At 60.7% G+C, this 109,991-nt stretch carries 128 protein-coding genes (1 of these 128 running past the window's edge); 61 read left to right on the top strand and 67 right to left on the bottom strand.

Going from position 1 to position 109,991, the window contains the following annotated elements; translation table 11 throughout:
• The 3 genes from ACR0KM_RS16190 to ACR0KM_RS16200 all read right to left on the bottom strand — a co-directional run.
• Nucleotides 1–364 (bottom strand): GTP-binding protein (locus ACR0KM_RS16190; protein WP_480865483.1); only part of this gene is annotated, 364 nt, incomplete at its 3' end.
• Between the two features lie 114 nt (nt 365–478).
• Entirely contained in the window at nt 479–1,069 is a 591-nt protein-coding gene (locus ACR0KM_RS16195) for a hypothetical protein (RefSeq protein ID WP_480824595.1), read from the bottom strand.
• Between the two features lie 99 nt (nt 1,070–1,168).
• Nucleotides 1,169–3,517 carry a DNA topoisomerase IV subunit A gene (locus ACR0KM_RS16200; RefSeq protein ID WP_480860310.1) on the bottom strand — a complete coding sequence of 783 codons (2,349 nt, stop codon included), beginning with the start codon at nt 3,515–3,517 and terminating at the stop codon, nt 1,169–1,171.
• 201 nt (nt 3,518–3,718) lie between these two features.
• On the opposite strand from ACR0KM_RS16200, the gene ACR0KM_RS16205 reads away from it, so the two are divergent.
• The 6 genes from ACR0KM_RS16205 to ACR0KM_RS16230 all read left to right on the top strand — a co-directional run bounded on the left by ACR0KM_RS16205 (nt 3,719) and on the right by ACR0KM_RS16230 (nt 7,950).
• Complete coding sequence (locus ACR0KM_RS16205) at nt 3,719–4,327, top strand: SH3 domain-containing protein (protein WP_480860311.1); 609 nt, start codon at nt 3,719–3,721, stop codon at nt 4,325–4,327.
• 69 nt (nt 4,328–4,396) lie between these two features.
• Complete coding sequence (locus tag ACR0KM_RS16210; protein WP_480860312.1) at nt 4,397–5,224, top strand: SDR family NAD(P)-dependent oxidoreductase; 828 nt, start codon at nt 4,397–4,399, stop codon at nt 5,222–5,224.
• Nucleotides 5,225–5,301: 77 nt separating this feature from the next.
• A complete protein-coding gene (locus ACR0KM_RS16215) occupies nt 5,302–5,502 on the top strand; it encodes a twin transmembrane helix small protein (RefSeq protein ID WP_480824603.1) in 201 nt (66 codons plus the stop codon).
• Between the two features lie 3 nt (nt 5,503–5,505).
• A complete protein-coding gene (locus ACR0KM_RS16220; RefSeq protein ID WP_480824605.1) occupies nt 5,506–6,078 on the top strand; it encodes a cob(I)yrinic acid a,c-diamide adenosyltransferase in 573 nt (190 codons plus the stop codon).
• Nucleotides 6,079–6,262: 184 nt separating this feature from the next.
• The gene (locus ACR0KM_RS16225; protein WP_480860314.1) at nt 6,263–7,021 is read left to right on the top strand and encodes an electron transfer flavoprotein subunit beta/FixA family protein; all 759 of its coding nucleotides are present in this window, start codon (nt 6,263–6,265) and stop codon (nt 7,019–7,021) included.
• Complete coding sequence (locus ACR0KM_RS16230; RefSeq protein ID WP_480824611.1) at nt 7,021–7,950, top strand: electron transfer flavoprotein subunit alpha/FixB family protein; 930 nt, start codon at nt 7,021–7,023, stop codon at nt 7,948–7,950. Before ACR0KM_RS16225 ends, ACR0KM_RS16230 begins: the two co-directional genes overlap by 1 nt.
• 62 nt (nt 7,951–8,012) lie before the next feature.
• On the opposite strand, the gene ACR0KM_RS16235 is transcribed toward ACR0KM_RS16230, so the two are convergent.
• Nucleotides 8,013–8,804: a DUF6473 family protein gene (locus ACR0KM_RS16235; protein ID WP_480824613.1), complete on the bottom strand. Its 792-nt coding sequence runs from the start codon at nt 8,802–8,804 to the stop codon at nt 8,013–8,015.
• A gap of 162 nt (nt 8,805–8,966) precedes the next feature.
• Here ACR0KM_RS16235 and ACR0KM_RS16240 point away from each other — a divergent pair, with 162 nt between their 5' ends.
• A complete protein-coding gene (locus ACR0KM_RS16240) occupies nt 8,967–9,842 on the top strand; it encodes a 3-hydroxybutyryl-CoA dehydrogenase (RefSeq protein WP_480860316.1) in 876 nt (291 codons plus the stop codon).
• 80 nt (nt 9,843–9,922) lie between these two features.
• Here the strand turns inward: ACR0KM_RS16240 and ACR0KM_RS16245 are convergent, their stop codons facing one another.
• Genes ACR0KM_RS16245 through ACR0KM_RS16275 form a run of 7 tightly spaced genes read right to left on the bottom strand, consistent with a single transcriptional unit; the run spans nt 9,923 to nt 15,321 of the window.
• Entirely contained in the window at nt 9,923–10,813 is an 891-nt protein-coding gene (locus tag ACR0KM_RS16245; protein WP_480824908.1) for a lysophospholipid acyltransferase family protein, read from the bottom strand.
• A 34-nt stretch (nt 10,814–10,847) separates the two neighbouring features.
• The gene (locus ACR0KM_RS16250; protein ID WP_010437721.1) at nt 10,848–11,117 is read right to left on the bottom strand and encodes an HPr family phosphocarrier protein; all 270 of its coding nucleotides are present in this window, start codon (nt 11,115–11,117) and stop codon (nt 10,848–10,850) included.
• Nucleotides 11,118–11,133: 16 nt separating this feature from the next.
• A complete protein-coding gene (locus tag ACR0KM_RS16255) occupies nt 11,134–11,526 on the bottom strand; it encodes a PTS sugar transporter subunit IIA (protein WP_480824617.1) in 393 nt (130 codons plus the stop codon).
• Nucleotides 11,523–12,404, bottom strand: coding sequence for an RNase adapter RapZ (gene rapZ, locus ACR0KM_RS16260; RefSeq protein WP_480824619.1), 882 nt, complete (start codon nt 12,402–12,404; stop codon nt 11,523–11,525). The genes ACR0KM_RS16255 and rapZ overlap by 4 nt, the downstream gene beginning before the upstream one ends.
• Nucleotides 12,401–12,871, bottom strand: coding sequence for an HPr kinase/phosphorylase (locus ACR0KM_RS16265; RefSeq protein ID WP_480824621.1), 471 nt, complete (start codon nt 12,869–12,871; stop codon nt 12,401–12,403). Before ACR0KM_RS16265 ends, rapZ begins: the two co-directional genes overlap by 4 nt.
• A gap of 3 nt (nt 12,872–12,874) precedes the next feature.
• A complete protein-coding gene (locus ACR0KM_RS16270) occupies nt 12,875–14,584 on the bottom strand; it encodes a sensor histidine kinase (RefSeq protein ID WP_480860319.1) in 1,710 nt (569 codons plus the stop codon).
• Between the two features lie 32 nt (nt 14,585–14,616).
• Nucleotides 14,617–15,321, bottom strand: a complete 705-nt coding sequence (locus tag ACR0KM_RS16275; protein ID WP_480824625.1) for a response regulator transcription factor — start codon at nt 15,319–15,321, stop codon at nt 14,617–14,619.
• Nucleotides 15,322–15,670: 349 nt separating this feature from the next.
• On the opposite strand from ACR0KM_RS16275, the gene ACR0KM_RS16280 reads away from it, so the two are divergent.
• From ACR0KM_RS16280 to ACR0KM_RS16290, 3 genes are all read left to right on the top strand, one after another.
• Nucleotides 15,671–17,269 carry a phosphoenolpyruvate carboxykinase gene (locus ACR0KM_RS16280; RefSeq protein ID WP_480824627.1) on the top strand — a complete coding sequence of 533 codons (1,599 nt, stop codon included), beginning with the start codon at nt 15,671–15,673 and terminating at the stop codon, nt 17,267–17,269.
• 279 nt (nt 17,270–17,548) lie between these two features.
• Entirely contained in the window at nt 17,549–17,839 is a 291-nt protein-coding gene (locus ACR0KM_RS16285) for a hypothetical protein (RefSeq protein WP_480824629.1), read from the top strand.
• A 33-nt stretch (nt 17,840–17,872) separates the two neighbouring features.
• Entirely contained in the window at nt 17,873–18,415 is a 543-nt protein-coding gene (locus ACR0KM_RS16290; protein WP_480824631.1) for a hypothetical protein, read from the top strand.
• Here ACR0KM_RS16290 and ACR0KM_RS16295 read toward each other — a convergent pair.
• Nucleotides 18,412–19,176: a sulfite exporter TauE/SafE family protein gene (locus tag ACR0KM_RS16295; RefSeq protein WP_480824633.1), complete on the bottom strand. Its 765-nt coding sequence runs from the start codon at nt 19,174–19,176 to the stop codon at nt 18,412–18,414. The genes ACR0KM_RS16290 and ACR0KM_RS16295 overlap by 4 nt on opposite strands.
• A 144-nt stretch (nt 19,177–19,320) precedes the next feature.
• On the opposite strand from ACR0KM_RS16295, the gene ACR0KM_RS16300 reads away from it, so the two are divergent.
• The 3 genes from ACR0KM_RS16300 (at nt 19,321) to ACR0KM_RS16310 (ending at nt 22,179) form a co-directional block, all read left to right on the top strand.
• Nucleotides 19,321–21,012: an acyl-CoA dehydrogenase family protein gene (locus ACR0KM_RS16300; RefSeq protein WP_480860321.1), complete on the top strand. Its 1,692-nt coding sequence runs from the start codon at nt 19,321–19,323 to the stop codon at nt 21,010–21,012.
• A 216-nt stretch (nt 21,013–21,228) separates the two neighbouring features.
• Nucleotides 21,229–21,774, top strand: a complete 546-nt coding sequence (locus tag ACR0KM_RS16305) for a hypothetical protein (protein WP_480860323.1) — start codon at nt 21,229–21,231, stop codon at nt 21,772–21,774.
• 12 nt (nt 21,775–21,786) lie between these two features.
• Nucleotides 21,787–22,179, top strand: a complete 393-nt coding sequence (locus ACR0KM_RS16310) for an META domain-containing protein (RefSeq protein ID WP_480860326.1) — start codon at nt 21,787–21,789, stop codon at nt 22,177–22,179.
• On the opposite strand, the gene recO is transcribed toward ACR0KM_RS16310, so the two are convergent.
• Nucleotides 22,163–22,888 carry a DNA repair protein RecO gene (recO, locus tag ACR0KM_RS16315; protein ID WP_480860328.1) on the bottom strand — a complete coding sequence of 242 codons (726 nt, stop codon included), beginning with the start codon at nt 22,886–22,888 and terminating at the stop codon, nt 22,163–22,165. The two genes, ACR0KM_RS16310 and recO, sit on opposite strands and share 17 nt — an antisense overlap.
• 170 nt (nt 22,889–23,058) lie before the next feature.
• On the opposite strand from recO, the gene ACR0KM_RS16320 reads away from it, so the two are divergent.
• A complete protein-coding gene (locus tag ACR0KM_RS16320) occupies nt 23,059–23,448 on the top strand; it encodes a VOC family protein (RefSeq protein WP_480860330.1) in 390 nt (129 codons plus the stop codon).
• Between the two features lie 8 nt (nt 23,449–23,456).
• On the opposite strand, the gene ACR0KM_RS16325 is transcribed toward ACR0KM_RS16320, so the two are convergent.
• From ACR0KM_RS16325 to folK, 12 genes are all read right to left on the bottom strand, one after another.
• Complete coding sequence (locus ACR0KM_RS16325) at nt 23,457–23,780, bottom strand: SemiSWEET transporter (protein ID WP_480824645.1); 324 nt, start codon at nt 23,778–23,780, stop codon at nt 23,457–23,459.
• A 113-nt stretch (nt 23,781–23,893) separates the two neighbouring features.
• Entirely contained in the window at nt 23,894–24,223 is a 330-nt protein-coding gene (locus tag ACR0KM_RS16330; RefSeq protein WP_480860332.1) for a DUF1491 family protein, read from the bottom strand.
• A 55-nt stretch (nt 24,224–24,278) separates the two neighbouring features.
• The gene (gene era, locus ACR0KM_RS16335) at nt 24,279–25,187 is read right to left on the bottom strand and encodes a GTPase Era (protein ID WP_480860334.1); all 909 of its coding nucleotides are present in this window, start codon (nt 25,185–25,187) and stop codon (nt 24,279–24,281) included.
• A 175-nt stretch (nt 25,188–25,362) separates the two neighbouring features.
• Entirely contained in the window at nt 25,363–26,043 is a 681-nt protein-coding gene (rnc, locus tag ACR0KM_RS16340) for a ribonuclease III (protein ID WP_480824651.1), read from the bottom strand.
• Nucleotides 26,040–26,876: a signal peptidase I gene (lepB, locus tag ACR0KM_RS16345; RefSeq protein ID WP_480860336.1), complete on the bottom strand. Its 837-nt coding sequence runs from the start codon at nt 26,874–26,876 to the stop codon at nt 26,040–26,042. Before lepB ends, rnc begins: the two co-directional genes overlap by 4 nt.
• Before the next feature lie 59 nt (nt 26,877–26,935).
• Nucleotides 26,936–27,355, bottom strand: coding sequence for a holo-ACP synthase (gene acpS / locus ACR0KM_RS16350; protein WP_480824655.1), 420 nt, complete (start codon nt 27,353–27,355; stop codon nt 26,936–26,938).
• Nucleotide 27,356: 1 nt separating this feature from the next.
• Nucleotides 27,357–28,334, bottom strand: a complete 978-nt coding sequence (locus tag ACR0KM_RS16355) for an NADPH:quinone reductase (RefSeq protein ID WP_480860338.1) — start codon at nt 28,332–28,334, stop codon at nt 27,357–27,359.
• 243 nt (nt 28,335–28,577) lie between these two features.
• Nucleotides 28,578–29,333 (bottom strand): pyridoxine 5'-phosphate synthase, encoded by a 756-nt coding sequence (locus ACR0KM_RS16360; protein ID WP_480824661.1) that lies wholly within the window; start codon nt 29,331–29,333, stop codon nt 28,578–28,580.
• A complete protein-coding gene (locus ACR0KM_RS16365; protein ID WP_480824663.1) occupies nt 29,326–30,024 on the bottom strand; it encodes a DUF2062 domain-containing protein in 699 nt (232 codons plus the stop codon). The genes ACR0KM_RS16360 and ACR0KM_RS16365 overlap by 8 nt, the downstream gene beginning before the upstream one ends.
• A 16-nt stretch (nt 30,025–30,040) precedes the next feature.
• Nucleotides 30,041–32,173: a RelA/SpoT family protein gene (locus ACR0KM_RS16370; protein WP_480860340.1), complete on the bottom strand. Its 2,133-nt coding sequence runs from the start codon at nt 32,171–32,173 to the stop codon at nt 30,041–30,043.
• A gap of 26 nt (nt 32,174–32,199) precedes the next feature.
• On the bottom strand, nt 32,200–32,553 hold the full coding sequence (gene rpoZ / locus ACR0KM_RS16375; RefSeq protein ID WP_010437681.1) for a DNA-directed RNA polymerase subunit omega: 354 nt from the start codon (nt 32,551–32,553) through the stop codon (nt 32,200–32,202).
• 94 nt (nt 32,554–32,647) lie between these two features.
• Nucleotides 32,648–33,229, bottom strand: coding sequence for a 2-amino-4-hydroxy-6-hydroxymethyldihydropteridine diphosphokinase (folK, locus tag ACR0KM_RS16380; RefSeq protein WP_480860342.1), 582 nt, complete (start codon nt 33,227–33,229; stop codon nt 32,648–32,650).
• Between the two features lie 125 nt (nt 33,230–33,354).
• On the opposite strand from folK, the gene ACR0KM_RS16385 reads away from it, so the two are divergent.
• From ACR0KM_RS16385 to ACR0KM_RS16415, 7 genes are all read left to right on the top strand, one after another.
• Nucleotides 33,355–33,927 carry a LabA-like NYN domain-containing protein gene (locus ACR0KM_RS16385; protein WP_480824669.1) on the top strand — a complete coding sequence of 191 codons (573 nt, stop codon included), beginning with the start codon at nt 33,355–33,357 and terminating at the stop codon, nt 33,925–33,927.
• Nucleotides 33,928–34,129: 202 nt separating this feature from the next.
• The gene (gene ispH, locus ACR0KM_RS16390; RefSeq protein ID WP_480860344.1) at nt 34,130–35,080 is read left to right on the top strand and encodes a 4-hydroxy-3-methylbut-2-enyl diphosphate reductase; all 951 of its coding nucleotides are present in this window, start codon (nt 34,130–34,132) and stop codon (nt 35,078–35,080) included.
• Nucleotides 35,077–35,529: a DUF3429 domain-containing protein gene (locus ACR0KM_RS16395; protein WP_480824673.1), complete on the top strand. Its 453-nt coding sequence runs from the start codon at nt 35,077–35,079 to the stop codon at nt 35,527–35,529. The genes ispH and ACR0KM_RS16395 overlap by 4 nt, the downstream gene beginning before the upstream one ends.
• Complete coding sequence (locus ACR0KM_RS16400) at nt 35,526–36,113, top strand: class I SAM-dependent methyltransferase (protein ID WP_480860346.1); 588 nt, start codon at nt 35,526–35,528, stop codon at nt 36,111–36,113. Before ACR0KM_RS16395 ends, ACR0KM_RS16400 begins: the two co-directional genes overlap by 4 nt.
• Nucleotides 36,106–36,573, top strand: a complete 468-nt coding sequence (gene rnhA / locus ACR0KM_RS16405; RefSeq protein WP_480860347.1) for a ribonuclease HI — start codon at nt 36,106–36,108, stop codon at nt 36,571–36,573. The genes ACR0KM_RS16400 and rnhA overlap by 8 nt, the downstream gene beginning before the upstream one ends.
• Nucleotides 36,570–37,193, top strand: a complete 624-nt coding sequence (locus ACR0KM_RS16410) for a trimeric intracellular cation channel family protein (protein WP_480860349.1) — start codon at nt 36,570–36,572, stop codon at nt 37,191–37,193. The genes rnhA and ACR0KM_RS16410 overlap by 4 nt, the downstream gene beginning before the upstream one ends.
• 16 nt (nt 37,194–37,209) lie before the next feature.
• Nucleotides 37,210–37,809, top strand: a complete 600-nt coding sequence (locus tag ACR0KM_RS16415) for a COG3904 family protein (protein WP_480860352.1) — start codon at nt 37,210–37,212, stop codon at nt 37,807–37,809.
• A 6-nt stretch (nt 37,810–37,815) separates the two neighbouring features.
• Here ACR0KM_RS16415 and ACR0KM_RS16420 read toward each other — a convergent pair whose 3' ends face one another.
• From ACR0KM_RS16420 to def (ACR0KM_RS16440), 5 genes are read right to left on the bottom strand one after another with little or no spacing between them, the layout of a single operon-like run.
• On the bottom strand, nt 37,816–38,052 hold the full coding sequence (locus ACR0KM_RS16420) for a GlsB/YeaQ/YmgE family stress response membrane protein (protein WP_480824683.1): 237 nt from the start codon (nt 38,050–38,052) through the stop codon (nt 37,816–37,818).
• A 1-nt stretch (nt 38,053) separates the two neighbouring features.
• Nucleotides 38,054–38,290 (bottom strand): hypothetical protein, encoded by a 237-nt coding sequence (locus ACR0KM_RS16425; RefSeq protein WP_480534255.1) that lies wholly within the window; start codon nt 38,288–38,290, stop codon nt 38,054–38,056.
• 6 nt (nt 38,291–38,296) lie between these two features.
• Complete coding sequence (fmt, locus tag ACR0KM_RS16430) at nt 38,297–39,211, bottom strand: methionyl-tRNA formyltransferase (protein ID WP_480860354.1); 915 nt, start codon at nt 39,209–39,211, stop codon at nt 38,297–38,299.
• Nucleotides 39,212–39,234: 23 nt separating this feature from the next.
• Entirely contained in the window at nt 39,235–39,729 is a 495-nt protein-coding gene (gene def, locus ACR0KM_RS16435; RefSeq protein ID WP_480860356.1) for a peptide deformylase, read from the bottom strand.
• The gene (gene def, locus ACR0KM_RS16440) at nt 39,726–40,244 is read right to left on the bottom strand and encodes a peptide deformylase (protein ID WP_480860358.1); all 519 of its coding nucleotides are present in this window, start codon (nt 40,242–40,244) and stop codon (nt 39,726–39,728) included. The genes def (ACR0KM_RS16435) and def (ACR0KM_RS16440) overlap by 4 nt, the downstream gene beginning before the upstream one ends.
• A 94-nt stretch (nt 40,245–40,338) precedes the next feature.
• Here def (ACR0KM_RS16440) and ACR0KM_RS16445 point away from each other — a divergent pair, with 94 nt between their 5' ends.
• A complete protein-coding gene (locus ACR0KM_RS16445) occupies nt 40,339–41,511 on the top strand; it encodes a MalY/PatB family protein (protein ID WP_480860360.1) in 1,173 nt (390 codons plus the stop codon).
• Nucleotides 41,512–41,533: 22 nt separating this feature from the next.
• Complete coding sequence (locus ACR0KM_RS16450; protein WP_480860361.1) at nt 41,534–42,232, top strand: fumarylacetoacetate hydrolase family protein; 699 nt, start codon at nt 41,534–41,536, stop codon at nt 42,230–42,232.
• 84 nt (nt 42,233–42,316) lie between these two features.
• Here ACR0KM_RS16450 and ACR0KM_RS16455 read toward each other — a convergent pair whose 3' ends face one another.
• Nucleotides 42,317–42,670, bottom strand: a complete 354-nt coding sequence (locus ACR0KM_RS16455) for a hypothetical protein (RefSeq protein ID WP_480824695.1) — start codon at nt 42,668–42,670, stop codon at nt 42,317–42,319.
• Between the two features lie 213 nt (nt 42,671–42,883).
• On the opposite strand from ACR0KM_RS16455, the gene ACR0KM_RS16460 reads away from it, so the two are divergent.
• Nucleotides 42,884–43,873 (top strand): glutathione S-transferase family protein, encoded by a 990-nt coding sequence (locus tag ACR0KM_RS16460; RefSeq protein ID WP_480860363.1) that lies wholly within the window; start codon nt 42,884–42,886, stop codon nt 43,871–43,873.
• Here the strand turns inward: ACR0KM_RS16460 and ACR0KM_RS16465 are convergent.
• Nucleotides 43,855–44,217, bottom strand: coding sequence for a response regulator transcription factor (locus ACR0KM_RS16465; protein WP_480534714.1), 363 nt, complete (start codon nt 44,215–44,217; stop codon nt 43,855–43,857). The genes ACR0KM_RS16460 and ACR0KM_RS16465 overlap by 19 nt on opposite strands.
• A gap of 182 nt (nt 44,218–44,399) precedes the next feature.
• On the opposite strand from ACR0KM_RS16465, the gene ACR0KM_RS16470 reads away from it, so the two are divergent.
• Genes ACR0KM_RS16470 through ACR0KM_RS16480 form a run of 3 tightly spaced genes read left to right on the top strand, consistent with a single transcriptional unit; the run spans nt 44,400 to nt 47,456 of the window.
• Nucleotides 44,400–45,365, top strand: coding sequence for a threonine-phosphate decarboxylase (locus ACR0KM_RS16470; RefSeq protein WP_480860365.1), 966 nt, complete (start codon nt 44,400–44,402; stop codon nt 45,363–45,365).
• Nucleotides 45,362–46,282 (top strand): adenosylcobinamide-phosphate synthase CbiB, encoded by a 921-nt coding sequence (cbiB, locus tag ACR0KM_RS16475; RefSeq protein WP_480860367.1) that lies wholly within the window; start codon nt 45,362–45,364, stop codon nt 46,280–46,282. Before ACR0KM_RS16470 ends, cbiB begins: the two co-directional genes overlap by 4 nt.
• A gap of 10 nt (nt 46,283–46,292) precedes the next feature.
• Nucleotides 46,293–47,456 (top strand): lytic murein transglycosylase, encoded by a 1,164-nt coding sequence (locus ACR0KM_RS16480; protein WP_480860369.1) that lies wholly within the window; start codon nt 46,293–46,295, stop codon nt 47,454–47,456.
• Between the two features lie 14 nt (nt 47,457–47,470).
• On the opposite strand, the gene ACR0KM_RS16485 is transcribed toward ACR0KM_RS16480, so the two are convergent.
• The 5 genes from ACR0KM_RS16485 to ACR0KM_RS16505 all read right to left on the bottom strand — a co-directional run bounded on the left by ACR0KM_RS16485 (nt 47,471) and on the right by ACR0KM_RS16505 (nt 53,667).
• Nucleotides 47,471–47,908: an acyl-CoA thioesterase gene (locus ACR0KM_RS16485; protein WP_480860371.1), complete on the bottom strand. Its 438-nt coding sequence runs from the start codon at nt 47,906–47,908 to the stop codon at nt 47,471–47,473.
• Between the two features lie 122 nt (nt 47,909–48,030).
• Nucleotides 48,031–48,381 carry a hypothetical protein gene (locus ACR0KM_RS16490; RefSeq protein ID WP_480860374.1) on the bottom strand — a complete coding sequence of 117 codons (351 nt, stop codon included), beginning with the start codon at nt 48,379–48,381 and terminating at the stop codon, nt 48,031–48,033.
• 54 nt (nt 48,382–48,435) lie between these two features.
• A complete protein-coding gene (locus ACR0KM_RS16495; protein WP_480860376.1) occupies nt 48,436–51,891 on the bottom strand; it encodes a chromosome segregation SMC family protein in 3,456 nt (1,151 codons plus the stop codon).
• Nucleotides 51,892–52,032: 141 nt separating this feature from the next.
• The gene (locus ACR0KM_RS16500; RefSeq protein WP_480860379.1) at nt 52,033–52,428 is read right to left on the bottom strand and encodes a hypothetical protein; all 396 of its coding nucleotides are present in this window, start codon (nt 52,426–52,428) and stop codon (nt 52,033–52,035) included.
• A gap of 45 nt (nt 52,429–52,473) precedes the next feature.
• A complete protein-coding gene (locus tag ACR0KM_RS16505; RefSeq protein WP_480860381.1) occupies nt 52,474–53,667 on the bottom strand; it encodes an aminotransferase-like domain-containing protein in 1,194 nt (397 codons plus the stop codon).
• A 145-nt stretch (nt 53,668–53,812) separates the two neighbouring features.
• Between ACR0KM_RS16505 and ACR0KM_RS16510 the strand changes: the two genes are divergently transcribed.
• Together ACR0KM_RS16510 and ACR0KM_RS16515 are read left to right on the top strand one after the other, a co-directional pair.
• Entirely contained in the window at nt 53,813–54,583 is a 771-nt protein-coding gene (locus tag ACR0KM_RS16510; protein WP_480860383.1) for a FadR/GntR family transcriptional regulator, read from the top strand.
• Nucleotides 54,583–55,059, top strand: a complete 477-nt coding sequence (locus ACR0KM_RS16515; protein WP_480860385.1) for a metal-dependent hydrolase — start codon at nt 54,583–54,585, stop codon at nt 55,057–55,059. The genes ACR0KM_RS16510 and ACR0KM_RS16515 overlap by 1 nt, the downstream gene beginning before the upstream one ends.
• Before the next feature lie 59 nt (nt 55,060–55,118).
• Here the strand turns inward: ACR0KM_RS16515 and ACR0KM_RS16520 are convergent, their stop codons facing one another.
• The 6 genes from ACR0KM_RS16520 to ACR0KM_RS16545 form a co-directional block, all read right to left on the bottom strand.
• Entirely contained in the window at nt 55,119–55,679 is a 561-nt protein-coding gene (locus tag ACR0KM_RS16520; RefSeq protein WP_480860387.1) for a F0F1 ATP synthase subunit B, read from the bottom strand.
• A gap of 5 nt (nt 55,680–55,684) precedes the next feature.
• The gene (locus tag ACR0KM_RS16525; protein WP_480860389.1) at nt 55,685–56,236 is read right to left on the bottom strand and encodes a F0F1 ATP synthase subunit B'; all 552 of its coding nucleotides are present in this window, start codon (nt 56,234–56,236) and stop codon (nt 55,685–55,687) included.
• Nucleotides 56,237–56,322: 86 nt separating this feature from the next.
• Nucleotides 56,323–56,547: a F0F1 ATP synthase subunit C gene (locus tag ACR0KM_RS16530; RefSeq protein ID WP_005981269.1), complete on the bottom strand. Its 225-nt coding sequence runs from the start codon at nt 56,545–56,547 to the stop codon at nt 56,323–56,325.
• Between the two features lie 48 nt (nt 56,548–56,595).
• Nucleotides 56,596–57,354 (bottom strand): F0F1 ATP synthase subunit A, encoded by a 759-nt coding sequence (locus tag ACR0KM_RS16535; RefSeq protein ID WP_170587982.1) that lies wholly within the window; start codon nt 57,352–57,354, stop codon nt 56,596–56,598.
• Between the two features lie 2 nt (nt 57,355–57,356).
• Complete coding sequence (locus ACR0KM_RS16540) at nt 57,357–57,689, bottom strand: AtpZ/AtpI family protein (protein WP_170673619.1); 333 nt, start codon at nt 57,687–57,689, stop codon at nt 57,357–57,359.
• A gap of 184 nt (nt 57,690–57,873) precedes the next feature.
• Nucleotides 57,874–58,785 (bottom strand): DMT family transporter, encoded by a 912-nt coding sequence (locus tag ACR0KM_RS16545; protein WP_480860391.1) that lies wholly within the window; start codon nt 58,783–58,785, stop codon nt 57,874–57,876.
• 82 nt (nt 58,786–58,867) lie between these two features.
• Here ACR0KM_RS16545 and ACR0KM_RS16550 point away from each other — a divergent pair, with 82 nt between their 5' ends.
• Nucleotides 58,868–59,200 (top strand): metalloregulator ArsR/SmtB family transcription factor, encoded by a 333-nt coding sequence (locus ACR0KM_RS16550; protein WP_170715622.1) that lies wholly within the window; start codon nt 58,868–58,870, stop codon nt 59,198–59,200.
• Here ACR0KM_RS16550 and ACR0KM_RS16555 read toward each other — a convergent pair.
• From ACR0KM_RS16555 to ACR0KM_RS16570, 4 genes are all read right to left on the bottom strand, one after another.
• Nucleotides 59,197–59,610, bottom strand: coding sequence for a universal stress protein (locus tag ACR0KM_RS16555; RefSeq protein ID WP_480824725.1), 414 nt, complete (start codon nt 59,608–59,610; stop codon nt 59,197–59,199). The genes ACR0KM_RS16550 and ACR0KM_RS16555 overlap by 4 nt on opposite strands.
• Before the next feature lie 75 nt (nt 59,611–59,685).
• The gene (locus ACR0KM_RS16560; RefSeq protein WP_480824727.1) at nt 59,686–59,961 is read right to left on the bottom strand and encodes a hypothetical protein; all 276 of its coding nucleotides are present in this window, start codon (nt 59,959–59,961) and stop codon (nt 59,686–59,688) included.
• Between the two features lie 59 nt (nt 59,962–60,020).
• On the bottom strand, nt 60,021–60,932 hold the full coding sequence (locus ACR0KM_RS16565; protein WP_480860393.1) for a DMT family transporter: 912 nt from the start codon (nt 60,930–60,932) through the stop codon (nt 60,021–60,023).
• Nucleotides 60,929–61,807 carry a LysR family transcriptional regulator gene (locus ACR0KM_RS16570; protein WP_480860397.1) on the bottom strand — a complete coding sequence of 293 codons (879 nt, stop codon included), beginning with the start codon at nt 61,805–61,807 and terminating at the stop codon, nt 60,929–60,931. Before ACR0KM_RS16570 ends, ACR0KM_RS16565 begins: the two co-directional genes overlap by 4 nt.
• A 120-nt stretch (nt 61,808–61,927) precedes the next feature.
• Between ACR0KM_RS16570 and ACR0KM_RS16575 the strand changes: the two genes are divergently transcribed.
• Both ACR0KM_RS16575 and ACR0KM_RS16580 read left to right on the top strand, forming a co-directional pair.
• Nucleotides 61,928–62,509: an FMN-dependent NADH-azoreductase gene (locus ACR0KM_RS16575; protein ID WP_480860399.1), complete on the top strand. Its 582-nt coding sequence runs from the start codon at nt 61,928–61,930 to the stop codon at nt 62,507–62,509.
• A 66-nt stretch (nt 62,510–62,575) separates the two neighbouring features.
• Entirely contained in the window at nt 62,576–63,319 is a 744-nt protein-coding gene (locus tag ACR0KM_RS16580; protein WP_480860400.1) for an aspartate/glutamate racemase family protein, read from the top strand.
• A 66-nt stretch (nt 63,320–63,385) separates the two neighbouring features.
• Here the strand turns inward: ACR0KM_RS16580 and ACR0KM_RS16585 are convergent, their stop codons facing one another.
• Nucleotides 63,386–63,916, bottom strand: coding sequence for a prolyl-tRNA synthetase associated domain-containing protein (locus tag ACR0KM_RS16585; RefSeq protein ID WP_480860402.1), 531 nt, complete (start codon nt 63,914–63,916; stop codon nt 63,386–63,388).
• 274 nt (nt 63,917–64,190) lie between these two features.
• Between ACR0KM_RS16585 and ffh the strand changes: the two genes are divergently transcribed.
• Genes ffh through trmD form a run of 10 tightly spaced genes read left to right on the top strand, consistent with a single transcriptional unit; the run spans nt 64,191 to nt 70,421 of the window.
• Entirely contained in the window at nt 64,191–65,699 is a 1,509-nt protein-coding gene (gene ffh, locus ACR0KM_RS16590) for a signal recognition particle protein (RefSeq protein ID WP_480860404.1), read from the top strand.
• Nucleotides 65,696–66,250, top strand: a complete 555-nt coding sequence (locus ACR0KM_RS16595; protein ID WP_480860406.1) for a GNAT family N-acetyltransferase — start codon at nt 65,696–65,698, stop codon at nt 66,248–66,250. Before ffh ends, ACR0KM_RS16595 begins: the two co-directional genes overlap by 4 nt.
• Nucleotides 66,247–66,786, top strand: a complete 540-nt coding sequence (locus tag ACR0KM_RS16600) for a GNAT family N-acetyltransferase (RefSeq protein WP_480824741.1) — start codon at nt 66,247–66,249, stop codon at nt 66,784–66,786. Before ACR0KM_RS16595 ends, ACR0KM_RS16600 begins: the two co-directional genes overlap by 4 nt.
• Complete coding sequence (locus ACR0KM_RS16605) at nt 66,783–67,079, top strand: chorismate mutase (RefSeq protein ID WP_039541590.1); 297 nt, start codon at nt 66,783–66,785, stop codon at nt 67,077–67,079. Before ACR0KM_RS16600 ends, ACR0KM_RS16605 begins: the two co-directional genes overlap by 4 nt.
• Nucleotides 67,080–67,121: 42 nt before the next feature.
• Nucleotides 67,122–67,511: a 30S ribosomal protein S16 gene (rpsP, locus tag ACR0KM_RS16610; protein ID WP_480824743.1), complete on the top strand. Its 390-nt coding sequence runs from the start codon at nt 67,122–67,124 to the stop codon at nt 67,509–67,511.
• A 12-nt stretch (nt 67,512–67,523) separates the two neighbouring features.
• Nucleotides 67,524–68,159, top strand: a complete 636-nt coding sequence (gene bluB / locus ACR0KM_RS16615; protein ID WP_480860408.1) for a 5,6-dimethylbenzimidazole synthase — start codon at nt 67,524–67,526, stop codon at nt 68,157–68,159.
• A gap of 4 nt (nt 68,160–68,163) precedes the next feature.
• Nucleotides 68,164–68,310, top strand: coding sequence for a hypothetical protein (locus tag ACR0KM_RS16620; RefSeq protein WP_480534179.1), 147 nt, complete (start codon nt 68,164–68,166; stop codon nt 68,308–68,310).
• Nucleotides 68,303–68,806, top strand: a complete 504-nt coding sequence (gene rimM / locus ACR0KM_RS16625; protein WP_480860410.1) for a ribosome maturation factor RimM — start codon at nt 68,303–68,305, stop codon at nt 68,804–68,806. The genes ACR0KM_RS16620 and rimM overlap by 8 nt, the downstream gene beginning before the upstream one ends.
• Nucleotides 68,806–69,621: a hypothetical protein gene (locus ACR0KM_RS16630; protein WP_480860412.1), complete on the top strand. Its 816-nt coding sequence runs from the start codon at nt 68,806–68,808 to the stop codon at nt 69,619–69,621. Before rimM ends, ACR0KM_RS16630 begins: the two co-directional genes overlap by 1 nt.
• Nucleotides 69,618–70,421, top strand: coding sequence for a tRNA (guanosine(37)-N1)-methyltransferase TrmD (trmD, locus tag ACR0KM_RS16635; protein ID WP_480860414.1), 804 nt, complete (start codon nt 69,618–69,620; stop codon nt 70,419–70,421). The genes ACR0KM_RS16630 and trmD overlap by 4 nt, the downstream gene beginning before the upstream one ends.
• Here trmD and ACR0KM_RS16640 read toward each other — a convergent pair.
• Nucleotides 70,418–71,218 carry a glycoside hydrolase family 25 protein gene (locus tag ACR0KM_RS16640; protein WP_480860474.1) on the bottom strand — a complete coding sequence of 267 codons (801 nt, stop codon included), beginning with the start codon at nt 71,216–71,218 and terminating at the stop codon, nt 70,418–70,420. The genes trmD and ACR0KM_RS16640 overlap by 4 nt on opposite strands.
• Nucleotides 71,219–71,594: 376 nt before the next feature.
• Between ACR0KM_RS16640 and rplS the strand changes: the two genes are divergently transcribed.
• Complete coding sequence (rplS, locus tag ACR0KM_RS16645) at nt 71,595–71,978, top strand: 50S ribosomal protein L19 (RefSeq protein ID WP_170447921.1); 384 nt, start codon at nt 71,595–71,597, stop codon at nt 71,976–71,978.
• An 11-nt stretch (nt 71,979–71,989) separates the two neighbouring features.
• Nucleotides 71,990–72,211 (top strand): 50S ribosomal protein L31, encoded by a 222-nt coding sequence (gene rpmE / locus ACR0KM_RS16650; RefSeq protein ID WP_170428949.1) that lies wholly within the window; start codon nt 71,990–71,992, stop codon nt 72,209–72,211.
• A gap of 99 nt (nt 72,212–72,310) precedes the next feature.
• Here rpmE and ACR0KM_RS16655 read toward each other — a convergent pair whose 3' ends face one another.
• Complete coding sequence (locus ACR0KM_RS16655; RefSeq protein ID WP_480860416.1) at nt 72,311–73,198, bottom strand: AEC family transporter; 888 nt, start codon at nt 73,196–73,198, stop codon at nt 72,311–72,313.
• Nucleotides 73,199–73,416: 218 nt separating this feature from the next.
• Here ACR0KM_RS16655 and ACR0KM_RS16660 point away from each other — a divergent pair, with 218 nt between their 5' ends.
• Complete coding sequence (locus tag ACR0KM_RS16660; protein WP_480824758.1) at nt 73,417–74,226, top strand: division plane positioning ATPase MipZ; 810 nt, start codon at nt 73,417–73,419, stop codon at nt 74,224–74,226.
• Here the strand turns inward: ACR0KM_RS16660 and ACR0KM_RS16665 are convergent.
• Nucleotides 74,223–74,903 carry a GNAT family N-acetyltransferase gene (locus ACR0KM_RS16665; RefSeq protein ID WP_480865520.1) on the bottom strand — a complete coding sequence of 227 codons (681 nt, stop codon included), beginning with the start codon at nt 74,901–74,903 and terminating at the stop codon, nt 74,223–74,225. The genes ACR0KM_RS16660 and ACR0KM_RS16665 overlap by 4 nt on opposite strands.
• Nucleotides 74,904–75,027: 124 nt before the next feature.
• Between ACR0KM_RS16665 and ACR0KM_RS16670 the strand changes: the two genes are divergently transcribed.
• Nucleotides 75,028–75,963, top strand: a complete 936-nt coding sequence (locus ACR0KM_RS16670; protein WP_480824762.1) for a hydrogen peroxide-inducible genes activator — start codon at nt 75,028–75,030, stop codon at nt 75,961–75,963.
• A 58-nt stretch (nt 75,964–76,021) separates the two neighbouring features.
• Here the strand turns inward: ACR0KM_RS16670 and ACR0KM_RS16675 are convergent, their stop codons facing one another.
• Together ACR0KM_RS16675 and ACR0KM_RS16680 are read right to left on the bottom strand one after the other, a co-directional pair.
• The gene (locus tag ACR0KM_RS16675; RefSeq protein ID WP_480860419.1) at nt 76,022–77,257 is read right to left on the bottom strand and encodes an adenylate/guanylate cyclase domain-containing protein; all 1,236 of its coding nucleotides are present in this window, start codon (nt 77,255–77,257) and stop codon (nt 76,022–76,024) included.
• Nucleotides 77,258–77,319: 62 nt separating this feature from the next.
• Nucleotides 77,320–77,772: a MarR family winged helix-turn-helix transcriptional regulator gene (locus ACR0KM_RS16680; protein WP_480860421.1), complete on the bottom strand. Its 453-nt coding sequence runs from the start codon at nt 77,770–77,772 to the stop codon at nt 77,320–77,322.
• A 58-nt stretch (nt 77,773–77,830) separates the two neighbouring features.
• On the opposite strand from ACR0KM_RS16680, the gene hmgA reads away from it, so the two are divergent.
• From hmgA to ACR0KM_RS16720, 8 genes are all read left to right on the top strand, one after another.
• Nucleotides 77,831–79,186: a homogentisate 1,2-dioxygenase gene (gene hmgA / locus ACR0KM_RS16685; protein WP_480860422.1), complete on the top strand. Its 1,356-nt coding sequence runs from the start codon at nt 77,831–77,833 to the stop codon at nt 79,184–79,186.
• Between the two features lie 66 nt (nt 79,187–79,252).
• The gene (gene fahA / locus ACR0KM_RS16690) at nt 79,253–80,509 is read left to right on the top strand and encodes a fumarylacetoacetase (RefSeq protein WP_480860424.1); all 1,257 of its coding nucleotides are present in this window, start codon (nt 79,253–79,255) and stop codon (nt 80,507–80,509) included.
• 10 nt (nt 80,510–80,519) lie between these two features.
• Nucleotides 80,520–81,470, top strand: coding sequence for an MBL fold metallo-hydrolase (locus tag ACR0KM_RS16695; protein ID WP_480860426.1), 951 nt, complete (start codon nt 80,520–80,522; stop codon nt 81,468–81,470).
• A gap of 137 nt (nt 81,471–81,607) precedes the next feature.
• On the top strand, nt 81,608–83,218 hold the full coding sequence (locus tag ACR0KM_RS16700; RefSeq protein ID WP_480860428.1) for an FAD-dependent oxidoreductase: 1,611 nt from the start codon (nt 81,608–81,610) through the stop codon (nt 83,216–83,218).
• A gap of 5 nt (nt 83,219–83,223) precedes the next feature.
• Nucleotides 83,224–83,421 (top strand): DUF2783 domain-containing protein, encoded by a 198-nt coding sequence (locus ACR0KM_RS16705; protein WP_480734079.1) that lies wholly within the window; start codon nt 83,224–83,226, stop codon nt 83,419–83,421.
• Nucleotides 83,422–83,426: 5 nt separating this feature from the next.
• Nucleotides 83,427–83,969: a VOC family protein gene (locus ACR0KM_RS16710; protein WP_480860430.1), complete on the top strand. Its 543-nt coding sequence runs from the start codon at nt 83,427–83,429 to the stop codon at nt 83,967–83,969.
• A gap of 7 nt (nt 83,970–83,976) precedes the next feature.
• Nucleotides 83,977–84,615 carry a maleylacetoacetate isomerase gene (gene maiA, locus ACR0KM_RS16715; RefSeq protein ID WP_480860432.1) on the top strand — a complete coding sequence of 213 codons (639 nt, stop codon included), beginning with the start codon at nt 83,977–83,979 and terminating at the stop codon, nt 84,613–84,615.
• Nucleotides 84,616–84,705: 90 nt separating this feature from the next.
• Entirely contained in the window at nt 84,706–85,038 is a 333-nt protein-coding gene (locus ACR0KM_RS16720) for a DOPA 4,5-dioxygenase family protein (RefSeq protein WP_480860435.1), read from the top strand.
• A 102-nt stretch (nt 85,039–85,140) separates the two neighbouring features.
• On the opposite strand, the gene ACR0KM_RS16725 is transcribed toward ACR0KM_RS16720, so the two are convergent.
• On the bottom strand, nt 85,141–86,769 hold the full coding sequence (locus ACR0KM_RS16725; protein WP_480860437.1) for an acyl-CoA synthetase: 1,629 nt from the start codon (nt 86,767–86,769) through the stop codon (nt 85,141–85,143).
• Nucleotides 86,770–86,988: 219 nt separating this feature from the next.
• Here ACR0KM_RS16725 and ACR0KM_RS16730 point away from each other — a divergent pair, with 219 nt between their 5' ends.
• The 4 genes from ACR0KM_RS16730 (at nt 86,989) to ACR0KM_RS16745 (ending at nt 90,917) form a co-directional block, all read left to right on the top strand.
• A complete protein-coding gene (locus tag ACR0KM_RS16730) occupies nt 86,989–88,380 on the top strand; it encodes an aminotransferase family protein (RefSeq protein ID WP_480824785.1) in 1,392 nt (463 codons plus the stop codon).
• A 155-nt stretch (nt 88,381–88,535) separates the two neighbouring features.
• A complete protein-coding gene (locus ACR0KM_RS16735; protein WP_480824787.1) occupies nt 88,536–89,351 on the top strand; it encodes an ABC transporter substrate-binding protein in 816 nt (271 codons plus the stop codon).
• A 1-nt stretch (nt 89,352) separates the two neighbouring features.
• Nucleotides 89,353–90,186 carry an amino acid ABC transporter permease gene (locus ACR0KM_RS16740; RefSeq protein ID WP_480860440.1) on the top strand — a complete coding sequence of 278 codons (834 nt, stop codon included), beginning with the start codon at nt 89,353–89,355 and terminating at the stop codon, nt 90,184–90,186.
• Nucleotides 90,186–90,917: an amino acid ABC transporter ATP-binding protein gene (locus ACR0KM_RS16745; RefSeq protein ID WP_480860442.1), complete on the top strand. Its 732-nt coding sequence runs from the start codon at nt 90,186–90,188 to the stop codon at nt 90,915–90,917. Before ACR0KM_RS16740 ends, ACR0KM_RS16745 begins: the two co-directional genes overlap by 1 nt.
• Before the next feature lie 17 nt (nt 90,918–90,934).
• Here the strand turns inward: ACR0KM_RS16745 and ACR0KM_RS16750 are convergent, their stop codons facing one another.
• The 5 genes from ACR0KM_RS16750 to ACR0KM_RS16770 are packed head-to-tail and all read right to left on the bottom strand — an operon-like array spanning nt 90,935 to nt 96,686.
• Nucleotides 90,935–91,945, bottom strand: a complete 1,011-nt coding sequence (locus ACR0KM_RS16750; RefSeq protein ID WP_480860444.1) for an Ldh family oxidoreductase — start codon at nt 91,943–91,945, stop codon at nt 90,935–90,937.
• 13 nt (nt 91,946–91,958) lie between these two features.
• The gene (locus tag ACR0KM_RS16755; protein WP_480860446.1) at nt 91,959–92,588 is read right to left on the bottom strand and encodes a DUF3726 domain-containing protein; all 630 of its coding nucleotides are present in this window, start codon (nt 92,586–92,588) and stop codon (nt 91,959–91,961) included.
• Complete coding sequence (locus ACR0KM_RS16760) at nt 92,585–94,270, bottom strand: hypothetical protein (RefSeq protein WP_480860448.1); 1,686 nt, start codon at nt 94,268–94,270, stop codon at nt 92,585–92,587. Before ACR0KM_RS16760 ends, ACR0KM_RS16755 begins: the two co-directional genes overlap by 4 nt.
• Nucleotides 94,267–95,244, bottom strand: coding sequence for a membrane dipeptidase (locus ACR0KM_RS16765; protein ID WP_480860476.1), 978 nt, complete (start codon nt 95,242–95,244; stop codon nt 94,267–94,269). The genes ACR0KM_RS16760 and ACR0KM_RS16765 overlap by 4 nt, the downstream gene beginning before the upstream one ends.
• Complete coding sequence (locus ACR0KM_RS16770) at nt 95,244–96,686, bottom strand: aldehyde dehydrogenase family protein (RefSeq protein WP_480860450.1); 1,443 nt, start codon at nt 96,684–96,686, stop codon at nt 95,244–95,246. Before ACR0KM_RS16770 ends, ACR0KM_RS16765 begins: the two co-directional genes overlap by 1 nt.
• Nucleotides 96,687–96,786: 100 nt before the next feature.
• Between ACR0KM_RS16770 and ACR0KM_RS16775 the strand changes: the two genes are divergently transcribed.
• Together ACR0KM_RS16775 and ACR0KM_RS16780 are read left to right on the top strand one after the other, a co-directional pair.
• The gene (locus tag ACR0KM_RS16775; protein ID WP_480860453.1) at nt 96,787–97,659 is read left to right on the top strand and encodes a LysR family transcriptional regulator; all 873 of its coding nucleotides are present in this window, start codon (nt 96,787–96,789) and stop codon (nt 97,657–97,659) included.
• Nucleotides 97,660–97,786: 127 nt separating this feature from the next.
• Nucleotides 97,787–98,203 (top strand): hypothetical protein, encoded by a 417-nt coding sequence (locus tag ACR0KM_RS16780; protein ID WP_480860455.1) that lies wholly within the window; start codon nt 97,787–97,789, stop codon nt 98,201–98,203.
• Here ACR0KM_RS16780 and ACR0KM_RS16785 read toward each other — a convergent pair.
• From ACR0KM_RS16785 to ACR0KM_RS16805, 5 genes are all read right to left on the bottom strand, one after another.
• Nucleotides 98,200–98,445, bottom strand: coding sequence for a MoaD/ThiS family protein (locus ACR0KM_RS16785; RefSeq protein ID WP_480824807.1), 246 nt, complete (start codon nt 98,443–98,445; stop codon nt 98,200–98,202). The genes ACR0KM_RS16780 and ACR0KM_RS16785 overlap by 4 nt on opposite strands.
• On the bottom strand, nt 98,438–100,693 hold the full coding sequence (locus tag ACR0KM_RS16790) for a xanthine dehydrogenase family protein molybdopterin-binding subunit (protein ID WP_480860458.1): 2,256 nt from the start codon (nt 100,691–100,693) through the stop codon (nt 98,438–98,440). The genes ACR0KM_RS16785 and ACR0KM_RS16790 overlap by 8 nt, the downstream gene beginning before the upstream one ends.
• Entirely contained in the window at nt 100,693–101,172 is a 480-nt protein-coding gene (locus ACR0KM_RS16795) for a (2Fe-2S)-binding protein (protein ID WP_480824811.1), read from the bottom strand. The genes ACR0KM_RS16790 and ACR0KM_RS16795 overlap by 1 nt, the downstream gene beginning before the upstream one ends.
• Entirely contained in the window at nt 101,169–102,035 is an 867-nt protein-coding gene (locus tag ACR0KM_RS16800; RefSeq protein ID WP_480860461.1) for an FAD binding domain-containing protein, read from the bottom strand. The genes ACR0KM_RS16795 and ACR0KM_RS16800 overlap by 4 nt, the downstream gene beginning before the upstream one ends.
• Nucleotides 102,036–102,163: 128 nt before the next feature.
• Nucleotides 102,164–105,376, bottom strand: a complete 3,213-nt coding sequence (locus ACR0KM_RS16805) for a reductive dehalogenase (RefSeq protein WP_480860463.1) — start codon at nt 105,374–105,376, stop codon at nt 102,164–102,166.
• Between the two features lie 76 nt (nt 105,377–105,452).
• Here ACR0KM_RS16805 and ACR0KM_RS16810 point away from each other — a divergent pair, with 76 nt between their 5' ends.
• Entirely contained in the window at nt 105,453–106,355 is a 903-nt protein-coding gene (locus ACR0KM_RS16810) for a LysR family transcriptional regulator (RefSeq protein ID WP_480824816.1), read from the top strand.
• A 21-nt stretch (nt 106,356–106,376) separates the two neighbouring features.
• On the opposite strand, the gene ACR0KM_RS16815 is transcribed toward ACR0KM_RS16810, so the two are convergent.
• The 3 genes in view from ACR0KM_RS16815 to ACR0KM_RS16825 are tightly spaced (at most 42 nt apart) and all read right to left on the bottom strand, a layout consistent with a single transcriptional unit that may run on beyond the window.
• Complete coding sequence (locus tag ACR0KM_RS16815) at nt 106,377–107,648, bottom strand: NAD(P)/FAD-dependent oxidoreductase (RefSeq protein ID WP_480860465.1); 1,272 nt, start codon at nt 107,646–107,648, stop codon at nt 106,377–106,379.
• A gap of 42 nt (nt 107,649–107,690) precedes the next feature.
• Entirely contained in the window at nt 107,691–108,725 is a 1,035-nt protein-coding gene (locus ACR0KM_RS16820) for an ACP S-malonyltransferase (protein WP_480860468.1), read from the bottom strand.
• Nucleotides 108,725–109,991 carry the 3' portion of a dehydrogenase E1 component subunit alpha/beta gene (locus ACR0KM_RS16825; protein WP_480860470.1) on the bottom strand. 923 nt of this gene lie beyond the right edge of the window, so only the last 1,267 of its 2,190 coding nucleotides appear in the window; its start codon lies off the right edge, out of view; its stop codon occupies nt 108,725–108,727. Before ACR0KM_RS16825 ends, ACR0KM_RS16820 begins: the two co-directional genes overlap by 1 nt.

A 109,991-nucleotide genomic window follows, 5' to 3' on the forward strand; every position in this document is an offset into this window, starting at 1 on the left:
CAACCTGGCGGCCCAGCAGGATGTGCTCGCGGGTCTGCGGCATCGGGCCGTCTGCGGCGTTCACAACCAGGATCGCGCCGTCCATCTGAGCGGCACCGGTGATCATGTTCTTGACGTAGTCGGCGTGGCCGGGGCAGTCGACGTGCGCGTAGTGGCGGTTGTCGGTCTCGTATTCCACGTGGGCGGTCGAGATGGTGATGCCGCGCGCTTTCTCTTCCGGCGCACCGTCGATCTGGTCATACGCTTTGAAGTCACCGAAATACTTGGTGATTGCTGCGGTCAGCGTGGTCTTACCATGGTCAACGTGGCCAATCGTGCCGATGTTGACGTGCGGTTTTGTACGCTCAAACTTTTCCTTTGCCATTCCTCAGGCGCCCTTTTGCGATTTGGGGGACCCTTGGTCCCGTGGTTACATCTGCGCGCGCGAGATATTTGGTTCAAAGGGGAAAATCAAGCACATCCTGCGGGAAATACGACCTTAGGTCGGATTTTGCGTGACCTCGTTGGTCTCAAGCGGCTGGATCAGGCTGGGACGCTTGTCGAACCAGCCATCATCCTGATGTTCTTCGGCAAGCCATTCCTCGACCCGGTCGGCAACCTTCAGGGCCAAACCGCTCATCTGCTCTTCTTTGGTCCGTGCATTTCCCGATCCGGCCAGCGCACTTTCTCCGGTGGTGTCTTCCAGCACCTGGAACTGCTTGCCCTTGGCCAGGAACTCTTTCTTTTCGACGTCATAGACATTGACCAGAACAATCGCAGTGCTTTTGGGATTGTAAATCACCGGAATACCCGGAGGGGCCAGCATATAGCCTTCCAGACTGATGCCGATGTCATATTCCTGCGTACCTTCATAGCGACCAAGCCGGATATCCACCGCGTTCTGGATCGCTTCGGTCCATTCGTCCGGAGTAGCATCCCGCGAGACCGGCCCCTGTACCGCCTTATCGGCGAAGGCATAATTCACGCGTAGCTTGAATTCACCCAGCGACTCGGGTTCTTCGTATACTTGCGTCTGGCTACATGCGCCCAAAAGGGCCAACCCGGTGATCAATGTCAGAATGCGCAGCATGTCTCTTGTTCTCGATAGGCCTGTTTTCTTTGGATGTAGCGCACCGATATGGGGTGTGCCAAGCGGTATCGGCAGATTTTCACCAAACCGGCCGCTTGATCACGAGAACTTATAGTCGCGCGGGAAGCCATAGGGGGCCTTTTTGCCAACGCCTGCGCGTTTGGCCAGCCATTGGGACATATCCGCCTCATGCCGGGTTTTGTCGCCGCCCATAGACCATTTCAGGCCCTCTTCCCAGTTGAAGGTAGTGATGTCGGACAGGCCGCCATCCAGTTCCAGCGTGCCCTGACGCCCGCGTGCCATATTGTATTTCTGTAAGCGCACGCCTTTGCCTCGGGTCATCTCGGGCAACTCTTCGGTCGGGAAGACGAGGAACTTTCCGTTCTGCGAAACGACAGCCACGTGGTCACCCTCGACGGGTTTACAGATCATCGCCGTCTCGTCGCCCTTAACGTTCAGCACCTGCTTGCCGTTACGAGTCTGGGCCAGCACGTCATCCTCGGGCACCATGAAACCGTTGCCCGCGTCCGAGGCGACAAGCAGCTTGCGCCCCGGCTTGTGGATCAGGATGTCGATGATCTGCGCCTCATTCGGCAAGTCGACCATCAGGCGCAGCGGTTCGCCCATCCCACGCCCGCCGGGTAGATTGGTGGCGCTGACCGTGTAGAAGCGCCCGTTCGAGGCAAAGACCAGCAACCGATCTGTGGTTTCCGCATGGAAGATAAAGCGCGGGCCGTCGCCGTCCTTGAACTTCAGCTCACGCTTCAGGTCGATATGGCCCGTCATGGCGCGAATCCAGCCCATCTTAGAACAGACCACCGTGATCGGTTCCTTGTCGATCATCGCCTCAAGCGGGACTTCCTCGACCTGCCCGGCCTCAGCAAACCGCGTCCGGCGCGCGCCGCCTTCATAATCTTTGCCGAAGGTCTTTTTGGTCTCTCTCAACTGCTCGGCAATCTTGGCCCATTGCAAGGCCGGGTCAGCCAGCAGGTCTTCGAGGTTGGCGCGCTCCTCCATCAACGCGTCGCGCTCGCGTACCAGCTCCATCTCTTCCAGACGGCGCAAACTGCGCAGGCGCATGTTGAGGATAGCATCGACCTGAACCTCGGACAGTTCGCCCTCACCCGGCTTGGGCGAGACGTAGTCGGCCTCGCTGGTCGCGCGGACGTGATCGATGCCCCAATCCTCGCGCATCAGCGCGGCTTTGGGGTCGTCGTCATAGCGGATGATGTCGATCACGCGGTCGAGGTTGAGGAAGGCGACAATAAATCCCTCCAACACCTCAAGCCGGTGGTCGATCTTGCCCAGACGGTGACGCGAGCGGCGGATCAGAACCTCTTGCCGGTGATCGAGAAAGGCGCGCAGCACTTCCTTCATCGAACACACTTTCGGCGTTACACCATCGATCAGCACGTTCATGTTCAGGCTGAACCGCACCTCAAGGTCCGAGTTGCGATAGAGCATGCCCATCAGCACCTCGGGGTCCACATTCTTGGAGCGCGGTTCGAGGATCAGGCGGATGTCGTCAGCGGATTCGTCGCGCACATCCGCTAGGATCGGGATTTTCTTGGTCTGGATCAGTTCCGCGATCTTTTCGATCAGCTTGGATTTCTGAACCTGATAGGGGATCTCGGTGACCACGATCTGCCATTGGCCACGGCCCAGATCCTCAACCTCGAATTTGCAGCGCAGGCGGAAGGACCCCCGCCCGGTGCGATAGGCCTGCGCGATGTTCTCGGGCGGCTCGACGATCACGCCGCCGGTCGGGAAGTCCGGGCCGGGCACATAGTTTAACAGCGTGTCGTCGCGCGCGTCGGGCGTTTTGATCAGATGCAGACAGGCATCGCAAAGCTCTGAGATATTATGCGGCGGAATGTTGGTCGCCATCCCCACAGCGATACCACTGGCCCCATTGGCCAACAGGTTCGGGAATTGCGCAGGCAGCACGACCGGCTCGGTCAGCGTGCCATCATAATTGTCGCGGAAATCGACGGCGTCTTCGTTCAGACCCTCAAGCAGCGCCTCGGCCACGATGGTCATCCGCGCCTCGGTGTATCGCGAGGCCGCCGGGTTGTCGCCGTCGATATTGCCGAAATTCCCCTGCCCGTCGACCAGCGGATAGCGCACGTTGAAGTCCTGCGCCAGACGCGCCATCGCGTCGTAAATCGCGGCATCACCATGCGGGTGATAGTTGCCCATCACGTCACCCGAGATTTTCGCCGACTTACGGAATCCCCCTGTCGCACTCAGTCGCAACTCGCGCATCGCATAGAGGATTCGCCGGTGAACCGGCTTCAACCCATCGCGCGCATCGGGCAAAGCGCGGTGCATGATGGTGGACAGCGCATAGGTTAGATAGCGCTCACCAATCGCGCGGCGCAGCGGTTCGGCTACCTCGCCCCCGTTCTCGGGGGCCTCCATGTTGGGGTCGTCGATCGTGTCGTTCATACATGATGTGGTACAACGCAACCGCGCGCGGGTAAAGCAATCGGCGCATATTTTGCTGGGGACAAGTCGGGCTTTTTGCAACAGGGGGAGGCAAGTACCGGTTTTCCCCCATGTTTTCGACTCGGGCCCGGAATTATGATAAGCTCTCAATTATTAAGTCTGCTGCCTTTTATTGTTGTTACGATTGCCAGGGGGTGCGCCATGACGCGCGTTATTATCATCACTTTTGCCATGCTCGGCTGGAGCTTTTATGTCATGAGCGGGGGGCCGGATTTCGAACCACGCGGCACCCGCGCAGAGCAACCCATACGCGTTGCCGCAAAACCTGATCCGATTCAGAGCTCGCAGGCCCAAGAGCTTGTAACCAATGTCGCCGCGCGCCCGGTGCAGGCGCGCGTTCAGCCGGAACCCCAAACCGAAGAGAATGAAGCGGTGGTTGTCTTGACGCAGGCTGCGGCTGATACGCTGTCGCAGCCGACCGCCTTCGACGATCAAGGCGCAAGTTTTACGCTGGCCTCACTCGAGGAAGGACTTGCCGGGCTCAGCCAGGTGGCGCCCGATGTTCAGGATGACGCCACGCCCGTGCAGCAGGTGATCGAGCCGGAAAAGGACGTCCGCGAGATTGCCGGCACCCGCGTGAACATGCGCGATGGTCCCGGCACGATCTATCCCATCATTGCCAAGGCGGTGATCGGGCAGCGGGTCGAGGTTCTGGGCGAGTCCGGCACGGGCTGGCTACGCCTTCGCCTTTTCCCTGAACAGAGAGTGGGCTGGATCGCCTCATCGCTGGTTCGAAAGCCAACAAACTGACGCAACTGTGTCATTGTCCTGACCAGAACCACGCCATAGCTATGGGCGAGGCACACAGGTGGGGACGATATGCAGAAATCGATTCTGATCACAGGCTGCTCATCCGGCATCGGTCTGGACGCGGCGCATGGAATGCGGGCGCGCGGTTGGAGTGTCTTTGCGTCCTGCCGTCAGCAGCGCGACTGTGATCGATTGCGCGCGCAGGGGTTTGACAGCCCGCTGATCGACTACACCGATGCAGACAGCATCACATCAGGCCTGCAACAGGTGCTTGCAGCAACGGGCGGCACACTGGACGCCCTATTCAACAACGGTGCCCACGGCCTGCCCGGCGCGGTCGAGGATGTTCCCACCGACGGCTTGCGGCTTATCTTTGAAACCAATGTCTTTGGCTGGCACGAACTGACCCGTCAGGTGATTCCGGTGATGCGGGCACAAGGGCACGGGCGGATCGTGCAGAATTCTTCGGTTCTGGGGCTGGTCGCGTTTCCATGGCGCGGTGCCTATGTGGCCACCAAATACGCAATCGAGGGGCTGTCTGATACGCTACGGCTGGAACTGCGAGACACCAATATCAAGGTCATTCTGATCGAACCCGGCCCGATCACCTCGAAAATCCGCGAAAACTCCATCCCTGTTTTCGAACGCTTTGTGGATTGGCAAAACTCGGCCCTGCGTCAGCGGTATGAAAGCGCGCTGCTGAAGCGCTTGTACGAATCCTCTGGCCCCGACAAGTACGAACTCCCCGCCTCGGCTGTGACCGCAAAGCTGGCCCATGCGGTCGAATCCCGCCGGCCCCGCGCCCGGTACTATGTCACGACCCCGACCTATATCGCCGGTTATCTGCGCCGCATTCTTCCGACCCGCGCCATCGACCGCATCCTGTCGGATATCTGAGGCGAAATTACCCGTTCGCTTTTGCTTGGTTTAGGGCTACATCAGGCGCAACGAAACAAAAGACGGACGGTGACGTTATGGACCTGTTGATGGTCGTATTGCTTCTGGCCATGGCGGCGGTCGTCGCTGTGCTGGTAATGGGCATTGCCAATTTCGGAAAACCCGGAAAAGACGCCGCGATGAGAAGCAACAAGATGATGCGCCTGCGCATCCTGTTTCAGTTTATTGCCGTACTGCTGATCGTGCTCTACGTCTATCTGCGCGGACAGGGAGTTTAACAGATGGTCGTTCTCAACAAGATTTACACGCGCACCGGCGATGATGGCAAAACCGCGCTCGGCAACGGTGAACGCGTCGCCAAATACTCGGGTCGCGTAGCAGCCTATGGCACCGTGGACGAGCTGAACTCGTTCGTCGGCGTTGCGCGTACCGAGGCCGAGGGTGAGGTCGAAGCCGCCCTCTCGCGCATCCAGAATGACCTGTTCGATCTGGGCGCAGATTTCTGCCGCCCCGACATGGATAAGGATGCCGAGGCGGAATACACCCCTTTGCGCATCGTGCCTGCCCAGATTGACCGACTTGAGGCCGAGATCGACGCCATGAACGAAACACTGGAACCGCTGCGCAGTTTCATCCTGCCCGGAGGCTCTCGACTGGCGGCGCATTTGCACGTGTGCCGTACCGTCTCGCGCCGGGCCGAGCGGCTGGCTGTGGAACTGACCAACATGGAGCCGGTGAACGACGTTGCGGTGAAATACCTCAATCGTCTCAGCGACTGGTTCTTTGTCGCCGCGCGCTGCGCCAACAACGACGGGCGTGACGATGTCCTGTGGATTCCGGGCGCGAACCGCTGATCTGCACGCCCGGCGGAAATAAAATTTCGTTTCCTGTCGAAAAAATGACAAAACGCGACGTCCCGAAACCATGACGTGACGATTTTGCTCTGTTGCCGGGCATCACGACTCGCTATCTAGGCCAGCGAGAGCATTGGTGGAGTCGCCTCGCGGCTTGCCGTTTTTGTAAGGAGCTTACGCAAAAATGAAGGTACTTGTGCCTGTCAAGCGCGTGATCGACTACAACGTGAAAGTTCGCGTCAAAGCGGACGGCAGCGGTGTTGATCTCGCCAATGTAAAAATGTCGATGAACCCGTTCGACGAGATTGCGGTTGAAGAGGCGATCCGCCTGAAAGAAGCAGGCAAAGCCGACGAAGTCGTTGCTGTTTCCATCGGCGTGAAGCAGTCGCAGGAAACGCTGCGCACTGCGCTGGCCATGGGTGCAGATCGCGCCATTCTGGTTGTTGCAGCCGACGACGTGCACACCGATATCGAGCCTCTGGCCGTTGCCAAAATCCTGGCCAAAGTGGTCGAGGAAGAGCAGCCGGGCATCGTTCTGGCGGGCAAACAGGCGATCGACAACGATATGAACGCCACCGGCCAGATGCTGTCGGCCCTGCTGGGCTGGTCGCAAGGCACCTTCGCGTCCGAGCTGGACATCGAAGGCGACACCGCCAAGATCACCCGTGAGGTTGACGGCGGTCTGCAGACCATCAACGTCAAGATGCCAACCATCGTGACTGTTGACCTGCGCCTGAACGAGCCGCGCTATGCGTCGCTGCCCAACATCATGAAGGCGAAGAAAAAGCCGCTGGATGAGAAAACCGCCGCCGATTATGGCGTCGACGTCACCCCGCGTCTGGAAATCGTCAAAACCGACGAGCCGCCCGCGCGCGCTGCCGGTATCGTCGTAGGCTCGGTCGACGAGCTGGTCGGGAAACTCAAAGAAGCGGGGGCTGTGTAATGGCTGTTCTTCTTCTGGCTGAAGTCAACAATGGCGAGCTGTCGCTGGACGCTACCGCCAAGGCTGTCAACGCTGCAAAAGCTCTGGGCGACGTGACCGTTCTGGCTGCGGGTGGCTCGGCCGCTGCTGCCGGTGAGGCCGCCGCCAAGATCGACGGTGTGTCCAAGGTTCTGGTGGCTGAGGATGCCTCGCTGGGTCATCGTCTGGCGGAATCGACAGCGGCCCTGATCGTGTCGCTGGCTGACGGGTACGAGCATATCGTTGCCCCCGCCACCACCGACGCCAAGAACGTCATGCCGCGCGTGGCCGCGCTGCTGGACGTCATGGTGATCTCGGATGCGTCCGGCGTGGTTGACGGTTCGACCTTCGAGCGTCCGATCTATGCGGGCAACGCGATCCAGACCGTGAAATCGAATGACGCCAAGAAGGTTGTCACCCTGCGGACCGCCAGCTTCGATGCAGCGGGCGAAGGCGGCTCGGCCCCGGTCGAAACCATCTCAGTTCCGGGGTCCGAAGGCCTGTCGGAATGGGTCGAGGACAAGGTGGCCGAAAGCGATCGTCCCGAGCTGACCTCGGCTGGCGTTGTTGTTTCGGGCGGCCGTGGTGTCGGTTCGGAAGAAGACTTCAAGCTGATCGAAACCCTCGCCGACAAGCTGGGCGCCGCCGTTGGCGCGTCTCGTGCCGCCGTTGACTCGGGCTATGCCCCGAACGACTGGCAGGTGGGTCAGACCGGTAAGGTTGTTGCGCCGGACCTGTATGTCGCTGTCGGCATCTCGGGCGCGATCCAGCACCTCGCGGGTATGAAAGACTCGAAGGTCATCGTGGCAATCAACAAAGACGAAGAAGCGCCGATCTTCCAGGTCGCTGATTTCGGTCTGGTCGCTGACCTGTTCCAGGCCGTGCCGGAATTGACCGAGAAACTCGGCTGATCCCAGGTCGAGATTTTTCGCCGAAAAATCTTGCAAGGCCCGCCATTGGCGGGCCTTTTCCATTACAGGTCAAGATCCTGAATTGTGCCGGACAAAACTTCCGCAATCCGGCGGTGTGTGGCGGGACCAATCATATGCTCGGCCATGGGCTGTTGCAGCGTCCCAAACAGCACATCCTCCAGATCATCAGACATGCCCGAAACGTGCGCCTGCAGGGGGACAATCTTAGCGCAAAAGGGTTTCAGCGCGCTGAGCATGAATGGCTCAATGGTCAATCGGGCGTCCAGATCAAGCGCCAGAACCACCACGGGGCATGTTATCCGCGATAGAACTGTCTGAAGATGCTCGATCCAGCTTTGCTGCAACGCGCGCCGGATTTCATCAAAACGACCATCCGAATGCGCCTGCAGACGCGCCAGAAGATGGCCGACGAAGTGGATATCAGTGAAGTCCTCGTCGTCATAGAGCGCTGTCAGCTCGGGCGTCGGGGCCACGAAACGGTCATTGCGGCGGGGGTGGACGCGATAGAAGCGGTTGGACTGCCCACCCAGATCCGGCAATTGCAAAACGCAGAGCGCAGCCCTGTTGACAAGGTCGATCAGGCCTTCGTCCTGCACCAACGCCTCTGCCCCACAAAAGAGGTCGCCAAAGTTGATGCATCGACGGCCAATCCGCCCCTGCAGGATCGCGGGAAAAGGACGTTCGACGAATCGGCCAAAGGTCTCAGCGCCCCCGACGCAGGCAATGTAAGGCCGGGTCAACGCCCGCTCTGGCCCCCGGAAACGCAGTTTCGACGCACCATAGCTGCACGTCAATTCAGCGGCATCACCCCCGCTGCTCGATTGATAGCTCATCACACTCACCCAAATTTTCACCCGCTGCCATCTTGGTGCCGCAGGTCTTGAGAAAACCCTAATGCGCGCATTTGAAGCGAATTTGACCGGTCCGATCCCCTTGCCGCCCACCCGCAACTGCCGATAATGTCGCCCATAACCTGCGAGCAAAGGCACCAGAACATGGATGTAAAATCAGTCGGAGTGATCGGCGCCGGACAGATGGGCAACGGGATCGCTCATGTCATGGCCTTGGCGGACTATGATGTCCTGCTCAATGACGTCAGCCAGGAGGCACTGGATGGCGCGATGGCAACGATTGAGGCCAATCTTGCCCGGCAGGCTTCGCGCGGGAAGATTTCCGATGCGGCATTGCAGGCCGCGCTGGGGCGGATCACGACGACACTGAACCTGCCGGACATTGGTCAGACAGATCTGGTGATCGAGGCCGCGACCGAGCGGGAAACTGTCAAGCAGGCGATTTTCGAAGACCTTCTACCGCATCTGCAGCCACACACGATTCTGACCTCGAACACCTCGTCGATTTCGATCACCCGTCTGGCCAGCCGCACCGACCGGCCCGAGCGGTTCATGGGGTTCCACTTCATGAACCCGGTGCCGGTGATGCAACTGGTAGAACTGATCCGTGGCATCGCCACCGACGAAGCGACGTTCAACGCCTGCAAGGCGGTTGTGGATCGCTTGGGCAAGACGGCGGCCAGTGCGGAAGATTTCCCGGCCTTTATCGTCAACCGCATTCTGATGCCGATGATCAATGAGGCGGTTTATACGCTTTATGAAGGCGTCGGGAATGTGCAATCGATCGACCAGTCGATGAAGCTGGGGGCTAATCATCCCATGGGGCCGCTGGAACTGGCGGACTTCATCGGCCTGGATACGTGTCTGGCGATCATGAACGTGCTGCATGACGGTTTGGCAGATACCAAGTACCGCCCCTGCCCCCTGTTGACGAAATATGTCGAGGCCGGATGGCTGGGGCGTAAGACCGAGCGCGGGTTTTACGATTATCGGGGCGAGGTTCCGGTGCCGACACGTTAGGAAATTGAGAGGGCCAGCCCTCTCTTGAGCCTTTGGCTCAATTCACTCCCGGGATATTTATGGCCAGATGAAGATCTGGATCAGGTTTTGCCCAGGGCCATGGTGTGGTCGCGGAGCCAAGCCATGAACCCGCGGGGGTCGCGTTCCAGCAGCGCCATATCCTCGTCCGATATCGGGTCTCCGATTACCGGAGATTGTGGTTTGTTGCAGGAGCGGACGATTTCGTGCAGCAGCAGACCCTGACGCAGTATTGGCGAAATCTGGTTGGCGATCTGGTACCAGCGCGAATTGCGGCCCGGGAAGAAGATCGGCACGACTTTGGCACCCGAGCGACGGATCATCTTGGCGGTGAAGACGTTCCATTCCCGCTCGATTGCCGGGCCGAACCAACTGTCCGAGGACATCACCACGCCCGAAGGGAACAGGGCCACGACGCCGCCATCGGCGAGATGTTTCATCGCTTTGCTGCGCATTTCCAGCATTTTGGCTTGCGCTTCTGGGTCATGCGGGAAGGGCACGGGGATCATGAACGAGGTCGCGGCCTCATCCAGGCCGGTCAGGACCGAGCGGGTCAGAATGCGATAGTCGCTGCGGACCCGGCCGATAAGCTCGGCGAAGATCATGCCATCGACCATGCCATGTGGATGGTTGGCAACCACGACCACCGGGCCGTCTTTTGGAATACGCGCGATCTGCTCGGCCGGGGTTGTCAGGTCGATGCCCATGGTCTTGAGCGCACCGCCCCAGAATTTCTGGCCGCGATAATGTTCGTTCTGCTTCTCGAACTTGTTGACCATGCGCAGGATGGTCAGCTTGCCGGTGCACCATTCGATGGCGCGGATCGCGGTCGAGGTCCAGGCATCGTCGAACGAGTTGGCGTAGGTCAGTGTCCTGCGATCATAGATCTCGCCGTGATCGGTGTCGTGATCCACCACCGGACCGGTCTTGGTATCGTGCGTGGTTTCCGCCAATTGCCTGGTCTTTCTGTCCTTGGTGTCGCGGTCGTCAGAACCCTTCACCGAACTTGTCGTTCACCAAAGTCTCCAACGCTTCTGCCAACGCCTCAGCATCCGGGCCGGACGTCTCGACGTCAATAGTGGTTCCGCGCGACGCTGCCAACATCAAAAGACCCATGATGCTATCACCCGAGGCAGAAAGTCCGTCGCGCGATACTTCGGCCCGGGCGTCGAAGCCTTCGACCACCTCGACCAGCTTGGCCGAGGCGCGGGCGTGCAGGCCCTTTTCATTTATGATTTTCAAACTCTTGGTAGTCATATGAATCTATCCGGTATCAATCCAGCGTCACATTTTGCGCATTGATGTATTTTCGTCCAGCTTCCAGCGCCAAACGGACGGCCTCGGCCAGTGGCAGGTGGCGACTTTTGGCCAGTTTGATCAGCATAGGCAGGTTGGCCCCATAAAGGATTCGCCGATCCTGCGGCGCGCAGGCCCGCAGACTGAGATTCGACGGGCTCCCGCCAAACAGGTCGGTCACGACGACCACGCCATCACCCTGATCAACCTCGTCTGCGGCGCTGCAGATTTCATTCTGCTTTGCTTCACGGTCGTGATCGGCCTCGATCGGGATGGCGATCAGCCCGGGCTGTGTTCCAACCACATGCTGCGTGGCGGCCAGATATTCCTGTGCCAACCCGCCATGTGCAACAATTACGATCCCGATCAACCCGGCCTCACATTCAACGAACGACGTTCCATTTCGCGGTGCCTAATTGACACCTGCTGGCCCGCCTCCGCAAGGGCCTTCGCAACCGCTTCGGACACAGCGACCGACCGATGCTGGCCTCCGGTGCAGCCGAAGGCGACGGACAGATGTGCCTTGCCTTCGGCCTGAAAGGCCGGAAGCAGTTCAACCAGCAGGTCCACGACCCGATCAAAGAAGGCGCGATAGTTCATATCTGACTGTACATAGGCCGCAACGTCAGCGTTTCGACCGTCTGCAGCGCGCAATTCGGGCCGCCAGTAGGGGTTGGCCAGAAACCGGCAGTCAAACACCATGTCCAAACCTCGCGGCAGGCCGCGTTTATACGAGAACGACTCGATAGACACGGCCAAATGCCGCCCACCTTCGGGGGCGAACCAGCGCTCGACCTCTTCGCGCAACTGGTGAACGTTCAGCGCGGTGGTGTCGATCAGCGTGTCAGCGATTTCCCGGATCGGTGCCAACAGCTCTTTTTCCTGCGTGACGCCTGTTTCCGGGCTTGCGTCGGCGGCAACCGGATGGCGGCGGCGGGTTTCAGAGAACCGGCGCAGCAAGACTTCATCACTGCAGTCCAGATATAGGACTGTCAGATCAACCTGCTCCATCCGTCCCAGTTTCGCCGCCAATTCGATGAACCCGATGGTCGAGAAATCGCGGTTGCGCGCATCGATTCCCAATGCCATCGGGCTGCCCGGTGCAGAGCTGTCCATAAGCCGCGACAGCAGACCCATTGGCAGGTTGTCGATGGCCTCGAACCCAAGATCTTCGAGAACGTGGATCGCGGTGGACCGGCCCGCGCCCGAAGGCCCGGTTACCAATACGGTGCGACGTTGCGCAGTCATGTGTTCGGCCATTCGGGGCTCACGCGTCCCAGTTTCAGAAGTTGCAGCAGTGCTGCGGGTAAGTTGGGCACGTTGGCGGCGCGAAGCAAGGGAACAGTTTGCCCCAGCATTCTCACATTCACGGGTTCCGGCAGGCGAGAGGGTTCGGCATGATCCAGATCCACCACATAGGACAGTCTCACGGCCCCGGCCGCCTCGGCTTGCAAGAGGCCGATACCCCGTGCTTCGATCAGACCCTGCAGATGTAGGGCCGGTGTCGCGAAGACCTGTGCGTCATGGGTGGCAAGCTCGACCCTGTCGTCTGCCACCAGCTGCGCACCCAGCGCCATCATCTGAAGCGCCAGCGCAGATTTTCCGGCTCCGGAGGCCCCGGCGATCAGCAGGCCCGCATCACATACTGCCACGCAGGATGCGTGGACAGTCGCCTTGTCCTTTTCTGCAATGTCCGAGAAAAGCGCCCCGCCCATAACCTAGACTGGCAACCCGACCACAAACCGCGCGCCCAGCGGCTCCGAGGTGATGTCCGCTTCGGTCGGGCGGATGTTCTCGGCCCAGATCACACCGCCGTGGGCCTCGACGATTTGTTTCGAGATCGCCAGACCAAGACCCGAGTTATTGCCGAAATGCTCCTCGGGGCGTTCAGAATAGAAGCGCTTGAATATTTTGGTCAGCGCCTGATCCGGGATACCGGGGCCTGTATCTTCGACCACAATAAGCACACGATTGTCGCGGCGGCGCACCCAGACGCGGATCGCATCCTTGTCTTCGCAGAAAGAGATCGCGTTGGTGATCAGATTGACGAACACTTGCGCCAGACGCGCCTCAAGCCCGTTGACCACGATTGGGTCAGATGGCAGATCGGTGATGTAATCAACGCCTTTGGATCGGGCCTCTTCCCCCAGGTACTGACCAATATTGTTCAGCAGATTCAGCAGATCGAAGGGTTGCTCTTCCTCTTTGACAAGCTCCGCATCCAGACGTGAGGCATTCGAGATATCGCTGACCAGCCGATCAAGCCGCCGGACGTCATGTTCGATCACACCAAGCAGCTTTTCCCGCTGATCGTCGCGCTTTACCATGCGCATGGTACCGACAGCAGATTGCAGGCTGGCCAGAGGGTTCTTGATCTCATGCGCCACATCTGCGGCGAACTGTTCATTGGCGTCGATGCGGTTATAGAGAGCGTTCACCATTCCCCGCAAAGCCTGGCTGAGGCGGCCGATCTCGTCCGGTCGGGCACTGAGGTCGGGGATGCGAATGCGGCCGGGATTGACCCCGGCGCCGCGGTCCTTGCCCATTTCGGCAGCTGAGGCCAGATCGGCCAGAGGGTTGGCGATGGTCGACGCCAGAACAAGGCTCAGACCGATGGAAACCAGAAGGGCAACGACGAACATCTGCAGAATGCGCTCCTGCTCTTTGCGGGCCAACGCATCGACTTCACCCGCCGGACCAGCCATCGCGACAGCACCCACCGGCGCATTGTCGAGCAAGATCGGAGCCACAGCAACGATCACGGTCTGGCCCATAGCGTCCTTAACCGCCTGAACCTGCATCCCGCCATCAAGCGCTTGCGGGATCATCTCTTGAACCCGCTGCGCCAGGGTGGGCGGATCGACCTCGGCTGTGCCGCTGAACACTGAAGAAATACCGGTCCAGACCGCATTCAGCGCGTCACTGATCAGCGTGCTACCGGTCGAACTGTCTGCGTTTTGGCGTAGGAGATTGGGAAGTTCCGCGCTGGCCGATGCGCCGCGTGTCCAGCCGATCAGCGTACCTGATCCGTCATAGACAAATACCTCGCCGCCTTCGGGAAGGCTCAGTCCAGCCAGCGTATCGCGTACATCCAGCACTGCGGCACCGCCCGGCACGGGCTGGCGCAATTGGGTTTCGAAAACGTTGCTGACAAGCTGCGCGTCACCGACCAGATTGAGGGCCGTCTGCTGCACCCTTTGTTTGCGGGAATCGTCCAGATACAGAAGTCCTGCAACCAGAATGACCAAAGCGATCAGATTGAACGTGATGATCCGACGCGCCAAGGGCGAATGGCGCAAAGTAAAAAGGTTGCGGCGCGAGCGTTTGGCACTCAGCTCCGCAGCCTCGGGGTCCTGGGGGATAACCCAGTCATCCCCAAGCACGACATCTGCGTCGCGCACTTGATTGGCGTGTTCAGTATCGCGCACGAGACCCTTTTACCCCTTAAAAACGGCCGCGCCTATTCTTCGTTATACCGATACCCGATGCCATAAAGCGTTTCGATGGCCGAGAACTCGGGATCAGCGGCGCGCATCTTTTTGCGCAAACGCTTGATATGGCTGTCGATGGTCCGGTCATCCACATAGACCTGATCATCATAAGCCACATCCATCAGTTGATCACGGCTTTTTACAAAGCCGGGGCGCTGCGCCAGTGCCTGCAGCAACAGAAATTCCGTCACGGTCAGCGACACATCGTTGCCCTTCCAGCTGACCGCATGGCGCAGCGGGTCCATCCGCAGATCGCCGCGCTCCATCACTTTGGTATCACCGGTCGCGACGCTGCCTGCATCACCGTCGACCGCCTCTTGGCGGCGCAACAGCGCGCGGATGCGTTCAACCAGCAGACGCTGCGAGAACGGCTTTTTGACATAGTCATCCGCACCCATACGCAGGCCCAGAACCTCGTCGATCTCGTCATCCTTGGAAGTCAGGAAAATCACAGGCATCTGGGTCTTCTGCCGCAGACGCTGCAGCAGGTCCATGCCATCCATGCGCGGCATCTTGATATCCAGAACGGCCATATCGGGAAGCTTTTTGTTGAAAGCGTCCAGCGCAGCCTGACCATCGTTATAAGTCTCAACCTCAAAGCCCTCGGCTTCGAGAGTCATGGATACGGACGTCAGAATATTTCTGTCATCATCCACCAGTGCAATCTTTGACATCGGGTTGGCCCCTCATTCCTGCTCACATACGCGGTATTCCGCTTATTAGTAGGGTATTTTTGTCTTTTTTAAGGCCGCGAATCAAACTGTATCTGAAATCCGTGAGAATGTTGCCACACAGTTGCGGCAAAAAAGCCCTATCGTCGCGCGAACGGGGCCTGCTTTTTCGGCGACCCCAAATTGGTTGCGCTAAACTGATGGCTGGTTGCGCTAAACCTTCTGCACCCGCCTGTTCATGCCCTAAAGCTGCATGTTAAGACGCGACCAACCGCTGGCTGTTTCCGGCATCTGCCCCAATCTTAGGCCGCCCGGCAAAATCGCCCGCGCGCCACCACAGGAGAAGACACACATGACATCTGGACGGGTTAACCCGCAATTCCGCCTCGAGGATCAGGGCATCGAGGGTCTGGGCAATGTCTATTACAACTTCATGGAACCGGCGCTGATCGAAGAGGCGCTGAAGCGCGGCGAAGGCACCCTTGGCAACGGCGGGGCCTTTCTGGTGACCACCGGCAAGTTCACGGGCCGGTCGCCCAAGGACAAGCATGTCGTCAAAACCGACAGCGTCGCCGACAGCATCTGGTGGGAGAACAACGCCGCCATGAGCCCCGAGGGCTTTGACGCACTGTACGAAGATATGCTGGCCCATATGAAAGGCCGCGACTATTTCGTGCAGGACCTCGTGGGCGGGGCCGATCCCAGCTATTCGATCAATGTACGCATGGTGACCGAGTTGGCGTGGCATAACCTGTTCATTCGCCACCTTCTGCGCCGCCCGGATCGCGAGGATCTGGACGATTTCACCGCAGATTTCACCATCATAAACTGCCCCAGCTTTCTGGCCGACCCGGCCAAACATGGCTGCCGCAGCGAGACGGTGATTGCGCTGAACTTCGACCGCAAGCTGATCCTGATCGGTGGCACCGAATATGCGGGCGAAAACAAGAAATCCGTGTTCACGCTTCTGAACTACATGCTGCCGGAAAAAGGCGTGATGCCGATGCATTGCTCGGCCAACCATGCCGTCGGCAACCCTGTCGACACCGCCGTGTTCTTCGGCCTGTCGGGCACCGGCAAAACAACGCTGTCCGCCGATCCCGCGCGTATTCTGATCGGAGATGACGAACATGGCTGGTCCAAACGTGGCACCTTCAACTTTGAAGGGGGATGCTACGCGAAGACCATCAACCTGAACGCCGAGGCCGAGCCGGAAATCTATGCGACCACCTCGAAGTTCGGGACCGTCATCGAAAACATGGTCTTTGATCCAGAAACGAAAGAGCTGGATTTCAAGGATGACTCGCTGACGGCCAACATGCGTTGCGCCTATCCGTTGGAATACATCTCGAACGCATCGAAGTCGGCCTTGGGCGGGCACCCGAAGAACATCATCATGCTGACCTGCGATGCTTTTGGCGTGCTCCCTCCGATTGCGCGGCTGACACCGGCGCAGGCGATGTATCACTTTCTGTCGGGCTTTACGTCCAAAGTGGCCGGGACCGAGCGCGGCGTGACCGAGCCTCAGCCGACCTTCTCGACCTGCTTTGGGGCGCCCTTCATGCCGCGCCGCCCCGAGGCCTATGGCAACCTGCTGCGCGACAAGATCGCCCAGCATGGCGCGACCTGCTGGCTGGTTAACACCGGCTGGACAGGCGGTGCTTATGGGGTGGGCAGCCGTATGCCGATCAAGGCCACCCGCGCGCTGCTGACCGCCGCGCTGGAAGGGTCGCTGGCCGATGCGGAATACCGCAAGGACGCGAATTTCGGATTTGACGTGCCCGTCTCGGTGCCCGGAGTACCCGAAGTCCTGCTTGACCCGCGCCGCACCTGGGATGACCAGACAGCGTTCGACAAACAGGCCGAAAAACTGGTGAAGATGTTCGCGGAAAACTTCGAACAGTATCTGCCCTTCATCGACGAAGATATCAAAGCGGTCGCGATAAGCTGACCGAAAAATGGGGGCTGAAAAAGCCCCCATCCCCTGCAGGCTTACGTTGCGGAAACCTCGCCCACGCTGTCAGGCGCGTTGCGAAAACATCAGAATTAAGCTAATTCAGCATACCGAAACAAACTGGGCGATCCGGGCGATCTACTCACACCCGCGCTTCGGGACGCCTGCCTGAAGTAATGATTGATTCCACATGGGGATGGGTGTCGGATTGATGTGTTGCAAGGGATTTTACCTTTCGACGCGGCTCGGTCGGACGCGAATAAGAACAGGTAGACCATGACTGAAATTTCAAAACTCGCCGAATTGCGCAAACTGATGCAAAGCATGGAACGCACTCTGGGCCTCGAAGAACTGAGCCCGGTCGAGCGTGACATCTACTATGCCGCCGAAGAGCTGTCGAAAGCCGATCGCGAAGTGCGCACGTTCGGCCTGATCGAACACACGCTGGTTCAAAGCGTCTCGCGCCCGACATTCTTTCGAGCGCTGAAATCGCTGGTGCAAAAGGGCTATCTTTCGCAAAGCGGCAGCGCGAACCGTGGGCGGTATGTCGTTCATGCCCCCAGGTGATCCGCGTCCCTCGATGCGCATGGGCTGACGCCGGTGCGCAGATGGGTCTCTGATACATTCTTTGCCTCTTTGGCCTATGTGGCGGCATCGCTTCTCACGTTCGAGGTTCTGATGCCGCTGCAGAACGTGTTTTTCCCTGAATACCCCAGCCGGGCCAGCCTGCTGTTTCTGCCCCATGGCGTGCGCGTTCTGACAGCGTGGTTGCTGGGCTGGCGCGCGATATTTGCGCTTTTGCCAGGCGTCTTCATCGTATTTGCCATGATCGGCGGGTGGGATGTGTTCCTGCCCAGTCGGCTACTGGCTATCGCCATTGCAGTCACCACCGTTCCGGCCGTATTTTACGCCTGCAAGGCATTGGGTTGGGATCTGTTTCCCCGGCCCGACCGCAGCCCCTGCTGGCTGTGCATCATGGGCGTTGGCATCGTCACCTCGTTCCTTGTGTCGGGCCTGACCAACATGGCATTCGGCAGCGCGACGGCCGAATACATCGCCTATCTGATCGGAGATATCTCAGGCCTGTTCTTCCTGATGCTCGGCCTGCACTTTGCGTTCCGCTTAGCCGAGCGGCGCAGCTAGCCAGTCAGGCCGCGCCTGAGAAGGTTCAGCCCGGCAATCAGCAGCACAAACAAGGTAAGCTTGCGGAACTGCGCCTGATCGATGCGGTCCTGCAAGAACTGGCCGCCTCTCATTCCGGCCAGCGCAGGCAGGATCAGCAACGCAGAAAACACCGCCGTCTCGGCACGCAATATGCCCGAACCCAGATGCGCCACAACCAGCGCCCCGGCCCCCAGACCATAGATCACGCCCTGCACGCGCATCTGATCTTTCTTCGGAGTATTCAGCGCCGTCAGGTAAGCCACAGTCGGCGGCCCCCATACGCCCGAGATACCGCCAACGGCACCGGCTACGGCACCCACCATCGCCTCAACCCTCAGTGAGGGTGCGCGCATCACCAGCTTAAGCCCCAATAGCTGAACCAGCGCGAAGAATGAAACAGGCACACCCAGCATCAGAAGAAAGGTCTTTGGTGACAGCAGGTTGATCAACTGCGCACTGGCCAGCAAGCATAACAGCCCGACCCCCAAAAACACCCGGAACTGTCGGATCGAGGCAACAGCCGCCGGCGCCCCCTCGCGCAGCGCCTGCACGCCATTCGTAACCAACGTGGGCAGAATCAGACCCGCCAGCGCCAGGTTCGGCGGAAGCATCATGCTCAGGCCCGATACCAGCACCATCGGCATCGCAAAACCAACCATACCTTTGACCCAGCCTGCGACGAAAGCAACGATCAGTGACAGGTAGAACTCTTGCGGTGACATCAATGAAAACAGGTCCATTGGCCCTACATATCATCCTGGAAAAATTCTGCAGCGCAAAATCGACCGAGCAATTTTTGAACTTTTCTTGGTCATCTGGTGTATTTTTGTTGCGCTGCACGTGCAGCATGATATGACCAGACAACCCAGTAAAGGACGTGATTCATGGCCCATGACGGACAGGATATGACGAACATGACGCAACCCGCGGTTTTGCCGGATCTCCTGACACTCAGTGCAGCCGCTTTGCCCGCCGTCGAGGCTGTGTTCGACAAGGCGCGTGCATCAGTGCGTACGATGGTGACAAGCGGAGACCGCGTCTCGGGTGCGCTGATTGAGGCGCATCAGACCGCAGCGCATGGTTTGGCGTGGCTGGCCACCTATCACCAGTCGCTGCAGCAGATGCAGCGCTGGGCCGAGGCGCTTGAAGCCGACGGCAAATTCGGTGAGATGGAACAACTGCTGCATCAGATCGCCTTTGGTGAATACCTGCATCAGATCGCGGGCGGCATCCCGATGAATCAGGGTGAGGTCGTGCGCCTGCAGGACCTTGGCCTTGGTTGGGACGCTCTGTCGGGTTTCCAATGTCCCGAAGTACAGACTCTGATGGCGCAGGCCAATTCACAGGCGGCTCGGACCCGTCTGGTCGCGCTGATGCAAGATCAGTCCGGCGCGACCATGTTCGGTGCGTCCGGCCTGGACGAAGAGCTGGAGATGATCCGCGATCAGTTCCGCCGCTATGCGCAGGAAAAGGTCGAGCCCAACGCCCATGAGTGGCACCTCAAGGACGAGTTGATCCCGATCGAGATCATCGAAGAACTGGCCGAAATGGGCGTTTTTGGCCTTACGATCCCCGAAGAGTTCGGCGGGTTCGGGTTGTCCAAAGCCTCGATGTGTGTCGTGTCCGAGGAATTGTCGCGTGGCTATATCGGCGTAGGATCTCTGGGAACGCGGTCCGAAATCGCAGCAGAGCTGATCATCGCTGGCGGCACGGATGAGCAAAAGGCCAACTGGCTACCCAGATTGGCCAGCGCGGAAATCCTGCCGACCGCCGTCTTCACCGAGCCAAACACCGGATCCGACTTGGGCAGCCTGCGGACGCGGGCGATCAAGGGCGAGGATGGCAACTATAAGATCACAGGGAACAAAACATGGATCACGCACGCTGCGCGGACCCATGTCATGACCCTGTTGGCGCGCACCAACCCCGACAGCACCGACCATCGGGGCTTGTCCATGTTCCTTGCAGAAAAAACACCCGGAACCGACGAAAACCCCTTCCCCACGCCCGGCATGACCGGGGGTGAGATTGAGGTGCTCGGCTATCGTGGCATGAAAGAATACGAGCTGGGCTTTGACGGCTTCGAGGTCAAAGGCGAGAACCTTCTGGGCGGCGAAGAGGGCAGAGGTTTCAAGCAGTTGATGGAAACATTCGAGAGCGCGCGCATCCAGACTGCCGCCCGCGCCATCGGCGTGGCGCAAAGCGCTTTGGACATCGCCATGCAATATGCACAAGACCGCAAACAGTTCGGCAAATCTCTGATCGACTTCCCGCGGGTATCCGGCAAGCTGGCCATGATGGCGGTCGAGATCATGATCGCACGTCAGCTGACCTATTTTTCGGCTTGGGAAAAAGATCACGGCCAGCGCTGCGATCTTGAAGCCGGGATGGCCAAGCTGCTGGGCGCACGTGTGGCTTGGGCTGCGGCGGATAACGGATTGCAAATCCATGGCGGCAACGGATTCGCCTTGGAGTACAAGATCAGCCGCGTGCTGTGTGACGCACGCATCCTGAACATCTTTGAAGGTGCCGCAGAAATTCAGGCACAAGTCATCGCGCGTCGGTTGCTGGGCTGATACCCGGCCCGATGCGGTTTCCCCAACTGAACCCGGCTTTGCGCCGGGTTTTCTTTTGCCGTGGCGGCAGGCAGCCTTGCCGTCTTAAAGCGTCATTGCTGCACCACAGCGGTTTGCTTGCGCACACGCGAAACTTCCCCCTCGGATCGGGCGCGGAAATCGGCTAAGTGACAGCGAACGGAACCGTCCGGCATATCGGCCAAAGGAGTCTTGCGCGTGAAATCCATCATCATCGTTCTGGCAGCCTGCATCGCCCTTGCCGGATGCGCCATGGCCCCAAGCACCGCGCCCGACAACAATGTCGAGCAGCTGGCACAGGCGATTCAGCAGCTTGGCCCCGAGGTTGACGCGGCCGAGGCGCGGCGCGCGGCCGAGATTTCGTACGCGTATTCCAGCCAATTGAAACAGCAGTGGAATGTCACCGATCCCGCGATCATCCACAACGCCAAGGTGATCAACGGGTTCCGCGAAAAGGGCCTGTGCAATGACTGGGCTCAGGCCATGACCACACGTTTGAAGCAAGAGAATTTCCAGACGCTGGATCTGCATTGGGCCACCTCACCGCCAACTGCGTTCCGGATCATTCATCATTCGGCCCTGATCAGCGCCAAGGGTGATTCGATGTACGACGGCATCATACTAGACCCATGGCGGAACAGCGGCGTGCTGTATTGGGATGAGGTGCGCGAGGATACCAGATACAACTGGCGGCCGCGCCTTGAAGTCCGGGAAGAGCTTATCAGCGGCGCAAACCCCTACTGACAGGATAGAACGATGATACGCCTTGCCCTGATCCTGCCTCTTGTGGCGCTGTTTCAATGCGACAAGGATGAAACCGTCGCCGCCTATGGGGCAGCGGATCAGACATGGGCGCTGCAAGAGATCGACGGGCAACCATTCGCCGCCAGCGCCCTTCTACGCTTCCCCGAGGACGGGCGGATCGAAGGCAACGCCCCCTGCAACACCTATTCGGGCAAGCTGAACGCGCCCTACCCATGGTTCGAGATCGCCGATCTGGCAGCCACGCGCGCGGCCTGTGCCGGACTTGAGGCCGAGGGGCTTTACTTCGCCGCGCTGATGGCCATGACGCAGTCCGAGGTCTCGGGCGATGTCCTGATCCTGCGTAACGAAGACGGGCACGAGATGATTTTCAAAGCCGTCGACTGAACTGCGCGACAAAGCGCGCGCGCGCCTCGGGCAACGGAGTATGGCCCAGCGAAGGGACCAGATGGTTTTCCAGAAAATACCCGGTCGTTCGCAAGGCGTCGACGATCTCGGAATCTGGCGCAGGACCGTCACCGCGCAGGCAAGGTGGCAGAGGCAATAGCTTGTCGGCCCATTCCCCTGCCCCGTCCGCGCTCACCGCTCGACCGGTTTTGGGCGAGACATAGACCAGCCCATCGCGCGCGCCGGTCACCGCACAGACCGAAAGGTCCAGGCCAAAGCCCAGCTCTTCCAGCAGCGCCAGCTCCCAACGCAGATAGGCAAGCGGCCAGATTTCATCTTGCCCCAAAAGGTCCAATAGCTGTTCGGTCTGTTTGTAGATCGCCGGATGCGGCTCGCGTTCGGGCAAGCAGAAGGACAACAGAGCCACCACCGCATTCAACCCTGACAGCGCCAGCCGCCCCGAAAATGCCGCCGCAGCCCGCGACCGCAGAGGCTCGACCTGAAAAGTACCAAGATGCTCTTCAAGCCTCGCACGCCAGAGCACATCCAATTGCGCGCCGGGCTGCAGGATCGGTGCAATCTTGCGGCTGGTCCCGCCACGCACGACACCTGCATGACAGCCGTGGGCTTCGGTGAACACTTCGATAATCGCCGCCGTCTCACCATGGCGACGCGAGGTCAGAAGTATGCCGTGATCACGCCAGTCCAATCTTGGCTCCGTTATGCACCCGATATGCCCGCAGGAAATCTTATGCCCATTACAGGATCAAGGTACAAACAGATCGGTCGCGTTGTACGGAGTGTCTGGAAACGTATTGCGAAAAAGCCGTACAAGCGTTAATGTTCGCTTTATGTTCTTTATTGTGCAGGATTTGGAGAATGTCACTTAACTACGTCATGATTGGCTCAAACGACGTCGCCAAGGCACGCCCTTACTACGATGCTGTGGTTTCAAAGATTGGCGGGAAGCTTGTCGCCGAATACATGCCGCACGCGGTCTGTTATGAACTGCGCGGTGGCGGCACGATCTGGGTTGCGACGCCGTTTGACAAACAAGCCGCGACCGTCGGAAACGGCAATATGGTCGGGCTATTGTGCACAAGCGAAGCGGAAGTGCGCCAGGTACATGCCGCGGCGCTTGCCAACGGAGGGTCGAATGAAGGCGATCCGGGTGATCGGCCTCAGTATGGGCCCAACTTCTATGGCGCTTACGCGCGTGACCCAGAAGGCAACAAGATGAGTTTTGTGTATTTGCGCGACGCGAGTTGATCGTCCGCTCAGAACGTTATGCCCGCATGGATCAAAATGCCTGCAACCATCAGCAGGTTCAGCACCATCGATATCCCGTTGCCCACATAGATGGGCAACTTGCCCACCACCAACCCGTAGGCAAACCATAGAAACGATAATGCCGCATAAAGCGACCACGACAGCAATGACTGGCCTGTGGCATGTTCAGAATGGGTGAAGTAGAGCTTGACCAGTTGCGGAAGCGTGGCGAATGGACCGACAACGCCGATAAACACCATGAAACCCTCGAACCGCTGCATCCAGTGGCCAAGTTCCGATTTTTCCAGTTTTTCAGCAATCGTCTCAGCCACGCGAATACCTCATCGTCTTGAATCATTCAAAAAATCAGGTCGGATCTGACCATTCAGGTCAATCACCAAAATAGTAGCTTTGATCCGCGCGTCAAAGGCCCAAGAAGCAGCAGTTATTCAAGCCCCTCGTCGCCCAGAAGGTGCCGCCCTTGCCGGTCCTCGACCTCGATCACCCAGAGGTCGGGATCAAAGCCGCGCTGTCTGCTAATGACCGCGTCAATATCCGCCTCAGGTCCGCTGGACAGTTCGATCCATTTTCGTTCGCCACTCATCAGGTCAAAGCTGCGTTGGAATACCACCGCCTGGCCGTCAAGCGTATTGAGTTTGATCAGCACCGCACCTGCGGTGTTATCCCCATGTGCCACAACAAAACCCGGAATCTCGTGCAACCGAAGCCGCGCAAGGTAGGCGTGCACCCAGAACTCGGCGGTCAATCGCGCCATCGCGCAAGCCCCAACGTTCGACATGAGAATTTTCGTCGAAAATTCTTGGCCAGTGTCATGCGTTACCGTCTTTGAAATCCAGTCCCATTTCTGAATAGCGCTCGGATTCCTCCAACCAGTTCGGCCGCACCTTTACCTGCAGAAACAAGTGAACCTTACGGTCCAGGAATTCCTCCAACTCGGCACGCGCGGCCTGACTGACGGCCTTGATCGTCTCGCCGCGTTTGCCCAGAACGATGCCCTTGTGACCGTCACGCATAACATAGATCACCTGATCTATCTTGGCAGAGCCGTCCTTGCGCTCATCCCAGTTCTCGGTCTCGACGGTCAGTTGATAGGGCAGTTCCTGATGCAGACGCAGGGTCAGCTTCTCGCGAGTCATTTCCGCCGCGATCATGCGCAGGGGCAAATCGGCGATCTGGTCCTCGGGGTAGAGCCACGGACCTTCGGGCAGTTCAGCGGCCAGCCATTTACGCAGGTCGTCGACGCCGTGGCCTTTTTCGGCGGAAATCATAAAGGTTTCGGCGAAAGGATAGCGCGTGTTCAGATCGCTGGTGAGCGCAAGCAGCTTCTCGGACGGGACCTTGTCGATCTTGTTGATCGCCAGTGCGATAGTGCGCCCCTGTCCGATCTCTTCCAGACCTTCGAGGATGCGTTCGACCCCTTCGGTGATACCACGATGCGCTTCGACCATCAGAACGACCACATCCGCATCAGCCGCGCCGCCCCAAGCAGCAGCGACCATGGCGCGATCCAGCCGGCGGCGTGGTTTGAAGAGGCCCGGGGTATCGACAAAGACCAGCTGCGCGTCCCCCTCCATCGCTACCCCACGGATGCGGGCACGGGTGGTTTGCACCTTATGGGTCACGATCGAGACCTTGGCCCCGACCATGCGGTTCAGAAGGGTGGATTTGCCTGCATTGGGCTCTCCGATCAGGGCGATGAATCCGGCGCGTGTGGTCATGTGTGTTGCGATCCTGGTTGCAGGTGCGCACCCCTATAGCAGAAAGGACGCGCGGGCCAGAGGGATTTGTTGATCGCACCTGGCGTTTCAAAATGGGGGGCCAGCCCCCCAGACCCCCCGGGATATTTATCGCCAGATGAAGCAGGGGATCCTGAACACAGGACACGCGCGGGCTTTACTTGGGAAGCGACGATAACAACGACTTGGCAGCCATTTGTTCGGCCTGCCGTTTGGAGCCTGCGGTGGCCTGCGCCTCGGTACCGTCTTGCAAGCGGGCGGCAATTGTAAATGCGGGCGCGTGATCCGGACCTGTGCGTTTGACCTCGACATAGGCCGGAGGTTTCTGGCCACGGGCCTGGGCCCATTCCTGCAGCGCGGTCTTGGCGTCGCGCGCGTCAGCCTCGACCGTATGAATGCGGTCGCCCCATAGGGCGAGGATGACGTCGCGGGCGGCCTCGAACCCAGCGTCGCGGTAGATGGCGGCGATCACGGCCTCCATTGCGTCGCCCAACAGGGCCTGTTTGCGGCGCCCGCCCGAGAGCATCTCGGATCTGCCCAGTTTCAGCACCGCGCCAAGATCGATCTGACGGGCGACATCGGCGCAGGCCTCTTTACGGACAAGCGCGTTGAACCGAGGGGCGAGTTGACCTTCGGAAGCCTGTTTGTCCGCCTCGAGAAGGGCGGTGGCCATAACAAGCCCGAGGACACGATCGCCAAGAAACTCAAGCCGCTGGTTGTCGGGGCGCGTGGGCGAGGAGACCGAGCCGTGGGTCAATGCGCGCAACAGCAGTTCCTGGTCGGAGAATGTGTACCCCAACCGCTGCTGAAAGGCTTTTATTTCAGCCGATAGCTTCAATTGACCGCCTTGAAGAAACGGTCACCGCGCCACGTCCAGAAGAACAGCATCGAGCGCCCCGCCGACGAGAACATGATACGGTCTGCGCGCCCGATCAGGTTCTCATAAGGCACAAATCCCACGCCTCCGGCGGATTGCGGCAGTCGGCTGTCGGCCGAGTTGTCGCGGTTGTCGCCCATAAAGAAATAGTGGCCTTCGGGTACGGTATAGATGCCGGTATTGTCCGAGCCTTGATTGCCGATATTCAGCACATCATAGGAGACGCCATTGGGCAGGGTTTCGATCAGGCGGTTCTTTTCACATTCTCCGCCGAACCCGACAGGGCCATTGGAACAACGCGGACGCAGGCCTTGTGGGCCCTGTGGCTCGGCCTTTTCGGTGAAGACGCCATCGGGTTGCTGCGGTACCGGCGTGCCGTTCAGGATGATCTGGCCCTGACGCACCTGTACGCGGTCGCCCGGCATCCCGATCAGGCGCTTGATGAAGTCACGACCCGTCACCGAATGACGGAAGACGATGACATCTCCGCGTTCGGGTTCACCGCCCAGCAGGCGCGTGTTGTCGCCTTTCATCCAGCCGCAAATATCCTCGGCATCGATGTTCAGGCCGACACTTGGGATGATCAGGCTGGGGCAAGAGGCGTAGGAATAGCCATAAGTCATTTTGTTGACGAACAGGAAATCCCCGATCAGCAACGTCTGCTTCATCGAGCCCGAGGGAATCCAGAATGGTTGAAAGAACAGGGTGCGGAAAACGCCCGCGATCAGCAGGGCGTAGACGATGGTTTTGATCGTCTCCCAAATGGCGTTTCCGGATTTGGCTTCCTCGGCCATACTGCTCTCTCCAGTCTCTGCGTGGTTGGGGTGCTACATGCGGGTCAGGTCGCGGCAAGTCAAGGCTGCGCAGGCGCTTCTTGCAGCGGGCGCGCCTCGATCAAGACAAAGGCCTGTGCCCAGGGGTGATCATCGGTCAGGGTAACGTGAATGATCGCCTCGTGTCCCTCGGGTGTCATCTCTTTCAAGCGTTCGGCAGCCCAACCGGTGACATGCATGACAGGTTGGCCCGTGCGCAGATTTGTGACGGCCATATCCTTCCACGCGATCCCCATGCGCAGACCTGTGCCCAGCGCTTTCGAACACGCTTCTTTCGCGGCCCATCGCTTGGCGTAGGTGCCTGCGGTATCGGCCCTGCGTTCGGCTTTTGCCTGTTCGGTGTCGGTAAAAACGCGGTTGCGGAACCGATCGCCAAACCGGTCGAGCGTGCCCTGAATGCGGTCAATATTGGCAAGGTCCGTGCCGATGCCGAGTATCATGTCATACCTCCAGCACCACGGTGCCCAGCTTCTGCCCCGCCTCGACCATTTCGTGGGCGGAAACCGCGTCTTTCATCGCTCCACCGGGGACGACGGCGTGGGTGAGTGCGCCCTGCTCCAGCCACGCGCCCAGTTGCGCCTCACCACGGCGGCGCGCGGCGGCGTCAAGCTGATAGACGATCAACATATGCAGGCGGATGTTTTTGAACATGAAACCGTAGAAGTCCAGCGTGGGCGTCATTTGCGAGGCCGAGGCGTAACTGGCGATCGTGCCACAGGGGCGGATCATTGCCAGCGAGTCAGACTGATTGGCCGCAAAATCGACCTCTACAATACGGTCGACGCCCTCTCCGTTTGTCAGATCCATCACAGCTTCGGTCACGTTCTGCGAGCGGTAGTTTATGCATTCGGCCGCGCCCGAATGTGCGGCTTTTTCATCGGAACTGACGGTGGTGATCACCCGCGCGCCACCCAGCGCAGCCATCTGGCAGGCGTAGCGTCCCACCGTACCTGCGCCACCGGTCACAAGCACAGTCTGGTCAGCGATCGGACCGTCGCAATACAAAGCATACCATGCGGTCATGGCCGGGATGCCGAAACAGGCACCCTCGGCGAAGCTGGTGGTGCCCGGTAAGCGAACGGCCTGATCAGAGGGTAGCGCGATGTATTCCGCCCCCGTTCCAAAGGCGCGTTGCCACTGGCCGTTCCAGATCCAGACCCGTTCGCCAATGCGGGCCGGGTCGACACCGTCGCCGACGGCCTCAATCACACCAGCCCCATCCGAGTGGGGAATGATGATCGGGTACTGCATCACCGCACCCGGACGGGCGCCACCGCGCAGCTTGACATCCGACGGGTTGATGCCGCTGGCATGAACACGCACCAACACCTCACCCGGAGCCGGGTCGGGCGTGGGCATGTCGATGATTTCAATAACGTCCGACGCGGGACCAAAGCCGCGATATGTTATGGCTTTCATAAAGGCCCCTCGTTCATCTTATGCGACATTCGTACACTCCTATCGGGTACAAACCCGTTTTGCTGATCCGCCCGCCAAAGCCGTCTGCCCCCAGAACATCCTCTTGCGTTCAACTATTTGCACTCTCTCGAAGGGCAATAGAACACATCCGCGATAGGAAAAAACGGCACGCGCTCAGTATGAAGCAAAGCACGAACCAACCCCGATTGAACAACAGCTGACCCTCAGACCGGTCGCCGAAGTTCATCCACCCTCTCCCCGCGCTTCCTCCATCAGGCGGCGCATTTCGTGGACCGCCGGGGTGAGGCCGCGGAAGATGGCTTCGCCGATCAGGAAGTGACCGATATTGAGTTCACGCACCTCCGGGAAGGCTGCGACAGGTTGCACCGTGTCGTAGTTCAGACCGTGGCCCGCGTGCACCTCAAGGCCCAAAGAGTGGGCATAGGTGGACATTTCGCGCAGGGCTTCCAGTTCACGAGCGGCAGCGTCCAGTTTGCCCTCGGCGTGGAAATCGCAATAGGCGCCCGTGTGCAATTCGATCACCTCGGCGCCGATGCGGTGGGCGGCTTCGATCTGGCGCTTGTCGGCAGCAATGAAGATCGACACACGGCACCCGACATCGCGCAACGGAGCGATGAAATGCGCCAGTTTGTTCTCCTCACGCGCGACCTCAAGCCCGCCTTCGGTCGTGCGTTCTTCGCGCTTTTCGGGCACGATGCAGACAGCGTGAGGTTTGTGGCGCAAGGCGATCTTTTGCATCTCGTCCGTCGCCGCCATCTCGAAGTTGAGCGGTACGCTCAGCGCGTCCATCAGACCTTCGATATCAGCGTCAAGGATATGGCGGCGGTCTTCGCGCAAATGTGCGGTGATGCCGTCAGCCCCGGCTTCTTCGGCCAGTTTTGCGGCCCGGATCGGGTCCGGATAGTCCCCCCCGCGCGCGTTGCGGATGGTGGCCACATGGTCGATATTCACGCCCAGACGCAAGTGGTTATCAGACATCTTTCGAATCCTTCATTGTCCCTGAGGTCGACCCTAGTGGTTTTGAAGCTGGAACGTCAGCCTCCGCCTGCGCAAGGCGTTTGATTTGTTCGAATTTCGCCTTGATCTTGGCGCGGCGACGCTGCTGGTAGGTGCGGATCAAAGGCAGGCTGAGATAGGCGCACACCACACCTGCGATGATGCCGGGGATGACACCCCCCACCATGTAAGGAAAGAACACATCGTCATAGAACCGGCTGAGGCCATGCCAATCGGCCTCGCGTCCGGTGAAGATCGCGATGCAATTGTCTTTCAGATCGCCCATCGCATCGGCGAATTTGCCCATCAGCCCGTCGGTATCGCCCTTGCGAAAGCGGGTGCCAAGCAGGAAATGCCCGGTTTGCAGGCTGACCACGCCGATAGGCACATAGGTCAGCGGGTTGCCGAAGAAGGTGCCGGACAACGCCGCAAGTATGTTGCCGTTCAGCAGCCGCGCCAGCACCGCAGCGACCAGAAAGTGCAGGCCATAGAACGGTGTAAAAGCGGCGAATACCCCCGCCCCGATGCCACGCGCGATGCGTTCGGGGCTGTCCGGCAGGCGACGGACGCGGTGTTTGACATAGTGAAAGGCGCGGGTCCAGCCGCCGCGCGGATAGACGAACTCGGACGCGATCTGAACGGCTGAGCGGCGATCTCGGCGCTTGAAAACCACTCGTGATCACCCCTTCTCAGCCAGCCGCGACGGCGGGTTTTGCGCTTTCGCGGTAGCGTTCGACCGCCGCCACATCGCTTTCGGCCTCAAGCATCAGCATCAGCGAATGCAGCTGTTCAAGGTCACGCAGTTCGACATTGATCATCAGACGGTAAAAATCCGGTTTGCGGTCGACGAATTCGAGGTTCGAGATATTGGCCTTTTTCTCACCAATCAATGTGCAAATACGCCCCAGCACGCCCGCATCATTGCCGATGGTCAGGTCCAGTGTCGCGCCATAAACCGCCGGGTGGGTGCCTGAATGCCAGTGCAGATCGACCCAGCGCTCAAGCTCGTTTTCAAATTCGGACAGGCGGTCGCAATCGATGGCATGCACCACCACACCCTTGCCGCGATACGTGATGCCAACGATGCGTTCACCCGGCAGCGGCTGACAGCAGGGCGCGCGATCGAATTTCTGCCCCGGTTCAAGGCCAATCACCGCACGGCGGGGCGAGATGGCATCGCCTTCGTCTTTGGTCAGTTCCGGATAGACGGCCTCGACTACCTCATGGGCCGTCAGTTCGGCGCTGCCGAGGCGCGCCAGCAATTCGTGACGATCCTTCAGGCGCAGATGCTTGGCGGCAGTGTCCAGCGCCTTGTCGGTGGCTTTGCGACCAAGGTTTTCAAAGCCCGCGCGGGCCAGCTCCTTGCCCAATTTGATGAAGCGTTCGCGATCAACCTCGCGCAGGGCGCGGCGGATGGCCGTACGGGCCTTGCCGGTCACCGCGATTTCCAGCCATGTCACCTGCGGCGTCTGACCATCTGCCGTGATGATATCGACCGATTGACCATTCTTGATCCGGGTCCAGAGCGGCACGCGGATACCGTCAACCTTGGCACCCACACAAGCGTGGCCGATGCGGGTATGGATGGCATAGGCAAAGTCGATCGGCGTCGCTCCACGCGGCAGTTTCACCACATCGCCCTTGGGAGTGAAGCAGAACACCTGGTCCGAATACATCTCAAGCTTGACGGCTTCGAGGAAATCCTCGTGATCGTCCTCGCTGTCGAACTGCTCGGTCAGGTTTGAAATCCATTTCGCCGGGTCCACGGCAAACGGGTTCTCGGACCGGACCCCATCGCGATAGGACCAGTGAGCAGCCACACCGGTTTCGGCGACGTCATGCATCTGGCGCGTGCGGATCTGAACTTCGACCCGCTTGCCGTCACGGCCCGATACGGTCGTATGAATCGAGCGGTAGCCGTTCGATTTCGGCTGGCTGATATAGTCCTTGAACCGCCCGGGCACCGCGCGCCAACGCTGGTGGATCGCCCCGAGCGTGCGATAGCAGTCTTCTTCGGTCCGGGTGATGATGCGGAATCCGTAGATGTCGGACAGGCGCGAAAAGCCCTGATCCTTTTCCTGCATCTTGCGCCAGATCGAATAGGGCTTCTTGGCACGGCCAAAGACCTCGGCCTCGATCCCGGCCTTCTCCAGCTCATGCCGCATATCGCCGGTGATGCGATGAATCACGTCACCGGTTTCACGCTGCAGAGTGATAAAGCGGCGGATGATCGACTGGCGGCCTTCAGGGTTCAGAACGCGGAAGGCGAGGTCTTCCAACTCTTCGCGCATCCACTGCATACCCATGCGGCCTGCAAGCGGCGCGTAGATATCCATAGTCTCGCGGGCCTTCTGCACCTGCTTTTCCGGGCGCATCGCCTTGATAGTGCGCATGTTATGCAGACGGTCGGCCAGTTTGACCAGGATAACCCGCAGGTCCTTGGACATCGCCATGAAAAGCTTGCGGAAGTTTTCGGCCTGTTTCGTCTCGCGGCTGGACAGCTGCAGATTGGTCAGCTTTGTTACGCCGTCGACCAGCTTGGCGACCTCTTCCCCGAACAGCTCGGACACTTTGCCGTAGTTGGCCTTGGTGTCTTCAATCGTATCGTGCAGCAGCGCAGTGATGATGGTCGCATCATCCAGACGCTGTTCGGTCAGGATGGCGGCAACTGCAACGGGGTGGGAAAAATAGGGTTCGCCGGAATGGCGGAACTGGCCTTCGTGCATCTGCTGGCCGAATTCATAGGCCCGCTCGATGCGTTCGGCATTTGTCTTGGGATTGTAATTGCGGACCAGCGCAATCAGGTCTTCTGCTGAAATCATCCGGTCCGCACCTTCGTGTCTGGGCTTTACCCCTGGCCCTGAGCCTCCATCAGAGCGCGCAGGAGTTTTTCTTCGGACATGTCGTCATCCGCAGGCTTGTCGGATTCCGCACCCATCAGCAGCGCCATCTGATCTTCTTCAGGCTCGTCCACCTCGATCTGGGTCTGGTTGGCCTCGATCAGACGCTCGCGCAGCTCATCGGCGCTTTGGGTTTCGTCGGCGATTTCGCGCAGCGAGACAACGGGGTTCTTGTCGTTGTCGCGGTCGACGGTGATCGGGCCACCGGCGGAAATCTCGCGTGCCCGGTGGGCGGCAAGCATCACCAGTTCGAACCGGTTCGGGACCTTGTCTACACAATCTTCGACCGTAACGCGGGCCATTGGGCGCTCTCCGTAAATGAATCCGTGGCAGGAAGGGGTTTATCTAAGCGCGAATCCCCGCCTTGACAAGCAGGAAATGCCGCAAATGCGAGGATCACAGAGGCGTGACCGCTGCCACATCTGCAGGCGGCAGCGCAGCCACCATCTGCGCCACGGTCTGCCCCAGCACCGGATGGGTCCAATCAGGCGCCACATCACCCATCGGCACCAGCACAAAGGCGCGATCCTGCAGGCGGGGATGGGGCAGGATCAGCTGGTCGGGCGCGGATTTGATCTGATCTTCGGGCGGCAGGGTCAGCCAGCGCTGATATTCCGCCGGATCGGGCAGAACCCGGTCGCCCCAGCAGACCAGATCCAGATCCAGCGTACGCATGCCCCAGCGCTGAACCCGCGCGCGGCCAAAGTCATGCTCGATCCGGTGCAGCAGGTCCAGAACCTGCTGCGGTGTCAGTTCGGTTTCGACCAGAACCGCCGCATTGACGTAGTCCGGTCCCGCCCCCGCCGGAAAGCACGGCGTGGCAAAATACCGGCTTGTGGCGCGAATCATCAGACCGGCCTTCGCCAGTTCCATCACTGACTGCTCAAGTGTCACCTTGGGCCCATTATCTCTCAGGCTGAGATTTGCACCGAGTGCAATGACCGCTTTTGACAAGGAATTGTCCACTTTTAACCCCATATTCCGTCCAGAGAATGCTTGCGATGTAAGCTAAAACGCCTATTTTAGGGTCACCATTGCACTGACCAATTACTTTTCACTCACGGAGCTCACAGTGCGGTGGCTTATACCGGAAGGACCATTTTATGTTTTACAAAGACGAACGGCTAGCGCTGTTCATCGACGGCTCGAATCTTTACGCAGCCGCCAAAGCACTGGGGTTTGACATCGACTACAAGTTGCTGCGTCAGGAATTCATGCGCAGAGGCAAACTGCTTAGAGCTTTCTACTACACAGCGCTACTGGAAAATGACGAGTATTCCCCGATCAGACCTCTGGTGGACTGGCTGCACTATAACGGCTTCACCATGGTCACCAAACCGGCCAAGGAATACACCGACAGCATGGGGCGTCGGAAAGTCAAAGGAAACATGGATATCGAACTGACCGTTGATGCCATGGAACTGGCACCGCGCGTTGATCATATCGTGCTGTTCTCGGGCGATGGGGATTTCCGCCCGCTGATAGCCAGCCTGCAGCGGCAGGGCGTACGCGTTTCGGTCGTGTCGACCATCCGCAGCCAGCCGCCGATGATCTCGGACGAGCTGCGCCGTCAGGCCGACAACTTCATTGAACTGGAAGACCTGCGCGACGTGATCGGGCGGCCTCCGCGCGAAATGCCCTCTGAACCGCGCAGCGTCGCCGCTGCCGGGCAGTGATATCGCCGCACCCCACCACTCACCACATGGGGATACGCGAGAATATGCGCGGCCAGGGCAAACGCTCTGGCCGCGCGACTTTAAAGGGTTAGGTGCTCAAAACACCTCTTTGCTAACAGCGATTCATGTCAGGTAAATGACGCGCTCCTGTCTGGACCATGGCAATGAAAAGACCTAGGTGTTCGGTCGAGGAGAACGCCGAATGACAAAGCCGCCGCTGACATTGTTTCTGGCCGCCCCGCGCGGGTTCTGTGCGGGTGTGGACCGCGCGATCAAGATCGTGGAAATGGCGCTGCAGAAATGGGGGGCGCCAGTCTATGTGCGCCATGAGATCGTGCATAACAAATTCGTCGTCGACGGGCTGCGCGCCAAAGGTGCGGTGTTTGTCGAAGAGCTGGACGAATGCCCCGATGATCGCCCCGTGATCTTTTCTGCCCACGGGGTGCCGAAATCGGTACCCGCCACAGCAGAACGGCGTGAGATGATCTATGTGGACGCGACCTGCCCTCTGGTCTCGAAGGTTCATGTCGAGGCGCAGCGCCATGCGGATGCGGGGCTGCAGATGATCATGATCGGCCATAAAGGCCATCCCGAAACCGTCGGCACCATGGGGCAATTGCCCGAGGGCGAGGTTCTGCTGGTCGAAACAGTCGAAGATGTGGCCGAGGTCGCCGTGCGGGATCCCGAAAAGCTGGCCTTTGTCACCCAGACGACTCTGTCGGTCGATGACACTAAGGACATTATTGCGGCGCTCGAAGCGCGGTTTCCGGCGATCGTCGGACCGCATAAGGAAGACATCTGTTATGCCACCACCAACCGGCAGGAAGCGGTAAAGGCGGTTGCGCCGAAATCCGACGCGCTGCTGGTGGTGGGCGCGCCGAACTCGTCCAATTCACGCCGTCTGGTCGAGGTAGCCGCGCGCGCGGGCTGCAATTACGCGCAACTGGTGCAGCGCGCGACCGAGATCGACTGGCGCGCGCTGGAGGGCATTTCCAGTGTTGCCATCACCGCCGGGGCCTCGGCCCCCGAGGTGCTGGTGAACGAGGTGATTGACGCCTTCCGCGACCATTACGATGTCACCGTCGAGCTGGTCGAAACCGCCGTGGAAAACGTCGAGTTCAAAGTGCCCCGCGTCCTGCGGCAACCGGCATGAGCGGCATCCCCCGCGCGCCGCTATTCCTTGGGCTGGCCGGGCTGATCCCGTTCGTCTGGGGCGCGCTGACCTATCTGAGCGGCGATCTGAACGATTGGGGCCGGCAGGAACTGGGGTCGCGGTTCGTGGGACCGTATGTTCAGTTGTTCTACGGTTCAGTGATCCTGAGCTTCATGTCGGGCGTGTTGTGGGGCTTTGCCACCAAAACCTCAGGCAGCAAGGCGACGACCTGTTATACGCTGTCCGTTCTGCCCGCGCTGTGGGCATTTTTCATGACCGGCGGCGGGCCAGTCAGTGCCGGGACGAACCTGATGTACGGGTTCGCTGGTTTACTCGTGCTGGATGCGCTGTTCTCGTATTGGCGGCTAACCCCGGTCTGGTGGATGCGCCTGCGCATCCTGCTGACCTGCGTGGTATTGGCCTGTCTTGCGGTAGGAGTTTACCTGTGACCGACGAACGAACGATCGACGCCTATACGGCGCGCGTCGCGGATTATCTGAACATCCCCCTGCCCCCCGAACAACTTGAGGCGCGGCAGGCCTTTGCCGACGCAGTTGGCGTGGGCGGCTATGTGCTGGATCTGGGCTCGGGCCCCGGATCCGACAGCGCATTTCTGATGCGGCAGGGGCTGAAGGTGCGGGCGCTGGACGCGACGCCTACCTTTGTCGACCATGCGCGCGAGAACGGCGTGGATGCGCATCTGGGCACGTTTGATGATGTCACGGAAGTCGCCGAATATGACGGCATCTATGCCAGCTTTTCCCTGCTGCACGCTCCGCGCGCCGATTTCCCCCGCCATCTTGGTGCGATCCACACGGCGCTGAAACCCGGTGGTCAACTGTTTCTTGGCATGAAACTGGGCACAGGCGAGCACCGCGACGGCATTGATCGATACTATACCTATTACTCGGAGGCCGAGATCGAGGCCGCTCTGACCGAGGCCGGGTTCACCATTGACCGCGCTGTCAAAGGGGTGGGCAAAGGTCTGGCCGGGTCATATGACGGGTTCATTCTGGTGTTTGCCCATGCCTGATCTTTTTGCCTATACCGACGGAGCTTGTTCCGGCAATCCCGGCCCCGGCGGCTGGGGTGTGTTACTGCGCGCGATGGATGGCGAGACTGTCCTGAAAGAGCGCGAGCTGAGCGGCGGCGAGGCGGAAACCACCAACAACCGGATGGAACTGCTGGCCGCGATCAGCGCCTTGGAAACGCTGGAGCGGCCCTCGAAACTGACCATCGTCACCGACAGTGCCTATGTGAAGAACGGCGTGACGGGGTGGATTTACGGGTGGAAGCGGAATGGCTGGAAGACCTCGAACAAGAAGCCTGTGAAGAATGTCGATCTGTGGCAGCGGCTGGATGAAGCCGCACAGAGACACGAGGTGACGTGGGAATGGGTCAAGGGCCATGCAGGCCACCCCGAGAATGAACGTGCGGACGAACTGGCCCGCGCAGGCATGGCCCCGTTCAAACCCAAGAAAGAGCAGGCGTGAGCGGGCTCGCCCTGCTGGACTACGCCTCGGTTCTGGTCTTTGCACTGACCGGAGCCCTGGTGGCCAGCCGGGCGCAGCTGGACCTGATTGGCTTTGCCTTTATCGCCTGTCTGACGGCTGTGGGCGGCGGCACTGTGCGCGACCTGCTGCTGGACCGGCATCCGATCTTCTGGGTCGGCCAGCCCGATTACATCCTGATCGCCTGCGGTGCGGCGATCCTGGTCTTTTTCACCGCCCATCTGGTCGAGAGCCGCTATAACCTGCTGATCTGGCTGGACAGCTTCGCCCTGTCGATTGCGGTGGCCGCGGGCACGGCAGCGGCGCTGTCGCTGGGCCAATCCGGCATCATCGTCGTTCTGATGGGCATTACCACCGGCTGTCTGGGTGGGTTGATGCGCGATGTGGTCTGCAACGAGGTGCCACTGGTTTTGAAACAGGGTGAGCTATACGTCTCTTGCGCCTTTGCCGGAGCCCTGACAGCAGTGCTGGCCACACGCACGGGGTTCGAGGGTCTGCCTGCGCTCGGGATATGCGCGCTTGTATGCTGGGCATTGCGGGCCGGGTCGCTGTTGTTTGGGTGGCGGCTGCCGGTCTATAAAGCCCGACCACCACGGCAATAGGGCTTAGGACGACAGAATGACCTTTCGATTTTCATATCTGGCTGCGGCGCTGCTGCTGGCGGGATGTGCAGCCCCCTACACGCCGGTCAGTTTCACGGCGCAGGGGACTCAAATCGTGGCCAGCGGCACCATCGACCACACGACCTTAAGCGCGTTTGAAGAGGTGATCGCCGACAATCCCGGGGCGCAGACGCTGGTGCTGCAGAACATCGAAGGCTCGGTCGATGATGACGCCAATGTGGTCTTCAGCCGCGTGGTGCGCGCGGAAGGGTTCGATACGGTGGTGCCCTCGGACGGGCTGGTCGCCTCGGGCGGGACCGACCTGTTTCTGGCGGGCAACCGGCGGGTGCTGGAACCCGGGGCCTGCGTCGGCGTCCACAGTTGGGGCGGCGGTGGGTATGTGGCCGCTGAATTACCCAAGGACCATCCGGAACATGACCGATACCTGGATTACTTTGAGGATATCGGGGTCGACCCTGCTTTCTACTGGTTCACGCTGGATGCTGCGCCAGAAGACGAGATTCACTGGATGACATCCGCAGAGGTAAACCGCTTCGCAATGACATCGCGCGCGGCTTCGGATCTGGGAAATGCAGCCCTTTGCGACGCGAGATAACCCGATTCAGCGCCGCAGATAGGTCTTCCAGACCCAAATCACCAGCAAAGCCCCCAGCACCGCACCGACAAAGCCCGAGAGCCATCCCATCATCGTGATCAAAGTGCGCAGGATCAATCCACCGATCAGCGCACCAATGATGCCAATGAACATCGTCGTGGGGATATCGGCCTCGATCCGCATCAGGCGGGTGGCCAGGAACCCGGCGGCGGCTCCGATGATGATCAGGGCGACGATGGGCATGTCACTTCCTCCAATGCGTGGGCACGATGATCAGGGCGCCGATCGACGACAGCACCGCGTCCAATCCCGGCGGGCCAAAGCTGATGCCGAACATGATGCGGACGAAATAGAACAAGAAGGCCCCACCCACGCAGATGATGATGGACGGCAGGTAACCGTTATGGGTAAAGCCGGTCTTTTCCGACAGATAGCCCACGATCCCGGCGATCACGACGGTGCCCATCAGGATCATGAACATCTGGCTTTACTCCGATGTCAGGCGGGTACCGACCGGGATAGGCCAGCCCCGCAGAAAAGTTTCGCTATCCTGCGCGCCTTTGCCTGCCCTTTGCAAGCGCAGCAGCTCGACCGCGCCGTCGCCGCAGGCCACGCGGAGGTGGTCGTCCAGAACCTCACCCGGAATGCCCTGGCCCTCGGCCAGTCGAGAGGCGAGAAGTTTGATCCGGTCGCCTTCAATCTCGGTCCACGCACCGGGGAAAGGGGACAGCCCGCGGATTTTCCGATCTACTTCGATGGCTGGCGCTGACCAGTCGATCCGCGCTTCGGCCTTGTCAATCTTGGCGGCGTAGGTGACGCCCTCTTCGGGCTGCGGATCGGGGGTCAGATCGGGCAGCTTGCTCAGCGCCTCAACGATCAAGGCCGCACCCATATCCGAGAGGCGATCATGGAGCTGCGCGGTCGTTTCCTCGGGCCCGATAGCGGTGGTCTCGCGCAGCAGAACGGGGCCGGTATCCAGCCCAGCCTCCATCTGCATGATGCAGATACCGGTCTGCGCATCGCCCGCCATGATCGCGCGGTGGATCGGCGCGGCCCCGCGCCAGCGCGGCAGCAGGCTGGCATGGATGTTCAGGCAGCCCTGGGCGGGCGCGTCCAGGATCGGTTGCGGCAGCAGCAGCCCATAGGCCGCAACCACCGCCACTTCGGCGTTCAGCGCGGCAAAGTCGGCCTGTTCCTCGGGCGATCTCAGCGATCGGGGATGGCGCACTGTTAGGCCCAGCGCCTCGGCCCGCGCATGGACCGGAGTTGGGCGATCTTTCTTGCCCCGGCCTGCAGGGCGCGGAGGCTGACAATAGACGGCGGCAATCTCGTGGCCTGCTTCGACCAGGGCATCCAGCACCGGCACTGAGAAATCAGGGGTTCCCATGAAGATGATGCGCATACGTCCCTCCGTAGGATGGGGTTTCACCCCATCTTCTTTGCCTTGCGCAGCAGCATGTCGCGTTTGACCTTGCTGAGCCGGTCGAAATACATGCGCCCGTTTAGATGGTCGATCTGGTGCTGCACGCTTGTGGCCTCGATGCCCACGAAATCGCGGCGGTCGATCTGGCCCTGTTCATTCAGAAATTTCACCGTCACCGCGCGCGGGCGTTTCACCTTGGCCGAGACGCTGGGCAGGTTCGGGCTGGCCTCGTCATGTTCGCGCAGCTCGCCCGAGCTGTGCAGGATTTCGGGATTGGCCAGACGTACTGCCCTGCCCCGCTGGGTGGAGCCATCGACCACGGCCAGCCGCAGCATCACCCCGATCTGGGGCGCGGCAAGGCCGACGCCGGGCATCGCCTCCATCGTGTCGATCATGTCGTCCCAGATGGCGCGGATGTCGTCGGTGATCTCGGGGACATCCTCGGCCTTGGTGCGCAGGCGCTTGTCGGGCCATGGCAGGCAGGTCCGCACCGTCATGTGCGGGCCTGTTCGCGCTTCAGCTTTTGCATCTTGCGGGTGATCATCTGACGCTTGAGCGGTTTGAGATAGTCGATGAAGAGCTTACCGTTCAGATGGTCGATCTCATGCTGCACGCAGGTGGCCCAGAGGTCGTCAAAGGTTTCCTGCTGCAGATTGCCGTCACGGTCCAGCCATGTGACGTCCACCGTTTTGGGGCGGGTGACCTCGGCATATTGCTCGGGGATCGACAGGCAGCCTTCCTCGTAGACATTGGTCTCGTCCGAGGACGCGATGACCTCGGGGTTAAACATCACCAGCGGGCGCGGGGCCTCGCCTTCTTCCTTGACGCAATCCACCACGATCAGCCGATCCAGCACTCCGATCTGCGGCGCCGCAAGGCCAATGCCAGGCGCGTCATACATCGTCTCCAGCATGTCGTCGGCCAGTTTGCGCAGGTCGTCGGTGATGTCGGCCACCGGCGCGCAGACCTTTTTCAGGCGGGGATCGGGATGGATCAGGATATTGCGTTTCATGAGGCTGATTTAGGCCATCGCGCCCGCCACCGCAACGGCCCCCTTGCACATGGCGGATTTGAGGTTAGCTTTCGCCTCGACAGATGGAGATGACATGACTTTCAACGACCTGATCGACCGCCGGGGCACACAGTCTTCGAAATGGGACAAGATGGAGCACCTGTACGGCGTCTCGCCCGAGGATGGGCTGGCGATGTGGACCGCCGATTCCGATTATGCCACCGCCCCTTGCGTGATCGAGGCGGTGCGCAAGGCAGCCGATCATGGGGCGTTCGGCTATTCGTGGATGTATCCGGAGTATCTGAACGCGATCCAGTGGTGGATGAAGACCCGCCACAACTGGGAGATCGACACCGATTGGATTCTGACCTCGCAAGGGTTGGGCAACGCGATTGCACTATGTCTGGATGTGTGGAGCGAGCCCGGGGATGGGATCGTGATCTTCTCGCCCGTTTACCACGAGTTTGCGCATAAGGTGAACAAGGCGGGCCGCCGCGTGGTGGAATGCCCGCTGGTGCGGGACGGAGAGACCTATGCGCTGGATCTGGACGATGCGCAGTCGCGGCTGGACGGGTCTGAAAAGCTGCTGCTGTGGTGCTCGCCGCAGAACCCCTCGGGTCGGGTCTGGACACCAGAGGAGCTGCGCGCGGTGGCGGCATTCGCCGAACGCAACGGCTTGATCTTGGTCTCGGACGAGATTCACCACGATCTGGTCTATCCCGGCCATACCTTCGTACCGATGGATGTGGCCGCACCGGATGCGCGGGCGTGGACCGTGACGCTGACGGCGGCCTCGAAGACCTTCAACATCGCGGGCCAGCGCACCGGCAACATGATCATCCCCGACGCCAAGCTGCGGGCCGAGATGAAGCACCGGTTGCAGACGCTGGATTATGACCCCAGCGCGCTGGGGGTGGCGATGATCACCGCCGCCTATTCTCCGGAAGGGGCGGCATGGGTCGACGCGCAGATCGCGCATCTGGCCGAGAACTGTCGGGTGTTCGACGCCGCCATCGCCGAGATTCCGGGCCTGTGGTCGATGCCGCTGCAGGCGACCTATCTGGCTTGGGTCGATTTCTCGGGCACCGGGATGGATCACGATGAATTCGTGAAGCGTCTGCGCGAGGACGCCCGGATCGCCACATCCTCGGGCCCCGGGTTCGGCACCGGCGGCGAGACGTTTGAGCGGTTCAATCTGGCCACGCAACGCGCACGGGTGGAAGAAGCCTGCACGCGGCTGAAGGCAGCCTTCGGCGATTTGCAATAAGCCTTACAGACGGAGGCACGTCATGCCCGAGACCCTATTTACGCTGCCGGACATCCCAAGCATCCCGGTGCAGGGGGAACAGGCGACCTATCCGATCGGGCGGATTTTCTGCGTGGGCCGCAATTATGCCGCCCATGCCGCCGAGATGGGGCATGAGGTGGATCGCCAGACGCCGTTCTATTTCACCAAATCCGCGCCTAACGCGGTTTTGACGGGCGCATCTGTGCCGTATCCTGCGGGCACCGAGGATTATCAGCACGAAATGGAACTGGCCGTCGCCATCGGCACACCGGTTTTTCAGGCTACTGCGGCGCAGGCCCATGCCGCAATCTTTGGCTATGGGTGCGCGCTGGACATGACGCGCCGCGACCTGCAGATCCGCGAACGCAACAAACAGCGCCCCTGGGATCTGGGTAAGGATGTGGAAAACGGCGCAGTTTTCGCTCCGCTGACCCGTGCCGGTCACTGGAGCCCATCGGGTGACAAGCGCATCCACCTCAGCGTCAATGGGAAGGTGACACAGGATGCCACACTGTCAGAGCTGGTCTGGAAGATCGACGAATTGATCTGCCACCTGTCGGGTTTCTATCACCTGCGCCCCGGCGATCTGATCCTGACCGGAACGCCCGCCGGTGTCGGACCCGTTGTCGCCGGAGATCGCATCGAAGGCGGCATCGATGGGCTGGCCCCGGTACATCTGACTCTGACGGAGCCCAACTAATCGGTCCCGCCGCAAACCGGGAAGCTTTGGGCTCCAATGCTCCGAGAACGCCCCCAGTCTGGCGAGGGGTTAAAGATTGAAGGTTCAGTCGCGGTTTTCAAGCAAAGCAATCGGCGCATCCGGTGCGCGGTAGAAATCCAGCGGAGCCTGATCAGCGGCCACGGTGCTGCGCTTGAATTCATAGCGCATTTCACCCAGCGCTTCCTCATCCGCGATGATCAGGCATTGATACATGTGATTGGCCCCGTCATAGATATCGACTAGCCCGCGCAAACGCGGTGTCGTTTCGGCCTCGACGGTGAAACCGTCCTTCCACAATGTCAGAATTTTGAAGGTATTGTCGCCCATTTCCACCCGCAAACGGCTGGATTTCTTAAGGGTCGCGATTCGGGCCGCATCCAGTTCGGCGCGAATTTCCCTTGAAACATAGGTACTCATAATCAATTTCCCCCGCTAACTCAGTCTATTTTGGACCAGCATGTGTAAAAATCCAGTGAACTACGTCACTTGGATCTTCGGATTTGTGTTCTGTTGCACAGCAGTGCCCTCTGGGTCTGTGCACGGATGCAGGCCAGATGCGCGCGCGATGAAATAGGAACATGGGCGCGGGCGGCCTATCTTTGCCTCAATCGCAAAGCGAAAGGACAAACGATGGGCCTACTTGTCGACGGCGTATGGCATGACACCTGGTATGACACCAAATCCACAGGCGGGGCGTTCAAACGCTCGGCTGCGCAGTTTCGCAATTGGATTACCGCCGATGGCGCGCCCGGCCCCTCGGGGCGTGGCGGGTTCGATGCGGAATCGGGTCGCTATCATCTTTACGTCTCTCATGCCTGCCCCTGGGCGCACCGCACCCTGATCTTTCGCGAACTGAAGGGGCTGAGCGATCACATCTCTGTCTCGGTGGTGCATCCCGATATGCTGGACAAGGGCTGGACCTTTGAGACTGACAGTCAGGGCGCGACGGGCGATCGGCTGTTCGGGCATGACTTTGCCCATCAAATCTATACGCGCGCCGATCCCAACTACTCGGGCCGGGTCACCGTGCCGATTCTTTGGGACAAGGTTGAGAAGACCATCGTCTCGAACGAAAGCTCCGAGATCATCCGGATGTTCAACTCGGCCTTCAACGAAATCACCGGCAATCATGACGACTACTGGCCCGAGGGCATGCGCGACCAGATCGAAGAGGTCAACGCGCGCATTTATTCGGACGTGAACAACGGGGTCTACAAATCCGGCTTTGCCACCACGCAAGAGGCCTATGACACCGCCGTCGGCCCACTGTTCGACACGCTGGACTGGCTGGAAGACCGGCTGGGCCGCAACCGTTACCTGATGGGCGACCGTCTCACCGAAGCCGACTGGCGGCTGTTCACCACCCTGATCCGGTTCGATCCGGTCTATCACCTGCATTTCAAATGCAATAAGCGGCGGCTGGTCGATTACCCAAACCTATGGGCCTACACCCGTGAGCTGTATCAATGGCCCGGCGTGGCCGATACGGTCAATATGAACCACATCGTGCGCCACTATCATTATAGCCACGAGAGCATAAACCCGCACCGGATCATCCCGGTGAACCCGGTGCTGGACTATTCAGAACCTCACGGGCGGGATCAGCGCCCGGCGGCGTAGTGTTCGACCATAGCCGCCAGATCCTCGGGCGGGGTCGAGCTTTGGACATAAGCGCAGGCATTGGCGCTGTGGGCAAAGATTGAACCGTCCGAGAAGAAGGTGGTGTTGGTGACAAAAATAACCCGCGCGTCAGGGCGGCGATAGCTGGCGAAATCGGCGACCGCCAGCGCGCTGCCGGTTTCCAGAACCAGATCCAGCACGATGATCTCAAAATCGGTGCCATACAGCGCAAGGATCGCCGCCTCTTGCGTCTCAACCAATGTGACCTCGGCCCCCTGCCTTTGCAGATGCCGCTGCCAGACCCGACCGAGGTCGGGGTTACTCTCAACAATCAGTACTTTCATTTGCAATAACCTCGGCACGTGATATGGGTGAGTAGGTGCCGACCCCTGTGGTCCGTGATCACGCGATTTCCTTAACAAAGTGTTAACGATGCCTGCACAGGCCCGTGATCCGGCGGATTCGCTTGTGCGAACGGCAAAAATCCGCTTGAAGCAGCGCAAGACGGCGATTCCGGCAGGGGCAGATGTTTGGACAGGATGACAGGTTGAACCCGCGGGGCACGCGCGATCATGGCGGCGGGCTCGACGGAGCTATGGCGCGCTATGGCGGCGCGCGCAGCGACTGGATCGACCTGTCCACCGGGATCAATCCCCACCCCTACCCGGTATCCGGGCTGCAGCCCCCGGACTGGATGGAACTGCCCGATCATGGCGCGTTCCAACGCCTGTCGGACGCGGCGCGCGGCTTCTGGAATGTGCCGGACGGGGCAGAGATTCTACCCGCACCCGGCGCGTCTGCCGTCATCGCGCGCATCCCTGCGCTGGCTCAGACGGGGTGTGTTGAGATCACGCCACCAACCTACAATGAACACGCGGCAGCCTTTGCGGCGCAGGGCTGGAAGGTACAGGACACTGGCCCAGCCGACGCACGCGTGATTGTGCACCCTAACAATCCCGATGGCCGCCTCTGGCAACAGGCGGATGCCAATGCCGCACTCACTGTTATCGATGAAAGCTTCTGCGATGTCGCGCCCGAGGCGTCATTGGTGCGTCGGGCCGAACGGCCCGGCGTGATCGTGCTGAAAAGCTTTGGCAAATTCTGGGGGTTGGCCGGCCTCCGGTTGGGGTTTGCGATTGGTCACCCGGACTTGATCGCACGCCTGAACGATCTGACGGGCCCGTGGGCAGTCTCCGGTCCTGCCTTGCGGATAGGTGCTCGGGCATTGCTCGATGTGGAATGGGCCGAGGCAACCCGTGTGCGGCTGGCGGACGAGGCCGCGCGGCTGGATCAGCTCATTACCGCCAAAAGTGCAGGTTTGCTGGGCGGCACCAGCCTGTTTCGTCTCTATGAGGTCGACGACGCCGCAGCTTGGCAAGATCGACTGGCAAAGGCACATATCTGGAGCCGTATATTCCCCTATTCCAACACCTATCTGCGCCTTGGTCTACCTCCGACAGCAGGCTGGGCTCGACTTGAGGCTGCGCTGTGAGCACAGCTTTCATCCTGATCTGCGCGCTTTGTTTAGACGCCGCACTGGGTGAGCCAGATTGGCTTTGGTCGCGCCTGCGTCACCCGGCTGTGATGATTGGCACCGCCATCGGCTGGCTGGACACGCAGCTGAATCACGGAAACTCGCGACGGATCAAGGGGGTCATCGTTGTTCTGCTGCTTGTTATGGGCGCGTATCTTTTGGGTCGGGTTCTTGCGCTGCTGGGACCGGTGGCCGAGATCGTGATTTGTGCAGTCCTGCTGGCGCAGAAATCACTTGTCGAGCATGTGCGCGCTGTAGGCGACGGCCTGCGCAGCACGCTGGCCGAGGGGCGGGCGCAGGTTGCAATGATCGTCTCACGCGACACACGCGACATGACCGAGGCACAAGTCGCCCGGTCCGCCATCGAAAGCGCCGCCGAGAACCTCAGCGACGGGGTGATTGCTCCGGCGTTCTGGTTTCTGATCGGAGGGCTGCCCGGACTTTTGATCTACAAGGCCGTCAACACCGCAGACAGCATGATCGGCTATCGCAATGACAAATACGCGGCCTTCGGCTGGGCCGCTGCACGGCTGGATGATCTGCTGAACCTGATCCCGGCGCGGCTGACATTCCTGCTGATCGTGGCCCTGTCCGGCCAATGGTCTCGCTGGGCTGAGATGGTGAGGGATGCCCGCCGTCACGTCTCACCGAACGCAGGCTGGCCCGAGGCCGCCATGGCGCGGGCGCTGAACGTCGCGCTGGCCGGACCGCGCAGTTACGACGGGCAGATGCGGGATCTGGCCTGGGTCAACGGCGATGCCCCGCGCGAAATCGGTGCGGAGGAGATTTTCCGCGCATGTGACATGCTGTGGCGCGTCTGGGGGCTTGCGCTTGGGCTGATCTCGGTGTGGGTTGGGGTCAGCCTGATCTTTTGAAGGACGCCGGATGCGCTTTCTCTCTGCCCTCGTGGCCACCGCCCTGTTCGCCTCGCCCGCCTTTGCCCAATGCGGCGGCGGGTTCAATGCCTTCGTGAAGGGCCTGAAATCCGAGGCGGCCGAGCGTGGTTATGACGCCGCAACCGTCAACGCCTTCTTCCAAGGCGTCCAGCAGGACAATGCGGTGCTGAAAGCCGACCGGGCGCAGGGGGTATTTCAGAAACCGTTCATCGAGTTCTCACGCCGCCTGATCTCGCAAAACCGGATCGACCGGGGCAAGACGATGGCGCAGAAATACGACGCCGTGTTTGACCGGATCGAGGCGGAATATGGCGTCTCGCGTGGGGTGTTGCTGGCATTCTGGGCGTTCGAGACGGACTATGGCGCGTTTCAGGGTGATTTCAACACCCGCAACGCGCTGGTGACGCTGGCCCATGACTGCCGCCGCCCCGAACTGTTCCGGCCGCAGATCTTCGCCGCCATCGAGCTGTACGATCAAGGCGATTTCGACCCCGCCCGCACCACCGGCGCTTGGGCCGGTGAGATCGGCATGGTGCAGATGCTGCCGCAGGACATTCTGGACAATGGCGTCGACGGGGATGGGGATGGTCAGGTCTCGTTGAAAACCTCGGCCCCTGATGCGCTCATGTCGGGGGGCAAGATGCTGTCGCATCTGGGCTGGCAGCCGGGCCAGCCATGGCTGCAAGAGGTGACGGTGCCCGGCACTATGGACTGGTCCCTGTCCGGTCCGGGCAAGCCGCGCGCCGTGTCTGAATGGCAGGCCATGGGGGTAAAGGCACGCAGCGGGTCATTGACCAACCTGCCCGCCTCGCTGATCCTGCCGCAGGGGCACAAAGGGCCTGCGTTTCTGGCCTATCCGAATTTCGACGTCTATTTCGAATGGAACCAGAGCTTTGTCTATGTCCTGACCGCCGCCTATTTCGGGACGCGGCTGGAGGGTGGTCAGATCTATGACGTAGGCAACCCGGCTCCGGGGCTTTCTGGCGCGCAGATGAAGCAACTGCAGAGCAAGCTGCAGGCGCGCGGGCATGACGTCGGCAAGATCGATGGCATTCTGGGCGCAGGTACGCGGGCTGCGGTTCAGGCCGAGCAAGTGCGGCTGGGGTTGCCAGCGGATGCTTGGCCAACGCCTGAGCTGCTGAAGCGCCTTTAGCAACGCAGACATTTCTAAACGTCTTCAAAGACCGGACGCGGAGTGCCATCGTCGGCCAACGCCACAAACACAAAATCCGCGTCAGTCACTTTTCGCCCGTTATGAGATTGTCTGGGTCGCGCCCACACATCCACATGAACACGGATGGACGTGCGCCCCACTTTCATCAGCGTGGCATACAAAGTCACCTCATCCCCGACCTTGACCGGATGCAGGAACTGCATCGCCTCAACCGAAACTGTTGCTGTACGTCCCTGAGCAACCCGCGCCGCCATATTACCTGCGGCAAGGTCCATTTGTGACATCAGCCATCCGCCAAAGATGTCGCCGGCCGGATTGGTGTCAGCCGGCATCGCAATGGTGCGGATGACAATCACCCCATCCTCTTGCTGACGGCCGTGAGATCCCAGTTGTCTTCCGCGCAAAAGCGCGTTGTCGATGTCTTGTGTCACTGGATAAGTCCTTTGATGGCGCGTTCACGGCATCAGTCTGACGAGTCCGCGCGCGGAACGAAAGCAAAACCCTGTTTGCTTTGATCGCATTTCACCAAACGCGCCGGGACCAAGGGGAATGGTTACTTCGGGCGCACCGGATATCGGTCGCCCTTCTCATCAATCAGGATCAATCGCTCTCCACTGCGCACATAGAGATCGCATCGTCCGAAGCCATTGCGATAAGCGATACAGACGCTGCCATCTTCGGCGATCGAATAGGTGCCAAAGGCGGATTCTCCGCTGGCGTAGGTGTAGGAATACGCGCCCCCGGCCGAGAATCTGGATTGTCCATCGTCATAAAACGTCAGTGTCTGGCCTGCCAGCGCCTCCAACTCGTGCTGGCTAAGCGGGACGTCATCAGGTTTTGTCGCCCATTCCGCGGCCATGACGGGTGATGCGGCGATACTCAGGATCAGGAATGTAAATTTCATGGCAGCAGCTTAACCTGAGACCGCGACTGAGGGGCGTAACGATCCGGTGAGGGCTCAGGCGACCATCTGCTCGGCCTTCTTAAGATCGACCGAGACCAGCTGGCTGACGCCCTGTTCCTGCATGGTCACACCAAACAGCCGGTCCATCCGCGCCATGGTCACCGCGTGGTGCGTGATGATCAGGAACCGGGTGTCGGTCTGGCGGCACATCTCGTCCAGCAGGTCGCAGAAGCGCGTCACGTTGGCGTCATCCAGCGGCGCATCTACCTCGTCGAGCACGCAGATCGGGGCGGGGTTGGCGAGGAAGACGCCGAAGATCAGCGCGGTGGCGGTCAGGGTCTGTTCGCCGCCCGACAACAGGCTGAGGGTCGAGAGCTTCTTGCCCGGCGGCTGGCACATGATCTCAAGACCGGCATCCAGCGGATCGTCGCTTTCGACCATGACCAGATTGGCCTCACCGCCGCCAAAGAGGTGCTTGAACAGCATAGCGAAGTTCGAGTTCACCTGTTCAAACGCGGTCAGCAGGCGTTCGCGGCCTTCGCGGTTGAGGCTGGCGATGCCGCTGCGCAGGGCTTTGATCGCCTCTTCCAGATCGGCCTTTTCGCCGTTCAGGGTGTCGAATTCTTCCTGAACCTCTTTGCTGTCTTCTTCGGCGCGCAGGTTCACCGCACCCATGGCGTCGCGCTGACGTTTGTGGCGGTTTACCTCGGACTCCAGCGCATCGGCGGCAGGCATCTGATCGGGGTTCACGTCCAACTGGTTCAGCAACTGGTTGGGCGTCAGTTGCTGATCCTCGGCGATGCGTTCTGCCGCCGCCATCACGCTTTCCTTGGCCGCGTCACAGCGCGCCTCAGCCGCCGCGCGGGTTTCGCGGGCTTCCGACGCCTGACGTTCCGCTTCGCGCTCGGCCAGCACAACTTCGCGCTGCGCGGTCTCGGCCTCGGCCAGCTTGTCAGCGGCCTCGGCGCGGCGGGCCTCGGCGGTTTCGATCAGCTCGTTCAGTTCTTCGCGGGCCTCGGCAATCTCGCCGGGGGCGGCCATGGCCTCTTGCAATTCCTCTTCAGAACTTTCCTTGCGCTCGGCCAGTTCCGCAATGCGTTTCTCGGCGGTTTCAAGACGATGCTTCCAGCCGCTGAGGTCTTTCGTGACCTCTTGCGAACGGCGCGTCCGGGCCTCGCCCTCACGCCGCAGCTCGTCATGGGTCGAGCGGTGGGTCAGCATGGTGATCCGCGCGGCCTCGACCGTCTGCTTGATGTCTTCGACCTGCGCGCGGGCGCTGTCGAGATCGCCCAGACCGGTCAGCGCGCCCTCGGCCTCGCGCAGCTGGGCGCGGGCAGACATGGCGTCTTCTTTGTGGCGATCCACGGCGAGTGTCAGGGTTTCCAGCTTGCCCTGTGCCAGATTGCGATCCGCCTCGGCCCTGCTGAGCTGGCGCGCGGTGTCGGCCATGCGCTGATCAGCGGCGCGGCGGGCCTCGCGGGCGCGGCGGTCGGCCTCGGTCACGTCGGCCAGTTGCTGCGACAGCGCCTCATGCGCGGCGCGGGCCCCGTCGGCCTGCGCCTCGGTGCGGGCAAGTTCCTGTTTCAGCGCTTCCAGCTTGTTGAGCTGTTCCAGACGCAGGGCAGCAGCACTTGGCGCATCCTCGGCCCAGGCGCGGAACCCGTCCCAGCGCCACAGGTCGCCCGAGCGCGAGACCAGACGTTGACCTGGCTTCAGCGAGGCTTGCAGGCGTGCGCCCTGATCCGAATCGACCAGCCCGATCTGCGCAATCCGGCGGCTGAGGCGGTCGGGGCCGGAGACATGCAGCGCCAGCGGCACGACCCCATCGGGCAGCGGCTGATCAGCGTCATAACCGGCGACCTGCACCCAACCCGAAGGCCCGTCACCCTCAACCAAAGGCGCACGCAGGTCATCGGCCAAAGCCGCCCCCAACGCCTTTTCATAGCCCGAGGCGACGCGCAGCAGGTCCAAAACCTGCCCGCCCTCAGCCGTGTCGCGTTCGACCAGTTTGGCCAACGCGGTGGTTTCAGCCCGGATCGCGCCCAACTCGCCCTCGGCCTCGGACCGTTTTGCGCGGGCCTCGGCCTCTCGCGCCTGCGTGTCATTGCGCAACTCATCAGCGGCGGCGAGCGCTTCTTCGGCGGCCTCGGCGGCTTCGCGCGCTTCCTCTTCGCCCTCTTGCGCGGTCTCGAAGGCCTCGGCTGCGCGGGTCAGGGCGGATTTCGCTTCATCCACGGCAGCGCGGGCTTTTTCCTCTTCGCCCTCGGACCGGGCCAGTGTCTTGCGGCTGTCCTCGACCAGACGCTGCGCCGATTGGTGGCGGGCGACCAGACGGGCCATGTCTTCGGTCTGCTGCGAGAGGTGATCTTCGCGATCTTGCAGAACCGACGCGGCCTCGCGGGCAACTTCCGCCGCCTCAGCTACCTTTTCGTCATACCCCTCGGCGGCTTTGGAAAGCTCGCGGGCCTCCCACTCCAACCGTTCGATCATCTCGCCTGCATCCCGGTTCAGGCCGGATTCGCGTTCGATATCGTTGCCAAGCTGCTGGATGCGATTGGTCAGGGTCTCAATCGTCTGGCGCGCGCGGGTTTCCTGATCGCTCAGCTGATCGCGCTGTACCATCTGGCGCTGCAGAACGGCGGCGGCGATGGCCTCCTCCTCGCGCAGGGGCGGCAGGGTTTCTTCGATCTGGGCGCGTTTGGCGGCGGCTTCGCGGGCTTCGGCCTCAGCACGCGAGGCCTCGGTAATGCGATCGCGCAGCTTTTCTTCTGCCGCTTGACGGGCCATGTCAGCCTCTTTCCAGCGGCGATAGAGCAGCATCCCTTCGGCCTGACGCAACTGCTCACCAATCTCGCGATAGCGCGCTGCCTGACGGGCTTGACGGGCGAGTTGCGCCAGTTGGCCGCCCAACTGTTCCAGCACGTCATCGACGCGGGTCAGGTTGGCCTCGGTGCCTTTCAGCTTCAACTCGGCCTCATGGCGGCGCTGATAGAGGCCGGAAATCCCAGCCGCCTCTTCCAGAATGCGACGGCGGGCACGGGGCTTGGCGTTGATCAGCTCAGCAATGCGGTTCTGCCCCACCAGCGCGGGCGAATGCGCCCCGGTCGAGGCGTCGGCGAACAGCATCTGCACGTCGCGGGCGCGCACATCCTTGCCGTTGGTCTTATAGGCGCTGCCCACGTCGCGGGTGATCCGGCGCACGATTTCAAGCTGGTCGCTGTCGTTGAAGCCCGAAGGCGCCAGACGTTCCGAGTTGTCCATGGTCAGGACCACCTCGGCAAAGTTGCGGGCGGGCCGCGTTGCGGCACCGGCAAAGATCACATCCTCCATCGCACCGCCGCGCATGGATTTGGGGCGGTTCTCGCCCATCACCCAGCGCAGAGCCTCCAACAGGTTGGACTTGCCGCAGCCATTGGGGCCCACCACACCGGTCAACCCGTCCGCGATGATCAGATCGGTCGGGTCGACAAAGCTTTTGAAGCCGGTCAGTTTGAGTTTGCTGAAACGCAATGGCTGCTCTTGATATGATTCCTCTGACTACAAAGTCTGCGCAAGGGATAGCGTAGGTGTCAACGTGATTGCGCAGGATATGGGTCATTCGCCCAAGTTATCCACAACATCTTGGCGAAACTACGCGCAGGTCCGCGTATCTCAGTAGGGTGTGCATTCAAAGACCTGATAGCCGTATCCACCCGAATAACCATAGTTGACGCATTCATAAGATCGCATCAGGAGCGCACCAAAAATAAGCTTTTCGCCCAGTTCGCCGTCGCAAGCCAGCACCCCCACGGTCACCGCTGCATCGCCCAGAACATCCAGCAGCGGACAGCCCGAAACCTGCGCCATGGCCAGCGCGGCGCGATCGCGGATCGGACCAAGGCGCGGGGCGTATTGGGGGTTTACACGCACCGCCTCGGCCAGCGCGTCCCTAACGCGGACGTCAAAGACGCTGCCGTTGACCTCGACCCGCGTTGCGGGCAGGCCCCGGAAGTGAGGCGAACCACCTGAGCAGGCGGCAAGGAACAGGAAGGCAAGCAGGCGGATCATGCCGCCTTTCTAGCGGCAGAATGGTTAACGAAACCTTTCGCAGGGTCAGCCGCGCAGCACCTCTCCCAGCCGACGGATGCCCTCGCGGATCGTGGCCTCGTCCGAGTTGGAAAAGCTCAGTCGGATGGTGTTTGCCCCGGTATCGTCGGGGTAAAACGCCTGACCGGGGACAAAGGCCAGCTTGACCGTCTCTAACGCCCGGGCCAGCAGGTCGGCCCCGTTCATCCCCTTGGGCAGGGTGACCCAGACGAACATGCCGCCCTCAGGTCGGGTCCAGTCGATGCCATCGGGCATGTGGTCCTGAAGCGCCTTGAGCATCGCATCGCGGCGCGCGGAATAGGTCTGGCGCAGCATAGGAACGTGGGTATCGAACCGGTCCCGCGCCACCTGATGTACCGCCATCTGGTTGATGGTCGAGGAATGCAGATCAGCCGCCTGTTTCAGCAGCACCAGTTGCGAGATCACAGGTTTCGCCGCAACCACCCAACCCAGCCGCAAACCCGGCGACAGGGTTTTCGAGAAACTGCCGCAATAGATCGTCCGGCAGTTTACGATCGACCCCTTGCGCGCAATTTCCAGTGCGAGGATCGGAGGAATCGGGTCGCCGTCATAGCGCAACGCCTGATAGGCTCCGTCCTCGATCACCGCGCAGTCCAGATCATCGGCCAGATCCAGCAGGGCCTCCCTGCCCCGCTGATCAACGGTTTCGCCGGTCGGGTTCGAGAAATCGGCAGAGAGATAGGCGAACTTGATCGGGCTGTTCCCAGCGGCGGCCCGGTATTCGGCGGCGCCGCGATTGCCGTTGATGCTAAGCTGATCGAAGCGCGGCTCATAGGCGTCAAACGCGTTGAGCGCGCCCAGATAGGTGGGCCAGCCGACCAGCGCAGTATCGCCCGGCGACAGGAACAGTTTGCCCAAGTAATCCAGCGCCTGCTGCGAACCGGAAGTGATCAGGATGTTATTGCTGTCACAGTCCACTCCGATCCCGCGCATATGATCAGCCAGCCAGTCGCGCAGCGGCGCATAGCCTTCGCTGACCGAATATTGCAATGCCTGCGCCTGAAGATCGGGACCCAGTGCGCTTTGGAAAGCCTCGGCAAAGGCGTCTGCTGGAAACAGCGCCGGATCAGGGATGCCACCCGCGAAGGAAATGATACCCGGCTGGCCCAGCAATTTCAGCAATTCGCGGATTTCGGATGCCTTCATCCGGGACGTGCGGGTGGCGTAGAGCTGATCCATCGGAACAGGGCCTCCTCTGCCCCTTGCATGGCAGCCTAGGCATCGCTACTTATATGTCAATAATTATGACCTAATATATGTGTTCGCCTTGAACGTCATCCGCTGACGTGGTCATGTGAGTTGACCAATTCAGACTGTTGACCCCATGCCGTTTCAAAAAGTCCAGACCGAGAAACTGTCCCTCGCCGTGGTGCGCCAGATCGAACTGCTGATCCTGCGCGGCATCCTGCGCCCCGGCGAACGCCTGCCGTCCGAACGCGAGTTGGCCGAACGCATGGGTGTGTCGCGCCCGTCGCTGCGCGAGGCAATCTCAGACCTGCAGGATCAGGGCTTGCTGACCGCCAAGGCCGGATCAGGCATCTATGTGGCCGAGGTTCTGGGCTCGGCCTTCTCGCCCGCACTAACGCGGTTGTTCGGCAATCATGACGAGGCGGTGTTCGACTATCTCTCGTTCCGGCGTGATATGGAGGGGCTGGCCGCCGAGCGGGCCGCACGGATGGGGTCGGGCAGCGATCTGAAGGTTGTGCAGGCCATTCTGGACAAGATGGAAGCCGCCCATGATCGAAACGCCGCCGAGGAAGAGGCGCATCTGGACGCCCAGTTCCACATGGCGATCATCGAGGCCAGCCATAACGTGGTGATGCTGCATATGATGCGGTCGATGTTCGATTTGCTGCGACAGGGCGTGTTCTACAACCGGCAGATCATGTTCCAGCAACGCACTACCCGCGACGCCATTCTGGACCAGCACCGCGCCATAAACGCCGCCCTGCAGGACCGCGACCCCAAGGGCGCGCGGCGGGCGGTCGAAGATCACCTGAACTTTGTCAAAAGCTGCATGGCCGATCAGCAGAAGGCCCTGCGCAATGAAAAGATCGCGCAGCAACGGCTGAAGCATGAGACGGGTGAGGCCTGATGTTCATCGGGCATCTGCCGGGCGCTTATCTGGTCTTTCGGACTGCCGCACCAAATCTCGGCAAGCTCGCCTTTGCCGCGGCGATGGTGGGTGCCGTCGCCCCTGATATCGATATACTCTGGTTCTATCTGGTCGATGATCGGGGACATCATCACCACTCCTACCTGACCCACCGCCCAATCATCTGGGCGGGGTTTCTACTTGCCGGGATGATGATACGGATCTGGGCCTTAAGAGCCGGCACCTTCCTGACCTTCTTTGGCGCGGGCGGGCTGGTTCATATGGTGCTGGATTCGATCACCGGAGAGGTTGCGTGGCTTTGGCCGTTCTCGGACGCGACGCACCCGCTGGTGGTGGTGCAGGCGACCCATTCTCATTGGATATTGTCCTTCCTCAACCATTGGACCTTCAAGGTTGAGATTGTGGTTACTGTGGTAGCGCTGCTTGTCTGGTTTCTCAGTTGGCGCAGGGCCTGAGGAACGAAAAAACCCGAGCGCGCGGCGCTCGGGTTTCTCAATTCATATGATCCAGCGGATCAGTGCAGCTTTTCACCAACATCCGCGATGGCGGCGTCGATCAGCTTGTTCGCCTGCGTGGCGGTCATCTGCTTGGCCAGCACAGCGTTGGCTGCCGAAACAGCAACCGTGATGGCCTGATCACGGACTTCTTTCACTGCAGATGCCTCAGCCGATGCGATCTGATCCTGCGCAGCCGCCAGACGGCGTGCGATGGATTTCTCCAGATCGACCTTGGCTTGCTCTGCTGCCAGAACCGCGTCTTCCTTGGCTGCAGCAACGATGGCGTCGGCCTGATCCTGAACTTCGCGCTGCTTGCGCTCGTACGAGGCCAGCAGACTGCGGGCTTCTTCGTGCAGCGCGCGGGCTTCGTCCAGTTCGGACTGAATGCCAGCGGCACGATTGTCCAGAGCGCCGCCGATCATGCCGGGGACCTTGAAGTAGAACAGGACCGCGATGAAGACGATGAAGCCCAGCAGGACCACAAAGTCGGTGTTGGCGAGCGAGAAGAACGGGCCTTTGGCTGCAAATGCAGGGCTGGCCGCACCGAAGGTCAGGATAAGGGCAAGGGTGTTCCGCATGTCACTTATCCTTTCGTCTGCGCGTCTACAGCGCTGTCGATGGCTTTGGCATCCGCCTCGCCGCCCAGTGCTGTGACCAGTTCAGCCGCCGTATCCTTGGCAACCACTTGAATGCTTTCCAGCGCACCGGCACGGATTTCGGCAATTGCCTTTTCCGATTCAGCCGCCTTTGCAGCGATTTCCGCGTCCGCCTTGGCAATCGCGTCATCCAGACCAGACTGGATTTCGGCGCGGGCTTCCGCTGCGATACGCTGTGCCTCAGACCGGGCATCGGCCAGCGCCTTGTTATAGGCCTCTTCGGCCTCGACCGCCTTGGCCTTCAGATCTTCGGCCGCAGCCAGGTCATTTGTAATGGTCCCCTGACGTTCAGCCAGGATTGCCGCGATGCGGGGCAGAGCCACGCGGGACAGGACCAGAAAGATGACGACCAGCGTAATGACCAGCCAGAAAATCTGGTTGGGGAACCAATCGAAGCAGAGCTGCGGCATACCGATCGCCGACCCATGAGAGTCAACGCAGGTGCCAGCTACCTCTTCTGTAAGGGGTTCAGTCGCCATGATGTCCTCCGTCGGAACGTTGTCTTTACAACAGGTGGGCCGCTATGGCTTGGGCCCACCTGCGCGTAAGGATCAGGTTCCGCAGATTAGACGGCGAACATCAGCAGCAGCGAGACCAGGAATGCGAAGATCCCCAGGGCTTCTGCGAATGCGATACCGATGAAGAGGGTTGCGGTCTGCGAAGCAGCCGCCGAAGGGTTGCGCAGGGCGCCGGCCAGGAAGTTGCCTGCAACGTTGCCCACCCCGATTGCGGCTGCGCCGGAACCGATTGCTGCCAGGCCTGCGCCGATATGTGCGAGATCGCCTTCCATGATGTGTCTCCTTACGAATTGGAAGTTTCGATGTTGGGTGTTCGGACCTTAGTGCGACGGATGCAGCGCATCTTTCAGATAAACACAGGTCAGAATGGTGAAAACGTAGGCCTGAATGAAGGACACGAGGACCTCAAGGCCATACATTGCGGTGATCGCCAGAACCGACACGGGCGAGATCACGGCAATCGCGGCAAAGCCTGCGAACACCTTGATCACGGCGTGGCCTGCCATGACGTTACCAGCAAGACGAATGGAGTGGCTGACGGGACGTACGAAGTACGAGATCAGCTCGATAATCGCCAGAACCGGGCGCAGCGCCAGCGGCGCGCTGGAGACCCAGAACAGGCCCAGGAACGCGGCACCGTTCTTGACGAAACCCAGAACGGTCACGGTCAGGAACACGGCCAGCGCCAGCGGGATGGTTACGGCGAAATGCGATGTGGTGGTGAAGGATGTGGGGATCATCCCAAGGAAGTTCGCGCAGACGATGAACATGAACAGGGTCATGACATAGGGGAAGTACTTGACGCCTTCCTTGCCGCAGATGTCTTCCAGCATCTTGTATATGAAGCCATAGGCCAGTTCGGCCACCGACTGCATCCGGGTCGGCACAATCGCGCGCTTCGAGGTGCTGAGCACCAGCAGGCCGAAGATCGCCGCAATCGCCAGGAACATCCACAGGGTCACGTTGGTGGGCGTGTACCAGGCAATTGCGCCGTCGCCAAAGAGCGGCTTGACGATGAACTGGTCCATCGGGTGGAATACCAGGCTGCTGCCTTCTGCTGCGGTGGTCTCGGTCGCCACGTTCAGTCCCTCTCGTCCTTCTCGGCCGCGCTTGCAGCCGCTTGTTTCTCTTGAACCTCTTTCGCGCTGCGGAGCATAACCTTCACGCCCGCGACAAGGCCCAGCAATGTGAACAGCACCAGAAAGATCGGGATCGTCCCGAGCAGGCTGTCCAGCCCGTATCCGATGCCAAATCCGATCCCAAGACCGGATACCATTTCGATGACCATCCTCCAGGCAAGCTCGCCCCCGGACACGTCAGCATCTGCGCGGGGCTTTGGCGCTTTGGCCTTTTTCGCCGCTTCGATCTTGGCCTCAAGCTGCGCCATACGCTGCTTTTGGTCATCATCGGTCACGGGCGGGTCCCTCGTACAGTCTTGGGTAGGGTGCTAAGGGGCGATGGGCGCAGAGTCAACGGGGTTGCGCGACCGAATTGACGCAGGTTATATATTTGATTTAAAATAATTAAATCCCTTGGGCGGCATCAGTCAGCGGCACGGGCAAAGGCCAAGATCAGGTAATCCGCCCCAAAAGCCATATTCAACCTTTTGGTTGATCTTTGGCTTCCCTGCCTTGGCGCAACCGCCGAACGATGCGCCCATCGATCAGCAAAAGACCGACAAGGATCGCTGCCATACCAAACAAATGCTCGGGACGCAGGGCCTCTTGCAACACCCATGTTCCCAGCACCAACGCCGAGACCGGGGCGATCAGGGTAACGGTTGAAATGTTCGTCGGACCCACTTTGGGCAGCAACCAATAGAACACGATGAACGCCGCCGAGGTCAGGACAAACCCGATCATCAGAAGGGACGCCCAGGTCTCGATCCGGGTGACATGGGGCACCCCCTCTTGCCACAGGGCAAGCGGCGTGATCGCCAGCGTCGCTCCGGTCAAGGCCAAGGCCGCCAGAACCACGGGCTGCATATCCCGGAACGCGCGCGCGAAGTTGACCGAGAAGGCATAGCAGACCGGAGCCAACAGGATCAACAGAATGGCCCAGAACTGGGAACCGGCCCCCGAATGCAGAACCGGCAACGACAGCACCACAATGCCCGCGAACCCGCAGACCACGCCCAGAGACTTCAAGAAGGTTGCCCGCTCACCCCCCGGCCAGAAATGCGAGACGATGACGGCGAAAGCAGGTGTCGTTGCATTCACGATACCCGCCACACCGGCACCGATATGCTGCTGGCCCAGCGCGTAAAGCGCGAAAGGCGCGGCATAGCTGAGCGCGCCAAACGCCAGCAAAGCAATCGCGCGGTTGACTGACAGGCCTACATTTAGGCTGGCACCGAGTACATAGATCCAGCAGCCCAGTGCTCCAAGCGCCACACGCCCCATCGAAACCGAAAGCGGCCCGAGTTCACGCAACAGAATGGCGTTGAACATGAAAGACATGCCCCAGCCGATGCCGAGGATGCAGATGACCAGCCAGTATTTCAGTGTCATTGCCGCCCCCGTACACGTTCCGGCGCAGCATGGCGTGGGCTGGGAAATTGTCAAACGGCTTCCGGCGCTTTAGGAACGTGCCATGTCCAACGACCTCGACACCGTTTTCGCGGCCCTTGCCGACCCCACCCGCCGCGCCATCCTTGCGATGCTGCTGGAGGATGACATGGCGGTCACGGATGTGGCCGAGCCGTTCGAGATGTCGCTGGCCGCCATCTCGAAACATCTGGTCATTCTGACCCGCGCCGGGCTGATCTCACAGGAAAAGCGAGGGCGGGTGAAGTGGTGCAAGCTGGAACCCGACGCACTGCGGGCAGCGTCCGTATGGATGCAGGGATTCGGGCAGTTCGAGCCGGTCAATCTGGACGCGTTTGAACGATTTCTTGAGGTCGAACTGCCCTCGGACGAGGCCTAGCGCACGACGAAGACCGACATGCTGGCATGTTTGGCTAGATAGCCCGCATGGCTTGAGAACAGATAGTCCGTGATCCGCGGTGCATGGGTGCCGACGACGATCAGGTCAGCCCCGATATCTTCGGCGGCGCGGGTCAGATCGCCATCGACCTCAACCGCCACATCGACCGAGTGAATGTTGCGCGTGGCAACCTCAGCGCCGCTTTGCTCGGCAATCTGGCCAGCGCAGGCGGCCAGCTTTTCATCGATAGACCCTTGCGGCAGCGTGACATCACCAGGCTGGGTGCCTGTCACACTGACCAGTGTCACCTTTGCGCCCTGCCATTTGGCCAATTGTGTCGCGACCTCGACCGCTTTCTTGATTTCTGGCGGCATATGCAGGTCCAGCGGGATCATAATATGAGTAAACATTACATCTTCCTCCTCGCCTGAAAGCATAGAGAAAAGCGCATGTATCCACATTGATGTGGCTCAAAACGGCGCGGGCTAGCCCTCGCGGCTGTATTCCACCCCGATCACGACCCCGGTTGCATCCGCACGGCAAAGCCACGGGGCCTCGGCCCCGGCCACGAACACGCTGGTGACCGTCCCCGTCGGCCCGGACTGGGTCGAGATTGCATCAACTCCGCCTGGCGCAGTTCCGGTCTCGGCAGCCACCAGGGCCTCGCAACTGGCTTGCAGATCAGCCTCGGCCGAATTGCCTGCACCTGTCGCGCAAGCAGAAAGCGCCAGAAGCGCCGCGATGGCATAGGGTGTTTTCATGGCTCGTCTCCTCAGGCGATACGCAGGCAGGCTGCCACATTCGGCGCAGAAGACAAGTTTCATTCCGAATGCAGAGTCGCGTTCGCAGGGGCGTCATCGCCCTTTAGCAACAACAGCAATGCGACGGCCGTCAACCCGGCCCCAACAAGAACCAGCGACGTCGGCGCAGGACGGCCGAGCGCGATCTCCCACAGGATCACCCAGCTGGGCGTCAGGTAAGTGTACGCCATGACCTTGGCGGCAGGTAGGCGCAGGGCTGCAAACTGGACCAGTACAAAACTGGCAGCGGTGGCGAATACCGAAATATACAGCAGGGTCAGCCAAACGATACCCGGCAGGTTTGCCCAATCGGTCGTACGAATATCGGACCAACCCCAGAACGTCAGGATCAGGCAGCCCGCCAGCAGCGTGCCAAAGGCGAACACCACCGCAGGCTCGCCCCGGTTCAGTTTCCGCACCATCGGCGTATAGATCGCATGGGCAGCGCAGCCCCAGAAATAGATGATCTCTCCGCCCCCGATCTGGAAGGCCCGAAAGGCCTGCCAATCTGCCCGGAAGATAACCCAGAGCGCACCCACCGCCCCCACGGTCAGCGCCAGCGCCATGCGCGGCGTAGTGATCTGGCGCAGCAGCACCCATCCGGCCAGCGCCGACATGACGGGCGTCAGCGTAAAGACCGCCGCCGCGCTGACCGGCGGTGCGGTCTTGAGCCCGTAGAACATCAGCACGAAATAGGCCCCGAACAACCCGCCCAGCACCAGATAGCGCCACGGCGCGCGCGCCGCACTGCGCGATATCCCCGTGGTGACAAGCGCCGCGAGGCCGATGAGCACCGCCGCGATAGCAAAGCGCGCCGCCGTGATCGCCGATGGCGCGATTTCGTTTGCCACCATCGAGCCCAGCGAGAAACTGCCCGCCACCAGCGCCGAAAATGTCAGCATGGCCAGATGGCCGCGCGCCTGTGGTGTCACGGCAGCCAGCCTTTCGACTGGTCTTTCAGGAAAGACAGGAAAGCCTGCACCTTGGTGGTCCGGTGCAGGTCCACATGGGTCACCAGCCACAGCTTGCCGGACCATTCGGGCAGCGGCTCCATCACCTCGACCAGATCGGGATCGCGCGCAGCCTCCCACCGGGCCATGAACCCGATGCCCGCGCCGGCCAGAACCGCCTCGCGCATACAAAAGTTGTTGGTGCAGCGGAAGGTGATTGCCTGTTCGGGCGCATTGGCGCGCAGCCAGCGCGAAAACGGCGCGCGGCTGTTTTCGTCATCATTGCCGACAAAGTGGTGATTGGCGAAATCCGCGACGCCCGAGGGTTTGCCGTGACGCGCAATGTAGGACTTGCTGGCAAACAGCCCGACCTCTTGCGGGATGAAGGGCTGCACCACGTTGTCCGGCTGATCCGGTGCAGCACCCGCACGGATGGCCACATGCGCCTCGCCATATTCCAGCCGAAACAGGCGGTCGCCGGTCAGGTAGCGCACGATCAGCCCCGGGTGGGTCGTCTGGAACTCGGTCAGCGTCGGCACGATCAGCGGCGCAAGCGAAGCCAGCGACGTCACCACCAGCTCGCCCGAGACATCATCCCCGCGCCCTTTCATGCGGCCGACCAGCTGGTTGAACTGGTCCTCGGTCGCCTGTGCCACGCGCAGCAGGTCCTCTCCGGCTTCGGTGGGGGTGTAGCCGCGCGCATGGCGCTGGAACAGCTTGACACCCAGCCGCGCCTCGATCGCATCGATATGGCGGATCACGGTGGCATGATGCACGCCCAGCACATCCGCTGCCCCGCTGACCGTTCCCATCCGCGCCACCTGATAGGCGGTTCTCACTTCGTCCCAATTGTCCATTGCATCCGGCCTATTGTGCAAATTCCAACAATACCTGTTGGTATATCCGGGTTTTGTTCATGAGCGCAACAATCATATTCGAACAACAGACGATCATTCCCCTAAACAGGACACCCTGAAATGACCAAAACCATCCTGCATATCGACGCCTCGGCCCGCCGCACCGAGTCAACCACCCGCGACCTGTCGGACCGCGTGGTGCGCCACCTCAATGCCGCGCGCATCATCCGCCGTGATCTGGCCACGCCCCTGCCGCTGCTGACCGAAGACTGGATCGCCGCGAACTTCACCCCCGCCGATCAGCGCGACGCGGCGCAGCAAGACCTGCTGACCCTGTCCGATGAGCTGGTGGCCGAGTTGCAAAAGGCCGACACCATCGTGATCGGCCTGCCGATCTACAACTTCTCGGTCCCCGCCGCGTTCAAGGCCTGGATCGATCTGGTCGCCCGCGCAGGCGTGACCTTCGCCTATTCCGAGAACGGCCCCAAAGGCCTGCTGGAGGGCAAACGCGCTATCCTCGCGGTGGCGTCGGGCGGCACGGCGGTGGGCTCCGAAATCGACTTTGCCACCACCTATGCCCGCCACGTTCTGGGCTTCATCGGCATCCAGGACGTCGAGGTCATCGCCGCCGACCGCATGGCGCTGGACCCCGAGACGACGCTGGCCAACGCGCAGAAAGCAGTTGGTGAACTGGCGGCCTGATTGACCTGCACCCCCTGAAACGTCCAGTCTGCCCCCAAACAGGAATTGGCAGGCTGGGCGTTTACCATGAAAAAGATCGGAATTCTGGGCGGTGTGGGCTGGGCCTCGACCGTCGACTACTACCGGGCGATTGCCGAGGGCGCAGGTCGCCACTTCGCTGAGCGCGGCCACGGTTCCCCCCTGCCGATCCCACCCATGACCATTGAATCGGTGACGCAGGCCAAAACCCGCGCCCTGCGCGGCACCGCCGGAGACGAGGCCAGCTGGGCCGGTTTCGACGCTGTATTCCGCGAGGCTCTGCTGACGCTGGAACGCGCAGGCTGCGATTTCGGCATCATCGCCTCGAACACCCCCCACGCCCGGCTGCACGCGATCCGGCAAGGCGTGTCGATGCCGATCCTCAGCATCTTTGACGCCACGGCTGAAGCGACAGCCCAGACCGGTGCATCAAACGCGCTGGTCCTCGGCACCACGGTCACGATGCAGGCCACCGACTACGCCGACCGCCTCGCATCCAAGGGCATCACCGCAAACCCGCGCCTGCCCGACCCCGAGATCGCCGAAATGCAGGCGATGATTGACAGCGACTTCTACGGTGGCGCTTCTGATACCGCCCATACCCGCCTGCTGGCCTTCTGCAATACACACGCCACACCCGGCACGGCAATCCTGCTGGCCTGCACGGAACTGCCGCTGGCCTTCCCCGACCATCTCGACGACCCGGTGTTCGAGGCCGACGGCCACCTCTTCATCAACCCCTCAGCCGCCCATGTCGCGGCCGCACTCAAAGAAGTGCTGGACACGCAATAAAGCGCAGGCCCCTTCTTCTGTTCAAAAATACTTCCGCCGGAGGCACGCGCCGCAAGGCGCGTCCCGTCACGCCAACCAAGCCACCTCGCACCCGATCCGATCAAAGAACCCCATCAGATCACCGCGCGCCATCGCTACGGTCCGGTCATTGACCAAAGGGTGCATATAGATGACATCCGCCTGCTGCGCAGCGGCATCCATGAAGAAGCGCACGTCCTTCCCCACTCCGTTGATCATCGCCAAAGGACTGACCGCCCCGGGCCGGATCCCCAGATTCTGAAACAACCGATCCGCCGAGCCGAAGGACAGGTTGCCAATCCCCAACTCAGCCCCCAGCGCCTTGAGGTCGATCTCGCGGCTCTGTTCCAGCGTCACCAGATAGTTCCGCTTCTTCTTGTCGCGCAGGTAGAGGTTCTTGAGCCGCAGCGCATTCTCGCCCGGCACCATGAACTGGTCTTCGACCCCCTTGGCATCCTCAACCGTGCGCAGCGGGATATGCGTGTGCAACCGATAGGCCAGCCGCCATTCATCCAATTGCGCCAACAATGCATCCGAACTCAGTAGCAACGTATCCTGAAAGGCAGATGATGCGTCCATAGAAGGCTCCTTTGATTCACCGGTTGCTCATGCCGCGAAATCGCGTCCGGCTCAAGCGGTGTATGATTTGTTGGTTTTGTCTTTTGTTGACTCCGAACAAAAATACAAATAATCACCCCGCAAACATCCGGAAGCCTCTCGATCTTCCGGTCCCTTGAGTCGTTCAGGGATCGCCCCCCACCAGCGAGTTTCGCCCGTGGGGGCGTTTGTGCATTGACCCGTCTGCCCCTATCTAAGGGGCGCCAAATAAAAACCGGCTAAGGAGGCCGAAGGCATGTTTGAAAACCTATCCGAACGCCTTTCCGGCGTCTTTGACCGGCTGACCAAACAGGGTGCCCTGTCCGAAGAAGACGTCAAAACCGCCCTGCGTGAGGTTCGCGTTGCCTTGCTTGAGGCCGACGTCTCGCTGCCGGTGGCGCGTGAGTTCGTCAAGAAGGTACAGGAACAGGCGACCGGTCAGGCGGTGACCAAGTCGATCACACCCGGCCAGCAGGTCGTCAAGATCGTGCATGACGCGCTGGTCGATACCCTGCGGGGCGAAGAAGACCCCGGCGCGCTGAAGATCGACAACCCGCCTGCGCCGATCCTGATGGTCGGTCTGCAAGGCTCGGGTAAGACGACCACCACCGGTAAGCTGGCCAAACGCCTGAAAGAGAAAGAGGGCAAGAAGGTCCTGATGGCCTCGCTCGACGTCTATCGCCCGGCGGCGATGGATCAGTTGGCGGTTCTGGGCACGCAGGTTGGCGTCGATACGCTGCCGATCGTGCCCGGTCAGAAACCTGTCGACATCGCAAAGCGCGCCAAACAGCAAGCGACGCTGGGCGGCTACGACGTCTATATGCTCGACACCGCGGGCCGTCTGCACATTGACGAAGTCCTGATGGACGAGGTTGAGCAGGTTCGCAACGCGGTCGACCCGCGCGAGACACTTCTGGTCGTCGACGGCCTGACCGGTCAGGTCGCCGTTGAGGTCGCCGAAGAGTTTGACGCCAAAGTCGGCATCTCGGGCGTGGTCCTGACCCGGATGGACGGTGACGGGCGTGGTGGTGCGGCGCTGTCGATGCGCGCCGTTACCGGCAAGCCGATCCGCTTTGTCGGTCTGGGCGAGAAGATGGACGCGCTCGAAACCTTCGAGCCGGACCGGATCGCCGGTCGTATTCTGGGCATGGGCGACATCGTTGCTCTGGTCGAAAAGGCCCAGGAAACGATGGAGATGGAACAGACCGAGCGCATGATGAAGCGCATGGTCAAAGGTCAGTTCAACATGAACGACCTGAAAATGCAGCTGGAGCAGATGATCCAGATGGGCGGTATGCAGGGCATGATGGGCATGATGCCCGGCATGAGCAAGATGGCCAAGCAGATGGATCAGGCCGGTCTGGACGACAAAATCCTGCGCCAGCAGATCGCCCTGATCCAGTCGATGACCAAACGCGAACGCGCCAACCCGCAACTGCTGCAGGCCAGCCGCAAGAAACGCATCGCCGCCGGGTCGGGGATGGAGGTCAGCGACCTCAACAAGCTGCTCAAGATGCACCGGCAGATGTCGGACATGATGAAGAAGATGGGCAAGATGGGCAAAGGCAAGATGCTGAAACAGGCCATGAAAGGCATGTTCGGCAAAGGCGGCCCCAGCCCCGAGGAGATGGCGGCAGGCATGGACCCCAAGGCGCTGGAACAGGCGGCGAAGGCGATGGGCGGCAAGATGCCCGGCGGTTTGCCCGGTCTGGGCGGCGGCATGGGCCTGCCACCGGGCCTCAGCGGGTTTGGTAAGAAAAAGTGAACCTGATCGCCGATCATATCCCCCGGCTTGAGACCGAGCGCCTGATTATGCGCGCCCCGTCCGAGGCTGATCTGGACGCAGACACCGCGTTCTTCGCCAGCGATGCCGCGACCTATGTCGGCGGCCCGCTGCGCCGGGATGAGGTATGGCGGGTCTTCGCGTCGCTGCTGGGCCATTGGGCCGTGCGCGGCTATGGCTATTGGAGCGTCGATGAGAAAGACACCGGCACGTATGTCGGGCGTATCGGCCTATGGTTCCCCGAAGGCTGGCCCGAACCCGAGGTCGGCTGGACCCTGATGACCCATGCCACCGGCAAGGGCTATGCGACCGAGGCGGCGATGGCAGCGCGAGCGCATGCTTATGACGTGCTGGGCTGGGATACCGCGATTTCGCTGATTGATCTGGACAACCACGCCAGCAAGGCCGTGGCCAAACGGTTGGGCGCGCAGTTCGAATATCTCTACGAACATCCCAAATACGGCAAATCCGAGATCTGGCGGCACCCATCGCCTGCCGATCTGGTGAATGGCGGGATGGAGGCTTACGCATGACCTCTGTCTTGATCCCCACCATCGAGACCGACCGCCTGATCCTGCGCGCGCCGCATCTGGATGACCTGCCCGCAATGACCGCATTCTTCAAGACCGAGCGCAGCCATATGGTGGGCGGGCCGAGAGATGAGTTTGAATGCTGGAGATCATATACAGGTCGCTTTGGCCACTGGGTAGTTCAAGGCTATGGCAGCTGGCACATCGAAGAGAAATCCAGCGGAAAATTTGCGGGCTGGGTCGGCATCATGAATGGCCCAGGTTGGGCTGAGCCTGAACTGGGTTGGACTGTGCTCGAAGAATTCGAAGGCAAAGGGGTCGCTTTTGAAGCCGCGCTGGCCGCGCGTAACTACGCCGCCCGGCATCAGGGCTTGAACGGCGTGATCTCGTATATCGCCCATAGCAATGATCGCTCGCGCGCGCTGGCCGAACGGCTTGGCGCAACGCTTGAGCTTGAGAATGCCGAGCTGCTGGGCAAACGCGCCCAGATCTGGCGCCACCCGCAGATTGACTTGACCACCGAAAGGACCGGCCAATGACCAACCCCGTGACACAGGCTGCCGCGTTGTTGAAAGATCACCGCGAAAGCATAGACCGGCTGGACGCGATCCTTGTCTACACGCTGGGTGAGCGGTTCAAGCACACGCAGGCGGTTGGCAAGCTCAAGGCCGCACACGACCTTCCCCCGTCCGATCCCTCGCGCGAGGCTGCGCAGATCGCTCGGTTAGAAGACCTGGCGAAAGAGGCGGATCTGGACCCCGACTTCGCCAAGGCCTTCCTGAATTTCATCATTCAGGAAGTCATCCGACACCACAAGAAACATCAAAATTGACCGGGCAATTCCCGGCACACGCCATCTAAAGGAGATACCACCATGGCAATGAAAATTCGTCTCGCCCGCGGCGGCTCGAAAAAACGTCCCTTCTATCGCATTGTTGCGGCTGACAGCCGTATGCCCCGCGATGGCCGTTTCATCGAGAAACTGGGCACCTACAACCCGCTGCTGCCGAAAGACAGCGAAGAGCGCGTGAAAATGAACCTCGAGCGCGTTCAGTACTGGCTGGATCAGGGCGCACAGCCCACCGACCGGATCGCCCGTATGCTGGAAGCCGCCGGTGCCCGCGACAAGGCCGAACGCAACAACCCCAACAAGGGCACCCCGGGCAAGAAAGCTCAGGAACGCGCGGAAGAAAAAGCGGCCAAGGCTGCCGAGGCAACTGAAGCCGCCGAAGCACCTGCTGAAGAAGCAGCGGCAGAAGAATAAGCAGGCGATCGCGTGCGGGATCAGGTTTTTTCGGACGATTTTCGCACGCAGTTCGATCTGTTGCTGCGGCTCCGGCGCGATGTGCGCCGGTTCCGCACCGATCCTGTGGACGAGGCAGTGCTGACGCGCTGCCTCGACGCATTTCGGCTGGCCCCTTCGGTGGGGCTGAGCGAGCCTTGGCGCGTCATTCGCGTCGAAAGTCAGGCCGCGCGCGACGCGGCGCTGCAGAATTTCCAGACCGCAAATGCCGACGCGCTGACCGGCTATTCCGGCGAGAAGGCGCAGCTATACAGCCAGTTGAAGCTGTCGGGGATGCAAGAGGCCCCGGTGCAACTGGCCGTATTCTGCGACGATGCCACCGACAAGGGGCAAGGGCTGGGCGCGGGTACTATGCCCGAGATGCGGCGCTATTCGGTGGTCTCGGCCATCACCCTGTTCTGGCTGGCCCTGCGGGCCGAGGGGCTGGGGTTGGGCTGGGTGTCCATTCTGGACCCAGACCAGATGGTGCGCGATCTGGATGTGTCTGATGACTGGCGGCTGATCGGCTATTTCTGCGTGGGCTGGCCGGAAACCCTGTCGGACACGCCGGAACTGCAACAGGTCGGCTGGGAAAACCGTGACGACACTTTGCCGATCGAGGTGCGATAGACCCATGTTCGGATTGTTACGGCTTCCCATCCTGCTGATGATCGCCTTTATTGTCGGCGTGTTCTTCGAACGCAGCAACCAGCGCGAGGCGTGCGAGGTTATTGGTCAATGGCGGGACGGGCTATGTGTGACGGGTGGTCAAAATGAGTGATCTGATCTGCGTCGGCAGCATTGCCGGATCATACGGTGTACGCGGCGAAGTGCGGCTGAAAAGCTACTGCGCCGTTCCCGAAGATATCGAGGCCTATTCGCCCCTGACCGATGAAGCGGGCAAGGAACGCTATCCGCTGGTCCTGACCCGGTCGATCAAGAACGGCTTTGCCGCCCGTCTGGGCGGGGTTGAGACCAAGGAACAGGCCGACGCGATCAACGGCCTGCGCCTTTATGCGCGCCGCGATCAGTTGCCGTCGCTGCCCGATGACGAGTTCTATCACACCGACCTGATCGGGCTTGAGGTCTATGACACCGGCGGCACCCTGCTGGGCCGGGTGAAATCGGTGCAGAACCACGGCGCGGCGGACCTGTTGGAACTGCACGGACCAGGGCTGAAGGCCACCGTTCTGCTGCCGTTTACACTTGAGGCAGTGCCGACGGTCGATCTGGACAAGGGTCGCATCGTAGCCGACCCGCCCGAGGGCCTTCTGTAATGCGCCGCGTGTTGCTGCATCTGGGTCTGCACAAGACCGGAACGACGGCAGCACAATCCTTTCTGTTCGAAAACCGCAGGCTGATCTGGCCGCATCACGCGCTGGTCCTGCCCTATCGCACGCGCGATTCGGGGCTGTCTGATGCCGCGACACGCTATTCGCTGTATGGCACCCCCGGCGCACTGGGGGATTTCAGCGACCAGATGCGGCAGTTCCTGAAATCGCTGACCTTTGGCCGCAAACGCGGACTGGTGCTGAGCGAAGAGAATTTCTCGGGCCTGCGCCCCAGCCGCAACCCGGCAGTGGGGTATGAGACAGCGCCCGCGCTGGCCACCTGTCTGGTCGATCTGGTCCGCGAACGGTTCAAACGCGAAGAGGTCCAGATCACGCTCTATCTGTCGCTGCGCCGGCGCGAAAGCTGGCTGCGCAGCCTCTGGGCGCATGACCTGCATCGCACCCGGATGGTGCTGGATTTCGACACGTTCCGCGAGCGCATGGCCTCGGTGGCCGCGCCGCGGTCTGTCGCAGAAGAGATCCGGGGCCGCCTGCCCTCGGTTCAGGTGCGCAGCCAGTGGCTTGAGGACCTGCAGACGCGGCCCTTCGGCCCCGGTACGCCCTTTGCCGATTTCCTCGACCTGCCCAAAGCCGAGGCCGCAAAGCTGGTCGGCCCGACCCGCAGGAACCCTGGCCTGCCTGACGATCTGCTGGCGCAGATGCTGGATATGAACCGATCCGCTCTGGACGACGCGGCGCTGATCGATCACAAGGCGGCTCTGGTTGAACGCGCTCAAACGGAGCTGATCGGCACATCATGACGGACACGCCCGGAAAATCTCATGGCCGCAAAGCCATCCGCCCCACGCTGAAACCGCGCGAGCTGATGACGCCCACGCCCGACCTGCATGGGGTGTGGAAGGCCAAGATCATCACCCTGTTTCCATCCGCCTTCCCCGGCGTGCTGGGTGAAAGCCTGACGGGCAAGGCCTTGCAAGAAGGTCTGTGGCAGCTGGAAACCGTCGATCTGCGTCAGTTCGGTGTCGGCAAGCACCGTAATGTCGACGATACGCCCGCAGGTGGCGGCGCGGGCATGGTGCTGCGCGCCGATGTGCTGGGCGAGGCGATCGAGCACACCATGGCCGGTGTTCAAGGCAACTGGCCGCTGATCTATCTCAGCCCGCGAGGCCGTCGGATGGACCAGAAGATGATGCAGAACCTTGCGCGCTGCGATGGGATGACCCTGCTGTGCGGCCGGTTCGAGGGCGTTGATGAGCGCGTGCTGGAGCATTACGGCGTGCAGGAGGTCAGCTTGGGCGATTTCGTCATGACCGGGGGCGAGATCGCCGCGCAGGCCCTGATCGACGCCACCGTCCGGCTGATACCCGGCGTGTTGGGCAATCAGGCCTCGGCTGAGGAGGAAAGCTTTTCCTCTGGCCTGCTGGAGCATCCGCAATACACCCGCCCCGCCGAATGGAAGGGCCGCCCGATCCCGGATATCCTGATATCAGGGCACCACGGCCGCATCGCGGAATGGCGGCACGCGATGTCGGAACAGATCACCCGCGAACGGCGGCCCGATCTGTGGGCGCAGCACCAAAAGTCCAAAGCCAAGGATTAACCCCCCGCCTTCCACCGCGCCCAAATCTCGGGCGTGCCGTTGAAGGTGTTGATATCCACCCTGCCCGGAACCCCCGGCACCAGCCCGGTACCCGTGTACTGCCAGAATCGCCAGACCGCGCGCGGATAGACATTGCGGGGGTGCCCCGCGACTGAACGCAGCCAGAACTCGGTTTTGGGAAGGCGGCCAATATCGGTGTCCCCGTAGAAATCGACCGTTGTGTAGACAATCGGGCGACGTCCGTAGTGACGCTCGAGAATATCAAGGAATTTTTGCGCCTCGGCGCGGACGGTACGACCATCGGGGCGCAGGGTGCAGGTTTTGGAATGGGGCGTCCACTCCATGTCCAGAACATGCGGCAGATCAGCCCCTTTGGGTACGTTGCGGATGAACCAGCGGGCCTGTTCATGGGCCGGACGGCAGAAATAGTAGTAATGATAAGCACCCCACGGCACCCCTGCTGCCTGCGCGCCGCGACGATGCTCATCAAACATCGGGTCGGAAAAATCACCGCCCTCGGTTGCTTTGATAAAAGCAAAGCTAACGCCCGAGGCGCGCGCGGTGCGCCAGTCAATCGGCGGCTGCCAGCGCGACACATCCAGACCATGAACCGGGTAGTGGCCGGGGTGCCGCCCCTCCCACGGGTGTGGTTTAGCGTCCCCGAATGCAGGGAAGATGACGGCAGGCGGCGTTGTATCTGCAAACGCTTGCGGTTCTACCACCTGTGGGGCGGGACCGCGGCGACCGCAGGATATGATTGCAAGGCCTAAAACAGCCAGCAAGAGGGCGTTGCGTATCATGCGCGTATCTCAAATCTGCTCTTATAATTCTCTCCAGAATGCCTGATTGACAGCACAAGGCAATGGTGCAGTTTGAGGGCGGCGGAAACGCACCGCCCGAGCGCGGAAGCTCGGCAATTAGGGCTTGATCCCTGTCCGCAAATTCCTTAAACGACCGCAATCCGGTGCCGCATCACGCGACTCCGGTGTTTTGGTTTGCATCATGGCGCAACGCTTGGCTTTCTTCTGCCGTGGCGTGTCAGAGCGGACCAGACCAAAGGAACATTCGATCTGACCTCTGGCGGGCTGCATTGCAGGACCCGGTGAAGACCAAGAGCTCTCAGGCCGTGCCCAAACTTCGTGGACCAACCACGAGCATATAGGAGTAAATGCGATGGACCTGATCGCACAGCTTGAGGCGGAACAGATTGCCGCCCTGGGGAAAGACATCCCCGATTTCAAAGCCGGTGACACCATCCGTGTCGGCTTTAAGGTGACCGAAGGGTCGCGTACACGTGTGCAGAACTACGAAGGTGTCTGCATCGCGCGCAAAGGTGGCAACGGCATCGCCGGTTCGTTCACCGTCCGCAAAATTTCGTTCGGCGAAGGCGTAGAGCGTGTATTCCCGCTGCATTCGACCAACATCGACAGCATCACCGTTGTCCGCCGTGGCCGCGTCCGTCGCGCCAAACTGTATTATCTGCGCACCCGTCGCGGTAAATCCGCACGTATCGCAGAGGTCACTAACTACAAGCCCAAGGCTGGCGCCGAGGCGTAAGGAGCGGAAAGATGAAAAAAGACATCCATCCCGATTATCACGTCATCAACGTCAAAATGACCGATGGCACCGTGGTTCAGATGAAATCCACCTGGGGCGCCGAGGGCGACCAGCTGGCTCTGGAAATCGACCCCTCCTCGCACCCCGCGTGGACCGGTGGCTCGTCGCGCCTGATGGACGCTGGCGGCCGTGTGTCGAAGTTCAAGAAGAAATACGAAGGTCTGGGCTTCTAAGCCGGACTGGTTTCAAATGCAAAAGGCCGCCTCTCGGGGCGGCCTTTTTTGCGCTTCAGAGGTGCCATCCGGGCAGGTGCCAGACGAATCTGGAAAGGCTCAAATCCAGTAGGCGAGTGCCACCGGTAGTACCAAGATGGTGGCCAGCGTTGACACCAGAATAAAACCGGCCACGTCCGGGCCGTATTCCGGCACATGTTGATCGATGAACAGATAGGTTGCGACGGATGCCGGCATCAGACAGCACAGGATCACGGCTCCGCGTTCCACCCCGGTAAAGCCGAACGCCCAGACAAGTGTACTGGCGATAAGAACCGCCAATGCAAGATGCAGCGCTGTCAACACAATGGCGCGCCCGAGGCTAGCGATTCTAAGCGTCGCCAGAGTGTGTCCCAGCGTCAGCAACATCAGCGGAATCGAAAGCCCACCCAAAATGTCGAACGACTTGGCCAAAGGCTGGGGCAGGCTGTACCCCGTTCCCATCAACACCAGCGACAGCACCACAGCATAGATAATCGGAGAGGTCATCAGCTTCTTGGCCGAGAACGCACCCGCAGGGATCCACATGCCAACCGTAAAGATGCTGATCAGCACAACGACAACGAAACCCATTGTATAGGCCATCCCTGCATCGCCCAGCGCCAGGAGGGTGATAGGCAAACCGATGTTACCTACGTTACCGTGCATCAAAGGGGTCAGAAATGCGCGCACCGGCAGTTTGAGCAGCCTCAGCACCGCAAAGCCAAGCACACCAAATGCCGCAATCGCCAGCGCCGCCGCTGTCATGACGTCAAGAAACGTGCCCACCGCGATCTTCGTAGTCGACAGGTGCGAGATGATCAGTGTCGGGTACCCCACCTTCGCCACGATCCCGCCAATCACAGCGTTGTCGAAGGGTGCCCGGATAAGCGCCAGACCATAACCGATTCCGGCACAGATCAGCACCGGCAGAACGACGTTCAGGACGTTCAAAAACAGATGATCCAAAGACAGTCCTCGATCGCACAAGCCCGACCCGGACAGTGAAACAGAGGTCCGGTTTTGACAAGTCTTCGCCCTAAACCCCGGCCTAAGCTGAGTTTTCCAAAATAGAGCCTGTTATTGGCCTTTGAAGGCCGCCGAAGTCCTTCCCTTCACCGCTTACACAACATATAGTAGCCGACAACAACGTGTGGTTAAGCACGGCGGGACTTGGGAATACAAGCATGGCACATATCATCGTGGTGGGGAATGAAAAGGGCGGCGCCGGGAAATCGACCGTGTCGATGCATGTGGCCACCGCTCTGGCCCGGCTGGGGCACAAGGTCAGCACGCTGGATCTGGACCTCCGGCAGCGCAGCCTTGGCCGCTATTTCGAGAACCGTCTGAATTTCCTGAACGGCGCCGACCTGTCCCTGCCCAGCCCGCGCCACCACGATTTGCCCGAGATCGATGCCAGCACCCTTAAACCCGGCGAGAATATCTATGACCATCGTCTTTCGGCTGCGGTTGCGGAACTGGAAAGTGACAGTGATTTCATCCTGATAGACTGCCCCGGCTCGCACACGCGGCTCAGCCAGGTGGCACATTCCCTGGCCGACACGCTGATCACCCCCCTGAACGACAGCTTCATCGATTTCGACCTTCTGGCACGGATCGATTCGAAGGGTGAGAAAATCCTCGGGCCGTCTGTTTATTCAGAAATGGTCTGGAACGCGCGCCAGTTGCGCGCCCAAGCCGGGTTGAAACCGATCGATTGGGTGGTTGTGCGCAACCGGGTGGGCACGCAGCGCATGGTCAACAAGGAAAAGATGCAGCGCGCGATTGAGATGCTGTCGCAGCGCATCGGATTTCGCGTCGCTTCGGGCTTTTCCGAGCGGGTGATCTTCCGCGAACTCTTCCCGCGCGGCCTGACGTTGCTGGACCTCAAGGACATTGGCGTCAAACAACTGAATATCTCAAACATCGCCGCGCGGCAGGAACTGCGCGACATGATGAAAGAACTGAACCTGCCCGGAGTCGAGATCGATTTTTAGGTGCGCGACCGCTCCAGCGTCACCCAATCTGCATCGCGCGAAACCTCAGAATAAGCAGCTTTGTTGAGAACCGCCCGAGACGCACCGTTTTCGTGGTGGACAACCGCCAGCAGCCGCTTGATCTGGGGGTTTTGGCGCAAATACTGATCGCTGAACTGTCTTACAATCCTGCTTGCGTACCCTTTTCCCCAATGGGGCACACCCAACCAATAGCTGATTTCGGCGCAATCCGCACCCTTGCTCAGCATCCGCACCTGTCCAACAACCGCATCATTTGCAACAACGGCCATGACCTGATGGTGATCTTCCTGCATCACCGCAATCAACTCACGCGCATCCTGTTCGCTAAGCATCCCAGGATAGTCTTCGGGCAGATAGCGCCACAGACGTTCCGAAGACAACATCTCGGCATAAACCGGTGCATCCTCGGTTGTCCAGGCACGGAACTGAAACGCTTGTGGTACTGGCCGCTGATGCAAGCCGACAATGTCATCTTCACAGGCCAAAGCAACCCAGCCGATCTGAATTGGATCGTAGGCGACCTCGATACCGTTCAAACGGCACCAATCAATTTCATGCTTCGAAAGGACCCCTTGAGAGCGCAACCGGCCAAGCGGTACCGCGCTCCCAAGAGGGGGGGTAGATTTCGATTGAATGTAGTTGTTCTGAATATTCATAACGACCTCCGAGCCAACGCAACAACACAAAGCGCTCTAAAAACGTGCCTTTAAGAATAATCGGGTGTTCCGATGCAATATGATAGCCTATGGTCATGGAATAAATGATTGGAAAAACCTATCAATGAATCTCAACCTGACGTTAAAACAACTTCTCTACTTTCGGGCGCTGGCCGAAACCGGGCATTATAGGAAAGCGGCCGAGCGTATTGGGATCAGCCAGCCATCCTTGAGTCTTCAGATCGCAAATCTGGAAACGGCGCTTGGCTTGAATCTGGTCGAACGTGGTCGAGCGGGCGCAATGCTGACCCCGGAAGGCCGCGAAGTGCTTGAGAAAACGCGCAGCATTCTGTCGGATGTTACCGCGTTGCAAGAGACCTCGACCAGGATGAAGTCCGAGTTTGCGGGCAGCTTCCGGCTCGGCGCATCGCCCACGCTGGGGCCATACTTGTTGCCGCGCGTCTTTCGCCATTTGCATCAGAACCACCCGGATTTAAGGCTGATTGTGCGAGATGGCGCACCATCCGACCTGCTTCAGGACCTGCTGGCAGGCGTCCATGATGTCATTCTGACGCAATTGCCGGTCAGTTCGACTGATGTCATTGTCTTGCGTTTGCTCAGGGAGCCTCTGCATCTGGCCGTCGCCCTCGATCACCCGCTTGCCGAAAGAGACATTGTTGAAGATGCCGATCTCAACGGGGAAAACGTGCTCGTGCTCTCGCGGCGGTTTATCCTTCACAGCCAGATTGAGGAATTGGCCAAAGAAGTCGGGGCAAACCTTCTGTATGACTATGAAGGTACGAGTCTGGACGCGATCCGGCAAATGACCGCAATGAATATCGGCGTTTCGCTTCTGCCTTCGCTTTATGCAGCGTCCGAAGTCCCTGACTTGGGCCGAGACGTCGCGGTAATCCCCTATCGACCGGGACGACTGCACAGATCAATTGGCCTGGTCTGGCGTACCTCAAGCGGGCACCATCGTGCCTTCAATTTCATTGCCGATGTCATTTGCCATGTGGCGCGTGCAGAATTTACGGGGCTGATCAGCGTCGAACGATAGCTGTGTTGCGAAGGCTCTGGCATCAACTGGCTGTTATGGGCCGAACCATCAACGGCTTTCATTCGGTCTCGCGATACACCGTAAACAGCTCTTTCGGTTCGGCGACACCGCGCAGCATATACCGCCCAACCGAGATCAAATCCGGATCGCAAGGCTCTGCCGCGCGGGCAACATCGTCCGAGATCAGGATACGCTGCCCCAAGGACCGGTGCATACCGGCGATCCGAGCGGTCTGATTGACCGCTGGCCCTATCACAGTGAAATCCAGACGACTGTCAGACCCGATATTGCCGTACAGAATCTCGCCGGAATGGAGCGCAAGCGTATAATTCGAAACCCGTTGACCACGGGCGGCACGTTGCGCGTTCAGCGCGGCCATCTGCTCTTGCAAAAGGCTTACTGCAGCCAACGCGGCGCGGGCGTCGGCGTCGCTTTCGCCTACATCGAACATTGCCATAACGCCATCACCCATGAACTTCAGGATGTTGCCACCGCATTGATGGACCACATCGACCGCCACGGCGAGGTAGTCGTTCAGCATGTCGATCACTTCAGCGCCAGGCATGTCTTCGGACAGGCTGGTAAACCCCTCAAGGTCGAAATTCCAGATCACCGCATCAATCTGTTGCAACGACCCGCGGCGAATTTCACCCGATAGCACCCGCTGCCCGGCGTCGCGCCCCAGATACACACGCATCAAATCCTGCGACACCCGCGCATTCGAGGCCGACTTCAACGCCAATCCCAGATGCGGCAGCGCGCTGTTGATCAACTCAAGATCATCTTCGCGAAACCCTTCGGGCGCGTTGCTGGCCCAGGACATAAGCACGCCGTCTATGGCCTTTTTCGCGTCCCTCTGGCCGCGATGGGTGGGCACGTCAAAGCTGACGCCGGTGGCATAGTAGTCCGTTGCGCCGTTCTCTCTGAGGTCATTCAGCAACGGAAAACGACTGGCCTCGTTCTGGTCGACCAGCCGCTCGCGAATGGCATCCATCTCTTCGTTCAGCACGACGTAAAGCGGGCTTTTCTGCCATTCCTCGCTGGGTGTTTCTGAATACTCAAACGTCTGAAGATCCCCTCCACGCCCCTGATACCAACTGTAGCCGGTGCCACCATAAAGAGGATGCAGCGCCGGTTGGGCCGCATGAAATCGCATCAACGGTACGCCAAGCGCAACAAGCTGATTGCAATAGCCATCCAGCAGCTCTTGTTTCCCCGCGCCTTCAAGGCCCCGGTTCACAAGCCAGTCGATAAGGTCATGCGATTTCGTCGTGCTTGGACTGGGGTCGGTCATCTCAGGTTCCTGTGTCGATGCTGATGTTGATCTGGGGTCAACAACGGTGAATTACCACCGCGTCAGTCCATTCCGGCCAAACGACGCAACATCATACGCAACAAAGCGACCTCGCCGGTCGTAAAGCGCGCAGCCAGCTTTGCATCATAGTCCCGCGCGATCCCCCGCAACTCACGATACACCATCTGGCCAGAATGCGTTAGCGACAGACGTTCAGACCGGCGATCGGTCTCATCTCGCAGGCGCCGCAAATACCGGCGCTGTTCCAACCGGCGCACCGCGCGGCTGATCTTGGTCTTGTGGATCTTGGCGCGCAGCCCGATATCCTTGGCGGTCATTTCTCCGTAATTGCCCAGATGAAACAACACGCGCCACTCGGTGCGCAGCATCCCATAGCGATTCTTATAGACCTGTTGAAATTCAAGCGAGCTTTCCTCGGCCGCCTGATTCAGCAGGAATGGCAGGAAATTTCGCAGATCAAACTCATCTTTTTCGGCATTATTCTGCTGGGTCATTCTTGTTAGTTACAAAATCAACTATTATTCGACAAGCAGCAACTGAAGGAGCGTCCAGATGAATCGCCCCGCCGATCCGCACAAGATGACCCAGGCCAGCACCCCCGTTGGCACCCATCCCGGCTATATGCCCGGCTTTGGCAACGACTTCGAGACCGAGGCCCTGCCCGGTGCGCTGCCGCAGGGAATGAACAGCCCGCAGAAATGTAACTATGGCCTATATGGCGAGCAACTCAGCGGCACAGCCTTCACCGCCAACCCGCCCGAACGGACGTGGTGCTATCGCATCCGGCCTTCGGTGAAGCATTCGCATCGGTATGAGAAGATCGATCTGCCCTACTGGAAATCGGCCCCGTCCGTCGACCCCGACGTGATCTCGCTGGGCCAGTACCGCTGGAACCCGGTGCCGCATTCGGATGAGGGCCTGACATGGCTGACCGGGATGCGCACGATGACCACCGCGGGCGACGTGAATACGCAGGTCGGCATGGCCAGCCATATCTATCTGGTCACCGAGTCGATGGTGGATGACTATTTCTTCTCGGCTGATTCCGAGCTGCTGGTGGTCCCGCAGGAAGGCCGCCTGCGCTTTGCCACCGAGATGGGCATCATCGACCTTGAACCGAAAGAGATCGCGATCATTCCCCGTGGCCTGCTGTACCGCGTCGAGGTATTGGAAGGCCCCGCGCGCGGTTTTGTCTGCGAGAATTACGGCCAGAAATTCGAACTGCCGGGCCGCGGCCCGATCGGGGCCAACTGCATGGCCAACCCGCGCGATTTCAAGGCGCCGGTGGCGGCGTTTGAGGACCGCGAGGTGCCCTCGACCGTGACGATCAAATGGTGCGGCCAGTTCCACACGACAAAGATCGGCCACAGCCCGCTGGACGTGGTCGCATGGCATGGGAACTACACGCCCTACAAATACGACCTGCGCACCTATTGCCCGGTCGGCGCAATCCTGTTCGACCATCCCGACCCGTCGATTTTCACGGTGCTGACCGCGCCCTCGGGCCAGCCGGGCACGGCCAATATCGACTTTGTCCTGTTCCGCGAACGCTGGATGGTAATGGAAGACACGTTCCGCCCGCCCTGGTATCACAAGAACATCATGTCCGAGCTGATGGGCAACATCTATGGCCAGTATGACGCCAAACCGCAGGGCTTCGTCCCCGGTGGCATGAGCCTGCACAACATGATGATCCCGCATGGGCCAGACAAGGAAGCCTTTGAAAAGGCGTCAAACTCCAATCTTGGCCCGGACAAGCTGGACAACACCATGTCGTTCATGTTCGAAACCCGCTTTCCGCAGCATCTGACCGCATTTGCGGCCACCGAAGCCCCGTTGCAGGATGACTACATCGATTGCTGGAGCGACATCGAAAAGAAATTCGACGGCACCCCCGGCAAGAAATGAACACCGTCTGCGATCCGAGATTATTCGTCGAATAATCTCGGACCCTGACAAAGGTCTGGAGACACTATGTCCTTGAAGAAATCCTGGGTCACATCGGCCAATTCCGCCGATCACCCGTTTCCGCTGAACAACCTGCCCTATGGGGTTTTTTCGACCGAAAAAACCGACCCGCGTTGCGGTGTGGCCATCGGTGACATGATCCTCGACGTGACCGCGGCCGAGGCTGACGGGCTGATCGCGCTGTCGGACGAGCCGCTGTTCGACCTGCCCTTCTGGAACCCGCTGATGGAGGAAGGCCCCGCCGTCTGGGCCGCCCTGCGCGACCGCCTGACCGCACTGCTGGCCGAGGGCGCGGACGAACAGCACAAGGTCGAAGGCTTGCTGATCCCGCAGGACGAGGCCGAGATGCACATGCCCTTTGCCGTCAGCGAATACACCGATTTCTATGCAGGCCGGAACCATGCCTTCAACGTCGGCACCATGTTCCGCGGCCCCGAAAATGCACTGCCGCCCAACTGGCTGCACATCCCCATCGGCTATAACGGGCGCGCGTCGTCCGTGGTGGTCTCGGGCACCGATGTCCGCCGCCCCTGGGGTCAGCTGAAATCCCCCGATCAGGACTTGCCCGCCTTTCTGCCTTGCCGTCGCTTTGATATCGAGCTTGAGATGGGCGCCATTGTCGGCACGCCCTCGGACGGCCCGATCTCGGTGCAGGAGGCCGATGACGCCATCTTTGGCTACGTGCTGCTGAACGACTGGTCGGCGCGCGACATTCAGGCTTGGGAATATCAGCCGCTGGGCCCGTTCCAGGCCAAGGCCACAGCCACCTCGATCAGCCCGTGGATCGTGACCAAGGCCGCGCTGGAACCGTTCCGCTGCGACACGCCCGCGCGCGAATTCGAGCTGCTGGATCACCTGAAAGACTGCGGCCCAATGCTCTATGACATCGACCTGTCGATCACCATGGCCCCCGAGGGCCAGCCGGCAACGACCATCGCCGCGACGAACTACAACCAGATGTATTATTCAGCCGCGCAGCAACTGGCGCACCACACGACCTCGGGCTGCCCGATGAACACCGGCGACCTGCTGGGATCGGGCACCATCTCAGGGCCGACCAAGCCCGAGCGCGGCTCGCTGCTGGAGCTCAGCTGGGGCGGGAAAGAACCGCTGACGCTGGACACCGGCGAGACCCGCAGCTTTATCGAGGACGGAGACACGCTGACCCTCACCGGCGCGGCCAAAGGCGACGGCTATACCATCGGCTTCGGTGATTGCACCGGCACCGTCCTGCCCGCGCTTGAAAACCCATACGCACGATAAGGAACCCACCATGGCCAAGGCATTCGCATCCCAGGGGGATATGACCGAAAAGAAAATCTCGTTCACCGAGGTGGGCGAGGGCCTTTACGCCTTTACCGCCGAGGGCGACCCGAACTCGGGCGTCATCATCGGTGACGACAGCGTGATGATTGTCGAGGCGCAGGCGACCCCGCGCTTAGCCCAAAAGGTGATCGAATGCGTGCGCTCGGTGACGGACAAGCCGATCACCCATGTGGCGCTGACCCACTATCACGCGGTCCGCGTGTTGGGGGCCAGCGCGTTCGGCGCGCAACAGATCCTGATGTCGGACATGGCCCGCGCCATGGTCGTGGAACGCGGGCAGGAGGATTGGGACAGCGAATTCCAGCGCTTCCCGCGCCTCTTCGAAGGGCATGAGAGCATCCCCGGCCTGACATGGCCGACCACCACGTTCAGCGATACGATGACGGTTTATCTGGGCAACCGCCGGGTCGATCTGATGCATCTGGGCCGCGCCCATACGGCGGGCGATATCGTCATCCATGTACCCGATCAGAACGTCATGTTCACCGGCGACATCGTCGAATACCATTCGGCCTGCTATTGCGGCGACGGGCATTTCAGCGACTGGGGCGACACGCTGGACGAGATCAAGTGGTACGACGTCGACGCAATTGCTCCGGGACGTGGCGACGCCCTGATCGGTAAGGACATGGTCAACGCGGCCATCGAAAACACCCGCGATTTCGTCGAAAGCACCTATCGCCCGGCGGCCAGGGTCGCAGCGCGCGGCGGCAGCCTGAAAGAGGCCTGGGACGCGGTGCGCGCGGAATGCGATCCGAAATTCGCCGACTACGCGATCTACGAACATTGCCTGCCCTTCAACGTCGCCCGCGCCTATGACGAGGCGCGCGGCATCGACACCCCCCGCATCTGGACCGCCCAGCGCGATCTTGAGATGTGGGAGGCCCTGCAAGGCTAAGAATTCCGGGCCGTTTTTGATCCAGATCGTGGCGGCCCGGATTTGACGATGAAACGTTAAGTTGAGCCCTCCGCGCGGCATCGCGCCGGAGACCGGATGAGGTGCGCCCGGCGCGCAGAACACTGGGGAGAGAGACCGTGAACAAGATATTCGAAGTTCCACTTTATGCCTACGAGGCCAGCCCGGACCAGTCGGCTTCGGCACCGGTTCGCCATCAGGTCATCGTCATCGGCGCAGGCCCCGTGGGTCTTGCCGCTGCCATCGATCTGGCCCAGCAGGGGGTCGAGGTTCTGGTGCTGGACGACAATGACAAGGTCAGCTTCGGCAGCCGCGCCATCTGTTTCGCCAAACGCCCGCTGGAAATTCTGGATCGTCTGGGCTGTGGCCAGCCGATGGTGGACAAGGGCGTTCTGTGGAACACCGGCAAGGTGTTCTTCGACGAACGCCAGGTCTATGAGTTCAACCTGCAGCCCGACAGCGGCGATCAGCGCCCGGCCTTCATCAACCTGCAGCAATATTACTTCGAAGAATATCTGGTCGACCGGGTCCGCGAATTGCAGGCCCAGGGCGCGCCGATCGAGATCCGCGGCCGCAACAAGGTCGAGGCGGTCGGCACCCATCACGACCACACCAAGCTTGAAGTCGAAACCCCCGAAGGGTCCTATACGGTCGAGGCCGACTGGGTGATCGCCTGCGACGGGGCCGCCTCGCCCATGCGCACCATGCTGGGCAAGGATTTCGTGGGCCGCGTGTTCGAAGACAACTTCCTGATCGCTGACGTGATCATGGAGGCGGATTTCCCCTCGGAGCGCTGGTTTTGGTTCGATCCACCCTTCAACAAGGGGCAATCGGCGCTACTGCACAAGCAACCCGACGGGGTCTGGCGCATCGATCTGCAACTGGGCTGGGACATCGACAAGGAACGTGAAAAGCGCCCCGAAAAAGTCATCCCCCGCCTCAAGGCGATGCTGGGCGAAGACGTTCAGTTCGAGCTGGAATGGGTCAGCATTTATACCTTCCAGTGCCGCCGGATGGAGCAGTTCCGCCATGGCCGCGTGATCTTTGCCGGCGACAGCGCCCATCAGGTCAGCCCGTTTGGCGCGCGCGGGGCGAATTCCGGTCTGCAGGACACCGACAACCTGTGTTGGAAGCTGAAACTGGTGATCGACGGCAAAGCGCCTGAATCGCTGCTGGACAGCTACGATACCGAGCGTATCCACGGTGCGGATGAGAACATCCTGAACTCGACCCGCTCGACCGATTTCATCACGCCGAAATCGCAGATGTCCCGGCTGCTGCGCGACGCGGTACTGGACCTGAGCGAGCATTATGATTTCGCCCGTCCCATGGTGAACTCGGGCCGGCTGAGCGTGCCTTGCGTCTATGACGGCTCACCGCTGAACTCGGCGGATGCGCTGAATGGCCCGGCCCAGACCCGCCCCGGCGCGCCCTGCCCCGATGCACCCTTGGGCGACGGTTTCCTGCTGTCGAAACTGGCCGGGCAGTTCACGCTGCTGACCATCGACGCCGATGCACCGGATGAGATTGAGGTCGACGGGGTCGTAGTCAAGCGCCTTGCGCTCTCGGTTAAGGACGACCTCACGCTGACGCTGAAGCGCCGCTATCTGGGCGATGCGACCAGCGCGGTCTACCTGATCCGACCCGATCAGCATGTGGCAGCGCGCCGCGACAGCTATGAAGAAAACGCATTCCGGCACGCGGTCCGCCGCGCCACCGGCAAGGAGTAAGCGATATGACCGATCTGATCCTGTCTCCCAACCTGACCCATGCGGATGATTTCTATGCCGACCTGCTGGCCGCCCATGAGGGTCTTGATAAAGCCGACAGCGACGCGCTGAACGCGCGGCTGGTGTTGGTGCTGGCCAACCACATCGGTGACAACGCCGTGCTGAAACAGGCGCTGGACGCCGCCGCGCTGAAACAAGGATAAGCGTTATGAAAATCGAACAGATTCACCACGTCGCCTATCGCTGCAAGGACGCGAAAGAGACCGTCGAATGGTATGGCAAGATGCTGAACATGGATTTCATTCTGGCGATTGCCGAAGACCATGTGCCCTCGACCCATGAACCCGATCCTTACATGCACCTGTTTCTGGATGCTGGAAACGGCAACGTTCTGGCCTTCTTTGAACTGCCCACCAAGCCCGAAATGGGCCGCGATCCGAACACGCCGATCTGGGTGCAGCACATTGCCTTCAAGGTGAAGGACCGCGACGAGTTGATCGCCTTCAAGGACCACCTCGAGGCCAACGGGGTCGAGGTTCTGGGCGTGACCGACCATTCGATCTTTCATTCGATCTATTTCTTCGATCCCAATGGCCATCGCGTCGAACTGGCCTGCCCGGACCCGGAAGAAGAGGCGATGCTGGCCCGGCTGGATTCGGTCAAATGGGATATGCTCGAGGAATGGTCGCGCACCAAGAAGGCGCCTCAGCACGCCGACTGGCTGCACGCCAAGGAACTGAGCAAGGGCTGATCGCTGAATGTCTGATGTGGTTCTCTATGACTACTGGCGATCCTCTGCCAGCTACCGGCTGCGGATCGCGTTGAATCTGGGGGGTATCACTTATCGCCCGGTGGTGGTCGATCTGGTCGGCGGGGCCCATCGCGGGCCCGAACATCTGGCGCGCAACCCGCAGGGCCTTGTGCCGGTGCTTGAGATTGACGGGCTGCGCCTGACGCAATCGCTGGCGATCCTCGACTATCTGGATGAGACCCGAGACATGGGCCTGCTGCCGCAAGACCCGGCCCGCCGGGCTGCGGCGCGGGCTTTGGCACACAGTATCGCGGTGGATATCCACCCGGTCTGCAACCTGTCGGTCGCGCGCCACGCGACCGCGCTGAGCGGCGGTGCAGGCGATATGCCCGGCGACTGGATGCGCCATTTCATCCGCCCGGGCCTGCTCGCCTTCGAGGCCCTGCTGGGCGGGTTCGACCAGACGCCGTTCTGCACGGGCGATACGCCCGGTCTGGCCGATATCTGCCTGATCCCGCAGCTCTACAACGCCCGCCGCTGGGAGGTCGATCTGTCCGACATGCCCCGCCTGCGGGCGGTCGAGGCCGTCTGTGCGGATCATCCCGCCTTTGCGGCGGCGCATCCGGATATGCACGCCCCCGCCTGAGGCTGCGCACAAAGTCTGTGTATCGGCGCGTGTGTGCAAAACCCGGCAACGGGCGTAAATTGGGTGCATCCGACACACGGGAGGTTCCCAATGCCAGAGATCACCGGCTATCACGCCCATGTCTATTTCGACGCCGAAACGCAGCAAACGGCGCAGCAGGTCTGCGAAGAGGCCGCACGCCTGTTCCCGGACGTGCAGATGGGTCGAATGCACGCCCGAAATGTCGGCCCGCACCCGCGCTGGAGCTGCCAGTTGGGATTCCCCGCTGCGGCGTTCGATCAGGTCTTTCCTTGGCTGATCCTGAACCGGAAGGGGCTGACAATCTTTACCCACCCGGAAACCGGCGATCATCTGACCGATCACCGCGACCGCGCCATCTGGATGGGTGAGATGCTGGAGCTTGATCTGTCGATCTTCGATTAAAAACCCTCGGAGGTTCTCTCGAGGTATTTTAGAACAAAAGAAGCAAGGCGTTACGCCTGAAGGTGCAGTAACGCCCAGCCACAGCAGGTCGGGTTGGCGGCGCTATGTCAGTGCGCGCGCCTCATCACGCAGGATGAATTTCTGGATTTTGCCCGTCGAAGTTTTGGGTAGCGCCCCAAAAACGACCGTCTTGGGCGCTTTGAAATGGGCCATGTGATCGCGGCAAAAGGCGATAATATCGGCCTCGCTTGCCTCCGCTTGCGGTTTCAGTTCGACAAAAGCGCAGGGCGTTTCGCCCCATTTCTCATCCGGTCGGGCGACCACGGCAGCTTCCATCACGGCGGGGTGTTTGTAGAGGGTATCCTCAACCTCAACGGACGAAATATTCTCACCGCCCGAAATGATGATGTCCTTGGACCGGTCTTTCAGCGCGATATAGCCATCGGGGTGCATCACCCCCAGATCACCCGAGGCAAACCATCCGCCTTTGAAGGCTTGGTCGGTCGCCTCGGCATTCTTGAGATAACCCTTCATGACGATATTACCCTGCATGAAGATCTCACCCATCGTTTCGCCATCGGCAGGCACGGGCTCCAGCGTTTCCGGGTCGGCCACCATCAGACCCGAGAGCGCCACATATTTGACGCCCTGACGGACTTTCAGCGCGGCGCGGTCTTCGGCCTCTTTGCTGTTCCATTCGTCTTTCCAGGCGCAGACAACGGACGGCCCGTAGGTTTCCGTAAGGCCATAGACATGGGTGACCTCGACCCCCATCCCCTCCATCGCTTCGATCACTTTGGCGGGCGGTGGCGCACCGGCGGTCATCACCTTGATCTGCTGGCTGAAATCCTTCAGATGATCGGGCGCGTTGGCCAGCATGTTCAGCACGATGGGCGCGCCGCAGAAATGCGTCACGCCTTCGTCGCGGAAGGCGCGATAGATCGGCTCGTCCCGCACGGCACGCAGGCAGATGGATGTGCCCGCATTGGCCGCCATGGTCCACGGAAAGCACCAGCCGTTGCAATGGAACATCGGCAAGGTCCATAGATAGACCGAATGCTGCGGCATCCCCCATGTCAGAATGTTCGACGTCGCGTTCAGCGCGGCCCCCCGGTGGTGATAGACCACACCCTTGGGGTTGCCGGTGGTGCCCGAGGTATAGTTCAGCGTGATCGCGTCCCATTCGTCGGCAGGCAGGGACCCGTCAAACTCGGGATCCCCTTCAGCCAGAAGCGCCTCATAGGTCAGGTCGCCCAGCCGTTCGCCACCATCAAAGCTGTGATCTTCGATGTCGATGACCAGCACATCATGATCCACGTGCGCCAGGGCTTGTTTCACAACCCCCGAGAATTCCGGGTCAACCAGCAGAACCTTTGCCTCGGCATGGTTGAGGACAAAGGCAATGATCGGCGCATCCAGCCGCGTGTTGATTGCATTCAGAACCGCCCCTGCCATGGGCACGCCAAAATGGGCCTCGTAGAGTTCGGGGATGTTGGCGGCGATTATCGACACCGTATCGCCCTGCCCCACCCCGTGGGCCCTCAACGCGCTGGCCAGACGGCGGCAACGCGCATAAGTCTGCGCCCAGGTATACCTACGATCGCCATAAACCACAGACGGATAGTCCGGATAAACCGCTGCCGTGCGTTCAATATAGCTTAACGGGGACAGCGGCGTGAAATTTGCCGGACCTTTGTCCAGATGCTGTTCATAGATGTTTGCGGCGCTCATCTGGTGCTCCTCCCAAACGCGACAGACTTGAGGTATTGAGCACAAAGATTACGGCAAAACAAACCCGTAATAATACGCGATTTTGATACACTGGCGCTATTCTATGGGTTAATCTGGCCCTACTGCGCGGGTCCCATTCGCGTTGATCTGCAGCATCACGTCACTGCGCGCCCGTCCGGGAGTTTGATTCCTGCGCGCCTTACCCTGAAAGGATATGTCATGGACGGCACGTTCAACGAAAACGATCTTTCGCGCATTGTCGAAGCCGACCGTGCGCATATCTGGCATCACCTGATCCAGCATAAGCCCTTTGAAACCAACGATCCCCGTATCATCGTCGAAGGCAAGGGCATGCGTGTCTGGGATCAGAACGGTAAAGAGCATCTGGACGCGGTCTCGGGCGGGGTCTGGACTGTGAATGTGGGCTATGGCCGCGAAACCATCTGCAAGGCCGTTTATGACCAGTTGATGAAACTGTGCTATTTCGCGCAATCCGCGGGGTCGATTCCGGGGTCGATTTTTGCTGAGAAGCTGATCAGCAAGATGCCGGGCATGAGCCGGGTCTACTACATGAACTCGGGGTCCGAGGCGAACGAGAAAGCGTTCAAGATGGTGCGCCAGATCGCGCACAAGAAGTACGGCGGCAAGAAGACCAAAATCCTGTACCGGGACCGTGACTATCACGGCTCGACCCTGGCGGCGATGTCGGCAGGTGGTCAGGACGAGCGCAACGCGCAATACGGCCCCTTTGCACCCGATTTCGTGCGCGTGCCCCATTGTATGGAATACCGCAAACACGAATTGGACGGCGCGCCCGAGGAAAACTTTGGTGAATGGGCCGCCGATCAGATCGAAGAGGTGATCCTGCGCGAAGGCCCCGATACCGTGGGCGCCCTGTGCCTTGAGCCTGTGACAGCCGGCGGCGGCGTGATCGAAGCACCCGAGGGCTATTGGCAGCGCGTGCAGGAGATTTGCGACAAGTATGACATCCTGCTGCATATCGACGAGGTGGTTTGCGGCGTAGGGCGCACCGGCACGTGGTTCGGCTATCAGCAATATGGTGTCAAACCGGACTTTGTGACTATGGCCAAGGGCGTCGCATCGGGTTACGCGGCGATTGCCTGCATGGTCACGACCGAGGAAATCTTTGACATGTTCAAAGACAACGCCGATGACCCGATGAACTATTTCCGCGACATCTCGACCTTTGGTGGCTGCACCGCCGGCCCGGCAGCGGCGATCGAAAACATGCGGATTATCGAAGACGAAAACCTGCTGCAGAACTGCACCGATATGGGCGCGCGGATGCGCGGTAACCTGCAGGCGCTGATGGAAAAGCACAAAGTCATCGGAGATGTGCGCGGCAAAGGGCTATTTCTTGGCGCTGAACTGGTTGCCGACCGCGCAAGTCGCGAGCCGGTGAACGAGAAGATGGCACAGGCCGTCGTCGCCGATTGTATGGCGCAAGGCGTGATCATCGGCGTCACCAACCGCTCGGTCCCCGGCAAGAACAACACGCTGTGCTTCTCGCCCGCGCTGATTGCGACACCGGACGATATCGACCAGATCACCGATGCCGTGGACGGCGCCTTGGGGCGGGTATTCGGCTAAGCAACCGGTCCAGGAAGACCTCTGCAGGCCCGCCGATCACCGGCGGGCTTTTGCGTCGCCTGAACCTTGCATCAGGTGGGTCAAAACCCGCGCTGGACAGTACCCGCGGGCAGAACTACCGTATCCGCAAAGCAATCCAGCAGGAGTTTCCAACGATGTCCAAGATACTCTCAATCGCGGCAGGTTCTGTGTTGTGCCTTTCAACAGCGGCCTTCGCAGATGGGCACTGTGCCGCTGGGAAAACTCTGACAGATGGCAAGCTGACCATCGCAACCGGCAACCCGGCCTACTACCCGTGGGTCATCGATGACACGCCCGAGTCCGGCGAAGGGTTCGAGGCCGCCGTCGCCTATGCGGTGGCTGCGGAAATGGGCTTTGACGCGGCGAATGTCGTCTGGGTCAGATCGTCGTTCGATGAAGCGATTCAACCCGGCGCCAAGGAATTCGACATCAACATGCAGCAATACTCGATCACGCCCGAGCGGGATCAGGTCGTCGACTTCTCAACCCCGTATTACACCGCGCCCATGGCGGTACTGGTCAGCCCCGGCGCGACCGATACGGCCCCGACGCTGGATGCGCTGAAAGGGTTGCAATGGGGTGCGGTCGGCACCACCACCGCCGTGCCGAAGCTGGCCAGCATCATTCAGCCCGACAGCGACCCACTGCTTTACGGTGACAATGCGGATGTGAATGCCGCGATGAGTGCAAACCAGATCGACGCGGCGTTGTTCGATCTGCCAACCGCGTTGTTCCTGAGCGCGGTGATGATCGAAGGATCAAAGGTCATCGGTCAGTTTCCAGCGGATGAAAGCGACAACCCCGATCAGTTCGGCATGTTGATGGAAGAGGGAAACCCGTTGAAGGAATGCGTCGATCAGGCGTTGGCCGCTTTGGCCACCAGCGGTGCACTGGCCGAGATCGAGGCCAAGTGGTTGCAGGATTCAACCGGTGTCCCGCTGATCAAGTGACATGAGCAATCAAAAGGCGGGCGGGATGACCCGCCGGGAACGTTATGAGGCGCAACAGCGCCGCAGGTCTTTGGTGATCGCGGCAACCAGCACGATCACCGTGATTGCGGCTTTGTATGTCCTTGTGCCTCTGGCCCCCGGCTGGGCCAAAGTCCAACAGAGCTTTTTCAATGGTGAAGTTCTGGTCAAAACCTTCCCGAAGCTGCTTGAAGCGTTTCGGATCAACGTGATGATCTTTGCATGGTCGGCACCGGCCATCGCCATTCTTGGCCTGCTGATTGCGCTGGCGCGCGACGTCAAATCCCCGGCCCTGTTTCCGTTGCGCATTTTCGGGGCCGCGTTTACCGACGTTTTTCGGGGTGTTCCTGTCATCCTGACAGTTTACTTGATCGGGTTCGGCATTCCGGGCCTCGGGCTGCCGCGTCCGTGGAACTCGCCCTATATCTGGGGCACGCTGGCCCTTGTGTTGACTTACTCGGCCTATGTTGCCGAAATCTTCCGATCCGGCATCGACAGCGTGCACCACAGCCAACGCGCCGCAGCCCTGTCGCTGGGTCTGTCCGAGCGGCAGGTGATGCGCGATGTCGTCCTGCCGCAAGCGATCCGCAACGTGGTGCCGTCACAAATGAACATGCTGATTGCCCTGCAAAAAGACGTCTCGTTGCTCAGTTTCATCGGACCGGTCGAGATCTTTCGGCAGGCCGGTGTGTTTAAATCCCTTCTGGCCAATTTTACGCCATATGTCGGGGCCGCGATCATCTTTCTGATCGTCACAATTCCGGCCACGCGTTATGCCGACCACCTGATGGCGCGCCAGACGCGAGAAAGGCGCTGATGCCCAAACTGGAACTTCGCGGCGTCGTGAAACGCTTTGGTGACCGCACAGTCTGCGATGGCATCGACCTGACTGTGGAAGAGGGTCAGATGGTCTGCCTGATCGGTGCGTCCGGGTCCGGCAAATCCACCCTGCTGCGGTGCATCAACCTGCTGGAACCGATCGAGGACGGAGCGATCTTTCTGGATGGCGATGATATTGCGATACCCGGCCTAAACCCGCAATCCATCCGCGCCCGGATCGGGATCGTATTTCAAAGCTTCAATCTGTTCCCGCACATGACAGCGCTGGACAACGTCCTGCTCGCCCCGCGCCGGGTTCGTGGCCTCTCGCGCGCCGACCTGCTGCCCGAGGTTGAGGCTCTGTTCAACCGGTTCGGGCTTGCAGATCGGATGCAGCACTATCCCGATCAGTTGTCGGGTGGGCAGCAACAGCGGGTCGCAATCGTCCGGGCGCTGGCCATGCAGCCCGAAGTCATGTTGTTTGATGAGATCACTTCGGCGCTTGATCCCCAGCTTGTGGGCGAAGTCCTGGATGTTCTGTTGGCGCTGAAACAGCAGGGTATGACGATGGTGATGGCCACCCATGAGATGGGTTTCGCCCGTGAAGCCGCAGACAAGGTCTGTTTTCTGGACGGCGGGCGGATCATCGAAGAAGGTCCGCCCGCTGTGCTGTTCGAAAAACCGACACATCAAGCGACCAGCGCCTTTCTGGCCCGCGCGCTGAAATAGATCGTCCCGCGCCGGCGCTATTTTAGCATGGCCTCAATCCGAGTCAGCGTGGCAACGTTCACAGCGACCCCTTGCTCGGCTGCCCGCTGCCGACAACCACGACGCCCGTCACCAGGAAGATGCGCATGTTCTTGACCACGGATTGCCGCGACAAGCTGGCCAATTCCGTCTGCAAAATCGCCGGTCCCGGTCGCCTCGGGGTCAATTGCGATAAAGAACTGACCGGTCTTCGGCGGCCCTCCGGCCGTGCCCGAAAACGGTGAGGCATGGATACCCAGCGTCGCCCCGGTCAGCGCTGCAGCAAGCACTTCGGTCAAGAGCGCCACGCCGACGCCTTTGTATCCACCCGAAGGGGCCATCGACCCCTTGAGCCCCACTGCCGGGTCAGTCGTTGGATTGCCCTCGGCGTCCAGCGCCCAGCCGACCGGGATCGGTTTTCCCTCGCGCGCGTGTTTCATCACCTCGCTTTTTGCGATCGTGCTGGCGCTCTGGTCGATCAATAAGGCGGGTTGGCCATCGTCGCCGGGGACGGCTATTGAAAACGGGTTGGTCCCGACAACCGGCTTGGCACCACCGGACGGCGCAATCGAGGCTGGCGCGTTGGTGAACCCAAGCCCCACAAGGCCTGCCTGCGCCAGCCGGAAGGTATGATATCCCAGCACACCGCAATTATAGCTGTTTCGGATCGCCAATGCCGCGACACCTTGCGCGCGCGCCGCAGGGATCAGCGCCTCGAATCCCGCATCAATGGCCGCGTGAGCAAAACCGGTGGCTGCATCGACAGTCACCACACCGGGGCGCGGCTGCGAGAGTTTTGGGCTGGCCAGACCATCCACCTTTCCGCACTGAACATGTTCGCAATAGATCGGAATGTACGCCAGACCGTGGCTTGCTACCCCGTCCGCTTCGGTCGCGGCCGTCGCCAGCGCCAAGGGTCGCGCGTTTTCCGGGCTTGTTCCTGCGGCCACCAGCGCGCGGAACGACAAATCCTCGATTTCAGCCAGGGTCAGGGTGCGGGTTTCGATCATATCAATCTCTCATTCAGTCATTGTCGGACAGGCCCGCCCCGGCCCCCAACAGCCGAGACTCTTCGGTGGCGGGCGCATATGTGCGATGGGCATATCGGTTGAGCGCGGCCCAACTGGCCGGGTCCGGGACCGCGCGGGTCGCCTGCGGCCGAGGCGTGCCAAGCTGGCCGCCCAAGGCGATCTCGGCATGATCGGCAAGCAGGGGCCAGTCGCGCTCGATTGCAAGCCTCTCGCCATCGGTGGCGGCCTTGCACAGGTCGGATGTTACCGTGATCACCGCCTTCCGGGCACGCGCCGCAGACGCGGCAAAAGGCATCAGCAAGACCGGCACCGCAAGGTTTCGGATGCGGATCGGTCCGGCACTCAGCAGGGCCGAGCGGTCAGAAAGCACCGCGCCCGCGAAGATCGGGCACAGCACCCCATGCCCTTGCCAATCCATGCCATTGGATGCCGGTCGGTGATCCTGTAGCGAGGCCGCCAGATCTTGCTGCAACACTTGGGTCAAAGCATTTGCGCCATCCAACCCTTGCGCACAGAGCCAGCGGGTGGCCTTGCCTGCCTCCTCGGCAAGGCCCCACGGGTAACCTGCACCGCGTGCCGCACGCTTGGCCGTGGCTTCAACCTCGTTGAGCGACCGGGTCACTGCGCGCGCTCCGGGTAAACCCAATGATCGGCGGTCTGATCCGTCAGTTCTTCGGGATAGGGCGCCCCGGCGTACATACAGATACGCACCCACCTGTCCGATCGCGGATCAAAGTGCGTAGCCCCAAAAAACGACAACTTGGCCCGCAGCATATCAATTGGCAGCAAATCAGCGCTGATCGTGTTGTCGCGAATCTCGCCATAGGGCGCGAAACGGCTCATTTGCGCGCGACGGATTGTGTGGCGATGTTCGGGGTGGTCCAGCAGGACATCGGCGATCGGGGCGGTTTCCGGCCATTGCGAAAGCAACCTGTCAGCCAAAGCCGCATCCCGGGCCGGGGCCAACGGCTGCTCATACTCGGCGATTGGCTCATCAAACCGCTCGCCCAGCCGGGGTTCCAGCTTTTCTTCCGAGACATACCAAGCACGCCCGCAATGCGCGGGTGCGCTCCAATCCAGATCAAGTGCCCAGCCGAAACTGGTTCGGATCAGGTCGCGCACCTCGGCAACGGTCATGCCACCGTCTATGACATGCGCGGCGCTGTTGCTGTCTGCCATGCAACAGGTCAACCCATCGACCAGATCGCCGTACGGCTCCAGTATCAGCGAAGCCAGCAGTTCCTGCCCCTCTTCGCTCAGCGCCTCCTGTGACCAGAGGATCAGGCGATCCCATGGGGAATCTTCGGCCAGATCTGCCCCGTCCATATAGGCAGAGATGGCGCGCAGGTCTGCGTCCAACGCGGCAAGCTTTTCGATCTGGGCGGGATGCTCAGAGCGCCACCATGAAGCTGAAAGCTTGCTGCGTTCAAACAGGTCGCGGAAACAGGTTGTTTCGGCCTCTGATGCCGTTTTCACCGACCGGACGCGCGCGATGGCCTCTTCGCGGACCATGATCCAGTTGTTGAACAGAATGGGGTGGTTGACGATGAATGGGGCCATTCCCAGCCCTGTTGAATTGCCGATCCCCAACCAGCGCGCGATATCCGGATCAAGCCGCGCGGTTCGGGCGCCGCCCTTGGCGTGCGCCATGTGCTGCACCAGATCACGCACGAAGGTTCGGGTCAGGTACACCGACAGCATCTCGGCCTGAAACGGCGCGCTGACCTCATCCCGATCCGCGATCTTTTCACGATCCGCCGCGCCGAATTTGCCCGAGCCATAGACGGCCGTGGTCCTCATCAGGTAGCCGACCTTGTATATCTGTTCGAGGTCCGGCTGCCGACCAGCGGCCAGACAATCCACCACATGCGCCCACAAACGCACCGAGCGGTTGGCGCGCGACAGCGACAACTCGCGCTCACTTACGCGCCCAGCCTCTTGCAGCGGCACGTTCCGGGATAAACGATCAATGTCCTGTGCGCTGGGGATGCCATCGAACAGCGCAAAGGTCGCGTCCCAGGCTTCGGCAATCACCCGGTCCGAGCGCTGCTCGGGAGGCAGATCATGGGCGAACGCCACCAGCGAATAGGCGCGCTGGGGCCCTTGCGCGGTGTAGACAGCATGGCCAACACCCTTGTCATCAATCTCAAAGACCGGCCGGGTGAAAGTCCAGCGCTCGGCGGCCATCCGGCGGGTCAGTTGCCGCATGAAGCTGAGCCGACACTGATGCAGCGACCCCAACCGCGACAGGCGCATCACCATGCCGGGATCGCGGCGCGCGATATGAGGGCTTTGGTCGCTCATTCGCCCTGAGGCCCGAAATTGTCTGAGAAGAAGCGATACCAGTTTCCGCCCATAATGCCCGCGACCTCGTCGGCATTCATGCCGGTTGCGCGCAGACCCTCCCTGATCCTGCCGAAATCGCGGTTATCCTGAAACCACTTGGGCATCGGAGGAAACCCGGGGGCCGAGGCCGAGCCTTCGCCATAGTCGATTTCTTTCGTCCAGCGCCCGACGCGCATCCATTCCACCACACTGTCGGGCTGGTCCTGACACAGGTCGGTACCAATCCCCAAATGCTGGACCCCATATGTGTCTGCTGTACGGGCAATCATGTCGCAGAAACTCTCCAACGTGCAGTCGGACTTGTCTTTCAAGTGATGAGGATAGACCGAAAAGCCCAACATCCCACCGTTTTCCGTAACCGCACGGATCACCGCATCGCGCTTGTTGCGCAAGGCGGGGGCCCAGTCATGTGGATTGGCGTGTGTAATGGCGATCGGACGCTCAGACAATTCGGCGGCCTCGATGGTCGAGCGGTCTGCGGAATGGCTCATGTCGATCACAAGGCCGACGCGGTTCATTTCCCTGATCACCTGCTTGCCCATGCGGGTGATGCCTGTGTCCTCAGCCTCATAGCAGCCGGTCGCCAGCAGCGATTGGTTGTTATAGGTCAGCTGCATGAAGCGCGCGCCCAGATCGTGCAGGATTTCAACCAGCCCGATGTCATCTTCGATCGGAGAGGGGTTCTGGAACCCGAAGAACACAGCCGTCCGTCCGGTTGCGCGGGCCCTGTCGATATCAGTGGCCCAACGACCTTTCATGATCAGGTCCGGGTATTGCTCAAACCAGCGGTTCCATTTCTCGAAGTTCAAAACCGTTTCGCGGAAATTTTCATGATAGGCGATGGTGACATGGATCGCGTCTACGCCCCCTTCGCGCAGTTGGCGGAAAATCTTCTCCGACCAGTTGGTATATTGCAGCCCATCAATCAGCATCACACCGGGCCCGCGCTGATATAGGCGGTTTTGACGGTCGTGTAGAATTCTGCCGCCGCTTTACCCTGTTCACGCGGCCCATAGGAACTGTCGCCACGCCCGCCAAAGGGTACGTGATAGTCCGTGCCAGCGGTGGGCAGGTTCACGGTGACGACGCCCGTGCGCGCATTGCGGCGGAAATGGGTCGCGCGGGCCAGCGATGTGGTCACGATGCCCGAAGTCAGGCCAAAACGGGTGTCATTGACCACGCTCAGCGCCTCGTCATAGCTGCCGACCTTGATGACGCTGGTCAGCGGCGCGAACATTTCTTCCCGATTGATGCGCATCTCGTTGGTCGTATTCAGGAATACGCCCGGCGACATATAGAACCCGTCATGAGGCATTTCGAGCCGCCGCCCGCCGCAGGCCAGCTCGGCCCCCTCGGAAATGCCCAGATCGACATAAGCAAGGTTCTCGGTCAACTGCTGCTGGCTGACAACCGGGCCCATCTGAGTGCCCTCCTCCAACGCATGACCGACCTTCATCGCCTGCGCGCCCGCAACCAGTTTTTCGACAAAGGCATCGTGAATGCCCTCATGCACCACAAGGCGCGACGAGGCGGTGCATTTCTGCCCAGTCCCTCCAAATGCGCCGCCCAGCGCAAGCGTTACCGCCAGATCCAGATCCGCATCATCCATCACGGCCAACGCGTTCTTGGACCCCATCTCCATCTGTACTTTGGTCAGGTTCTGAATCGCCGCAGCGGCAATCCCCTTACCCACCGGCACAGAGCCGGTGAAAGTGATCGCGTTGACCTTTGGGCTTTCCACCAGGCGCTGACCAATGCTGCGCCCCGACCCCATCACAAGACTGAACAGGCCCTTCGGAATGTCCTGCCGCGCGATGATCTCGGTCAGTGCCACAGCCGAAGCGGGCGTGATGTTGGCGGGTTTCCAGACCACCGCATTGCCATAGCAAAGGGCGGGCGCGATCTTCCACGACGCGGTGGCGGTGGGGAAATTCCACGGGCTGATAATGGCAACCACACCGACGGCTTCACGCCGAACATCGATCTCGATATCGGGGCGGACCGAATCCGCGTTCTCTCCGATCTGGCGCAGGCATTCGGCGGCGTAATAGGTAAAGAACTGACCGGCGCGGAACACCTCGCCCTTGCCTTCGGCCAGCGGCTTGCCCTCTTCGCGGCTGAGCAGCGTACCCAGCTCTTCAGCGCGAGCCATCATCTCGGTGCCGATGGCGTTCAGGACGGCCTGCTTACGCTCCAGCCCGTAGGCGGCCCATTCAGCCTGCGCAATCCGCGCCTGATCCAGCGTCGCGTCAAGCTGGTCTGCACTGGCCTGGGCGAACATGCCGACCAGATCGCTCAGATCCGATGGATTGCGGTTCTCAATTTCGCTTTCACCCGCCAGCCATTCACCAGCGATCAGGTTCAGTTTGGTCACATTGCGCCCCAGAGTCAGAATTTACCCCGCGCAGGATGGATTCCTTTGATCACATCAGTCAAACTCGAATAATTGAAGCCAAATTCAGGAAAATTGAAATTTGACACTGAAACTGGAAATGCTGCGGTGCTTTTGCACAGTTGCCCAGACCGGCAATCTGGCCGAAGCAGCAGACCGGCTGGGCCGCACGCAATCCGCGCTGTCAATGAAGCTGAAACAGATGGAAGACCATCTGGGCAAGAAGCTGTTCGAAGGCGAGCGCAAAAACCGACTGTCCGCGCTGGGAGAGCAGGTGTTTGATCTGGCCCTGCAACAAGTTCGTCAATTCGACCAGACAATCCAGAATATCGAGGCCGCTGCCCATGCGGATCAGGGTCTGATCCGTATCGTCTCGGTCCCGTCGGTGGGCGCGCTGCTGTTTCCCAGGCTGCTGGAACACATGACCACACAATGTCCCGGAGTGCAGGTTGAACTGCGCGATACCGACACGCAGCAGGTACTGGACGCCTTGACCAGCGATCAGGCGGATATCGGCATCGCCTCGGGGCTGCATGCTTTGAACGGGGTCCGCGCCATGCCGCTGTTTGAAGATGCCTTTGGCCTCGTGACAGCCTCGGAACATGCGCTGATCACGCAAAAAGTCCCACCGACCATTGCGGATCTGCAAGCCGCATCCTTTATCCGCAACCCGCTATGCGATCTGATCCAGACCCCTGAATTCGCGGCGAAAACCGACACTGCCGAGGTCACTGTGCACAACACCCACTCGTTGATCACGATGGTGCGGTCGGGCCACTGGATCACGGTCCTGCCGCAGACAGTGGCTGAATTCCTGCCCGCAGACGTCGCCTTCCGCCCGATTGCCGATCTGAGCGACAAACGGCAGGTGTATCTCTATCTCAGGGAACGCACCCGCTTTCCCACGCTGACCGAAATCTGTAGCCAGTTCATTCTTTCGGATAGCTGGCCCTGAGCGCCGGGTTCACGCGTCACTTCGCACATTCTCTCGCCGGGCTGTGAGCAAGCTTTATTGGGCAAGAGACACCGCCGCTCCCATCTCATTCTCAGGCCCAAAAGTGGTGCAAGAGATAGGAGAGATGATGAAACAGCCCATCCATACATATCTGTCCGCGCTGGTTGTTTTGCTGGCCGGGCAAGCCGCACACGCACAACATGTGACGGCCGTTCAGCCATTCGGGCACAAAACTGTCCCGGCGTTCGACGTCGCGCTTCACGAGGCTTCGGCCCCGCGTATCAACCGGTATCACGCCGTCGCCGTGAGCCCGGCGCAAGTCGACCTTCCGGTCGTCAAAGCGAACGTTCACAAGCCGAAGCTCAAGCTGAAGATCTACAAGAAGCCAAAGCTAAAGATTTACAAGAAACCAAAGGTGAAAAAGCAATACTATCACCCTGCGTTCAAGCACCCCAAATATCGGGCGCACAAACTGCAGCTAAAGCACAAAGGTTTCCGCACGCCTCACTACCGCTATTCACCCAAGCGGTTCCGCAGGTACTAACCACCGCGCAGGCGTTGCATCAGATAAACCTCTGCCCCTTCGGGGATCGGTTCGGTTAACCCACTGGCGATGACGCGCCCATCAATCGCGATCGAGACACCCGCATCAATCGGGGCCTGCAATTGCGGATGGGCGCGCACCAATGCACCAAGCAGTTCACCGGTGGTTTGGGCCTCGACCTCGACCACCTGCTGGCCCCCGGTCAAAGAACGGAGGCCGGACCAGAGGTGGACCTCAACCATTGTCCTTGAGCGCCGCGAGGATGCGCGGCGGAGACATCGGAAGTTGCTTCATCCGCACGCCCGCCGCGTTGGACACTGCATTGGCGATGGCGGCCAACGGGGGCACGATGCCCGTCTCGCCCACACCGCGCACGCCGAACGGGTGGCCGGGGTTGGGAACCTCGACAATCACCGTGTCGATCATCGGCAGGTCGCTGGCGACCGGTATACGGTAGTCAAGGAAGATCGAGTTCTGCAGGCGACCATCCTCGCCATAGATATATTCCTCGTTCAGCGCCCAGCCGATGCCTTGCGCGGCACCGCCCTGATACTGGCCTTCGACATAGGTGGGGTGGATCGCCTTGCCCGCATCCTGAATGACGGTGTAGCGGGTGATCGAGGTCTTGCCGGTTTCCGGATCGACCTCGGCATCGACGATATGGGTGCCGAAGGACACGCCTGCGCCCTCGGGGGTCGCTTCGAAGTGGCCGGAAATCGGCCCCCCCGTCGCGCCCATATTGGCGGTAATATCCGCCAGCGGCAACGGATCGAAATCGCCTGCGTTGGGGCCCGAAGGCACCGCACAGCCGTTTTCCCATTTTACCGCATCCACTGGAATGCCCCACTTGGCAGCGGCGCGTTCACACAGGCGTTCAACCGCGTGTTTGGCCGCCTTGATGGTCGCCAGACCTGAGGCATAGGTCACCCGGCTACCGTGGCTGACGTCGTTGTATCCCAGTGTCGCGGTGTCGGCGACAGTGACCCGGATGTTCTCATAGGGAATACCCAACACCTCAGCCGCCATCAGCGCCATCGACGCGCGCGAGCCGCCGATATCCGGCGTGCCCACCATAACCTGCGCCGAGCCATCCTCGGACAGGGCCAGCGACACGGATGTTTCGCCCCCGTGGTTGAACCAGAACCCGCAGGAGATGCCGCGTCCCTGCCCCGGTTTCAGAGGGGCCGAATAGTGCGGATGCGCTTTGGCCGCTTCCAGTGTTTCGACCAGACCGATGCGTTCATAGGTCGGGCCATAGCTGGCCTTGGTGCCCTCATGCGCGGCGTTTTTCAGGCGCACATCAACCGGATCGAGGCCCAGCTTGTTGCACAACTCATCCAGCACGGATTCCACGGCAAACGCACCCATTGGCGCACCGGGCGCGCGATACGCCGCCTGTTTCGGGCGATTGGCCAACACATCATAGCCGACCTGCCGCACATTGGTCAGGTTATAAGGCGCAAAGGCGCACATGGCGGTCATGTCGCCCGGAGCGCCGGGGAAAGCCCCACCCTGCAGGCGGAAGATGCCCTGAGCGGCAGTGATCGTGCCGTCTTTCTTCATGCCGATTTTGATATCCATCGACGCGGATGAGGTCGGCCCCGTGGCCCGGAACACCTCGGACCGGCTCATCACGACCTTGACCGGGCGGTTCGCCTTGCGGCTGAGCGCCAGCGCAACCGGCTCGATGAACACGGTGGTCTTGCCGCCAAAACCGCCACCGATCTCGGATGCGGTGACACGCAGTTGCGAGGTTTCGATGCCCAGAAGCGCAGCGCAGGTTTTCTGTGCGATCCAGTGGCCTTGCGTGGTGCACCACAGCTCTCCCTTACCGTCATTGCCCATCGCGGCGAGACAGGCATGGGGTTCGATATAGCCCTGATGGGTGGCCTCAGTCGTAAAGCTGTCTTCGATGACCAGATCGGCCTCGGCGAAACCGGCCTCGACGTCGCCATGCCCGCTTTCGTGATAGCGCACGACGTTGGGGTGCATCCCTTCCGGCACGGAATAGTCCGCAGCACCTTCGCGGATCACGGGGGCGTCCGGGGCCATCGCCTCGTCGACATCGGTGACGTGCGGCAGAACCTCGTATTCGACCTCGATCAGTTTCAACGCGTCGCGCGCGGCCAGCGCCGAGGTAGCCGCAACCGCTGCCACCGCGTGGCCGTCATAAAGCGCCTTCTCCCCCGCCATGACGTTTTCCAGCACGTTCCAGAACTCGCCTTCCAGACCGGGCAGGAATGGTACATCGGCGAAATCGGCGCGTGTGACGACGGCCTTGACGTCCTTGTGGGCCTCAGCTTTTGAGGTATCGATTTTCACGATCCGCGCATGCGCATGGGGCGACCGCAGAATGGCCCCGTGCAACATCCCCGGCGCATAGGCATCCGCGCCGAATTTGGCGCGGCCTGTGACCTTGTCCAGACCATCCGGTCGGTCGGGGCGTGTGCCCACAAATGTGAAGTCGGATTTACGATCGTCCAGAGCCATTATGACGCCTCCCGCATCTCTGCCGCCGTGTCCATTACGGCGCGAATGATCTTGTCGTATCCGGTGCAGCGGCAGAGGTTACCTGCCAGCCAATACCGGGTTTCCTCTTCGGTGGGGTTCGGGTTTTTCTCAAGCAGCGACTTGGCCGCCACCAGAATGCCCGGCGTGCAGATGCCGCATTGCAGGGCAGCGTATTCGATCATCTTTTTCTGCAACGGATGCAGGACGTCGCCATCCGCAATGCCTTCGACGGTTTCGATGTCCTTGCCCTCGGCCTCGGCCCCCAGCATCAGGCAGGAACAAACCAGACGACCATCGACAGTCACCGAACACGCGCCGCAATCGCCGGTGCCGCAGCCCTCTTTCGCGCCGGTCAGATTCAGCTTGTCGCGCAGACAATCCAGCAGGGTTTCGCGCGGATCACAAAGGTATTCGACCGCGTCCCCGTTTACGGTGGTGGATACGTGAATCTTGCTCATGCTTGCTCTCCCTTCGCGCGGGCATAGGCGATTTTCGCAGCGCGCTTGGCCAGAACACCGGCCACTTCAGTGCGGAACGCTATGGTGCCGCGTTTGTCATCAATCGGGCTGCACGCGGCCGAGGCCGCAGCGGCCAGCGCGTCCAGTGCAGCGTCATCCAGCGTGCTGCCGATGATCGCCTTGGCACAGTCCTCAACCAGCAAGACGGTGGGCGCCACCGCCCCCAGCGAGACTCGGGCCTCGGTGACCGTGTCACCGTCCAGGCGCAGGCTGACGCCAACGCCGACCACGGCGATATCCATCTCGGTCCGCGGGATGAACCGCAGATAGGCATCGCCCGCGTTGTCTCCGCGCGCCGGGATGTTCACGGCCGAGATCACCTCGCCCTTTGCCAGCGAGGTCTTGCCGGGGCCGGTCGGGATGTTCTCAACAGCGACCTCGCGGGTACCATCGGGCCCGGTCACGGTGACCGTCACGCCGGCCGCAACCATCGCAGGCACCGAATCCGCTGCAGGAGAGCCATTGCACAGGTTGCCGGTCAGCGTCGCCCGCCCCTGCACCTGAGTCGAGCCGATCAGGTCCATCGCCTCGACCACGCCGGGCCAGTCGCGGCCCAGTTCGGCGTGTTCGCTCATCTCGGCACCGGTGACGGCGACGCCGATCGTCCAGCTGCCATCGGCATTGTGGGTGATGTCGCTGACACCTTCGATCTTCTTGATGTCGATCAGCGTATCGGGGGTCACCAATTCCGAGCGCAGCTGCACCAGCACATCGGTGCCGCCGGCCAGAAACCGCGTGATACCCGTTGCGTTTGTTGCCAGAGCCGACGCCTCGGCGAAGCTGGCGGGGCTGTGATAGTCCATGAAAATACCTCGCACCTGTTGATCAGGATAGACTGGGGTTTGACCGGGACGTTAGTGCAGCAAACCCGCCGCGTCCATGGCTGGAGCGACCAATTTTTGTGAATCGAAATGTCGTTTTTGGTGATCGTTCACAGATCGATCTCGATCACCGCCTCCGGCTGGGCGGCACGGCTTTGACACAGGATGATCGCGCCCTCGCGCTGTTTGTTCGACAGGACAAAGTCGCGGTGCTCGACCTCTCCGGAAATCACGCCACATTTGCAGACGCCGCAGATACCGTCCGAGCACTTCACATCCACGTGAATGCCCGCCTCATTCAGCACTTGCGCCGCGTCCTTGTCGGCGGGCACAGGCAGATCGCGCCCCGATTTCGCCAGCCTCAGGGTGAAGGCATGATTCTCGTATTCCGGCTGTTCGGGGACCGAGAAATACTCCAGATGCCGCGCCTCTTCGGGAAAGCCCTGTGCCTCGGCCGCCTGCATCACGCCATCCATGAAACGGTCCGGGCCGCAGGTATAGACGTGCCAGCCGTCCTGATAGCCCGACAGGATCGCGTCCAGATCGGCGCGGGTGCCTTCGTCCGAGAAGTGGTAGTGAACGTGATCGGCCCAAGGCATTGCGGCCAGATCGACCAGATACCCGGCCCCGGCGCGGGTGCTGGCAGAATAGTGTAGTTGGAAGGGCTTGCCCAATGCGTGCAAGCGGTGGGCAAAGGCGATCATCGGCGTAATGCCGATGCCGCCGCCCATCAGGAAGGTCTTGGTCGCGGTCTCATCCAGCTCGAAATGGTTGATCGGTTTCGAGATGAAGACCTTGCGCCCCTCGTTGAAGATACGATGCAACAGCGCCGAACCGCCGCGCCCTTCATCCTCGCGCAGCACCCCGATCTGATAGGTGCTGCGGTCGGACGGATCGCCCGACATCGAATATTGCCGCAGGAATTCAGGCGACACCAAAACGTCCAGATGCGCGCCAGCGGTCCATTCTGGCAGCGGCGCGCCGTCTAAAGTGGTGAATTCGTATTTAGTGACATCAGCGGTCATCTTGTCGACCTTGGTCAGTTCCACCCGCATCACCGGCGCGTCGCCCGCGACCTGATAGCGGTGGACAACCGACCCGTCGCCCGACGCCTTGCGCGCCTTGTAGTCTGCGGCGGTGACCATCGCCTCATAGGCCGCAATCCCGGCTTCGCGGTCCATGTGAAACGGGTAAGGCCACGGGTGCGGCGCAAGCGGGGCGGGATAGACGGCCAGCGTTTGATCCTCGTATTTCAGATCAAGGTCGCGCTGCAGATCGCGCCGGTTGAGCGCATGTTTCGAGGGGCGATAGGCCCCGTCGGGGTCCAGTTCGATATCCCACCACCACTTCTTGACGTCATTGAGCCCGCCATTGCCCACGGCATCATCCAGCTTTGCCAAAGCCGGTGCGGCTTGGGGGATGTTCATCGCGGCCCAGCGGAAGGGGCGCTCCTTGAAGATACCTTCCAGATTCCACGGGCAGGTCTTCATGCAGCGCCCGCACATCGCGCCTCCGGGCGTGGTGATCCGGTAGGTGGCGCACTTATGACTGTCGGATTTCCAGATCTCATAGCCGTTGAACATCAGCTTCGGTCCAGCCGTGATCGCGCCCGAGGGACATTCGCGAGCGCATTTGTTGCAGGACTCGCAGAAGGTCTGAAGGCCGAAATCAATCGGCTTGTCATGCGCCATCGGCATGTCAGTCGTCACCACGCCGGATTTCAGGCGCGGGCCGAGGTAAGGGTTCAGGATCACCTCTCCGATCCGGCTGACCTCGCCCAAGCCGCTCAACAGCAACAGCGGAGGCTGCAGCACCTCGCCGTCCATCACCGTATGCGCCTTGGCCTTGTAGCCGAGGTTGCGGATCTGCTGCGCGATCACGCCGCCCAGCAGCGAGAACCGCAGGTAAGCGCGCATGGACTGCGCGACGCTGATCCAGTCATCGCCGCTGGCGCCCTCCATGGTCTCATAGCCCTGATCGATGATCATGCTGATGGCCTGATCATGGGGTGGTATGATCTCCTCTCCGGTGGCGTCGTGGGAATACCAACTCCAGTCCGGGCACCGGCTGAGGCCCACCGCATCGACCCCAAGGAAATAGGTCGCGGCCTTGATATTGGCGGCATTGCGTTTCGCATCAGTGGGCCGCTCGGCCTCGGCGCTGTCGCCATCCTGCAGCAGAACAAACGCGCCCAGCGCGCGGCGTTGGGCAAAGCTGGGGGCGGATTTGCGCACGTAATGCCCGCCCTTGGTCGCGTCCTGAAGCGACTTGCCCATGTCGCCGAACTGAGCCCGCGCGAACATATCCGCGCGCTTGGGCACGCGGGCGACGTTCTCCTCGTCGATATAGGTGGTCGGGCTCTCGACCCGCTTGAGGTTTTCAAACGGGTGCGCCCCGTCCACATAACGCCGTCTGGCATAGGCATCCCGATTAAGCGCGTTCTTGGCAAAGCCCGCGCCCAGCCACCATGCGGGGCCTTGTGTGCGGAACCACGGCTGGTCGGCCATTGGGCACAGGGGGCGATCATGGGCGATCTCCATCTCGGTGGTCACGGCGGCCAGACCGAAGCGCTTGCCCAGCCACGGCGCAATCACCTCACCCCCCTCAACCGAGGCCAGCCCCGCCGCAACCGCCAGCTTGCCCAGATCAACCTCGGACGACATCGCCGTATGCGCCCGCGCATCAAAGCCCAACAGGCGGATATAGTTGGCGATCACCACCGCATTCTCGGTGGCCAGCAGACAGGCGCGGTGGTCCTGCGCATCACCGATCCAATCGGCTCCGGGTTCGTTCGGATCAGGGTCGCGGTTATGTTCGTAGAGAAAGACAATCGCATGGCGGTGGCTGTCCATCGGGCGCGGCGCGGCCTCCATGCTTTCCTTCAGGTCCGCCATGATCACGTCGATACCCGAGGCCAGCGTCTTGGTCTGCCGCGTTTTCAGCGCATGGGCCAACCGGTCGATATCGGGGTTGCGCCGGGGTTCCGGCAACATTGCCTCGGGCGGCAAAGGTCCGCAGCCCATCATCGAGGCATCGTTGAAATAGCCAAACGCTTTCAGGTGGTTGGCCCGCTCGGCAGGATCGGCAGGAATTTCCGAGGCGATCGGGTTCACAAACCCGTCCCGGATCGCATCCATCATCGCCTGAAACTCGCCCATCGCATTAACGATGCTCTCGGGCTGATCTGGCCGTTGAAAACCAAGCGCGCGCATCGGCGTGACCTGCCCCAGATCGGGCATCCGATCCTGCCGCGCCAGTCGTTCCAGCGGGTATGGCCCCATATGAACGGGTCGGTTTTTGTCCGAGAAAAAGCGGATTCCCATCGCGTGCCCCCTGCTTGCTAAGGATCATCTAAAGCTGCATAGACACCAAATCCATTCATGAATAATCATAGATGATATGAGCAAGATTGATTTCACTGATCTCGACGGCAAGGTCCTGCGGGTGTTCCTGACGATACTCGACGAAAGCTCGGTTTCAAAAGCTGCCGACCGGCTGGGCGTAACGCAATCGGCGATTAGCCACACGCTGGCCAAACTGCGGCAGGTGCTGGGCGATCCGTTGTTCGTGCGATCCGGTCAGGGCCTGACCCCGACCGAGCGCGCGCTGTCACTGAAAGAGCCTGCGCAACGGGTGCTGGACGGGATGCGGGCGCTGACGCAGGGGCGGCCCTTTGATCCGTTATCCGAGCAGATCGACGTTCAGATCGCCACCAATGATATGCCGCGTGAGTTGATCTTTCCCGACCTGCTGCGCGACGCGCGGACCGAAGGGGTGCGTCTGCGGTTGGAATTCATCCCCTCGGGCGTGCCCGACCCGGACCTGCTGCGCAGCGACCGGTGTCAGCTGATGCTGACGCCGCTGCCACCAGACGGGCCGGATATCTTTCAGAAACGGCTGCTGAGCAGTCCGCTGATGGTGTTCTACGACGCCACGCACCGCGATCCACCGCAGGACTGGCAGGCCTATTGCAACAGCGACCATGTCGAGGTGCGCTTTGCCGATGGCCGCAACGCGCGCGCCGTGATGCGCGGCGTGGATCAAAGCCAGATCAGACCGCCCGTCGTCACCTTGCCGCATTTCAACGCCATCCCGCCCTTTGTGAAAGGCAGCGACCTGATCTCGACCGACACGGCACTGATGAAACGTGGTCCGCTGGCAGCGCTGGATTGCGCACCGCTGCCTTTCAACTGCGATCCGGTGTCGATCTACATGGTCTGGCACCAACGCTCGGCCAACGACCCGGCGCATCGCTGGTTGCGGGACCGGATCGAGTCCATCGCGGCGACGTTAAAGGACTGATCGTGGCCACAAAACCTAAGATCAGAAGCGCGCCTTGAACAGATGCGTAAGCGCCGAACCGGTTTCGAAGTACACTCGGCGCAGCCCAGTCCAGCGCTCGGTGTAATCTGCCACTGCGGGGACAGGCAACAAGGCGGGGTCTTTTTGCAAAAGGCTTTGTGCCGTCAGGCGACCAAATACAGTGCCTGGCCCAATGCCGCGACCCGAGTAGCCATGGACCGCAAGCGCGTTCGGCCCGATCCGGGTGATCTTGGGGATATGGTCCGACGTCATCGCAATGCGCCCGTGCCAGCCTTGCCGCAGGGCTTGATCGGCCAGTTGCGGATAAAGCTCGGCCAGTTTGCGTTTGGCCCAGGCGGTATGCGCGGCACCCCCTGCACCAGCCAGATCGCCCATCGCGCCGAGTATGAACCGCCCTTCGTGATCCATCCGGAACGAGGTCATGATCAGCCCTGTATCCCAGGCCCCCTCTCCCCCCTGCAGGATGCTGGCGCGCAGGTTGTCGGACAAAGGTGCCGTTGCGTATTGGAAGTAGTAAACCGGGACATAGGCCGGGGCCGAAGTCTGCAGGTTCCGGTGATAGGCATTGGTCGCCTGAAGCACCGATTTTGCCCGTACGCGCCACTGCCCGGTTGTCAGAATCCAGACATTGCCATCATGGCGCATGGACTGAACCGGGCTTTGCGTGAATACCTGCGCACCCGCCGCCTGTGCCGCACGCGCCAGACCACGCACGTAACCCAGTGGCTGAATCGTTCCTGCCCGAGGGTCAAACAACGCCCCAAAAAACGCCCCGCTCCCGGTGCGCTGTGCTGCCTGATCAGAAGAGAGCAGTTCGACCGGCGCGCCCGTCGCCCTCAATTGCGCGTATCGCGCCTGCAGATCGCGCCAGCCGCCCGCCGAATGCGCACAATGCAGGGTCCCGTTGCGTGTGGGATCGCACGCGATCTCATGTGCGTCGATCAGGTCGAATACGTCAGAGGGCGCTGCGGCCAGAAGCTCAATCAGTCGATTTCCTGCCTCTGGACCCAAATGCTTGCGTATCTCTTCGGGCGGCAACCAGAGGCCCGCATTGGCAAACCCCACATTGCGACCCGAGCCTCCGTGTCCGATCTCTGCCGCCTCAAGCACACAGGCCGACGCCCCCGCTTGCGCGGCTGTCAGGGCGGCTGAACAACCGGTATATCCGCCGCCAATGATCGCCAGATCGACCGTGATGTCGCGGGTCAAAGGCTGGCTTTGCAAATGTTCGCGGCAGGTTTCCAGCCAAAGGGACTGATCATGATTGTTCACGTCGGGCTCCTTGCGGTATCGCAGGTTCTTTAGAGCGCTGCGTCAGCCGGTTGCAAGCGGCCTTTGGTCATCGCGCCCCATGGCGATCACGACGGGCTGCGCCTCTTGTCGCGCCTGAAACGCGGCCTTGTCGTCCATGCCCCGCCAGTTGGACAGAACCAGCGACTGCGCAACTGCCCCGCTCAGTGTCGCACCGGGACCGGTGACGATCAGCAGATCAGGCGCAAACTCGCGCGCCGCAGTCTGGATTGCGCGGGTGAAATCATAAGGCTCGGTCACTTGATGACCCAAAGTATAGTCCCACAACGCCCGCGTATCCGTCGCCCCGGGCCACCAGATCTTGCCACGCCCATCAATCAAGGGGCGCTTGGGCTGGTCGAACAGGTCAGCGCCCAGCCGCGCCCGACCTTCGGCCGCGACCGGAGCCTGCAGGGCGGTGTGGAACGCGGCATGGTTGACCAGCCGCATGGGAAACCGCTCTTGAACTGTTGGCTGAGACCCTTCGAAGGCTTTAAGACCATCCTCATTGCCCGCAAGAACCAGCATGCCGCCCAGATCGATGGACAGGGCCAAAGTGTGACCCTCCACCCCGTTGATCCATGCCACCTCGTCCAGCAACTCGGCCTTGCGCGCCGGGTCGTTGGCCCAAGTGTCATCGGTGAAGGGGTAGACCAGTTGACCACCGATCAGATGGTCCTGCATCAGCGTGCCCATTGTGTTCACCACGCGGAATCCGTTCTCGGGCGACAACGCGCCCCCGGCGGCCATTGCGATATACCAGCCCATCGAGTTCCCGGTGACAGCGACCACCTCGATGTCACTCGCCAGGGCCTGCGCATCGGCCAGGGATGCGGCGTAGATCAGGGGCGAGGCCACATCTCCGCGCGAATACTTACTGACTGTGAAACGGCTTGCACTATCCAGAGCGGTGACCGCCTCTTGCCCGGCCTCGGCGCGGATGGCGTCGAAACTGTGGAACATCTGCATCTTATCGGCGTGGTGACGGTGCAGATAGCCCAGTTCAGGCTTGTTATAGGTGCCCCGGCCCGGGCAGATCACAACGGCGGTGCGGGTCATCAGGCGCCTCCGGTCAGTTTGAGCGCGGCGGCTACAATGCCGTCTTTCGATGGCAGCGGCGCGGCATAGGCCGGGCCGGTTGCGATGAAACAATCCTCGGCCACCACGCGGGCGGTCGGGGTGGCGGGACTTTCTTCGTCGAAGAAAGTCATCAGCGCCTCGGACTGACTGCCGGTGCGGCGGCATTCGTCGACAATCAAAACATGTGCGCATGTCTTGGTGGCCGCGCGCAGGGCCTCGACCGGCATCGGGGCCAGCCAGCGCAGGTCGATGATCCGTGTCTTCAGGCCTGCCGCCTGTAACTCGGGCAGGGCCTGTTGCGACAGGTAATGACCATTGCCATAGGTCACGATGGCCAGATCGGTGCCGTCCCCATGCACGCCCACCTCGCCCAACGTAATGCGCTGATCCGGTGAGGGATAGGTGGTCATCCAGCCCGCATCCTGCGGCGTGTGCAGATCGCGCATCGGATAAAGCGCGATGGGTTCCAGAAACACGACGACCCGCTGCTCCTCACGCGCCAGCCGCACGCATTCGCGCAACATCTGCGCCGCATCGGCCCCAGTTGACGGGCAGGCGATGATAACGCCGGGAATATCCCGCAGAACGGCCAGAGAATTGTCGTTGTGGAAATGCCCGCCAAAGCCCTTTTGATATCCAAGCCCCGCAATCCGCAGCACCATCGGGTTGGTGAACTGGCCGTTCGAGAAGAAGGGCAAGGTCGCTGCCTCACCCCTTATCTGATCCTCGGCATTGTGCAGATAGGCGAGGAACTGGATCTCGGGGATCGGAATGAAGCCGTTATGACCCATGCCGATGGCAAGACCCAGAATGGACTGCTCGTCCAGCAAGGTGTCGATCACCCGGTCCGGGCCAAAGCGCTGCTGAAGCTTCTGCGTCACGCCATAGACGCCGCCCTTGCGGCCCACGTCTTCGCCCATGCAGACGATCTCGCCATGTTCCAGCATCAGATCGGTCAGCGCCCAGTTGATCAGGCGGCTCATGGGCTGTGGTTCGTCCATCGCACGCATATCGCCGCCAAAGGCTTTGGCCCGCGCCTCGGCGCTGGGTCCGTTGGTCGGGCGGCAAGCGCGTTTGGGCGGGATCAGGCTGGCCATCACCTCGGTCGCATTGGCCAGATGAGGACGCGAGGCCGCCTCAACCGCCACACGGTCGGTCCGCGCACAGGTCTCTTCGTAGATTTTCAGCGCCTGATCCGGAGCCAGCGCTCCGGCCTGATCCAGCAGGCGCACGGAATGCAGAAGG

Source organism: Ruegeria sp. G10 (assembly GCF_056533645.1).

Coding starts and splice junctions, on each gene's coding strand:
- ACR0KM_RS16195 (WP_480824595.1), bottom strand. CDS start 1,069: ATGCTGCGCATTCTGACATTGATCACCGGGTTGGCCCTTTTGGGCGCA.
- ACR0KM_RS16200 (WP_480860310.1), bottom strand. CDS start 3,517: ATGAACGACACGATCGACGACCCCAACATGGAGGCCCCCGAGAACGGG.
- ACR0KM_RS16205 (WP_480860311.1), top strand. CDS start 3,719: ATGACGCGCGTTATTATCATCACTTTTGCCATGCTCGGCTGGAGCTTT.
- ACR0KM_RS16210 (WP_480860312.1), top strand. CDS start 4,397: ATGCAGAAATCGATTCTGATCACAGGCTGCTCATCCGGCATCGGTCTG.
- ACR0KM_RS16215 (WP_480824603.1), top strand. CDS start 5,302: ATGGACCTGTTGATGGTCGTATTGCTTCTGGCCATGGCGGCGGTCGTC.
- ACR0KM_RS16220 (WP_480824605.1), top strand. CDS start 5,506: ATGGTCGTTCTCAACAAGATTTACACGCGCACCGGCGATGATGGCAAA.
- ACR0KM_RS16225 (WP_480860314.1), top strand. CDS start 6,263: ATGAAGGTACTTGTGCCTGTCAAGCGCGTGATCGACTACAACGTGAAA.
- ACR0KM_RS16230 (WP_480824611.1), top strand. CDS start 7,021: ATGGCTGTTCTTCTTCTGGCTGAAGTCAACAATGGCGAGCTGTCGCTG.
- ACR0KM_RS16235 (WP_480824613.1), bottom strand. CDS start 8,804: ATGAGCTATCAATCGAGCAGCGGGGGTGATGCCGCTGAATTGACGTGC.
- ACR0KM_RS16240 (WP_480860316.1), top strand. CDS start 8,967: ATGGATGTAAAATCAGTCGGAGTGATCGGCGCCGGACAGATGGGCAAC.
- ACR0KM_RS16250 (WP_010437721.1), bottom strand. CDS start 11,117: ATGACTACCAAGAGTTTGAAAATCATAAATGAAAAGGGCCTGCACGCC.
- rapZ (WP_480824619.1), bottom strand. CDS start 12,404: ATGACTGCGCAACGTCGCACCGTATTGGTAACCGGGCCTTCGGGCGCG.
- ACR0KM_RS16265 (WP_480824621.1), bottom strand. CDS start 12,871: ATGGGCGGGGCGCTTTTCTCGGACATTGCAGAAAAGGACAAGGCGACT.
- ACR0KM_RS16275 (WP_480824625.1), bottom strand. CDS start 15,321: ATGTCAAAGATTGCACTGGTGGATGATGACAGAAATATTCTGACGTCC.
- ACR0KM_RS16280 (WP_480824627.1), top strand. CDS start 15,671: ATGACATCTGGACGGGTTAACCCGCAATTCCGCCTCGAGGATCAGGGC.
- ACR0KM_RS16285 (WP_480824629.1), top strand. CDS start 17,549: ATGACTGAAATTTCAAAACTCGCCGAATTGCGCAAACTGATGCAAAGC.
- ACR0KM_RS16295 (WP_480824633.1), bottom strand. CDS start 19,176: ATGGACCTGTTTTCATTGATGTCACCGCAAGAGTTCTACCTGTCACTG.
- ACR0KM_RS16300 (WP_480860321.1), top strand. CDS start 19,321: ATGGCCCATGACGGACAGGATATGACGAACATGACGCAACCCGCGGTT.
- ACR0KM_RS16310 (WP_480860326.1), top strand. CDS start 21,787: ATGATACGCCTTGCCCTGATCCTGCCTCTTGTGGCGCTGTTTCAATGC.
- ACR0KM_RS16320 (WP_480860330.1), top strand. CDS start 23,059: ATGTCACTTAACTACGTCATGATTGGCTCAAACGACGTCGCCAAGGCA.
- ACR0KM_RS16330 (WP_480860332.1), bottom strand. CDS start 24,223: ATGGCGCGATTGACCGCCGAGTTCTGGGTGCACGCCTACCTTGCGCGG.
- era (WP_480860334.1), bottom strand. CDS start 25,187: ATGACCACACGCGCCGGATTCATCGCCCTGATCGGAGAGCCCAATGCA.
- lepB (WP_480860336.1), bottom strand. CDS start 26,876: ATGGCCGAGGAAGCCAAATCCGGAAACGCCATTTGGGAGACGATCAAA.
- acpS (WP_480824655.1), bottom strand. CDS start 27,355: ATGATACTCGGCATCGGCACGGACCTTGCCAATATTGACCGCATTCAG.
- ACR0KM_RS16355 (WP_480860338.1), bottom strand. CDS start 28,334: ATGAAAGCCATAACATATCGCGGCTTTGGTCCCGCGTCGGACGTTATT.
- ACR0KM_RS16360 (WP_480824661.1), bottom strand. CDS start 29,333: ATGTCTGATAACCACTTGCGTCTGGGCGTGAATATCGACCATGTGGCC.
- ACR0KM_RS16370 (WP_480860340.1), bottom strand. CDS start 32,173: ATGATTTCAGCAGAAGACCTGATTGCGCTGGTCCGCAATTACAATCCC.
- rpoZ (WP_010437681.1), bottom strand. CDS start 32,553: ATGGCCCGCGTTACGGTCGAAGATTGTGTAGACAAGGTCCCGAACCGG.
- folK (WP_480860342.1), bottom strand. CDS start 33,229: ATGGGGTTAAAAGTGGACAATTCCTTGTCAAAAGCGGTCATTGCACTC.
- ACR0KM_RS16385 (WP_480824669.1), top strand. CDS start 33,355: ATGTTTTACAAAGACGAACGGCTAGCGCTGTTCATCGACGGCTCGAAT.
- ispH (WP_480860344.1), top strand. CDS start 34,130: ATGACAAAGCCGCCGCTGACATTGTTTCTGGCCGCCCCGCGCGGGTTC.
- ACR0KM_RS16395 (WP_480824673.1), top strand. CDS start 35,077: ATGAGCGGCATCCCCCGCGCGCCGCTATTCCTTGGGCTGGCCGGGCTG.
- rnhA (WP_480860347.1), top strand. CDS start 36,106: ATGCCTGATCTTTTTGCCTATACCGACGGAGCTTGTTCCGGCAATCCC.
- ACR0KM_RS16415 (WP_480860352.1), top strand. CDS start 37,210: ATGACCTTTCGATTTTCATATCTGGCTGCGGCGCTGCTGCTGGCGGGA.
- ACR0KM_RS16420 (WP_480824683.1), bottom strand. CDS start 38,052: ATGCCCATCGTCGCCCTGATCATCATCGGAGCCGCCGCCGGGTTCCTG.
- ACR0KM_RS16425 (WP_480534255.1), bottom strand. CDS start 38,290: ATGTTCATGATCCTGATGGGCACCGTCGTGATCGCCGGGATCGTGGGC.
- fmt (WP_480860354.1), bottom strand. CDS start 39,211: ATGCGCATCATCTTCATGGGAACCCCTGATTTCTCAGTGCCGGTGCTG.
- def (WP_480860356.1), bottom strand. CDS start 39,729: ATGACGGTGCGGACCTGCCTGCCATGGCCCGACAAGCGCCTGCGCACC.
- def (WP_480860358.1), bottom strand. CDS start 40,244: ATGAAACGCAATATCCTGATCCATCCCGATCCCCGCCTGAAAAAGGTC.
- ACR0KM_RS16445 (WP_480860360.1), top strand. CDS start 40,339: ATGACTTTCAACGACCTGATCGACCGCCGGGGCACACAGTCTTCGAAA.
- ACR0KM_RS16450 (WP_480860361.1), top strand. CDS start 41,534: ATGCCCGAGACCCTATTTACGCTGCCGGACATCCCAAGCATCCCGGTG.
- ACR0KM_RS16455 (WP_480824695.1), bottom strand. CDS start 42,670: ATGAGTACCTATGTTTCAAGGGAAATTCGCGCCGAACTGGATGCGGCC.
- ACR0KM_RS16460 (WP_480860363.1), top strand. CDS start 42,884: ATGGGCCTACTTGTCGACGGCGTATGGCATGACACCTGGTATGACACC.
- ACR0KM_RS16465 (WP_480534714.1), bottom strand. CDS start 44,217: ATGAAAGTACTGATTGTTGAGAGTAACCCCGACCTCGGTCGGGTCTGG.
- ACR0KM_RS16470 (WP_480860365.1), top strand. CDS start 44,400: ATGTTTGGACAGGATGACAGGTTGAACCCGCGGGGCACGCGCGATCAT.
- ACR0KM_RS16480 (WP_480860369.1), top strand. CDS start 46,293: ATGCGCTTTCTCTCTGCCCTCGTGGCCACCGCCCTGTTCGCCTCGCCC.
- ACR0KM_RS16490 (WP_480860374.1), bottom strand. CDS start 48,381: ATGAAATTTACATTCCTGATCCTGAGTATCGCCGCATCACCCGTCATG.
- ACR0KM_RS16500 (WP_480860379.1), bottom strand. CDS start 52,428: ATGATCCGCCTGCTTGCCTTCCTGTTCCTTGCCGCCTGCTCAGGTGGT.
- ACR0KM_RS16505 (WP_480860381.1), bottom strand. CDS start 53,667: ATGGATCAGCTCTACGCCACCCGCACGTCCCGGATGAAGGCATCCGAA.
- ACR0KM_RS16510 (WP_480860383.1), top strand. CDS start 53,813: ATGCCGTTTCAAAAAGTCCAGACCGAGAAACTGTCCCTCGCCGTGGTG.
- ACR0KM_RS16515 (WP_480860385.1), top strand. CDS start 54,583: ATGTTCATCGGGCATCTGCCGGGCGCTTATCTGGTCTTTCGGACTGCC.
- ACR0KM_RS16520 (WP_480860387.1), bottom strand. CDS start 55,679: ATGCGGAACACCCTTGCCCTTATCCTGACCTTCGGTGCGGCCAGCCCT.
- ACR0KM_RS16525 (WP_480860389.1), bottom strand. CDS start 56,236: ATGGCGACTGAACCCCTTACAGAAGAGGTAGCTGGCACCTGCGTTGAC.
- ACR0KM_RS16530 (WP_005981269.1), bottom strand. CDS start 56,547: ATGGAAGGCGATCTCGCACATATCGGCGCAGGCCTGGCAGCAATCGGT.
- ACR0KM_RS16545 (WP_480860391.1), bottom strand. CDS start 58,785: ATGACACTGAAATACTGGCTGGTCATCTGCATCCTCGGCATCGGCTGG.
- ACR0KM_RS16550 (WP_170715622.1), top strand. CDS start 58,868: ATGTCCAACGACCTCGACACCGTTTTCGCGGCCCTTGCCGACCCCACC.
- ACR0KM_RS16555 (WP_480824725.1), bottom strand. CDS start 59,610: ATGTTTACTCATATTATGATCCCGCTGGACCTGCATATGCCGCCAGAA.
- ACR0KM_RS16560 (WP_480824727.1), bottom strand. CDS start 59,961: ATGAAAACACCCTATGCCATCGCGGCGCTTCTGGCGCTTTCTGCTTGC.
- ACR0KM_RS16570 (WP_480860397.1), bottom strand. CDS start 61,807: ATGGACAATTGGGACGAAGTGAGAACCGCCTATCAGGTGGCGCGGATG.
- ACR0KM_RS16575 (WP_480860399.1), top strand. CDS start 61,928: ATGACCAAAACCATCCTGCATATCGACGCCTCGGCCCGCCGCACCGAG.
- ACR0KM_RS16580 (WP_480860400.1), top strand. CDS start 62,576: ATGAAAAAGATCGGAATTCTGGGCGGTGTGGGCTGGGCCTCGACCGTC.
- ACR0KM_RS16585 (WP_480860402.1), bottom strand. CDS start 63,916: ATGGACGCATCATCTGCCTTTCAGGATACGTTGCTACTGAGTTCGGAT.
- ffh (WP_480860404.1), top strand. CDS start 64,191: ATGTTTGAAAACCTATCCGAACGCCTTTCCGGCGTCTTTGACCGGCTG.
- ACR0KM_RS16600 (WP_480824741.1), top strand. CDS start 66,247: ATGACCTCTGTCTTGATCCCCACCATCGAGACCGACCGCCTGATCCTG.
- ACR0KM_RS16605 (WP_039541590.1), top strand. CDS start 66,783: ATGACCAACCCCGTGACACAGGCTGCCGCGTTGTTGAAAGATCACCGC.
- rpsP (WP_480824743.1), top strand. CDS start 67,122: ATGGCAATGAAAATTCGTCTCGCCCGCGGCGGCTCGAAAAAACGTCCC.
- ACR0KM_RS16620 (WP_480534179.1), top strand. CDS start 68,164: ATGTTCGGATTGTTACGGCTTCCCATCCTGCTGATGATCGCCTTTATT.
- rimM (WP_480860410.1), top strand. CDS start 68,303: ATGAGTGATCTGATCTGCGTCGGCAGCATTGCCGGATCATACGGTGTA.
- ACR0KM_RS16630 (WP_480860412.1), top strand. CDS start 68,806: ATGCGCCGCGTGTTGCTGCATCTGGGTCTGCACAAGACCGGAACGACG.
- trmD (WP_480860414.1), top strand. CDS start 69,618: ATGACGGACACGCCCGGAAAATCTCATGGCCGCAAAGCCATCCGCCCC.
- rplS (WP_170447921.1), top strand. CDS start 71,595: ATGGACCTGATCGCACAGCTTGAGGCGGAACAGATTGCCGCCCTGGGG.
- rpmE (WP_170428949.1), top strand. CDS start 71,990: ATGAAAAAAGACATCCATCCCGATTATCACGTCATCAACGTCAAAATG.
- ACR0KM_RS16660 (WP_480824758.1), top strand. CDS start 73,417: ATGGCACATATCATCGTGGTGGGGAATGAAAAGGGCGGCGCCGGGAAA.
- ACR0KM_RS16665 (WP_480865520.1), bottom strand. CDS start 74,903: ATGAATATTCAGAACAACTACATTCAATCGAAATCTACCCCCCCTCTT.
- ACR0KM_RS16670 (WP_480824762.1), top strand. CDS start 75,028: ATGAATCTCAACCTGACGTTAAAACAACTTCTCTACTTTCGGGCGCTG.
- ACR0KM_RS16675 (WP_480860419.1), bottom strand. CDS start 77,257: ATGACCGACCCCAGTCCAAGCACGACGAAATCGCATGACCTTATCGAC.
- ACR0KM_RS16680 (WP_480860421.1), bottom strand. CDS start 77,772: ATGACCCAGCAGAATAATGCCGAAAAAGATGAGTTTGATCTGCGAAAT.
- hmgA (WP_480860422.1), top strand. CDS start 77,831: ATGAATCGCCCCGCCGATCCGCACAAGATGACCCAGGCCAGCACCCCC.
- fahA (WP_480860424.1), top strand. CDS start 79,253: ATGTCCTTGAAGAAATCCTGGGTCACATCGGCCAATTCCGCCGATCAC.
- ACR0KM_RS16695 (WP_480860426.1), top strand. CDS start 80,520: ATGGCCAAGGCATTCGCATCCCAGGGGGATATGACCGAAAAGAAAATC.
- ACR0KM_RS16705 (WP_480734079.1), top strand. CDS start 83,224: ATGACCGATCTGATCCTGTCTCCCAACCTGACCCATGCGGATGATTTC.
- ACR0KM_RS16710 (WP_480860430.1), top strand. CDS start 83,427: ATGAAAATCGAACAGATTCACCACGTCGCCTATCGCTGCAAGGACGCG.
- maiA (WP_480860432.1), top strand. CDS start 83,977: ATGTCTGATGTGGTTCTCTATGACTACTGGCGATCCTCTGCCAGCTAC.
- ACR0KM_RS16720 (WP_480860435.1), top strand. CDS start 84,706: ATGCCAGAGATCACCGGCTATCACGCCCATGTCTATTTCGACGCCGAA.
- ACR0KM_RS16725 (WP_480860437.1), bottom strand. CDS start 86,769: ATGAGCGCCGCAAACATCTATGAACAGCATCTGGACAAAGGTCCGGCA.
- ACR0KM_RS16730 (WP_480824785.1), top strand. CDS start 86,989: ATGGACGGCACGTTCAACGAAAACGATCTTTCGCGCATTGTCGAAGCC.
- ACR0KM_RS16735 (WP_480824787.1), top strand. CDS start 88,536: ATGTCCAAGATACTCTCAATCGCGGCAGGTTCTGTGTTGTGCCTTTCA.
- ACR0KM_RS16740 (WP_480860440.1), top strand. CDS start 89,353: ATGAGCAATCAAAAGGCGGGCGGGATGACCCGCCGGGAACGTTATGAG.
- ACR0KM_RS16745 (WP_480860442.1), top strand. CDS start 90,186: ATGCCCAAACTGGAACTTCGCGGCGTCGTGAAACGCTTTGGTGACCGC.
- ACR0KM_RS16750 (WP_480860444.1), bottom strand. CDS start 91,945: ATGATCGAAACCCGCACCCTGACCCTGGCTGAAATCGAGGATTTGTCG.
- ACR0KM_RS16760 (WP_480860448.1), bottom strand. CDS start 94,270: ATGAGCGACCAAAGCCCTCATATCGCGCGCCGCGATCCCGGCATGGTG.
- ACR0KM_RS16765 (WP_480860476.1), bottom strand. CDS start 95,244: ATGCTGATTGATGGGCTGCAATATACCAACTGGTCGGAGAAGATTTTC.
- ACR0KM_RS16780 (WP_480860455.1), top strand. CDS start 97,787: ATGAAACAGCCCATCCATACATATCTGTCCGCGCTGGTTGTTTTGCTG.
- ACR0KM_RS16785 (WP_480824807.1), bottom strand. CDS start 98,445: ATGGTTGAGGTCCACCTCTGGTCCGGCCTCCGTTCTTTGACCGGGGGC.
- ACR0KM_RS16790 (WP_480860458.1), bottom strand. CDS start 100,693: ATGGCTCTGGACGATCGTAAATCCGACTTCACATTTGTGGGCACACGC.
- ACR0KM_RS16795 (WP_480824811.1), bottom strand. CDS start 101,172: ATGAGCAAGATTCACGTATCCACCACCGTAAACGGGGACGCGGTCGAA.
- ACR0KM_RS16800 (WP_480860461.1), bottom strand. CDS start 102,035: ATGGACTATCACAGCCCCGCCAGCTTCGCCGAGGCGTCGGCTCTGGCA.
- ACR0KM_RS16805 (WP_480860463.1), bottom strand. CDS start 105,376: ATGGGAATCCGCTTTTTCTCGGACAAAAACCGACCCGTTCATATGGGG.
- ACR0KM_RS16810 (WP_480824816.1), top strand. CDS start 105,453: ATGAGCAAGATTGATTTCACTGATCTCGACGGCAAGGTCCTGCGGGTG.
- ACR0KM_RS16820 (WP_480860468.1), bottom strand. CDS start 108,725: ATGACCCGCACCGCCGTTGTGATCTGCCCGGGCCGGGGCACCTATAAC.